The organism is Acinetobacter sp. XH1741 (assembly GCF_041021895.1).
Taxonomy (GTDB): Bacteria; Pseudomonadota; Gammaproteobacteria; order Pseudomonadales; family Moraxellaceae; genus Acinetobacter.
Genome location: NZ_CP157428.1, coordinates 1,151,669 through 1,267,011 on the forward strand (window position 1 = coordinate 1,151,669; position 115,343 = coordinate 1,267,011).

Annotated in this window: 104 protein-coding genes, 6 tRNA genes, 3 rRNA genes and 2 pseudogenes (2 of these 115 running past the window's edge); 79 read left to right on the forward strand and 36 right to left on the reverse strand. The window is 39.9% G+C overall.

Annotated elements, in window-relative coordinates; all coding sequences use genetic code 11:
* The 3 genes in view from ABLB96_RS05555 to ABLB96_RS05565 are tightly spaced (at most 12 nt apart) and all read left to right on the forward strand, a layout consistent with a single transcriptional unit that may run on beyond the window.
* Positions 1-1,010: the 3' portion of a Re/Si-specific NAD(P)(+) transhydrogenase subunit alpha gene (locus ABLB96_RS05555; protein WP_348895547.1), read on the forward strand. The gene continues 118 nt to the left of window position 1, outside the view; the window shows 1,010 of its 1,128 coding nt (coding positions 119-1,128); its start codon lies beyond the left edge, outside the window; it ends in the stop codon at positions 1,008-1,010.
* Between the two features lie 11 nt (positions 1,011-1,021).
* Positions 1,022-1,336 carry a proton-translocating transhydrogenase family protein gene (locus ABLB96_RS05560; protein ID WP_000230434.1) on the forward strand — a complete coding sequence of 105 codons (315 nt, stop codon included), beginning with the start codon at positions 1,022-1,024 and terminating at the stop codon, positions 1,334-1,336.
* Positions 1,337-1,348: 12 nt separating this feature from the next.
* The gene (locus tag ABLB96_RS05565; RefSeq protein ID WP_348895546.1) at positions 1,349-2,803 is read left to right on the forward strand and encodes an NAD(P)(+) transhydrogenase (Re/Si-specific) subunit beta; all 1,455 of its coding nucleotides are present in this window, start codon (positions 1,349-1,351) and stop codon (positions 2,801-2,803) included.
* A 55-nt stretch (positions 2,804-2,858) separates the two neighbouring features.
* On the opposite strand, the gene ABLB96_RS05570 is transcribed toward ABLB96_RS05565, so the two are convergent.
* The 6 genes from ABLB96_RS05570 to ABLB96_RS05595 all read right to left on the reverse strand — a co-directional run bounded on the left by ABLB96_RS05570 (position 2,859) and on the right by ABLB96_RS05595 (position 9,793).
* Positions 2,859-3,680: an SDR family NAD(P)-dependent oxidoreductase gene (locus ABLB96_RS05570; protein ID WP_348895545.1), complete on the reverse strand. Its 822-nt coding sequence runs from the start codon at positions 3,678-3,680 to the stop codon at positions 2,859-2,861.
* 247 nt (positions 3,681-3,927) lie between these two features.
* Entirely contained in the window at positions 3,928-4,329 is a 402-nt protein-coding gene (rsfS, locus tag ABLB96_RS05575) for a ribosome silencing factor (protein WP_191015796.1), read from the reverse strand.
* 81 nt (positions 4,330-4,410) lie between these two features.
* Positions 4,411-5,205, reverse strand: coding sequence for a TIM barrel protein (locus ABLB96_RS05580; RefSeq protein WP_348895544.1), 795 nt, complete (start codon positions 5,203-5,205; stop codon positions 4,411-4,413).
* A 16-nt stretch (positions 5,206-5,221) separates the two neighbouring features.
* A complete protein-coding gene (locus ABLB96_RS05585; RefSeq protein WP_348895543.1) occupies positions 5,222-6,088 on the reverse strand; it encodes an NAD(P)-dependent oxidoreductase in 867 nt (288 codons plus the stop codon).
* 11 nt (positions 6,089-6,099) lie between these two features.
* Positions 6,100-6,888, reverse strand: a complete 789-nt coding sequence (locus ABLB96_RS05590; RefSeq protein ID WP_016803787.1) for a crotonase/enoyl-CoA hydratase family protein — start codon at positions 6,886-6,888, stop codon at positions 6,100-6,102.
* Positions 6,889-6,985: 97 nt separating this feature from the next.
* Positions 6,986-9,793, reverse strand: a complete 2,808-nt coding sequence (locus ABLB96_RS05595) for an ATP-binding protein (RefSeq protein WP_348895542.1) — start codon at positions 9,791-9,793, stop codon at positions 6,986-6,988.
* Positions 9,794-9,965: 172 nt separating this feature from the next.
* On the opposite strand from ABLB96_RS05595, the gene cysM reads away from it, so the two are divergent.
* Genes cysM through ABLB96_RS05615 form a run of 4 tightly spaced genes read left to right on the forward strand, consistent with a single transcriptional unit; the run spans position 9,966 to position 15,467 of the window.
* A complete protein-coding gene (gene cysM, locus ABLB96_RS05600; RefSeq protein ID WP_348895541.1) occupies positions 9,966-10,898 on the forward strand; it encodes a cysteine synthase CysM in 933 nt (310 codons plus the stop codon).
* A gap of 12 nt (positions 10,899-10,910) precedes the next feature.
* Positions 10,911-11,729, forward strand: coding sequence for a 3'-5' exonuclease (locus ABLB96_RS05605; RefSeq protein ID WP_348895540.1), 819 nt, complete (start codon positions 10,911-10,913; stop codon positions 11,727-11,729).
* A 9-nt stretch (positions 11,730-11,738) separates the two neighbouring features.
* Positions 11,739-13,130: a 23S rRNA (uracil(1939)-C(5))-methyltransferase RlmD gene (rlmD, locus tag ABLB96_RS05610; protein ID WP_348895539.1), complete on the forward strand. Its 1,392-nt coding sequence runs from the start codon at positions 11,739-11,741 to the stop codon at positions 13,128-13,130.
* Positions 13,131-13,160: 30 nt separating this feature from the next.
* The gene (locus tag ABLB96_RS05615) at positions 13,161-15,467 is read left to right on the forward strand and encodes a bifunctional (p)ppGpp synthetase/guanosine-3',5'-bis(diphosphate) 3'-pyrophosphohydrolase (RefSeq protein ID WP_348895538.1); all 2,307 of its coding nucleotides are present in this window, start codon (positions 13,161-13,163) and stop codon (positions 15,465-15,467) included.
* Between the two features lie 44 nt (positions 15,468-15,511).
* Here the strand turns inward: ABLB96_RS05615 and ABLB96_RS05620 are convergent, their stop codons facing one another.
* Positions 15,512-16,285: an SDR family oxidoreductase gene (locus ABLB96_RS05620; RefSeq protein WP_348895537.1), complete on the reverse strand. Its 774-nt coding sequence runs from the start codon at positions 16,283-16,285 to the stop codon at positions 15,512-15,514.
* Between the two features lie 113 nt (positions 16,286-16,398).
* Here ABLB96_RS05620 and mazG point away from each other — a divergent pair, with 113 nt between their 5' ends.
* From mazG to yjgA, 9 genes are all read left to right on the forward strand, one after another.
* A complete protein-coding gene (gene mazG / locus ABLB96_RS05625) occupies positions 16,399-17,205 on the forward strand; it encodes a nucleoside triphosphate pyrophosphohydrolase (protein WP_348895536.1) in 807 nt (268 codons plus the stop codon).
* Positions 17,174-17,584: a ComEA family DNA-binding protein gene (locus tag ABLB96_RS05630; protein ID WP_348895535.1), complete on the forward strand. Its 411-nt coding sequence runs from the start codon at positions 17,174-17,176 to the stop codon at positions 17,582-17,584. The genes mazG and ABLB96_RS05630 overlap by 32 nt, the downstream gene beginning before the upstream one ends.
* Positions 17,585-17,709: 125 nt before the next feature.
* A complete protein-coding gene (pcnB, locus tag ABLB96_RS05635; protein WP_348895534.1) occupies positions 17,710-19,176 on the forward strand; it encodes a polynucleotide adenylyltransferase PcnB in 1,467 nt (488 codons plus the stop codon).
* Complete coding sequence (folK, locus tag ABLB96_RS05640; RefSeq protein ID WP_348895533.1) at positions 19,173-19,655, forward strand: 2-amino-4-hydroxy-6-hydroxymethyldihydropteridine diphosphokinase; 483 nt, start codon at positions 19,173-19,175, stop codon at positions 19,653-19,655. The genes pcnB and folK overlap by 4 nt, the downstream gene beginning before the upstream one ends.
* Positions 19,656-19,700: 45 nt before the next feature.
* A complete protein-coding gene (gene panB / locus ABLB96_RS05645) occupies positions 19,701-20,510 on the forward strand; it encodes a 3-methyl-2-oxobutanoate hydroxymethyltransferase (RefSeq protein ID WP_032047472.1) in 810 nt (269 codons plus the stop codon).
* 3 nt (positions 20,511-20,513) lie between these two features.
* Positions 20,514-21,362 carry a pantoate--beta-alanine ligase gene (gene panC, locus ABLB96_RS05650; RefSeq protein WP_348895532.1) on the forward strand — a complete coding sequence of 283 codons (849 nt, stop codon included), beginning with the start codon at positions 20,514-20,516 and terminating at the stop codon, positions 21,360-21,362.
* Positions 21,363-21,384: 22 nt separating this feature from the next.
* Complete coding sequence (gene rapZ / locus ABLB96_RS05655) at positions 21,385-22,236, forward strand: RNase adapter RapZ (protein WP_348895531.1); 852 nt, start codon at positions 21,385-21,387, stop codon at positions 22,234-22,236.
* The gene (locus ABLB96_RS05660; RefSeq protein ID WP_000567533.1) at positions 22,233-22,502 is read left to right on the forward strand and encodes an HPr family phosphocarrier protein; all 270 of its coding nucleotides are present in this window, start codon (positions 22,233-22,235) and stop codon (positions 22,500-22,502) included. Before rapZ ends, ABLB96_RS05660 begins: the two co-directional genes overlap by 4 nt.
* A gap of 2 nt (positions 22,503-22,504) precedes the next feature.
* Positions 22,505-23,041, forward strand: coding sequence for a ribosome biogenesis factor YjgA (gene yjgA, locus ABLB96_RS05665; RefSeq protein WP_348895530.1), 537 nt, complete (start codon positions 22,505-22,507; stop codon positions 23,039-23,041).
* 60 nt (positions 23,042-23,101) lie between these two features.
* On the opposite strand, the gene ABLB96_RS05670 is transcribed toward yjgA, so the two are convergent.
* Positions 23,102-24,730, reverse strand: coding sequence for an acyl-CoA synthetase (locus tag ABLB96_RS05670; protein WP_348895529.1), 1,629 nt, complete (start codon positions 24,728-24,730; stop codon positions 23,102-23,104).
* A gap of 412 nt (positions 24,731-25,142) precedes the next feature.
* On the opposite strand from ABLB96_RS05670, the gene thrS reads away from it, so the two are divergent.
* The 4 genes and pseudogenes from thrS (at position 25,143) to ABLB96_RS05690 (ending at position 28,955) form a co-directional block, all read left to right on the forward strand.
* Positions 25,143-27,065: a threonine--tRNA ligase gene (gene thrS, locus ABLB96_RS05675; protein ID WP_348895528.1), complete on the forward strand. Its 1,923-nt coding sequence runs from the start codon at positions 25,143-25,145 to the stop codon at positions 27,063-27,065.
* 5 nt (positions 27,066-27,070) lie between these two features.
* On the forward strand, positions 27,071-27,622 hold the full coding sequence (gene infC / locus ABLB96_RS05680) for a translation initiation factor IF-3 (RefSeq protein WP_077162708.1): 552 nt from the start codon (positions 27,071-27,073) through the stop codon (positions 27,620-27,622).
* Positions 27,623-27,827: 205 nt separating this feature from the next.
* Positions 27,828-28,474: pseudogene (locus tag ABLB96_RS05685) on the forward strand (glutathione S-transferase N-terminal domain-containing protein).
* Between the two features lie 52 nt (positions 28,475-28,526).
* Entirely contained in the window at positions 28,527-28,955 is a 429-nt protein-coding gene (locus ABLB96_RS05690) for a YqaA family protein (protein WP_348895527.1), read from the forward strand.
* 39 nt (positions 28,956-28,994) lie between these two features.
* Here ABLB96_RS05690 and nreB read toward each other — a convergent pair whose 3' ends face one another.
* Positions 28,995-30,245 (reverse strand): nickel resistance MFS transporter NreB, encoded by a 1,251-nt coding sequence (gene nreB, locus ABLB96_RS05695; protein WP_039251143.1) that lies wholly within the window; start codon positions 30,243-30,245, stop codon positions 28,995-28,997.
* 140 nt (positions 30,246-30,385) lie between these two features.
* Here nreB and ABLB96_RS05700 point away from each other — a divergent pair.
* The 5 genes and pseudogenes from ABLB96_RS05700 to ABLB96_RS05720 all read left to right on the forward strand — a co-directional run.
* Positions 30,386-30,481 (forward strand): annotated as a pseudogene (locus ABLB96_RS05700) (hypothetical protein); the annotation flags it as partial.
* A gap of 11 nt (positions 30,482-30,492) precedes the next feature.
* Positions 30,493-30,687, forward strand: a complete 195-nt coding sequence (gene rpmI, locus ABLB96_RS05705; RefSeq protein ID WP_002054552.1) for a 50S ribosomal protein L35 — start codon at positions 30,493-30,495, stop codon at positions 30,685-30,687.
* A gap of 11 nt (positions 30,688-30,698) precedes the next feature.
* Positions 30,699-31,058 carry a 50S ribosomal protein L20 gene (gene rplT, locus ABLB96_RS05710; protein ID WP_000124858.1) on the forward strand — a complete coding sequence of 120 codons (360 nt, stop codon included), beginning with the start codon at positions 30,699-30,701 and terminating at the stop codon, positions 31,056-31,058.
* A gap of 88 nt (positions 31,059-31,146) precedes the next feature.
* On the forward strand, positions 31,147-31,704 hold the full coding sequence (locus ABLB96_RS05715) for an NADAR family protein (RefSeq protein ID WP_348895683.1): 558 nt from the start codon (positions 31,147-31,149) through the stop codon (positions 31,702-31,704).
* A gap of 54 nt (positions 31,705-31,758) precedes the next feature.
* Positions 31,759-32,262 (forward strand): GNAT family N-acetyltransferase, encoded by a 504-nt coding sequence (locus tag ABLB96_RS05720; RefSeq protein WP_348895526.1) that lies wholly within the window; start codon positions 31,759-31,761, stop codon positions 32,260-32,262.
* A gap of 6 nt (positions 32,263-32,268) precedes the next feature.
* Here ABLB96_RS05720 and ABLB96_RS05725 read toward each other — a convergent pair whose 3' ends face one another.
* The gene (locus ABLB96_RS05725) at positions 32,269-33,273 is read right to left on the reverse strand and encodes a hypothetical protein (protein WP_348895525.1); all 1,005 of its coding nucleotides are present in this window, start codon (positions 33,271-33,273) and stop codon (positions 32,269-32,271) included.
* A 157-nt stretch (positions 33,274-33,430) separates the two neighbouring features.
* Here ABLB96_RS05725 and pheS point away from each other — a divergent pair, with 157 nt between their 5' ends.
* Genes pheS through ABLB96_RS05740 form a run of 3 tightly spaced genes read left to right on the forward strand, consistent with a single transcriptional unit; the run spans position 33,431 to position 37,118 of the window.
* The gene (gene pheS, locus ABLB96_RS05730; protein ID WP_348895524.1) at positions 33,431-34,411 is read left to right on the forward strand and encodes a phenylalanine--tRNA ligase subunit alpha; all 981 of its coding nucleotides are present in this window, start codon (positions 33,431-33,433) and stop codon (positions 34,409-34,411) included.
* 32 nt (positions 34,412-34,443) lie between these two features.
* Entirely contained in the window at positions 34,444-36,825 is a 2,382-nt protein-coding gene (gene pheT, locus ABLB96_RS05735) for a phenylalanine--tRNA ligase subunit beta (RefSeq protein ID WP_348895523.1), read from the forward strand.
* Entirely contained in the window at positions 36,822-37,118 is a 297-nt protein-coding gene (locus ABLB96_RS05740; protein WP_000126166.1) for an integration host factor subunit alpha, read from the forward strand. The genes pheT and ABLB96_RS05740 overlap by 4 nt, the downstream gene beginning before the upstream one ends.
* A gap of 158 nt (positions 37,119-37,276) precedes the next feature.
* Here ABLB96_RS05740 and ABLB96_RS05745 read toward each other — a convergent pair whose 3' ends face one another.
* Positions 37,277-37,540: a hypothetical protein gene (locus tag ABLB96_RS05745; protein WP_348895522.1), complete on the reverse strand. Its 264-nt coding sequence runs from the start codon at positions 37,538-37,540 to the stop codon at positions 37,277-37,279.
* Between the two features lie 93 nt (positions 37,541-37,633).
* Here ABLB96_RS05745 and ABLB96_RS05750 point away from each other — a divergent pair, with 93 nt between their 5' ends.
* The gene (locus tag ABLB96_RS05750) at positions 37,634-37,792 is read left to right on the forward strand and encodes a hypothetical protein (RefSeq protein ID WP_348895521.1); all 159 of its coding nucleotides are present in this window, start codon (positions 37,634-37,636) and stop codon (positions 37,790-37,792) included.
* A gap of 160 nt (positions 37,793-37,952) precedes the next feature.
* Here ABLB96_RS05750 and rho read toward each other — a convergent pair whose 3' ends face one another.
* Both rho and trxA read right to left on the reverse strand, forming a co-directional pair.
* On the reverse strand, positions 37,953-39,221 hold the full coding sequence (gene rho, locus ABLB96_RS05755) for a transcription termination factor Rho (protein WP_001054522.1): 1,269 nt from the start codon (positions 39,219-39,221) through the stop codon (positions 37,953-37,955).
* Positions 39,222-39,541: 320 nt separating this feature from the next.
* Positions 39,542-39,868, reverse strand: a complete 327-nt coding sequence (trxA, locus tag ABLB96_RS05760) for a thioredoxin (RefSeq protein WP_002054512.1) — start codon at positions 39,866-39,868, stop codon at positions 39,542-39,544.
* Between the two features lie 279 nt (positions 39,869-40,147).
* Here trxA and ppx point away from each other — a divergent pair, with 279 nt between their 5' ends.
* The 5 genes from ppx to ABLB96_RS05785 are packed head-to-tail and all read left to right on the forward strand — an operon-like array spanning position 40,148 to position 45,247.
* Positions 40,148-41,668 carry an exopolyphosphatase gene (gene ppx, locus ABLB96_RS05765; RefSeq protein ID WP_348895520.1) on the forward strand — a complete coding sequence of 507 codons (1,521 nt, stop codon included), beginning with the start codon at positions 40,148-40,150 and terminating at the stop codon, positions 41,666-41,668.
* Positions 41,669-41,686: 18 nt separating this feature from the next.
* Positions 41,687-42,508, forward strand: a complete 822-nt coding sequence (locus ABLB96_RS05770; protein ID WP_348895519.1) for an acetyl-CoA carboxylase carboxyltransferase subunit alpha — start codon at positions 41,687-41,689, stop codon at positions 42,506-42,508.
* Positions 42,445-43,848 carry a tRNA lysidine(34) synthetase TilS gene (tilS, locus tag ABLB96_RS05775; RefSeq protein WP_348895518.1) on the forward strand — a complete coding sequence of 468 codons (1,404 nt, stop codon included), beginning with the start codon at positions 42,445-42,447 and terminating at the stop codon, positions 43,846-43,848. The genes ABLB96_RS05770 and tilS overlap by 64 nt, the downstream gene beginning before the upstream one ends.
* On the forward strand, positions 43,820-44,662 hold the full coding sequence (gene proC, locus ABLB96_RS05780; RefSeq protein ID WP_348895517.1) for a pyrroline-5-carboxylate reductase: 843 nt from the start codon (positions 43,820-43,822) through the stop codon (positions 44,660-44,662). The genes tilS and proC overlap by 29 nt, the downstream gene beginning before the upstream one ends.
* A gap of 15 nt (positions 44,663-44,677) precedes the next feature.
* Positions 44,678-45,247, forward strand: a complete 570-nt coding sequence (locus tag ABLB96_RS05785; RefSeq protein ID WP_002054582.1) for a YggT family protein — start codon at positions 44,678-44,680, stop codon at positions 45,245-45,247.
* A 63-nt stretch (positions 45,248-45,310) separates the two neighbouring features.
* Here ABLB96_RS05785 and polA read toward each other — a convergent pair whose 3' ends face one another.
* Positions 45,311-48,082 carry a DNA polymerase I gene (gene polA / locus ABLB96_RS05790; protein WP_348895516.1) on the reverse strand — a complete coding sequence of 924 codons (2,772 nt, stop codon included), beginning with the start codon at positions 48,080-48,082 and terminating at the stop codon, positions 45,311-45,313.
* A gap of 154 nt (positions 48,083-48,236) precedes the next feature.
* Here polA and ABLB96_RS05795 point away from each other — a divergent pair, with 154 nt between their 5' ends.
* Complete coding sequence (locus ABLB96_RS05795; protein WP_348895515.1) at positions 48,237-51,041, forward strand: DUF2339 domain-containing protein; 2,805 nt, start codon at positions 48,237-48,239, stop codon at positions 51,039-51,041.
* On the opposite strand, the gene ABLB96_RS05800 is transcribed toward ABLB96_RS05795, so the two are convergent.
* Positions 51,031-51,948, reverse strand: coding sequence for a mechanosensitive ion channel family protein (locus tag ABLB96_RS05800; RefSeq protein WP_348895514.1), 918 nt, complete (start codon positions 51,946-51,948; stop codon positions 51,031-51,033). The two genes, ABLB96_RS05795 and ABLB96_RS05800, sit on opposite strands and share 11 nt — an antisense overlap.
* Before the next feature lie 9 nt (positions 51,949-51,957).
* Complete coding sequence (locus ABLB96_RS05805; protein WP_348895513.1) at positions 51,958-52,779, reverse strand: hypothetical protein; 822 nt, start codon at positions 52,777-52,779, stop codon at positions 51,958-51,960.
* Positions 52,780-52,875: 96 nt separating this feature from the next.
* Here ABLB96_RS05805 and gspE point away from each other — a divergent pair, with 96 nt between their 5' ends.
* Entirely contained in the window at positions 52,876-54,366 is a 1,491-nt protein-coding gene (gspE, locus tag ABLB96_RS05810) for a type II secretion system ATPase GspE (RefSeq protein WP_348895512.1), read from the forward strand.
* 56 nt (positions 54,367-54,422) lie between these two features.
* On the opposite strand, the gene ABLB96_RS05815 is transcribed toward gspE, so the two are convergent.
* The 7 genes from ABLB96_RS05815 to ABLB96_RS05845 all read right to left on the reverse strand — a co-directional run bounded on the left by ABLB96_RS05815 (position 54,423) and on the right by ABLB96_RS05845 (position 59,390).
* On the reverse strand, positions 54,423-54,854 hold the full coding sequence (locus ABLB96_RS05815) for an organic hydroperoxide resistance protein (RefSeq protein ID WP_348895511.1): 432 nt from the start codon (positions 54,852-54,854) through the stop codon (positions 54,423-54,425).
* A gap of 86 nt (positions 54,855-54,940) precedes the next feature.
* Positions 54,941-55,378, reverse strand: coding sequence for a MarR family transcriptional regulator (locus ABLB96_RS05820; protein WP_348895510.1), 438 nt, complete (start codon positions 55,376-55,378; stop codon positions 54,941-54,943).
* Positions 55,379-55,537: 159 nt separating this feature from the next.
* On the reverse strand, positions 55,538-55,915 hold the full coding sequence (locus ABLB96_RS05825; protein WP_348895509.1) for a DUF4951 domain-containing protein: 378 nt from the start codon (positions 55,913-55,915) through the stop codon (positions 55,538-55,540).
* Positions 55,916-55,929: 14 nt separating this feature from the next.
* On the reverse strand, positions 55,930-56,754 hold the full coding sequence (locus tag ABLB96_RS05830) for a carbon-nitrogen hydrolase family protein (RefSeq protein ID WP_348895508.1): 825 nt from the start codon (positions 56,752-56,754) through the stop codon (positions 55,930-55,932).
* A 26-nt stretch (positions 56,755-56,780) separates the two neighbouring features.
* Entirely contained in the window at positions 56,781-57,302 is a 522-nt protein-coding gene (gene gigB, locus ABLB96_RS05835; RefSeq protein WP_309454572.1) for an anti-anti-sigma factor GigB, read from the reverse strand.
* Positions 57,303-57,404: 102 nt separating this feature from the next.
* Complete coding sequence (gigA, locus tag ABLB96_RS05840; RefSeq protein WP_348895507.1) at positions 57,405-58,373, reverse strand: RsbU family protein phosphatase GigA; 969 nt, start codon at positions 58,371-58,373, stop codon at positions 57,405-57,407.
* A 120-nt stretch (positions 58,374-58,493) separates the two neighbouring features.
* On the reverse strand, positions 58,494-59,390 hold the full coding sequence (locus ABLB96_RS05845) for a VacJ family lipoprotein (protein WP_348895506.1): 897 nt from the start codon (positions 59,388-59,390) through the stop codon (positions 58,494-58,496).
* A 570-nt stretch (positions 59,391-59,960) separates the two neighbouring features.
* On the opposite strand from ABLB96_RS05845, the gene ABLB96_RS05850 reads away from it, so the two are divergent.
* The 12 genes from ABLB96_RS05850 to hisC all read left to right on the forward strand — a co-directional run bounded on the left by ABLB96_RS05850 (position 59,961) and on the right by hisC (position 72,419).
* Positions 59,961-61,497, forward strand: a 16S ribosomal RNA gene (locus ABLB96_RS05850).
* 59 nt (positions 61,498-61,556) lie between these two features.
* Positions 61,557-61,633 (forward strand) — tRNA-Ile (locus ABLB96_RS05855).
* A 56-nt stretch (positions 61,634-61,689) separates the two neighbouring features.
* Positions 61,690-61,765, forward strand: a tRNA-Ala gene (locus tag ABLB96_RS05860).
* Between the two features lie 360 nt (positions 61,766-62,125).
* Positions 62,126-65,017: ribosomal RNA gene (locus ABLB96_RS05865) — 23S ribosomal RNA — on the forward strand.
* A gap of 177 nt (positions 65,018-65,194) precedes the next feature.
* A 5S ribosomal RNA gene (rrf, locus tag ABLB96_RS05870) occupies positions 65,195-65,309 on the forward strand.
* Together the 16S, 23S and 5S rRNA genes with 2 tRNA genes alongside form the textbook arrangement of a ribosomal RNA operon.
* Positions 65,310-65,578: 269 nt before the next feature.
* Complete coding sequence (locus ABLB96_RS05875) at positions 65,579-67,027, forward strand: RNA polymerase factor sigma-54 (RefSeq protein WP_348898319.1); 1,449 nt, start codon at positions 65,579-65,581, stop codon at positions 67,025-67,027.
* Between the two features lie 168 nt (positions 67,028-67,195).
* Positions 67,196-67,534 carry a ribosome-associated translation inhibitor RaiA gene (gene raiA, locus ABLB96_RS05880; protein ID WP_317293828.1) on the forward strand — a complete coding sequence of 113 codons (339 nt, stop codon included), beginning with the start codon at positions 67,196-67,198 and terminating at the stop codon, positions 67,532-67,534.
* Positions 67,535-67,672: 138 nt separating this feature from the next.
* Positions 67,673-67,924 (forward strand): BolA family iron metabolism protein IbaG, encoded by a 252-nt coding sequence (gene ibaG, locus ABLB96_RS05885; protein WP_348898318.1) that lies wholly within the window; start codon positions 67,673-67,675, stop codon positions 67,922-67,924.
* Positions 67,925-67,930: 6 nt separating this feature from the next.
* The gene (gene murA, locus ABLB96_RS05890) at positions 67,931-69,187 is read left to right on the forward strand and encodes a UDP-N-acetylglucosamine 1-carboxyvinyltransferase (protein ID WP_348898317.1); all 1,257 of its coding nucleotides are present in this window, start codon (positions 67,931-67,933) and stop codon (positions 69,185-69,187) included.
* Positions 69,187-69,870: an ATP phosphoribosyltransferase gene (gene hisG / locus ABLB96_RS05895; protein ID WP_151685584.1), complete on the forward strand. Its 684-nt coding sequence runs from the start codon at positions 69,187-69,189 to the stop codon at positions 69,868-69,870. The genes murA and hisG overlap by 1 nt, the downstream gene beginning before the upstream one ends.
* A 105-nt stretch (positions 69,871-69,975) precedes the next feature.
* Positions 69,976-71,265, forward strand: coding sequence for a histidinol dehydrogenase (hisD, locus tag ABLB96_RS05900; RefSeq protein ID WP_348898316.1), 1,290 nt, complete (start codon positions 69,976-69,978; stop codon positions 71,263-71,265).
* Between the two features lie 68 nt (positions 71,266-71,333).
* Positions 71,334-72,419 carry a histidinol-phosphate transaminase gene (gene hisC, locus ABLB96_RS05905; RefSeq protein ID WP_348898315.1) on the forward strand — a complete coding sequence of 362 codons (1,086 nt, stop codon included), beginning with the start codon at positions 71,334-71,336 and terminating at the stop codon, positions 72,417-72,419.
* Between the two features lie 3 nt (positions 72,420-72,422).
* Here hisC and ABLB96_RS05910 read toward each other — a convergent pair whose 3' ends face one another.
* Positions 72,423-73,778 (reverse strand): anthranilate synthase component I family protein, encoded by a 1,356-nt coding sequence (locus ABLB96_RS05910; RefSeq protein ID WP_348898314.1) that lies wholly within the window; start codon positions 73,776-73,778, stop codon positions 72,423-72,425.
* A gap of 351 nt (positions 73,779-74,129) precedes the next feature.
* Between ABLB96_RS05910 and ABLB96_RS05915 the strand changes: the two genes are divergently transcribed.
* The 6 genes from ABLB96_RS05915 to ABLB96_RS05940 all read left to right on the forward strand — a co-directional run bounded on the left by ABLB96_RS05915 (position 74,130) and on the right by ABLB96_RS05940 (position 82,188).
* Complete coding sequence (locus ABLB96_RS05915) at positions 74,130-74,978, forward strand: DUF6160 family protein (protein ID WP_348898313.1); 849 nt, start codon at positions 74,130-74,132, stop codon at positions 74,976-74,978.
* A gap of 297 nt (positions 74,979-75,275) precedes the next feature.
* The gene (locus tag ABLB96_RS05920; protein WP_348898312.1) at positions 75,276-76,109 is read left to right on the forward strand and encodes a C39 family peptidase; all 834 of its coding nucleotides are present in this window, start codon (positions 75,276-75,278) and stop codon (positions 76,107-76,109) included.
* A 44-nt stretch (positions 76,110-76,153) separates the two neighbouring features.
* Entirely contained in the window at positions 76,154-77,350 is a 1,197-nt protein-coding gene (locus ABLB96_RS05925; protein WP_348898311.1) for a hypothetical protein, read from the forward strand.
* Positions 77,351-77,362: 12 nt separating this feature from the next.
* A complete protein-coding gene (locus ABLB96_RS05930; RefSeq protein WP_348898310.1) occupies positions 77,363-79,027 on the forward strand; it encodes an outer membrane protein transport protein in 1,665 nt (554 codons plus the stop codon).
* Entirely contained in the window at positions 79,021-80,244 is a 1,224-nt protein-coding gene (gene filE, locus ABLB96_RS05935) for a putative pilus assembly protein FilE (RefSeq protein ID WP_348898309.1), read from the forward strand. Before ABLB96_RS05930 ends, filE begins: the two co-directional genes overlap by 7 nt.
* Positions 80,245-80,262: 18 nt before the next feature.
* Complete coding sequence (locus tag ABLB96_RS05940) at positions 80,263-82,188, forward strand: protein FilF (protein ID WP_348898308.1); 1,926 nt, start codon at positions 80,263-80,265, stop codon at positions 82,186-82,188.
* A gap of 48 nt (positions 82,189-82,236) precedes the next feature.
* Here ABLB96_RS05940 and ABLB96_RS05945 read toward each other — a convergent pair whose 3' ends face one another.
* Positions 82,237-82,785 carry an NUDIX hydrolase gene (locus tag ABLB96_RS05945; protein ID WP_348898307.1) on the reverse strand — a complete coding sequence of 183 codons (549 nt, stop codon included), beginning with the start codon at positions 82,783-82,785 and terminating at the stop codon, positions 82,237-82,239.
* 114 nt (positions 82,786-82,899) lie between these two features.
* On the opposite strand from ABLB96_RS05945, the gene ABLB96_RS05950 reads away from it, so the two are divergent.
* From ABLB96_RS05950 to fghA, 6 genes are all read left to right on the forward strand, one after another.
* Positions 82,900-83,541 (forward strand): CoA pyrophosphatase, encoded by a 642-nt coding sequence (locus tag ABLB96_RS05950; RefSeq protein ID WP_348898306.1) that lies wholly within the window; start codon positions 82,900-82,902, stop codon positions 83,539-83,541.
* 6 nt (positions 83,542-83,547) lie between these two features.
* Positions 83,548-84,075, forward strand: a complete 528-nt coding sequence (locus tag ABLB96_RS05955) for a gamma carbonic anhydrase family protein (RefSeq protein WP_348898321.1) — start codon at positions 83,548-83,550, stop codon at positions 84,073-84,075.
* A gap of 132 nt (positions 84,076-84,207) precedes the next feature.
* The gene (gene tsaB, locus ABLB96_RS05960) at positions 84,208-84,873 is read left to right on the forward strand and encodes a tRNA (adenosine(37)-N6)-threonylcarbamoyltransferase complex dimerization subunit type 1 TsaB (RefSeq protein ID WP_348898305.1); all 666 of its coding nucleotides are present in this window, start codon (positions 84,208-84,210) and stop codon (positions 84,871-84,873) included.
* An 11-nt stretch (positions 84,874-84,884) separates the two neighbouring features.
* Positions 84,885-85,676, forward strand: a complete 792-nt coding sequence (locus tag ABLB96_RS05965; protein WP_348898304.1) for a class I SAM-dependent methyltransferase — start codon at positions 84,885-84,887, stop codon at positions 85,674-85,676.
* 136 nt (positions 85,677-85,812) lie between these two features.
* On the forward strand, positions 85,813-87,264 hold the full coding sequence (locus ABLB96_RS05970) for a C13 family peptidase (RefSeq protein ID WP_348898303.1): 1,452 nt from the start codon (positions 85,813-85,815) through the stop codon (positions 87,262-87,264).
* Positions 87,233-88,078, forward strand: a complete 846-nt coding sequence (gene fghA / locus ABLB96_RS05975) for an S-formylglutathione hydrolase (RefSeq protein WP_348898302.1) — start codon at positions 87,233-87,235, stop codon at positions 88,076-88,078. Before ABLB96_RS05970 ends, fghA begins: the two co-directional genes overlap by 32 nt.
* 1 nt (position 88,079) lies before the next feature.
* Here the strand turns inward: fghA and ABLB96_RS05980 are convergent, their stop codons facing one another.
* Positions 88,080-88,352, reverse strand: coding sequence for a DUF2218 domain-containing protein (locus ABLB96_RS05980; RefSeq protein WP_348898301.1), 273 nt, complete (start codon positions 88,350-88,352; stop codon positions 88,080-88,082).
* Positions 88,353-88,536: 184 nt separating this feature from the next.
* Between ABLB96_RS05980 and rpe the strand changes: the two genes are divergently transcribed.
* The 14 genes from rpe (at position 88,537) to ABLB96_RS06050 (ending at position 98,839) form a co-directional block, all read left to right on the forward strand.
* Complete coding sequence (gene rpe, locus ABLB96_RS05985) at positions 88,537-89,223, forward strand: ribulose-phosphate 3-epimerase (protein WP_348898300.1); 687 nt, start codon at positions 88,537-88,539, stop codon at positions 89,221-89,223.
* A gap of 354 nt (positions 89,224-89,577) precedes the next feature.
* The gene (locus tag ABLB96_RS05990; RefSeq protein WP_348898299.1) at positions 89,578-90,399 is read left to right on the forward strand and encodes a Cof-type HAD-IIB family hydrolase; all 822 of its coding nucleotides are present in this window, start codon (positions 89,578-89,580) and stop codon (positions 90,397-90,399) included.
* 99 nt (positions 90,400-90,498) lie between these two features.
* Positions 90,499-90,894 (forward strand): hypothetical protein, encoded by a 396-nt coding sequence (locus tag ABLB96_RS05995; RefSeq protein ID WP_348898320.1) that lies wholly within the window; start codon positions 90,499-90,501, stop codon positions 90,892-90,894.
* A 40-nt stretch (positions 90,895-90,934) separates the two neighbouring features.
* Positions 90,935-93,001: a multicopper oxidase domain-containing protein gene (locus tag ABLB96_RS06000; protein ID WP_348898298.1), complete on the forward strand. Its 2,067-nt coding sequence runs from the start codon at positions 90,935-90,937 to the stop codon at positions 92,999-93,001.
* Positions 92,988-93,743: a copper resistance protein B gene (locus tag ABLB96_RS06005; protein ID WP_348898297.1), complete on the forward strand. Its 756-nt coding sequence runs from the start codon at positions 92,988-92,990 to the stop codon at positions 93,741-93,743. Before ABLB96_RS06000 ends, ABLB96_RS06005 begins: the two co-directional genes overlap by 14 nt.
* Positions 93,744-93,771: 28 nt before the next feature.
* The gene (locus tag ABLB96_RS06010; RefSeq protein ID WP_348898296.1) at positions 93,772-94,767 is read left to right on the forward strand and encodes a cation transporter; all 996 of its coding nucleotides are present in this window, start codon (positions 93,772-93,774) and stop codon (positions 94,765-94,767) included.
* A gap of 150 nt (positions 94,768-94,917) precedes the next feature.
* A complete protein-coding gene (locus ABLB96_RS06015) occupies positions 94,918-95,238 on the forward strand; it encodes a multidrug efflux SMR transporter (RefSeq protein WP_348898295.1) in 321 nt (106 codons plus the stop codon).
* 11 nt (positions 95,239-95,249) lie between these two features.
* A complete protein-coding gene (locus ABLB96_RS06020) occupies positions 95,250-95,729 on the forward strand; it encodes a methylated-DNA--[protein]-cysteine S-methyltransferase (protein ID WP_002050401.1) in 480 nt (159 codons plus the stop codon).
* Positions 95,730-95,865: 136 nt separating this feature from the next.
* Positions 95,866-97,086: a bifunctional glutamate N-acetyltransferase/amino-acid acetyltransferase ArgJ gene (argJ, locus tag ABLB96_RS06025; protein ID WP_348898294.1), complete on the forward strand. Its 1,221-nt coding sequence runs from the start codon at positions 95,866-95,868 to the stop codon at positions 97,084-97,086.
* A 146-nt stretch (positions 97,087-97,232) separates the two neighbouring features.
* The gene (gene nadA, locus ABLB96_RS06030) at positions 97,233-98,297 is read left to right on the forward strand and encodes a quinolinate synthase NadA (RefSeq protein ID WP_024433993.1); all 1,065 of its coding nucleotides are present in this window, start codon (positions 97,233-97,235) and stop codon (positions 98,295-98,297) included.
* Between the two features lie 142 nt (positions 98,298-98,439).
* Positions 98,440-98,516: transfer RNA gene (locus ABLB96_RS06035), tRNA-Pro, on the forward strand.
* Positions 98,517-98,572: 56 nt separating this feature from the next.
* Positions 98,573-98,649, forward strand: a tRNA-Arg gene (locus ABLB96_RS06040).
* A gap of 33 nt (positions 98,650-98,682) precedes the next feature.
* A tRNA-His gene (locus ABLB96_RS06045) sits at positions 98,683-98,758 on the forward strand.
* Between the two features lie 4 nt (positions 98,759-98,762).
* Positions 98,763-98,839 (forward strand) — tRNA-Pro (locus tag ABLB96_RS06050).
* Between the two features lie 295 nt (positions 98,840-99,134).
* Here the strand turns inward: ABLB96_RS06050 and add are convergent.
* Positions 99,135-100,130: an adenosine deaminase gene (gene add, locus ABLB96_RS06055; RefSeq protein ID WP_348895993.1), complete on the reverse strand. Its 996-nt coding sequence runs from the start codon at positions 100,128-100,130 to the stop codon at positions 99,135-99,137.
* A gap of 401 nt (positions 100,131-100,531) precedes the next feature.
* Here add and ABLB96_RS06060 point away from each other — a divergent pair, with 401 nt between their 5' ends.
* Positions 100,532-101,707: a zinc-binding dehydrogenase gene (locus ABLB96_RS06060; protein WP_348895992.1), complete on the forward strand. Its 1,176-nt coding sequence runs from the start codon at positions 100,532-100,534 to the stop codon at positions 101,705-101,707.
* 89 nt (positions 101,708-101,796) lie between these two features.
* Here ABLB96_RS06060 and ABLB96_RS06065 read toward each other — a convergent pair whose 3' ends face one another.
* On the reverse strand, positions 101,797-102,744 hold the full coding sequence (locus ABLB96_RS06065; protein ID WP_348895991.1) for a LysR substrate-binding domain-containing protein: 948 nt from the start codon (positions 102,742-102,744) through the stop codon (positions 101,797-101,799).
* Between the two features lie 245 nt (positions 102,745-102,989).
* Here ABLB96_RS06065 and ABLB96_RS06070 point away from each other — a divergent pair, with 245 nt between their 5' ends.
* The 3 genes from ABLB96_RS06070 (at position 102,990) to ABLB96_RS06080 (ending at position 107,042) form a co-directional block, all read left to right on the forward strand.
* A complete protein-coding gene (locus ABLB96_RS06070) occupies positions 102,990-104,210 on the forward strand; it encodes an acyl-CoA dehydrogenase (RefSeq protein WP_199993079.1) in 1,221 nt (406 codons plus the stop codon).
* A gap of 227 nt (positions 104,211-104,437) precedes the next feature.
* Positions 104,438-105,760, forward strand: a complete 1,323-nt coding sequence (locus ABLB96_RS06075; RefSeq protein ID WP_348895990.1) for an MFS transporter — start codon at positions 104,438-104,440, stop codon at positions 105,758-105,760.
* A gap of 52 nt (positions 105,761-105,812) precedes the next feature.
* A complete protein-coding gene (locus ABLB96_RS06080) occupies positions 105,813-107,042 on the forward strand; it encodes a CaiB/BaiF CoA-transferase family protein (RefSeq protein WP_348895989.1) in 1,230 nt (409 codons plus the stop codon).
* Positions 107,043-107,127: 85 nt separating this feature from the next.
* On the opposite strand, the gene ABLB96_RS06085 is transcribed toward ABLB96_RS06080, so the two are convergent.
* Together ABLB96_RS06085 and ABLB96_RS06090 are read right to left on the reverse strand one after the other, a co-directional pair.
* The gene (locus ABLB96_RS06085; RefSeq protein ID WP_348895988.1) at positions 107,128-107,787 is read right to left on the reverse strand and encodes a VOC family protein; all 660 of its coding nucleotides are present in this window, start codon (positions 107,785-107,787) and stop codon (positions 107,128-107,130) included.
* Between the two features lie 14 nt (positions 107,788-107,801).
* Positions 107,802-108,350 carry a TetR/AcrR family transcriptional regulator gene (locus ABLB96_RS06090; RefSeq protein WP_032048087.1) on the reverse strand — a complete coding sequence of 183 codons (549 nt, stop codon included), beginning with the start codon at positions 108,348-108,350 and terminating at the stop codon, positions 107,802-107,804.
* A gap of 97 nt (positions 108,351-108,447) precedes the next feature.
* Between ABLB96_RS06090 and ABLB96_RS06095 the strand changes: the two genes are divergently transcribed.
* Complete coding sequence (locus ABLB96_RS06095; RefSeq protein WP_348895987.1) at positions 108,448-108,981, forward strand: HPP family protein; 534 nt, start codon at positions 108,448-108,450, stop codon at positions 108,979-108,981.
* A gap of 77 nt (positions 108,982-109,058) precedes the next feature.
* Here the strand turns inward: ABLB96_RS06095 and tcuB are convergent, their stop codons facing one another.
* The 6 genes from tcuB to ABLB96_RS06125 all read right to left on the reverse strand — a co-directional run.
* Positions 109,059-110,192 carry a tricarballylate utilization 4Fe-4S protein TcuB gene (gene tcuB, locus ABLB96_RS06100; RefSeq protein ID WP_348895986.1) on the reverse strand — a complete coding sequence of 378 codons (1,134 nt, stop codon included), beginning with the start codon at positions 110,190-110,192 and terminating at the stop codon, positions 109,059-109,061.
* Positions 110,182-111,588: an FAD-dependent tricarballylate dehydrogenase TcuA gene (gene tcuA, locus ABLB96_RS06105; RefSeq protein ID WP_199945455.1), complete on the reverse strand. Its 1,407-nt coding sequence runs from the start codon at positions 111,586-111,588 to the stop codon at positions 110,182-110,184. The genes tcuB and tcuA overlap by 11 nt, the downstream gene beginning before the upstream one ends.
* Positions 111,589-111,691: 103 nt before the next feature.
* Positions 111,692-112,621 (reverse strand): LysR substrate-binding domain-containing protein, encoded by a 930-nt coding sequence (locus ABLB96_RS06110; RefSeq protein WP_348895985.1) that lies wholly within the window; start codon positions 112,619-112,621, stop codon positions 111,692-111,694.
* A 131-nt stretch (positions 112,622-112,752) separates the two neighbouring features.
* Positions 112,753-113,547, reverse strand: coding sequence for a substrate-binding domain-containing protein (locus ABLB96_RS06115; protein WP_348895984.1), 795 nt, complete (start codon positions 113,545-113,547; stop codon positions 112,753-112,755).
* A gap of 90 nt (positions 113,548-113,637) precedes the next feature.
* The gene (locus ABLB96_RS06120) at positions 113,638-114,948 is read right to left on the reverse strand and encodes an MFS transporter (protein WP_348895983.1); all 1,311 of its coding nucleotides are present in this window, start codon (positions 114,946-114,948) and stop codon (positions 113,638-113,640) included.
* Between the two features lie 278 nt (positions 114,949-115,226).
* A protein-coding gene (locus ABLB96_RS06125) for a LysR family transcriptional regulator (RefSeq protein ID WP_348895982.1) crosses the window boundary here: on the reverse strand, positions 115,227-115,343 show its end. It continues 813 nt past the right edge of the window; 117 of the gene's 930 nt are visible here — the last part of the coding sequence; the start codon falls outside the window, past its right edge — the gene reads right to left on this strand; the stop codon is at positions 115,227-115,229.

Below are 115,343 nucleotides of genomic sequence, written 5' to 3' on the forward strand. Positions count from 1 at the left end.
GTGTAAAGGCTGCGTACATTGATAGTGCTTATGAACAGGTCGGTGCAACCATTACGGATGATGCCTATACGGGTAGTCAAATTATTTTGAAAGTTCGTGCGCCACAAGGCGAGGAAATTCAAAAACTTGCAGCAAATACAGCTGTTGTAGCAATGTTTGATCCTTATCGTAACACCGAGCTAGATCAATTTGCGACTCAGCAAGTATCTGCTTTTGCTCTAGAACTGCTTCCTCGTACGCTTTCTCGTGCACAAAACATGGATGTGTTGTCTTCTCAAGCAAACTTAGCTGGTTATAAATCAGTTTTGCTTGCTGCTGCTGAATATCAACGCATGTTCCCAATGCTGATGACTGCTGCGGGTACTGTAAAGCCTGCACGTGTTGTGATCATGGGTGTTGGGGTTGCGGGTCTTCAGGCGATTGCTACCGCAAAACGTTTGGGTGCAGTGGTTGAAGCGACTGATTTACGTCCTACAGCAAAAGATCAAGTTGAGTCTTTAGGTGGCAAGTGGTTAGACGTGCCAATGTCTGAAGAAGAGCAACAACGTGCAGCAGATGCAGCAAAAAATGGTTATGGCTGGATGCCGGGTGAGCAATACATTAAAGACCAAGCTGCGATTGTTGATAAGGCTGTTTCTAATGCAGACATCGTGATTACAACAGCATTGTTACCGGGTCGTGATGCACCACGTCTGATTAAAGCTGAAACTGTTGCCAAAATGAAGCCGGGCTCTGTCATTTTAGATATGGCGGTTGAAACGGGTGGTAACGTTGAAGGCTCTAAAGTGGGCGAGACTGTGTTTACAGAAAATGGCGTGAAAATTTTGGGTGTTCCAAATATTCCGGCCACTGTAGCAACAGAAGCTTCTGCATTATATGCGCGTAACGTTTTTAATTTCGTAGAGACTTTATTCGACAAAGAGAAAAACTTTGTGATTAATCAGGAAGACGAAATCCAAAAAGCCCTATTGGTCACTCATGGCGGTCAAGTACTGCTTAAGCGTGGTTAAGGAGATTTCTCATGGTTGAAACTATTACAATTTTCGTCCTTGCCATCTTCGTAGGTTATTACGTTGTTTGGGGTGTTACACCTGCTTTGCATACGCCACTTATGGCGGTCACCAATGCATTGTCATCTATTATTGTAGTGGGTGCGATGTTGCAAACTGTAGGTCTGCCAGTTTTAGGTGTAGATGCTAACGTTGCATTTCAAAGTGTGAATGTGGTGAGCGTACTCGGTGCGATTGCAGTATTTTTAGCAAGCATTAATATTTTCGGTGGTTTCGCAGTAACTGCGCGCATGCTGGAAATGTTCAAGCCTAAGCAAAAGAAATAAGAGGGCTTTGACATGGAATTTATTCAAGCAAATGCAAACTGGTTGTACCTTGTTGGCGCAATTCTCTTTATCTTGACGCTTCGTGGCTTGTCTGGCCCTAAAACAGCAATTCAAGGTAACCGTTACGGTATGATCGCAATGGCGATTGCCGTTATAACAACCTTCTTTGTTGCCAATAACCCAGTGATCTGGATGATCGGTGGTGCAATGGTATTAGGTGCAATTGTGGGTATTGCTCGTGCACGTACCGTACCAATGACACAAATGCCAGAAACTGTTGCGCTTATGCACTCATTGGTGGGTTTAGCTGCTGTTTTAATTGCGATTGCCGCAATTTTACATAACAACCAACTTACTGAATTATTTGCTCAAAATGAAGCAGCGTTAACGGCAGCTGGCGTACAACATGCGCACATGAGCAAGATTCACTTGTTTGAATTATTTGTTGGTTGTTTCGTTGGTGCAATTACCTTTACCGCATCTGTATTTGCCTATGGTAAATTGGCTGCGAAAAAATGGGCTAAAACGATTTCTGGAGCATGGGTTAAACCTGTTCAAGCGCTTATCTTTATCGCGATGTTGGCTTGTGGTTTTTACTTCTTCACAACTGGCAACATGACTGCTTTCTGGGCAATGACAGCACTTGCGCTTGCATTTGGTTGGGTTTGGATTGCGCCGGTCGGTGGCGGTGATATGCCTGTTGTGGTATCGCTTCTTAACTCATTCTCTGGTTGGGCTGCGGCAGGTATTGGTTTTACCCTTGAAAATAACATGTTGATTGTTGCGGGTTCTCTCGTAGGTTCATCTGGTGCGATTCTCTCGTACATCATGTGTAAAGCAATGAACCGTTCAATCATCAATGTATTGTTTGGTGGGGCAATGGGTGGTGCAGCAGTTTCTACAGCTGCTAAGGGTGAGCAAGTTCAACGTAACCATCGTTCGGGTTCTGCTGATGATGCTGGCTTCTTGATGTCAAATGCAGACAGCGTTGTGATTGTACCGGGTTATGGTATGGCGCAAGGTCGTGCACAAAATGCTGTAAAAGAGTTGTGTGAGATTCTAAAAGAGCAAGGTGTTCGTGTTCGTTTTGCTATCCATCCAGTTGCAGGTCGTATGCCTGGTCACATGAACGTATTGCTTGCTGAAGCGGACGTGGCTTATGAAGATATCTTGGAAATGGATGAGATTAATTCGGACTTTCCAGCAACTGACGTAGTACTTGTAATTGGTGCAAACGATGTTGTAAACCCAGCTGCAAAAGATGATCCTAGCTCGCCAATTTATGGTATGCCGATTCTTGAAGCTCATAAAGCGCGTACAATCATGGTAATTAAACGCTCTATGGCAACGGGTTATGCAGGTCTAGACAACGATTTGTTCTATAACGAAAAAACAATGATGATCTTTGGTGATGCCAAGAAAGTTGTTGAAGATATGACGAAAGCAATTAATGGCACAGGTCACTAAGTTGCTTTGAAATAAAAAAACCACCTTCGGGTGGTTTTTTATTTGGACTAATTTTTTAAATAAATTTCTCTACCAAGTCCATTGATTGTTGGTAGAGGTCGCGTGCCAGTTGTTGATTTTTAGCATGTGAAGATCTCCAGTCTGGCATATGCGCGCTAACGTATTCGCCATTGCGGTTTTGCCATGCGTCTCCAATTGCCATTTCTGTAATGAGCTTTGCTGGTACAGAAGTGGGTACTAAGCCTAATTTCATCACTGCATAAACTGGCTTTGGTAGTTCACGATAAATGTCGGAAGCAACTCCACCTGGATGTAAAGCATTGTTGGTAATTGAACTGTCTGCGAGTTGCTCTGCTAATGCATTGCTAAACAGTAAGTTTGCAAGCTTCGATTGTCCATAATAGAACAGGGGATTATAAAATCCTTCTCCACGAAATTTATTGGGTTTAATTGAGCCAACCCAGTGAGCAATAGATGCAAGATGAATAATGCGTGCTTTGGGAGATTGTTTTAAAACTGGAATGAGTTTCTGGGTTAGTAAAAAATGGCCTAAATAATTAACGCCAAATTGTTGCTCAAAGCCATCAGTTGTAAGTTGTTTGGTTTTAGAAAATAAACCTGCATTATTAATGAGTACGTCAAGGCTGCCATATTTGTCTGTGATTTCATCGGCAGCTTTTTGGGTTAGCTCAAGACTATTCAAATCAAGAGAAACGATATCGACTTGCCCTTGGTTAAGTGAGCGCAGTTTGTTTTGCGCTTCTTGAGCTTTTTGAGAATTTCGGCATGCCAAAATTACATGTTGTCCTTGTTTTACAAGTTGTTCTGCTGTGGCAAAGCCAATCCCTGTGTTGGCACCTGTAATGAGTATCTTCACTTTCTGTACTCCGGTTATGTTATTTATTGGTGGGAACTTCAAGAATTTGTATAGTGCTGCAATTCTGACAATTTGTCATGTCAAATTTATTTGTGGCCGATGACTGACTTTAATATGCATGAAAGTTTAATAGGAAAGGCAATAGTGTTGTGGGGGATATGAGGTAAAGGTTTATCGTGTTACAGCATAAGAAGAGATATAAACAAAAAAGCGGCTCAAAAGAGCCGCTTTTTTTAAAAGCAAAATTTTATGCGACTGACTCTGGGGCAGTACGCCATAAGCTTTCTAAATCATAGAATTTGCGGGCAGTTGGTAGCATCACGTGTACTACAACATAGCCAAGATCAATTAAGATCCATTCGGCATCTCGTTCGCCTTCAACGCCAATCGGGCGGAAACCAGCTTTTCGAGCTTCTTCTGCAACATTGTCAGCAAGTGCTTTGACGTGACGAGTAGAAGTACCACTCGCGATGACAATAGCATCAGCAACATTGCTAATAGAACTAACATCTAACTGTAGAATATCTTTTGCTTTTACATCAACTAAAGCGTCATGGACGACTTTGAGACAAGCTTGTACGTCTTTATTTGAGGTATTCATTGCGAAATCGTGAGAATTAGACACGCTGGGCGATGGTTCTAAATTCATATAGGGTATATTTTCCTGACAATTACTCACTATCTAATATAGTGGTTTTCGCTCAGAATTTCAAACTAAACTAGTAACAGTTTATATATTTACATCATCAGAGAAATATTTATTTTTCCATGTAAATGATTGATTTGACCCGTTTTTAGGTTTGTACTCGGCCGCAATATAGCCCTCATAAGAGCTTTGTTTAATCCAAGAAAAAATTTGTTCATATGGGATTTGAGCCGTGTCGGGTTCATGGCGTCCCGGACAATCTGCAAATTGAATATGGCCAATTTGATGAATATTCTCTTGTAGACCTTCTAGTACATCTTCACCCATCATCGCCATATGGTAACAGTCATATTGCATTTTTAGGGCGGGATGATTGACTGCTTCTAGCATTTCTTGGGCTTGAGCAATGTTCTGTACCAAAAAGCGTGGCATATCGGTGCCATTAATCATTTCAAATACAGGTTCAATATCATGTTCTGTAAGAAGATCACAAGCCAGCTTTAAATTACTTGCAAGTGTTTTAAGGCAAGGGAGTAAGTCTGAATCTTGAGGTTGCTTGCCTGCCAAAATATTAACTCGTGGTACGTTTAATGCAGTGGCGTAGTGAATTGCTAGCTCTAATGCTTCAAGAAATGCTTTTTCTTGACCGGGTACACCTGTCAGACCATTTCCACCTTGCATAAGATCGCCAGCTGGAACATTAATTAAGCATAAACCTAAGTTGTAACGTTCTAATTGTTCTTTGATCTCAGAAATAGAAAGCTCGTATGGGAATTGGATTTCTACATGCTCAAAGCCCTCTGCATGGGCTAATGCAAAGCGTTCAATTAAAGAAACTTCGGTAAAAATCATGGATAAGTTGACGGCAAGACGACCCATACACAAACTCCTTTTATTATTGCTCTACTACTTGAATCATAGTAGCTAAATCTTTCTCAGCAAAGCCATTTTTTTGGTGAGTTTGTAGCTGTAATAGAGCTTTTTGTGCAACAGGAATATCTAAATTAACATTGTTAGCCAATGTTACAGCGTTGTTAAGATCTTTTGATAATGTTTGAACTTTCCACTGAACAGGCTCGAATGTATGCGTTGCCATACGTGGGGCCAAAATTTGAAATGGCTTTGAGTCGGCAAATCCACCCGCTAGAGCAGGAGCGAGTAATGTTGTATCTACGCCTGCACGGTCTGCCAGTGCTACAGCTTCAGCAATAAGAGTACTATTTGCTGCCACAATCAGTTGATTACAAATTTTAGTAGCTTGGCCCGTACCTGTATCACCCATACGTGTTACGCGTTGGGAAAGTACATTGTAAACAGGATTTAAAGCTTCAATGGTTTGTGCATCTCCACCTGCAAAAATGACAAGAGTACCTTGTTCTGCACCAGCAGTTCCTCCAGAAACTGGAGAGTCAATCCAGTTTACGTGTTGTGAAGTGGCAGTTTGAGCAAGTGCTTTGGTTGCAGCAACAGACAAACTTGAGAAATCTACAATAACTTGATTTGCTTTTAAGTGAGACTGAATTTGCTTAAATACGCTTTGCACAGCGTTATCATCGGCTAGGCAAATTAAAATTAATGGATATTGACCAATTTCTGAGAGTTCAAGAGCATGTGCACCAATATCAATGAGTTCTTCACAAGCAGATGTTGTTCGGTTCCAGACAGCGACTTGAAAGCCCGCTTGAATAAGGCGACTTGCCATACGGCTTCCCATAAGCCCTATGCCCAAAAAAGCAATAGGTGTATTACGATCAAAATTCATTATTAAAGCTCTTATCTGTATTGGCGTGGTAAAAATTTAACTTCCGGATGTTTGTCTTTTTTACGAGCAAGTTTGCTATTTTTACCAAGTAATAATTTAAGTTGCCAGATTTTTTCCAAACGTAATGACTTTTCTGGTTGATGTTCCATTGCATCCAATACGCGTTTTGCTGCAGTCAAGGCATCTGGTGAGCGTTGCAACATTTCTGATGCTATTGCATTTGCTTTTTCTAATGGGTTTTCACTTAAATGAGTCACAAGACCAATATCTTTTGCATAGTTTCCGTCAAACACACGGGCTGTTAAGGTCAACTCTTTTGCAAGATCAACTCCAATCAAACCTTTAAGTGAGCGGGTAAGTCCCATATCTGGAACCAGTCCCCAGCGACTTTCCATAATCGACATTTTTGTTTCTGGGTGAGCAATACGGATATCGGCAGCCAGTGCAAGCTGCATTCCCGCACCAAAGCAATAACCTTCAAGTGCGGCAATAACAGGTACAGGTAAGTTCTGCCAAATTAAAAAAGCTTTTTGGAAAAGACTTTGTCCTGGTTTTACAAGTTCCCAAATAGCAAATGCAGAGTTTTTAGGGTTGTTAAGATCTGACAAATCAATACCAGCACTAAACACTTGTGCTTCGCCAGTCAAAATTACACAGCGGATATCTCGGTCTTTTTGTATGGCTTTAGCCGTTGAAACGAGTTCTTTGAGGAGGGCAAAACTCATGGCGTTACGTTTATCCGGACGGTTTAGATAAACTGTTGCAATGCCATTATTCTTTTCTATACGTAAAAGTGCCATGAAATTCCCGCTTATTTTTTTATCGATAAGCGGAGCATAACATGGCTGTACATTGGAAACATGACAGGTCAGTCATGCCTTTTTTATAGGTTTTTGTTTAGTCGGGTATAACTAAAATTTGGTGAGCAGCACTCTCAACCTCTTTAATTACGAGTCCTAGTTCATCGAAACGTTTTGCGACTTCTGCAATAAATCCGTCATCTGCTCGGCGACGTTCTTTACGTAAAGTAGAAACAAACTGTTCGAAGTCACCAGTAACTTGCTGAAGTTTTGGTGTACCTACATAGCGGGTTGCACCATAGAGGCGGTGTAACACATGCTCGAGCTGAGGGAAGTCTTCAAGCTCAATGAGTTGTTGCATTTCATCTAGCTCAGTTGGGAAACTGTCTACCAACATTTTAAGTAAGTCTTGAGCAAGATCTTCTTTATTTGCTGCTAATTGTAAGCTTTGTTGCCAGTTTAAAATTTCAGGGTCTAATGCTTCAGCAACAACATGATGATCTTTATCTAAAGCTTGTGCTGTGAAGTTGTTTTTGGTCCATTGCGTTAATATCTGAATGATTTGTTCCATTTGAATTGGCTTGGTGACATAGTCATTCATACCAACTTTAAGAAGCTTTTGTTTTTCATCAGCAAGGGCATGGGCTGTTAGTGCAATAATTGGAAGCTGCATTTCTCCGTCTAAAGTTGACTCTAGCGAGCGAATCGCACGCGTAGTATCAATACCTGACATAACTGGCATTTGAATATCCATAAATACCAAATCAAACGGTTTGAGCTTTTGGTCAATGCGTTCTTGAATGATATTAAGCGCTTCTTGTCCACTTAAAGCTTTAGAGGTTTTAACATTTAATTCACCTAATAATGCTTCTAAAACAATTAAGTTTGGCAAGTGATCATCGACCGCTAAAATATGTAAACCCTGACCATTAAAGTCTTGTTGTTCTTCTTCAAAAATAGGTTGATCACTTAATAATTGAATAAGTCCGCTACGGCTTAATGGTTGATAAAGAGGGCGGGCACGATATTCGGTGAGCATGTTTGGCTCAAGTGTCATTTGATAGCCATAAACTGCTAAATTGCCTTGATAGCGGCTACGGATTTCTTTGAGTAAAGCCTCTGTATCACCGCTATGATCTACGATAAGCCATGTGTTGTCTTTCTGATCAAGATGTTTTAAGCGACTAAATAAGTCCAAGATTGATTGGGTTTCAATGTGAGGAACTTGATAGTTTTCAAGATAGTAGCGTAAAACACTTGCCGTTGCCGGATGAGCTAAATAAGACACCACTTGTAAATGTTCGAAGTGAGGGTGCTCAATCTCGTGCTCTTCATCTACAGTAAACTGTGCTGTAAACCAGAATGTCGACCCTTTTTCTGTTGGCGCACGTTCTTGGTTATCTTCAAAGCCAATTTGGCCATGCATCAGGTGAACCAGTTGTTTTGAGATTGCGAGTCCTAAACCTGTACCCCCGAATTGACGTGTAACAGATGCATCGCCTTGCGAAAATGACTCAAATAACTTTTTGCGGTCAGTACCACTTAAACCAATACCACTATCTTGAACACTAAAGTGCAGTAAGCATTGCCCAATATCATCATGTTCCATACGCACACGAACAATAATTTCGCCATCTGGAGTGAACTTGATGGCATTGGAAATTAAATTGGTCAAAATTTGTTTGAAACGTAAAGCATCGCCAATAACTTCTTGTGGGATGCTATCTGCATAATAAAATGCCATGGCAATATGCTTTTGTGCAGCCAAAGGCGATAGCATGTCCATAACATCGAAAATGGCTTCTTCTAAATCAAATGGCGCTGTTTCAAGTTCCAGTTTACCTGCATCAATCTTCGAGAAATCTAGTACATCGTTAATTAATGCTAATAAATGCGCAGAAGATTTTCGAATAGTTTGTAGATAAAGGTTCTGCTCGTTATTTAAGTTTTGTTGGCGAAGTAATAAATGAATAAAACCATCAATACTGTTGAGTGGTGTACGCAGCTCATGGCTAATATTGGCAAGGAAAACAGATTTTGCCTGATTTGATGAAATCGCTTGGTCACGTGCTTGACGGTAAGTAATGTTTTGAACTTCTAGTGTATCTAATGTTCTACGTAAGTCTTCTTCGGTTTGTTCGGTATGTTCTTTAAGCTCTAAAAAACTAAAATGTAATCTTTTTACTAGACTTGCGATATCACGCTGAAGTAAGCGTAATTCGCCAGTACTGTTAATCACCATATGCTGGTCTAAGGTATCTGCATTTAAACGTTGTAGCTGCATTCGAATTTCGTACATCGGTGCAACCCAGCGGCGAGAGAAGAAATTTAGACAGAGTAAAAGTAATAATAAAGTCATCAAGCTGGTAATGACTAAAGCAATCAGAATACGATAACGCGCTAATTCTAGTGGTTGATTATCCATTTCAATCACTAGCCAAACAGGGGCTTTTCCTTTGATGTTGCTAATGCTAACGCCGTAAATATTATTGTGGTTATAAGAGATCGGACCGAAAAAGCTACTATTTTGTGTGAAGTTTGGCCAGTAACGGTTATCTCGATAACCTACGCTTAAATAAGTTTGACCATTGCTGTCAATTAAAGCAGCACGTTTTAGATTTTTTTCACTGAACATGCTTTGCATAATATTTTGTGCATGGTCATATTCATCAGGTTTTAGCTCTACTAGTGTATAGAGATCTTTAGCAATTTGATTATAACGCGCCAAAATAGCCGAAGCGTGATGCAGTTGCTGTTGTTTTGCAGAGTATGATGTTTCAGTTAAAACCAAAAAAGCACCAACACCAGTTAAAATCATCATGGGCACAAAAATAAGAGCAATAAGTTGCCCATATGCATGATTCAGACGTAAGCGTTTCGATAAGGTTTTATTGAAATTAGACATGGCTACATCAGATTGATCTCTCTGTAGGGCATATTATCACGCTTTATTTTAAAACAGACGCCATTTTATAAATGACCGAGCTTTAATCACTTTTATTAAAAAGCATAGTGAAATGGGTGCAGTGCCGACCATTTTTTCATACAATAGTGCCACCCCGATTTAGGTGTTGATCATGAGTAATACACAACCTGATTTTTTAGCCGACGAATTTTTGTTAGATCACTATGTAGGTAAAACACCTCTAGTCCGTTTGCAGCGCTTGTCTTGTCATACGCAAGCAACGGTTTTAGCAAAATTGGAAGGTAATAATCCGGCAGGTTCTGTAAAAGATCGTCCCGCATATAACATGATTATGCAGGCAGAAAAGCGTGGTCAAATTAAACCGGGCGATACATTAATTGAAGCAACTAGCGGTAATACAGGTATTGCATTGGCTATGGTTGCAGCAATGCGCGGCTATAAAATGAAACTTATTATGCCAAACAACATGAGCCAAGAGCGTAAAGATGCAATGTTGGCTTATGGCGCAGAGTTGATTGAAGTGACTCCACAACAAGGTATGGAAGGCGCTCGTGACTTAGCTTTGCAAATGGAAAAAGACGGCAAAGGTTTTGTTTTAAATCAGTTTGGTAATCCGGATAATGTTGAAGCGCATTACCTTACGACTGGTCCTGAAATTTGGAAACAAACTGGCGGTAAAATTACCCATTTTGTAAGCTCAATGGGTACAACCGGTACCATCATGGGTGTTTCTAAATATTTAAAAGAACAAAATCCAGACATTCAGATCGTGGGTTTACAACCAGCAGATGGATCAAGCATTGCGGGTATTCGTCGCTGGCCAAAAGAATATTTACCGACAATTTTTGATAGTAGTCGTGTAGACCGAATTATTGATATTCCTCAAATTGAGGCTGAAAAAACCATGCGTAAATTAGCGCGTATGGAAGGTATTAGTGCGGGTACATCTTCAGGTGGTGCGGTTTGGGCATCTATCAAGATTGCAGAAGAAAATCCGGATGCTGTTATTGTTTGCATTATCTGTGACCGTGGTGATCGCTACTTGTCTACAGGTCTGTTCTCAGTACAGGACGATAACTCATAATTGAGAGAAAGAATGCGTTTCCCAACTTTGGTTTTTGACATTGAAACTTTAACTGATTTAAAAGCGGGAGCGCATTTATATCATCTTGATTTGCCAGAGGCAGATGTTGAGCAGGCACTCACCAAAATCCGCCGTCAAGAATCTGGTATGGATTTTCAGCGTTTGCCATTACATGAAATCGTATGTATTTCTGGTCTATGGATTGATGAGTCAGGTTTTAGACTATTTTCTTTTAGTCGAGAGCATTATTCAGAAGCTGAGATTTTACAGAAGTTTTTATCAATTTTTGACAAACGCCATCCGACTTTAGTGAGTTGGAATGGTTCGCAATTTGATTTACCCGTCATTTTATTCCGTGCGATGTACCATGGCCTTTCTGCACCGGGGCTGTTTGATCAAGGCGAGCTTGATAGTCAGAAACGTTTTAATAATTACCAAAACCGTTACCACCACCGTCATATTGATTTAATGGATGTGATGGCGATGTTTAATGGTCGTAATTTTCAAAAGCTTGATGATGTTGCCTGTATTTTAGGTTTACCTGGTAAACGTGGGGAATCGGGGTATCATGTACCTGAATATGTACGTGCACAGCAATGGTTAAAGTTAACTAGTTATTGTGAAGGTGATGTACTCAATACATGGTTTATTTATTTGCGCTGGTTGCTGCTAAAAGGCCAACTCAATACAGATGAGCATAATCACTGGATTAGTTCGAGTATTGAGTATTTACAAACAATACCGCAGCAAACCGATTTTCTTGAAGTATGGAAACATACCTCAAAGCATAATGAATTTACGTCACACTATTTTAATCCTTTAGATTTTTAGGTTCATTCTTTGAAACAGCACACCAAATCTCGCAAACCTCAGCAACCCGAATATATTTTTCAGGTTGAAACTCTTTCTCATGAGGGGCGGGGAATTGCGCACTATGGTTCTCATTCGGATCATCCGGCAGATAAGCATGGTAAAAAGGTGTTTATTCGTTATGCATTGCCTGGTGAAACTGTAAAGGCTCAAATTACGCATCAGGCTAAACGACTTGAAGAAGCGGAAATGATTGAGCTTTTAGCAGAGCCTTCACCAAATCGTGTACAAGCCATTTGCCCTCATTATGGCATTTGTGGTGGCTGTAGCATGCAGCACATTCATCCAGATGAGCAAATTCGCTTAAAGCAAAATGTTCTTCAATCACATTTACAACATTTTGCAGGTATTCAACCTGAACAATGGTTAGAACCGATTCGCTCTTTACAAAGTGATTATCGCCGTCGGGCACGCATAGGTGTGCGTTATTTACCAAAACCGGACCGTTTGATTTTGGGATTCCGTGAACATCATAGTAATCGCTTAACTTCTATTCATACTTGTAGCGTTTTGGATAAAAAGTTATCAGATAGTTTGCCTGAATTGCGCGCTTTACTCCAAAGTCTAAAAGGCAAAGCCCATATTGGTCATGTAGAATTAGCAAAAGGTGACCATGAAACTTCTTTATTGGTTCGTCACGTTGAAAAATTAAACAGTGCTGATGTCAACCAATTAAGGGAATTTGCGTTACACAAAGGCTGGCAATTGTATTTGCAACCTAAAGGTCCTGAAAGCCTTCGTCGTATTGATGAAGAGCAAGGTGCTATGCGGTTACATTATGCTTTGAATGCATTTGAGGTAAAATTTGCTTTTTCGCCATTGGATTTTACGCAGGTCAATGCCACAGTAAATGAACAAATGGTGCAATTGGCATGTGAATTGCTTCAATTGCAACAGGGTGAAAGAGTGTTGGATCTCTTTTGTGGATTAGGCAATTTTTCGTTACCACTTGCAGAGTGTGTTGGAGCAAATGGTCAGGTTGTTGGTGTAGAAGCAAGTGAAGAAATGGTGCAGCGAGCAACAGATAATGCAAAATGCAATAATTTGGTGCAAGCATCCTTTTTTTCACAAGATTTAACAAAAGATTTTTCGCATCATTCTTGGGCAAATCAAGGATTTGATGCATTATTGATTGATCCTCCTCGTGCTGGTGCATATGAAATTATGCAGTATGTACCAAACTTTGGAGCAGAAAGAATCGTTTATGTATCATGTAATCCAGCAACCTTAGCAAGGGATGCAGGTGTTTTGGTCCAACATGGGTACCAGTTAAAAAAAGCAGCGGTTATGGACATGTTTACGCACACAGAACATGTTGAATCGATTGCTTTATTTGAAAAAATTCAAGAGATAAACGATTAAAAACATGAGTTACATATCCAGGAGAATGGTATGGTCACAGTACGTGAACAGTTACCTGAACAACTAACTGAGTTGTCAGAGGAAACGACTGTAGAGCATGCCGCCGAAACACAAGTCGGTTTAGCCTCATGGTTGGATCGGGTTCGTGAAATATTAGATGGGGCAGAGCTTAAACAACTCGAAGAGGTTGCGCATTTAACCCTGCAAAAAGAGTTAGATTCAACGGTTAATCATCGTTCCAATACTTTTGCTACAGGTGTTGGAATGGCTGATATTCTGGCACATTTACATGTAGATGAAGACACTTTATCTGCTGCGATGCTTTATCGTAGTGTTCGTGAAGATATTACGGATATAGAAGAAGTAAAGCGCAAGTTTGGTGAACAAGTCTATAACCTTGTCAAAGGCGCTTTGGCAATGGGTAAGCTTTCAGAACTCATTGAGAAAAATAAACGACTAGAAGACCATTTTAATAACAATCAAAGGGAACATTTAAGCGGCATTTATAAAATGCTGATTTCAGTAACAGAAGATGTTCGTGTTGTTTTAATTAAGTTAGCTGAACGTACTTATTCTTTACGAGAGCTCGCAAACTCATCTCGTGAACGTCAAGAGCGTGTGGCGCGAGAAATTCTAACGATTTATTCGCCATTAGCGCACCGACTTGGTATTGCACAGCTTAAGTGGGAACTAGAAGATTTAGCTTTTCGTTATTTGGCGCCAGATCGTTATAAAGAGATTGCTTCATTACTCAATGAAAAGCGTCTTGAGCGCGAACACTATATTCAGTTCGTGATTGACCGTTTAAAAAATGAGTTAGCGTCTTACGGCATTGAGGCGGAAATTACAGGTCGAGCAAAACACATTTATTCGATTTATCGAAAAATGAAAAGCAAAAACCTGAGTTTCGATCAGCTTTATGACATTCGCGCCTTACGTGTGTTGGTCAATAGCGTACCAGAGTGTTATCACTCATTAGGTATCGTTCATCAGATTTGGCGTCATATCCCGCACCAGTTTGATGACTATATTACCAACCCGAAAGCTAATGGTTATCGCTCATTACATACAGCTGTCATTGCTGAAAATAAATCTTTAGAGGTACAAATTCGTACCCACGAGATGCATGATGAGGCAGAGTTAGGCGTATGTTCGCACTTTAACTATAAAGAAGGCTCAAAAAATACTGACCATTCTTTTAATCATCGTTTACATTCGCTTCGTGCTGTTTTGGAACATTACCAAGAACGTAATGAAACCACAGTACATCAAAACGAAGATGAGACAGAAGGCTTTGATCAACTTCAAGACTTTGAAGGTTTTGAAAAGATTTATGTCTTTAGTCGTGATGGTGACATTAAAGAACTACCACGTGGTTCAACTGTTTTAGACTTTGCTTATCATGTGCATACAGAGGTTGGTAATAAATGTTACGCAGCGCGTGTGAATCAGCGCTATGTGCCATTAACCTATACACTTAAAACAGGCGAGCAGGTTGAGATTTTAACCAAGAAAGATCGTGAACCGAATCGTGACTGGTTGGTGAACTCTCTAGGTTATATCAAGACATCTCGTGCACGTGACAAACTACGTCATTGGTTTAGACAGCAAGACCGTAGTAAGAACCTTGAAGTTGGACGTGAGCTACTCAACAAAGAATTGTCTCGATTGGCGATTCACCCTAAGAGTATCGATCTTAACGACTACTCATCACATTTTAATGTGAAAACAGGTGATGATATTTTGGTTAATCTGGTTAGCGGCGATATAAGCCTGCATGCCCTGATTAATCAGGTAAATCGTCAAATGCATCTAGATCAGGATGAACCTGAACTAGTACTTAAACCGACATTGAACCCACGTGCCAGCCATACTTTGTCTGCTCATGGTATTTTAATTGATGGTTTAGACAATGTAGAGCTACATATTGCACAGTGTTGCCAACCAGTCCATGGTGAATCAATCGCAGGCTATATCACCTTAAACCGTGGTGTCAGTATTCATAAAGTCTTGTGTTCTGATTATCAGCGTATGATCAAGCAAGAACCAGAACGTGCTGTTGAAGCCGATTGGGAAATGCAGCCAACTCGTGGTCAAAGTGTTCAAATTGTTGTGGAAGCTTATGATCGTCGTGGTTTACTCAAAGACTTAACTCAAGTGATTTTCTCTGATCAGATTAATATCCGTCAGGTGAATACAATTTCTGAGGCAGATGGTATTGCCAATATGAAGTTACTCATTGAGGTGAAAGGTTTGGCTCAGCTTTCACGTTTGTTGGCTCGTTTAGAGCAGCAACCTGGAATTATTAGCGCACGTCGTATGATTCAAGGTGTTTAACTAGATTGAGAAAAGGGCCGTCAATTGACGGCCTTTTTTATAAGCTATTTTCTCGATAAGTAAATATTAGTTAAACGATTTAAAAACTGGGGACTTATTGTTGAGAGTTGATAAAGCAATTTGGTTTTTATACCAACTGGCGTATGAGTAGGTGTCCAGAAATGAGCTTTTTTCTCAACAAGTGAAAGGACCTGTTGAGCAATATCATTAGGCGTTAAATCAACGCCCATGTTTTGAATGCTGCCGGCATTCATGTTGTTAACCATTGCAGTCTGTACAAATAGCGGCATCACATCTAAAACACGAATACCATATTTTTTCCATTCCACATCTAAACCTTCGGTAATTCCTCGAACCGCAAACTTACTGGCTGAATACGAAATAAGGTCAGCTTGTCCATAAATTGCAGAAGCTGATGAGACATTGATCACTCGTGCAAAAGCAGCTTTTTTCAAGTAGGGTAGAGCCGCATGGCAGCCATTGATTACACCATTTACATTAATATTTATTGTTCTTTGATGTGACTTGATGTCGATATTTTCAAAGGCCCCAGAATATAAAATGCCTGCGTTATTTACCAAAATATTAAGTTTACCAGCCCAATCCGTAAATTCTTTTAATATCTGTTGCCACTGGGTGTAATCACTGACATCTAAATAACCAGCGCATGCATTGGGTCCTAACTCTGTTGCTAAGCTTTGAGCAAGTGATTCGTTAATATCATAAATGCCTACTTTATATCCTTGATTGTAAAATACTCGTGCAATTTCTGCTCCAATACCTTGTGCTGCGCCACTAATCAGAATGCTATGTTTCATCTTTTTTTTCTCTTTATCGTTACAATATGACGAATGATTTGCTGCTTTAATTTTGATCATAGCAAATTAAGATTTTAAATTTACTGACCAACTTTTTAAATTTGAGGGTTACCATGGATAAATTGCTTAAAATTATGCAAGAGCTACGTGAGAAATGTCCGTGGGATCAAGAGCAAACCCCCATGTCACTGACTAAATATGCAATTGAAGAAGCATATGAAGTCGAAGCTGCTATTCGTCAGGGTGATATTAATGAAATTCGAAACGAGTTAGGTGATTTACTGCTACAAGTTGTATTTCAATCACAAATGTTTAGTGAGCAAGGTGCTTTTAATTTTCAAGATGTGGTTGAAGCAATTAGTGAAAAATTAGTACGACGTCATCCTCATGTATTTCAGTCAGATCAATTTAATAACTTAACGCCAGAACAAGTAAGTGAGTTATGGAAGCAAATTAAACAGCAAGAAAAGCAAGGAAAGTCGCAATCAAGGTTAGATGAAATTAAACATGGGCCAGCACTGTTACAGGCACAAGAAATTCAAAAAAATGTCGCAAAAGTAGGGTTTGATTTTGAAACGGTAGAAGATGCTTATACAAAGCTAGAAGAAGAACTAGATGAGTTCAAAGAGGCACTTAAAAATCAAAATATTGATGAAATTCAAGATGAATTTGGAGATTGCCTGTTTTCATTGGTCAATGTAGGACGTAAACTTGGCATCTCAAGTGAAACCTCACTTTTATCTACAATACATAAATTTAGAAGTCGTTTTGCTTTTATTGAAGAGCAAGCCATAAAACAGCAAAGAACATTAGATGACATGACATTGTCTGAAATGGATGAATTGTGGAATCAAGCAAAACGACAATTACAATCAGGGGAAAAACCACATGCGATTCAGCATGAGACTTTGCAAGAATAAGTGTTTTATTTTAATAATGATGTTTTTGAGTGGTATTTCATCATCAGTTTTTGCTCAATCTTTTGATCAGAACTTTCAAGAGTGGAAGACTAAACAGCATATGTATGACCAAAAATTAAACATACATAAGTCTTCACGTTCTGATCATTCAAAAAATTCTCAAAGAAACAATTTTAGTGATTCTACAGGGCAAATTAATTTAAATCAGGCCTCTGTAAATGAGTTCCGGCAGTTAAAAGGAGTCGGTGAGAAAAAGGCTCAAGCGATTGTAGAATACCGACAAAAGAATGGTAGTTTTAAAAATATTGATGAAATTAAAAATGTAAAAGGAATCGGGCCAGCTATTTTTGAAAAAAATAAATCCCGGCTAGTTTTATGAAAATTCTATTCTTCAATTACCATTTCCTGCTCAAACTAAAGAGAATCAAATTGCCCTTTGTGTGTGTTAGAGCTATGATTAGCGACAACTTGTTATTTACGTCCTGACGTAGGAGACAGCGTCTTTTGCAAACCTTGCGAGCGTCAAAATGTGGTTTGTCCACAGCCCAACTTCCTTCTTCGATTTTAGATGTGATCGATAGTCTGACAAAAGCAGGCTATGAGGCTTATATTGTTGGGGGTGGTGTCCGTGATTTAATGCTAGGACTCAATCCTAAAGATTTCGATGCAGTCACCAATGCTACACCTTCTCAAATTAAAGAAGTTTTTGGTCGACGCTGTCGAATTATTGGTCGTCGATTTGAATTGGCACATGTCTATTCAGGACGTGAGCTGATTGAAGTCGCAACTTTTCGTGCTCCCCCTAAAAAAGCAGTCACCAGTGCTTCAGGCATGATTTTACGTGACAATAACTGGGGAACGATCGAACAAGACTTTGCTCGACGCGATTTTTCTATTAATACCCTGTATTACCAACCTCGTAAGGGTATTGTGCTTGATTTCTGTAAAGCAATTGACGATGTCAAAAGTAAGACTTTACGTTTATTGGGTGACCCTACACAGCGTTTTGAAGAAGATCCGGTGCGTATGCTGCGGACCTTACGTTTTGCAGCTAAGCTAAATTTCAAAATTGATCCTTCGATTCTCGATATTTTTAATGTAGAGATGACCCAATTACTCCGTGATGTTTCTCCACACCGTTTATATGACGAGTCTCAGAAGCTTTTCACAATGGGCCATTTAGCACGTGTATTACCAATGTTGATTGAGTTCGGTGTATGGAAGCAGCTTTTTGCCGATATTCGCGAAGATCTCACACCATTTATTCAACGTGCAGCAAAAAATACAGATCAACGTATCCAGATTGGTAAAACGATTAATCCTGCATTCTTCTATGCGGTTTTACTATGGCAACCGTTTTTAGAGCGTTGTGAATTTTATTTATCAAAAGGTGTTATTCCAGCTGAAGCACGTGCCCAAGCAGGTTTAGATGTTTTAAAACGTCAAGCAACCCGTACAGTCATACCGCGTTTTGCCGAAACTTTTATTCGTGAAGTTTGGGAAATGCAAACTCGATTGCTTAATCCAAAGCCACAACAAATTGAAGCATTGGCAAGCCATGCCCGTTTCCGTGCTGGATTTGACTTCTTATTACTTCGTGAAAAGTCAGGTGATGACACAACACAGGGAATGGGAAGCTGGTGGGATGCCTACCAAGAAATGTCGAATGACGAAAAAGAAGCTGCGATTAGCCAATATAATCGTCAAAAAGCTAAAAGCCGTCGTAAAGTCACTGCCGAACCTGTTGATAGAAATAAAGTCGATACAGAAATTGAGCCTTTGGTTGATGTTCCTGAACCACGTACACGTCGCGGTAAAAAAGAACGTACACGACAAGAGCAGTCTATTAATCGCTTTATTGAAAAATCTTCCGCAACAGAAGCGAATGGTGTGATGAGTGATCACCCAATTTTGAAGCGTAAGCGGGTACAACGTGATTTAAGCCAAGTTGTTTTTGGGCCGACACAATGACAGTAACAACGTATATTGGCTTAGGAAGTAACTTAGGCGATTCTCGCCAGATTTTATCTGAAGCGATTGCTAAGCTTAAATCGATTGGTGAAGTGAAGGTATCTAAACTTTACCAAAGTCCACCTATGGGTCCTCAAGATCAACCCAATTATCTAAATGCAGTCGCTCAGCTAAAAACCGATTTACTTCCGCTTGATTTGCTTGACCAACTACAAGGTTTTGAGCAGGAAGCGGGGCGGGTGAGACTGCGTCATTGGGGCGAGCGAACTTTAGATCTTGATCTGCTGATTTATGGCAATGAAAAAATACACAATGAGCGCTTAACTGTGCCACATACAGGAATCTTGCAACGAGATTTTGTTGTGATTCCCTTATTAGATTTAGATGCTGATTTACACATTAATGATCAGCCACTTAAGAATTTAGAACTTATACAGCAGCCTACGCTGACTGTACTTGCTGATGAGTCTTGGGCTTAAGGCCTGACTTATTACGTTCTGCAAACTCCTGTAGAGGATACCATCATGATTAGTCTAAGTGACTTAAGAAAATTTAAAGCCGAAGGACGTAAGTTCTCTTGCCTAACTTGTTACGATGCAAGCATGGCAAAAGCAATGGAACTTGCTGAAATTGATACAATCTTAATTGGTGATTCTCTTGGAATGGCAATTCAAGGTCGCGATTCAACTTTACCTGTAACTGTTGAAGATATGGCCTATCATACAGCGGCAGTACGTCGTGGTAACCAGCATGCTTTGATTATGACTGATTTACCATTTATGAGTTATGCCACTTTAAATGATGCTTTGCAGAATGCAAAAACAGTGATGCAAGCTGGTGCGCAGATGATCAAGATCGAAGGTGGCGCATGGTTAAGTGAAACTGTACAAGTGTTAACGCGTAATGGTGTACCTGTATGCGTACATCTAGGTTTAACTCCTCAATCTGTACATGTATTTGGTGGCTACAAATTACAAGCTAGAACACGTGAAGCTGCGGATCAGCTTATTGCTGACTGTACAGCAGTGGTTGAAGCGGGCGCGGCAGTATTATTACTTGAATGCGTTCCTGCACAGTTAGGTCAGGAAATTGCGGAATTGTTCCCGAATACCCCTGTAATTGGTATTGGGGCGGGTAATGCGACTGATGGTCAGGTATTGGTTGTTCAGGACATGTTAGGTTTGACGTTTGGCAAGGTTGCACGTTTTGTGCGTAACTTCATGAAAGAACAATCTGGTGAAACAGCAATTTTAGATGCTTTTAAAGCTTTCCATGCTGCTGTACAGGATCAGTCATTCCCAGCTAAAGAACATACTTTCCAAGTAGAGCTGTAATTCATGAAAACAGAAACCACCATACAAGGCTTAGCTGCTTCTTTAAACCCAGCAAGAGCTGCACGTAAAATTATTGGTTTTGTCCCAACCATGGGAAATCTACATGAAGGCCATCTCACTCTTGTTCGTGAAGCGAAAAAGTTATGTGATGTTGTCGTTGTGAGTATCTTCGTGAATCCGACCCAATTTGGTCCGGGTGAAGATTTTGATAACTATCCTCGTACTTTAGAGCAAGATAGTCGTTTGCTTGCAGATGTCGGCTGCGACATTATTTTTGCGCCTTCAGTTGAGCAAGTGTATGGTACACAACCTCGCTTAACTAACATTAGCGTGAGTCAAATTACAGATGATTTATGCGGTAGTTCACGACCAGGCCATTTCGATGGTGTAGCGCTTGTAGTCACCAAATTATTTAATATGGTGCAACCAAATTACGCTTTCTTTGGTCAAAAGGATTACCAACAGTTAGCCGTTATTCGTCAGTTTGTGCAAGACTTAAACATTCCGTTAGAAGTGATTGGTGTGCCAATTGTTCGTGCGGCAGATGGTCTGGCATTGAGTTCACGTAATGGTTATTTGACTCCTGAACAGCGTCAGGTCGCTCCGGTAATTTATCAAGGTTTAAAACAAGCTGAAGAGCAATTACACCAAGGTAAAGATTTACAACAAGTCTTGGCAGATTTAAAAACCTTGTTGACAGACAATGGTTTTGTTGTGGATTATGTGGAAGCTCGTCAAACGAACCTGTTAGCTGTTTCTCAATTTGATCGCGATATTGTATTATTTGTCGCGGCTAAGTTGGGCGGAACACGTTTAATTGATAATCTACAAGTTGCCTTTACACCTCAATAATAGATAAAAGGACAGCCATGCCATGAAGCGTATACTTATCGTGACAGGACAGTCTGGTTCAGGAAAATCTTCAGCTCTTCAAGTATTAGAAGATTTGGGCTATTACTGTATTGATAATTTACCTTTGGCATTGCTGCCTGAAATTGTGGCAAAGCTAGATCATGAAAATAATCTTGAACAACTTGCTTTAGGTGTAGATGTCCGAAGTACACGGGCTGATATGCAAGAGTTCGACCATGTTTTTGAGCAATTACAAAAACATGGAACGGTGGATGTAATTTACCTTACAACGCAAGATCAAGATTTAATTGCACGATTTAGTGCCTCGCGTCGACCACATCCGTTGGCAAACCGTTTCAAAAGCCTTTTACAATGTATTCATGAGGAAAAGCAGTTACTGATCCCAATTCAGTTTCGCGCTACTGTCCACATTGATACCACCGATAAAAGTGTTCATGATTTAAAACATATCTTGCTGTCAAAATTAGGACAGTCGGATAACCTGATTGTTATATTGCAATCGTTTGGTTATAAACATGGCATTCCTTTAGATGCTGACTATGTTTTTGACGTACGGCATTTACCAAATCCGCATTGGGATTTAGAATTACGCCGCTTTTCTGGTTTAGACGAGCCAGTTAGGCAGTTTTTAGAAGCAAGTCCACAAGCAAATGAAATGTTTGAGGACATACACCACTTCTTAAAAAAATGGTTGCCTGCATTTGCTGAAGGGCATCGTCACTATATGACGGTTTCTATAGGTTGCACAGGCGGCCAGCATCGTTCAGTTTATATGGTAGATAGACTAAAACAAGCACTTGAGGCAGAATGGTCTGTTCAGGTCTTACACAGAGAAATGAAGCACTGGTCATGATAGACACAACTGTTGATGTAATTAATAAACTCGGTTTACATGCACGTGCATCAGGAAAACTGATAGAGGTCACTACGAAGTTTCGTTCGTCAATTCAAATTGGTAAGGGCGATCATTTAGTAGATGCAAAGAATATTATGTCGTTACTGATGTTAGGTGCAGGTAAAGGGACCACTTTACGATTGGTCATTGATGGCACTGACGAAGAACAGGCATTAAATGAAGTACAGGCGTTATTCGCCGCAAAATTTTATGAGGCAGATTAATCGTGGCACGTCGTCCCCAGCGTTATACTGAAGAAGATTTTGGATCTTTAGAAGGACGTGCAAGTAAAACCGAACAGAAAAAAGCAGTTCAACGTATGGCTGCTTTAGGTGAGCAGTTAGCACAACTTTCTATCAAGCAAATTCAAAAGCTTCCAGTTGATGAGCGCTTAATTGATGCTCTTTTAGAAGTCCAGAATATTAGCTCGTTTGAAGCGCGCCGTCGCCAGTTTCAGCGCGTTGGTAAACTTTTGCGTAATGAAGATGAGACCGTCATTTTATCTTATTTGACACCTCAACAAGGCGCAAAAAAACAAGCTCAACTTATGCGTTGGGTCGATCGTATGATCGAGCAGGGCGACCCTGCAATCAATGAGTTTAGTAAAATTTATAATGCATCAGAACGCCATACTTTGCGTCAGCATGTGTTAAGAATTAACCGTGATAAAAACCAACAAGTTGCAGAAGCTGATCTTGAAGCATCTAAAATGAAGTTCATTAACTACGTGCAACAAATTGCGTTATTGTCAGATCAAGGTTAATACCTTTTAAATAAAAAAAGCGACGCTCAATACGTCGCTTTTTTTTATGTCTTAGAATGTTTAAGCGAGTTCTTTTGCCCATTCACGCAAAATAAATTTCTGTAATTTTCCTGTCGAAGTTTTTGGAATTTCAGTAATGACCACATTTTTAGGAACTTTAAAACGAGCGAGTTCCTTTTGACAATGTGCAATAATTTCCTCAGGAGTTGCTGTAGCACCCGTTTTTAATTCAATAAATGCACAAGGTACTTCTTGCCAACGCTCATCCGGTTTTGCGACAACAGCTGCTGTTAAAACTGCTGGGTGTTTATATAAAACATCTTCAACTTCTAAAGATGAGATATTTTCACCACCTGAAATAATAATATCTTTAGAGCGATCCGTAATTTTTGCATAACCATCAGGGTGACAAACCGCTAAATCACCCGTGTGGAACCAGCCACCTGCAAAAGCTTCTTCTGTTGCTTTTGGATTTTTCAGATATCCTTTCATGACAATATTGCCACGGAACATGATTTCTCCCATGGTGTCGCAATCATTTGGTACGGGTTGCATAGTTTCAGGGTCTAATACACGCATGCTATCTTGAAGTGGATAAGGCACACCTTGGCGAGAATGCAATTGGGCTTGCTCGGTAATTGAAAGCTCATTCCACCCAGCTTGAGAGGCGCAAAGGGCAGATGGACCATAAGTTTCTGTTAAACCGTAAACATGATTTACATTAATTCCAATATTTCGCATTCCTTCTATTACAGCCACAGGTGGAGCTGCTCCCGCAACCATAACCTCAACATGGTGTTCAATGCTTGGCTGCTTTTCTTTTGGTAAGTTAATAATCATGGATAGAACAATCGGTGCGCCGCAGAAGTAATCAACTTTGTATTTGGCAATAAGCTGCATGACCAGTTCGGGATCAACTTTGCGCAGACAAATATTGGTTCCTCCACTTGCTGCAATACTCCATGCAAAGCACCAGCCATTACAATGAAATAGCGGTAGGGTCCATAAATATATAGCTCTAGGCTTCATACCACAGGCTAAAATATTGCTCGCCGCATTTAAATAAGCCCCACGGTGATGGTAAACCACGCCTTTGGGATTGCCAGTTGTTCCTGATGTATAATTTAAACTAATCGCATCCCATTCATCTTGTGGTAAATGCCATTCGAAATTAGCATCACCTTGAGCTAACCATTCTTCATATTCAAAAGAACCAAGAAATTGATTTTCACCTTCATACTCTTCATCAGCAACATCAATCACAATAATGTGTTGATGAGGGATAAGCGCAAGGGCCTCTCTAGCCAAATTAACAAACTCTGGATCAACTAACAGGACTTTCGTTTCAGCATGCTCTAGCATGAAGGCGATGGTTTTAGCATCTAAGCGAGTATTTAGTGTATTAAGAACAGCACCAGCCATAGGTACAGCAAAATGAGCTTCAATCATTGCAGGTATATTGGGTAATAACACTGAAACAGTATCGTTCTTAACAATTCCCAGTTGTTGAAGTTGAGATGCAAATTGCCGACAACGCTGATAAGTTTCTTTCCATGAAATCTGGCGCTGACCATGAATAATCGCAGCTTGATTTGGATATATATAGGCTGCTCGTTCTAAGTAGCGTAAAGGTGATAAAGCAACAAAGTTCGCTGGTGTACGCGGTAACTCGTCATAAGCACTAACCATGTGAAAAAACTCCATGTTTTATTTTTAGTTCATTGTTTAAAAAGATATGGCTTAATATTGAACAAGACATTAATGCTTTAGTCTTAAAAAGAAATACCCCTCAGTCAGAAAATGAGCAGAAATGCTATTTCCATCATCTTAAAGCAGTTCTGATGAATAATTATCCTATTTATGTATTTCTTAAAATTTGGGTAGGGCGTTTATTAAAGTCACTTATTGCTGTTTACCGTATAAGCAAAATGTATTTATCATTTTATGAGTACAAAGGTTTTCACTTGGCTTGAACAAGTGTAAAATCTTTCAGGTTTTTAATTTTGATTTACACCGTTTTTATATTTTGAGGCTTGCCTCGATCATAATCTCGCGGTGAAATGCTCCTTCGTATAGGGCATCACTCCTTAAGGATTTTTTTATGCCAATTCTCACATTGCCAAATGGCGATCAAAAGAGTTTTGATCACCCTGTATCTGTTATGGAAGTCGCTCAAAGTATTGGGCCTGGTTTAGCAAAAAATACTGTTGCTGGACGAGTAAATGATCGCTTAGTTGATGCATGTGACTTAATTACCGAAGACTCGACCTTACAAATTATCACTCCAAAAGATGAAGAAGGTCTTGAGATCATTCGCCACTCTTGTGCACACCTTGTAGGGCATGCAGTAAAACAGCTTTTCCCTGAAGCAAAGATGGTGATTGGTCCAGTCATCGAAGAAGGTTTCTATTACGACATCTGGATGCCACGTCCTTTCACATTAGATGATATGGCAGCGATCGAAGAGCGTATGAAAAAACTCATCGATCAAGATTACGATGTTGTTAAAAAGATGACTCCACGTGATGAAGTCATTGCTGAATTTACTGCACGTGGTGAAGAATATAAATTACGCTTGATTGCAGACATGCCTGAAGAAACACAAATGGGCTTGTACTACCATCAAGATTATTTAGATATGTGTCGTGGTCCTCACGTACCGAATACCAAATTCTTAAAATCATTCAAACTCACTAAAATCTCTGGTGCATACTGGCGTGGTGATGCGAAGAATGAACAACTTCAACGTATTTATGGTACAGCTTGGGCTGATAAAAAACAGTTAGCAGCTTATATCAAGCGTATTGAAGAAGCTGAAAAGCGTGACCACCGTAAAATTGGTAAAGCATTAGATTTGTTCCATATGCAAGAAGAAGCACCGGGTATGGTGTTCTGGCATGCCAATGGTTGGACTATTTATCAAGTACTAGAGCAGTACATGCGTAAAGTTCAGCAAGACAATGGTTACCAAGAAATCAAAACTCCGCAAATCGTAGACTTTACGCTTTGGGAGAAATCTGGTCACGCGGCAAACTATGCAGAAAACATGTTTACGACTCATTCTGAAAGTCGTAACTATGCTGTAAAACCAATGAACTGTCCTTGTCACGTTCAAGTGTTCAACCAAGGATTAAAATCTTACCGTGATTTACCGATTCGTTTAGCTGAGTTTGGTTCTTGTCACCGTAATGAGCCATCTGGTTCTTTACACGGTATTATGCGTGTTCGTGGTTTTACACAAGATGATGCACATATCTTCTGTACCAAAGAACAGATCGGTAAAGAAGTTGCAGACTTTATTAAACTCACTTTAGATGTTTATAAAGACTTTGGCTTTGAAGAAGTTCAAATGAAATTATCTACTCGTCCAGAAAAACGTGTAGGTGATGATGCACTTTGGGATTTAGCTGAAAAATCTTTGGCAGATGCTTTAGATGCAGCAAATCTTAAGTGGGAATTGCAGCCGGGTGAGGGCGCATTCTATGGTCCGAAGATTGAGTTCTCTTTAAAAGACTGTCTTGGTCGTGTATGGCAATGTGGTACCATTCAATGTGACTTCAACTTGCCAGTTCGTTTAGACGCTTCTTATGTGACTGAAGAAAACGAGCGTGATCAGCCTGTAATGTTGCATCGTGCAATTCTTGGCAGTTTTGAGCGTTTTATTGGTATACTAATTGAACACTACGCTGGTTTTATGCCACCTTGGTTGTCACCAGTACAAGCATGTGTCATGAATATCACTGATGCTCAAGCTGAAGCAAGTGAGCAAGTTGTAGCAAAACTCAAGGAAAATGGCCTGCGTGCTATTTCTGACTTGAGAAATGAAAAAATCGGATTTAAGATTCGTGAGCGTACTCTAGAGCGCATTCCTTACCTGTTAGTTCTTGGTGATCGAGAAGTTGAAGAAGGTACAGTGAATGTACGTACTCGCTCAGGAAAAAATTTAGGTACTATGTCAGTGGATGCTTTCATTGACTTAGTGAAATCTGCCGTCGCCGAACGTGGCCGGTATATTGTGGAGTAAGAAAGATTAAACAGCCTGACCGTAACCAACAACAAGGTGCAAAGAGTAACCGTCCAGCAATTAACGATGAGATCCGTGCAAAAGAAGTACGCCTCGTCGCTGCTGATGGTGAGCAAAAAGGAATTGTTTCATTAAATGAAGCACTGCGTGCTGCTGAGGATGCAGATCTTGACCTTGTTGAGATTGTCGCAAACGCTGAGCCGCCTGTTTGTAAAATCATGGATTACAACAAGCACTTGTTTGACCTGAAACAGAAGCAAAAAGATGCCAAGAAAAAACAGCATCAAGTGCAAGTGAAGGAAATCAAACTACGCCCAGCGACTGATGTAGGTGACTATCAAGTTAAGCTTCGTGCTATTTTGAAATTCCTTGAAGAAGGTAACAAAGTCAAAATCACCTTACGTTTCCGTGGTCGTGAAATGGCTCACCAACAACTTGGTTTAGCTCAATTACAAAAAATTGAAGCAGACGTAGCTGAGTTCGGTGTTGTAGAGCAAGCACCGAAAATGGAAGGCCGACAAATGGGTATGTTACTTGGACCTAAAAAGAAAAAGTAATACTCAAAAAAAGCACTGCAAAAGCAGTGCTTTTTTATGCCTCTCATTTCTAGATTTAATTTCTTAGAAACGTCATTTAATAACTGTTTAACCTAAAGGTATTCTCAAATTTTATTTGTTTTTTAGTGTTGGAAATCTCATCGTATTCCCTAAAACATGCTATAACGCAAGACGCAGTCATGATAATGATGAATAGGAAAATAGAATGATTGATCTATATTATTGGGGAACACCCAATGGACATAAAATCACAATAGCCTTAGAAGAAATGGGACTGGATTACACCCTTTATCCAATTAATATTTTAGAAAATGATCAATTTCAACCAGATTTCCTGAAAATTTCTCCAAATAACAAAATCCCTGCAATTGTCGATCAGAATGGTCCACGTGGTGAACCAATTTCAGTATTTGAATCAGGCGCGATCTTGCAATATTTAGGTCGAAAAACTGGTTTGTTCTATCCAACCGACGAGCAAGAGCGAGTTGAAGTAGAACAATGGCTCATGTGGCAAATGGGTGGTTTAGGGCCAATGTTAGGACAAAATCATCACTTCAATCGCTTTGCACCAGAGAAAATTCTTTATGCTATAGAGCGTTATGTAAATGAAACTAAGCGTTTATATGGTGTATTAAACAAACAACTTATAGGGCAAAAATTTGTTGCGGGGGAATACTCAATTGCTGAGTTGCGGGGGAATACTCAATTGCTGATATGGCAATTTTACCTTGGATCCTGCGCTATGAATGGCAGGGTATTCAATTAGAGGACTATCCATATGTGCAAGAATATATTGTCCGTTTAACAGCACGTCCTGCCGTACAAAAAGCTTTATCAATTAAAGTCATCTAAGTTTATTGGTAGTGTAATGAATAAAGTGAAAGGTAATTTGGTCTAATTTAATATGCTAAGTTACTTTTTACTTTTTTTGAGCGCTTTTGGAGCTGCCACATTATTACCACTACAATCAGAAGCTGTACTCGCTGCTTTATTATTAAAAAATCAACATTCCGCGTTTCTTCTCATTTCTGTCGCTACTTTCGGAAATGTACTAGGTTCATGTGTGAACTGGTGGCTAGGTTTAAAAATAGAACAGTTTAAATATAAAAAATGGTTTCCAGTTTCTGAAAAACGCCTTGAACAAGCTCAACGCTTTTATCATAAGTATGGCTTTTACTCGTTGCTCTTAAGTTGGACGCCTGTTATTGGTGACCCAATTACTTTGGTTGCAGGCTTATTCAAAGAAAATTTCTGGCGCTTTTTAATTATCGTTTTTATTGCTAAAGCTGGACGTTATATCTTTATTTACTGGGTAATTACTGATTTTATTTAAAATAAAAGCATCCGAAGATGCTTAAATTAAAACTATTTTTTAGTCTTCTGAGCTTTTGGTAATGTCGACTTTAAATAGGTCGTTGGTTTTTAGCCAACAGAACGTGACCACTGCAAGCGTCATACACCCACCAAAAATAGTTGCAGCAATAGTCCCCAAATATTTAGCTGCCAAGCCTGATTCAAATGCACCCAACTCATTACTTGATGAGACAAACATCCCATTTACCGCCGCAACGCGACCACGCATATTTTCTGGTGGGAAAATTTGCAAAATGGTTTGTCTAACCACAACAGAAATACTGTCACACGCACCTGTCATGGCAAGTGCAAAGAGTGATAACCACATATTGTTTGAGAAAGCGAAAAGGATCGTAAATACACCAAAACCTGCAACAGCAAGTAGCATGTTACGCCATGCATGTTGAGTTGGGGGAAAACGAGTCAAAGCAATCATGGTAATAAGTGCACCAATAGAGGGTGCGGCACGCAAATAACCTAATCCTTCAGGCCCGACTTTTAATATGTCTTCTGCAAAGATAGGGAGTAAGGCAATAACGCCTCCAAATAAAACAGAAGCAAGGTCTAAAGAAATTGCCCAGAGAACTATTTTGGTTTTCCAAATAAAGCGGAAACCATCACCTAAGCTTTCTAATACATTGGTCGTTTCAATTTTAGGAAAGCTACGTTTTTGGAGTAAGTTAATAAGAATAAAACAGATACTGAGTAGGGCTGCAACACTAAAAAGACTGGTTTCTCTGCCTAGGTAAGCAAGCATAAAACCGCCTAGCATAGGCCCAATAATCACACCACTTTGCCAACCAATGGTTGTCCATGTTGCACCGTTGGCATAAAGCTCTCGTGGAATTAAAAATGGTTTTAATGACGTAGCGGAAGGGTTATAAAAACCCCGTATTGTACCTAGACCAAAAATGACTGCATAAATACCCCAAGAAAGGAAATTTACACTGATATGACCTAAACCATGCAGATGGAACAGTAACCACAAAACTAAAGGTAGAGGTACTGAGAAAAATAAACAGATTTTCATAATGATCTGTTTATTAAACTTATCAGCAAAATAACCGCCCCAAAGCGATAGTGCAATAAAAGGAATTGCTTCTGCAAGACCAATTAAGCCTAAGGTTAAGGGATCTTTGGTGATTTGATAGAGTGAGTAAGCAACAATAATTTCTTGAATCAAAATTGCAAGGGTTAAGCAAAATTGATTAATGGTAACAATTGAGAAATCTCTATAGCGCAGTGCAGCGAATGCATCATGTTTCTGCATTTGAAATATCGTATGTTGATAATTTGATCATATTATAGAGACAAATAGCCGGATATGCTGAGATTATTGAGGTTTTATATTCTTATAAAAAGTGACAGATTTTTTAATCTTATTGGGTATTCATTCAAAAAAACGCTGTGAGTAGTTTTAATTTTAGTCAGCATGCTATAAAATACGCGCTTCCTTACCTGCAGGTCGATTTTGCAATGGTGCAATCGCGCCGAACAGGTGCCTAAAAGAGGTTACTATGGCTAAGTTAAAAACTCGCCGTGGTGCAGCTAAACGCTTCAAAGCGACTGCAAACGGTTTCAAGCGTAAACAAGCGTTCAAGCGCCACATCTTGACCAAAAAATCTGCTAAACGTATCCGTCAATTACGCGGCTGTGTAATGGTTCATGTTTCTGACATGAATTCAGTTCGTCGTATGTGCCCATACATCTAAGGAGATTATAAATGGCTCGTGTAAAACGTGGTGTAGTGGCTCATCGTCGTCACAAAAAAATTCTTGCTCGCGCTAAAGGTTACTACGGTGCTCGTTCACGCGTTTACCGCGTAGCGTTCCAAGCGGTAATCAAAGCTGGTCAATACGCTTACCGTGACCGCCGTCAAAAGAAACGTCAATTCCGTGCTTTATGGATTGCGCGTATCAATGCTGGTGCTCGTCAAAACGGTTTGTCTTACAGCCGTATGATCGATGGCTTGAAAAAAGCTCAAGTGATCATCGACCGTCGCGTATTAGCTGACATCGCTATGCATGATGCAGTAGCATTTGCTGCTTTAGCTGAAAAAGCTAAAGGCGCATTAGCTGCATAAGCTTAGAGATTCAAAGAAAGACCGCTTTTTAGCGGTCTTTTTTATTTTTAGTGGTCTTATAAAAAGAGAAAATAATCAGAGATAAATGATGAAAGACGAAAAATTTCTAAATGATTTAGTTCAAAAAGTACAGCAAGGTCACCAGTATAAATACTTATATTTCTGGGGACATACGCCTAAACAAGCAGATCTTATTGATAAGAGCTGTTTTAGCCAGTGGTTCCCAGCGCAATTTAAAGTAGAAGGTGTCGAGTACTTTACTGCTGAGCACTATATGATGGCGCAAAAAGCAAAATTATTTAATGATGAAGAAATTTTTGCACAGATTTTGCAGGTTAAACATCCGAATGAAGCCAAACAGCTAGGTCGTAAAGTGCGTAATTATGATGAAAATATATGGCAAGAAAAACGTTTTGATATTGTAGTACAAGCGAACTTTGCTAAATTCTCTCAGCATCCGGAATTGAAAAAATTCTTATTGGCAACGAAAGACCGTATTTTAGTTGAAGCATCTCCAGTCGATAAAATCTGGGGCATTGGTATGGCTCAAGACCATCCACATATTCAAGATCCATCTTTATGGCAAGGTTTGAATTTGTTGGGTTTTGCTTTAATGCATGTTCGAGAGCAGTTTTTAGCTGACTAGGTTAGTGCTAGATCAATCAATACCTCATTTTTAAAAAGTAGTGAGGGAGGCGCATTGAAATCATTAAATGACACTGATATTCGTATAGCATCATTTAAAGATGCATTATCTATTGCAGAAGTACATGTACAGGGTTGGAAAGAAACCTACACAGGTATGATTAAGCAAGAAATATTAGATGAGCTTACAGTATTAGATAAAGAACAGTTATGGAAAGAAATAAGCAGAAGTCCTGACCATAAATTATTTGTCTATACTGAAAATGGAATAGTGAAGGGCTTTCTCGATGGTTATCTAAATCCAGAGAATAATATGGCTCAAATTCTTGCTTTTTATCTTTTAGCAGAGGTTCAAAAGCAGGGAATAGGGCGTGAGCTATTTCAAAAGTTCTATCAATGTGCTTTAAACCAAGGTTACGCTTTTATTCGTTTAGATGTATTTAATAAAAATCCGAGCCGTTTCTTCTATGAAAAAATGGGAGCCAAATTAATTGGTGAAACCGAACTGCCAGAGTTCGGCTTCGGAATAACAGAGCTACTTTATCAATGGGAACTTTAATCTTGATTAAAGCCCAAAATAATAAGCTAATGCACAAATAATCACTGTTAGAACAATCAGCTTAATTACACCTGTTCCTCCAGTCTTATGATGGTGTGGAGCTTTTAAATGTGCTGTAGGCTCATGTGTTGCATCAAAAGGAGAGGGTTTTTCGACAGGTTTTAATTGAGCAGTTTGATAATGATTGGCAGCTTTAACAATCAGCTTTGCGAATAGATCATCAGTTTTATGGGTAAAATTTCTTAAGTTAATAATTTGTTCTTGGTCTAAGTCTTCCCCTAAAGGATCATTTGCGGCGCGTTTCTTTTGCTCCAAATAATCTGATAAAGCCTGAGTGCGGTAGAGCAGTTGATGTGCACAATCAGCTGGATAATTTTCAGGAATAAGTGCAAGAGTTGGTTGATGATCTATTGAGATTTGATGAGTTGACCCATCAAAATATTTTTTCTCAAATTTAGGTTCTTCAAAACCTGCTGCATACTTACTTCGAAATAACTCAGATTCCATAAAGTCAGCAATTTCATCCCATTGAGGGGCTTTTAAGTCAGCTTCGACTTTTTTAGATAATTTTTCGTTCAGCTCAAAACGCCAAAAAGTTTCTAAACGTAAATCACTGCGCTGATTTAAAGGTGGTTCAAACTCGTTATCGCTGCTATACCATTCGGCAAGTTCATGGCCAAAAATCCACGCAATTTTCTTATTGTTTTGATGGCTCACAATAAAGTGAGTATAAGGTAAAAGTTCGACATTATTATTCGGATTTTGCTCTTCATTCAAGATTGTTGATAAATGAAGAGAGATCTGGGTTGTTCCTTGCTTTTTGAGTGCTTCTAGCCAGACTTGGAAATGTTGAGCAAGTAAATGCTGTGAAATTAAGTCACGAAATTGAAAACTATGTTGGTCAAAAATATGATGTTGTCGCCATTGGTTAAAGCTTAAATTTTGGCGAAGGTATTCATTACCGTAGGTCACAAGTGTAAGTTGTTGTTTCCAAATCTGATTGAGCGCCATAATAATTGATCTCGTTGACGATGCTATTATTTTATACGTTTTATCTTTTTGTTGCCTAATACATTTTTCATGATGGATAAACTTCATCAATTCGATGAAAAACTGTTAGAATGCAGAGTTTTATTATATTTTTAAATTTGTTGCTTTGAGAGTTACTATGTCACTGGAAGCCCTGACCACAGAAGCGCTTGCTGCCATTGCAGCAGCTCAAGACCTTGTTGCACTTGATCAGGTGCGTGTGCAATTTACAGGGAAAAAAAGCCAGCTTGCAGAACAATCGAAAGCATTAGGGAAAATGGACCCTGAAGAACGTAAAGTACAAGGTGCTGCGATTCATGCTGTTCGAGAAACAATTAATAGCGCTTTAACCGAGCGTCAAACAGCACTACAACAAGCTGCACTGGCGCAAAAACTAGCAAGTGAAACTATTGATGTTACTTTGCCAGGCCGTGGACAGCGTATTGGTACAGTTCATCCTGTTACTCAAGTTCAAGAACGTATTTGCCAGTTCTTTACTAAAGCTGGTTTCACGGTTGCAACAGGACCAGAAGTTGAAGATGACTATCATAACTTTGAAGCATTAAACATCCCTGGTCACCATCCTGCACGTGCTATGCACGATACTTTCTATTTCGATGCAAACCATTTGTTGCGTACGCATACTTCTGGTGTGCAAATTCGTACTATGGAAACAAGTCAGCCGCCAATCCGTATTGTGTGCCCAGGCCGTGTATATCGTTGTGACTCAGATCAGACGCATTCGCCAATGTTCCATCAAATCGAAGGTTTGTACGTTGCAGAGAACACCAGCTTTGCTGAATTAAAAGGTTTATTAATTAACCTGCTGAATGAATTTTTTGAGAAAGATTTAAAAGTACGTTTCCGCCCGTCATATTTTCCATTTACAGAGCCTAGTGCAGAAGTAGATATCATGGATGAGCGTGGACGTTGGTTAGAAGTATTAGGCTGTGGCATGGTACATCCAAATGTATTGCGTGCTGCGGGTATTGATCCTGATAAATACAAAGGTTTTGCTTTTGGTTTAGGGGTAGAGCGTTTTGCAATGTTGCGTTATGGCATCAATGATTTGCGTATGTTCTATCAAAATGACGTGCGTTTCTTACGCCAATTTGCCTAACAGTTTTTCAGGATTAAATAAGGTTTATAAAGATGAAGATTAGCGAAAATTGGTTACGCACATGGGTTAACCCTGCAATTGATAGTGATACATTATCTGATCAGTTAACTATGCTTGGTCTTGAGGTAGATGAATTAGCACCTGTTGCTAAACCGTTTACTGGGGTTGTGGTTGGTGAAGTTCTAACAGTTGAACAACATCCAGATGCAGATCGTTTACGCGTAACAACAGTGAATATTGGTTCAAGTGAGCCATTACAAATCGTATGTGGTGCGCCAAATGTTCGAGCTGGTATGAAAGCGCCTGTGGCAACCATCGGTGCAATATTACCGGGTGATTTTAAAATCAAAAAAGGTAAGCTTCGTGGTGTTGAGTCACAAGGTATGTTGTGCGGCGCTTCTGAAATTGACCTTGAAGATAAAATCGATGGTTTGCTTGAGTTACCTGCCGATGCTCCAGTAGGGGTAAATATCCGTGAATACTTGAAACTTGATGATAATGTCATCGATATCAGTATTACGCCAAACCGCGGTGACTGTTTTAGTATTCGTGGTATCGCTCGTGAAATTGCGGTTATTAATCAACTGCAAATGAATGAACCTGAAATCAAATCGGTTGATGCGACAATTACTGATGAGAAAAAAGTAATTATCAGTACTGAAGGTACTCCACGTTACTTAGGTCGTATCATCAAGAATGTGAATGTAAAAGCTGCTACTCCTGAATGGATGGAACAAGCTTTAGCACGTTCAGGAATTCGTACACATAGTATTTTGGTTGATGTGACGAACTACGTCCTCATGGAATTGGGTCAGCCAATGCATGCTTTCGATTTAGCAAAAATCGAAGGAACAGTGCATGTTCGCCAAGCTAAGCCGCAAGAAAAGCTACAACTTTTAAATGATCAGGAAGTTGAGCTGCAAGAAGATATAATGGTTATTGCAGATGACCAGAAAGCTTTAGCAATTGCTGGGATTATGGGTGGTCTAGCATCAAGTGTAACTGATGACACAACTGATATTTTCCTAGAAAGTGCTTTCTTTGCACCACTTGCGATTGCTGGGCGTGCTCGTCGTTTTGGTTTGCATACAGACTCTTCGCAGCGTTATGAACGTGGTGTAGATTTTGAATTGCCATTAATTGCAATGAATCGTGCTTCTCAGCTTATTCAAGAGTTAGCTGGTGGTGAGTTTGGTCCAATTACTATGGCTGAACAAACGAATCTCCTTCCAAAACGTGATGCAATTGAGCTTAAGCAAAGTCAGGTAGACCAATTGTTGGGATATCAAGTTGCTGCTGAATTTATTGCAGATGCTTTAACTCGACTAGGATGTGTCGTAACTCTTAAAGCTGAAGGCGAGTGGAGTGTAGTTCCACCATCACATCGTTATGATATGGCAATTTATCAAGATTTGATTGAAGAAGTTGCACGTATTGATGGCTATGACAATATCCAGATTAGCCTACCAAGCATGGATGTTCAGCTTGCTAAGTATCAAGATCGTTTTGAAATTGCACAACTACGCCAAACAGTAGTTACTTTGGGTTACCAAGAAGCAATCAGCTTTAGCTTTGCTGATGCAAAACTTGAAAAGCAGCTCAACCCACAAGTTAACCCGTTAATGCTTGCTAACCCAATCTCAAGTGATTTGGCAGCTATGCGTAGCACGTTGCTTTCTAGCTTAATTCCTTGTGTACAATATAATCTAAACCGTCAGCAAAGCCGTGTGCGTTTCTTTGAGCTTGGTTTGCGTTTCGATTATCAAAATGCCACGACTATTCAAGACTTAAAGCAAATCCCAACGTTAGCTTTAATTGCTGTAGGTTCTCGTGAACCTGAATCATGGCATGTTAAGCCACAGCCAATGGATTTCTTTGACTTCAAAGGTGAAGTAGAAGAAGTTTTAGCTGCGGGTCGTGTTAAAGTTGAATATGTTCGTTCAGAGCGTGCTTGGTTACATCCGGGACAATCAGCTGAAATTTTAGTTGATGGTAAATCAATTGGTTACTTAGGTCGCTTACACCCATCTTTAGAAAATGATCTAGATTTGAGCACAACTTGGGTTGCTGAACTTGATCAGGCTGCGGTTTTGCAATCTTATGTATCTAATTTTACAGAATTATCACGTTTTCCTTCGGTTAGACGTGATATTGCGCTTTTAATCTCTGATAATATAAATGTTAGAGATATTCAGCAGTTAATCGAAAAAACTGGTGGAGAGCTTTTAGACTCTACTTGGTTATTCGATGTGTATACGGGGCAGGGTGTCGAAGAAGGTAAACGCTCATTAGCGTTTGCACTGCTATGGCAACATCCTTCACGTACGCTTGAAGATGCTGAAATTAAATCTGGTATGGACAATATAATCCAAGTGTTGGAAAACACTTATCAAGCGACATTGAGGGCCTCATGACAGCACTAACTAAAGCAGACATGGCTGATCATTTAAGTGAGTTAACCAGCTTAAATCGCCGTGAAGCAAAACAAATGGTCGAGTTGTTCTTTGACGAAATTAGCCAAGCGCTTATCGCGGGTGAACAAGTTAAGCTTTCTGGTTTCGGTAATTTCGAACTTAGAGATAAACGTGAACGTCCAGGACGTAATCCGAAAACGGGTGAAGAAATTCCGATTTCTGCTCGCCGTGTAGTGACCTTTAGAGCGGGTCAGAAATTTAGACAACGCGTTGGAAATGAGCAGATCGATTGATCTGCTTTTTTTTATTTATAATTTAGGATTAATTCTAGCTTGTGTTCTGATAAATCCACTTTATAGATAAATCAGATATATTTTTGCTTAAGCTATAAAATTTAGGCGTAAAAAAAGAGGACATAATGTCCTCTTTTTTATCTAATCTAGGATATAGATTAGTGTGCAGCAGAAGCAGCAGCGTCAGTAGCAGCAGCAGCAGCGTCAGAAGCAGCAACAGCAGCGTCAGAAGCAGCAGCAGTTTCAGAAGCAGCAGCGTCAACAGCAGTAGCAGCTTCAGAAGCAGCAGCAGTAGCTTCAGAAGCAGCAGCTACAGCTTCAGATGCAGCAGCAGCAGCTGGAGCTTCTTCTTTCTTAGAACAACCAACGAAAGCTAAAGTAGCAGCAACAGCAGCAGCAACAGCGAATTTTTTGAATAACATGGCATCACTCTCACAAAAAAAATTTGAGATTAAAAAAACCTAAGTTAGGCTGTTTTGCTTTTATTATTCCTAAACGTAGCTAGGTAACAACGCATGGAGCAGTCTAACTGGTCTGCCGCTATGCTATCACTGCGAATGTTGAAATACTACTGTCACCTGTCAAAAAAGCGTAGAAAAATCGAAAAAATAGACTGTTTTTTAACAGAAAAAAACAATCAATTAGGTGGAATATATTGGAAAAGGCATAAGTAAACTACTAAAAAACCTAATTTTTTTATATTAAAAATATTTGTTTTCAATTGCTTAAATATATTCTTACATAGGAAAAGACAAAATGTATTTTTGTGTAAAGCTTGTCAACCAAATAAAAAAGCTACTCATGAGAGTAGCTTTTTGAAGACAATCACTATGATTAAGTTGAAGCTTTACGTTTCATCTGATCAAAGAAATCATCATTTGTTTTGGTTTCTTTCATACGGTCAAGTAAGAATTCCATAGCAGCCAATTCATCCATAGGGTGAAGAAGTTTGCGAAGGATCCAGACTTTGCGTAATTTATCTTCATCCATTAAACGTTCTTCACGACGTGTGCCTGATTTCTTAATATTCATGGCAGGGAAGACACGCTTCTCAGCAATACGGCGATCAAGTGTAATTTCTTGGTTACCTGTACCTTTGAATTCTTCGTAAATTACGTCATCCATTTTACTGCCAGTTTCAATAAGCGCAGTAGAAATGATTGTTAAAGAACCGCCTTCTTCGATGTTACGAGCAGCACCAAAGAAACGTTTTGGACGTTCTAATGCGTGTGCATCTACACCACCTGTTAATACCTTACCTGATGAAGGAATCACAGTGTTGTATGCACGAGCTAGACGGGTAATAGAGTCAAGCAAGATTACAACGTCTTTTTTATGTTCAACTAGACGTTTAGCTTTTTCAATAACCATTTCGGCAACTTGTACGTGACGCGCAGGCGCTTCATCAAATGTTGAAGCAACAACTTCACCACGTACTGTACGTTCCATTTCAGTTACTTCTTCTGGACGCTCATCAATGAGTAAAACAATAAGGAAAACTTCCGGATTGTTTCTGACAATTGATTGAGCAATGTTTTGAAGTAACATTGTTTTACCCGCTTTTGGCGGTGCAACAATAATAGAACGTTGACCTTTACCGATTGGTGCAACTAAGTCGACTACACGTGCAGTCAAATCTTCTGTTGTACCATTACCTAATTCCATTACCAGTTGTTCGGTTGGGAAAAGAGGAGTTAAGTTTTCAAATAAGATTTTATTACGTGAATTTTCTGGTGTGTCATAGTTAATTTGATTAACTTTGAGCAAAGCAAAATAACGTTCACCTTCTTTCGGAGGGCGAATAGTACCTGTGATGGTGTCACCTGTACGCAAGTTAAAGCGTCGGATTTGTGAAGGACTCACATAAATATCATCCGGACCAGCTAAATACGAACCTGCGGCAGAGCGCAAAAAACCAAAACCATCAGAGAGAATTTCAAGAACGCCGTCACCAAAAATTTCTTCGCCATTCATTGCATGGCGTTTCAAGATGGCAAAGATAATATCTTGCTTTCGGTTACGAGCCATACCTTCAAGGCCCATAAATTCAGCAATTTTAATTAGTTCGCCGATTGGTTTTTTCTTGAGTTCAGTTAAGTTCATAGGGGTCAGAATTAGGAAAGAGTAGAGTGTGGTTTAAAAAGAAGAAAAATCGCTCGCATACAAAAAAGAGTATCGCAATTGTATTTACACAATAACAATTCAGAAGTCTGATTAACTGTTTCGAAGAGAAATGTGAAAAAACAATTTCTGTTGCCGAGTGGCGATCTTTATGTTTGTGTCTTGTAAGAAGCCGGACAGAAGACGATTCCCTTCAGTGCCTCTTGAGCATGCAATATAAGTGAGATCAGCTAATTTGTCAATTTATAGCCGAAAAAAATACGCTATAAAGGTATAGCGTATTTTCATCTAAGCGTTCCGTCTTAAACGTTTTCGTCAATGAAGCTAACGAGTTTAGAACGAGGTACAGCGCCAATTTGTTGAGCTACTACTTCACCATTTTTGAAAAGTAATAGAGCAGGAATATTACGGATATTGTATTTCACTGCCGTATCTTCGCAAGAAGTCACGTCAACTTTAACGATTTTTACTTTACCAGCATATTCACTTGATAAATCTTCAAGAACAGGTGCAATTGCTTTACAAGGTGCACACCAACCTGCCCAGAAGTCAACAAGTACAGGTGTTTCAGCGTCTAGAACATCTGCTTGGAAGTTATCATCAGTTGTATTTACAATAGTCGCAGACATGGTACGGCTCCAATTTTTAGAAAAAAGTGCTATCACTATAGGAGAAAATTATCTCTATCAGTATTACATAGCTACTTAGTTCAATGTAAGGGTTTGATGCTATTATTCAAGGCTTAACTAAATTTGTCTAATGGATGCTCACGATATCCATCATCGGCTTGTACAATCGTTTAACAAATAGAAAAATATCGATGGCTATTAATTGTTGATGAAAATGGCTTTTCAATTGCATTCTTGTGAATTACTCTAGGCGTGAATTGTTATGGGTTTAGTTCAATAATGTCTGATTTTCTGATTGATGAAGAATTACTTGCTGCTATAGATATGGGGTCGAACAGTTTTCACCTTGCCATTGCACGGGTAGATCATGGTGAAGTTAAAAAAGTGGCTTCAATGTCAGAAAAAGTACAGCTTGCAGCTGGTCTTGATGAAAATAAAAATTTAACAGAAGCAGCTCAGCAACGTGGATTAGCATGTTTAGCTCGTTTTGTCGGACGTTTAAGTTCTGTTCAACCCAATCGTTTAAGAATTGTGGCAACAAACGCTTTACGTCAGGCCAAAAATGGTCATGAGTTTATTCAAAAAGCGGCTGAAATTTTGCCTAAACCGATTGAAATTATTGCAGGACGTGAAGAAGCACGACTGATTTATCTGGGTGTATCCCACACGATGGCCAATGGTGGGCGCCGTTTAGTTGTTGATATTGGTGGTGGTTCTACCGAATTTATTATTGGCGAAGAGTTTGAGCCAATTTATACCGAATCATTGCAAATGGGATGTGTAGCTTATACAAAAGCCTATTTTGCTGATGGTGAAATCACACAAAAAGCATTTGATAAAGCCGTGGTGGCTGCCCGTAAAGAGCTTTCAGCGATTGCAACAACTTACAAAATGGAAGGTTGGGATACAGTTGTTGGATCAAGTGGAACTATAAAAGCCTGCCGTCAAATTATGGTGAATATGGGACTAAGTGATGAACAAGAAAATGTCACTCGCGAAGGTCTCTATAAACTTAAAGATAAGTTGCTTAAGTTCAAAAATATTTCTGAAATTGATTTTGAAGGACTTCGGGAAGATCGACGAGCAGTTTTGCCAGCCGGATTGGCAATTTTGTACGCAGTTTTTGAAGTATTGGAAATTGAACATTTGGCATATTCTGATGGTGCATTACGTGAAGGAGTCATGTATGACCTATTAGGTCGTTTTAAACATGAAGATATCCGAGACCGTAGTGTACAAGCCCTAATGGGCCGTTATAACGCCGATCCGAAACAAGCAGAACGAGTTGTAAATACAGCACAACACTTATTTGATGGTGTTGCAAAGCCACTTAATTTAACCAGTGAAGACAGTGACTTACTGCGCCGTGCAGCCTATTTGCATGAAATTGGTTTAGCAATTAGTCATGGTGGTTATCATCGTCACGGTGCGTATTTATTGCAGCATTCTGATATTCCTGGCTTCTCACAAATTGACCAAAATCATCTTTCACATTTGGTTGCCCATCATCGCCGTAAATTGCGAAATGATGTAAAAAATGAAATTTTAAAGGCTGGCGGTCATAAATTACTTTACTTAAGTTTATTACTTCGCCTAGCAGTTTTACTCAACCATAGTCGCAGTGATCAGATGCTTCCTGCCATTGAATTGACCATCATAAATGATCAACAATGGCAGCTTAGTGTTTCTGGTGATGCCAAACAATGGCCATTGTTAGTTGCCGACTTGCATGATGAGCAAGAGCAGTTTAAGCATTGGGACATTGAATTGAATATTCAGTCGGAAAAATTTATCGATTAAAGGGATAATATTCGACCTATGAAAAAATCTACTCAGTCCAAAGCATGGACAACGGTTCAAATTGCACGTCATCCTGAACGTCCGCAGTTTCTAGATTATGTCGGTGAAATCTTTACAGAGTTTGACGCCTTGCATGGTGATCGTTTGTTTGGTGACGATGGTGCGATGGTAGGTGGTCTTGCTCGTTTTGACGGTCAACCTGTGATGGTCATTGGACAACACCGTGGTCGTAGTACCCGTGAAAAATTAAAGCATAACTTCGGTATGGCGAATCCTGAAGGTTACCGTAAATCTCAGCGTTTATTAGATATGGCTGAGCGTTTTAATCTTCCGGTCTTTACGTTTATTGATACGATGGGTGCATACCCAGGTGTTGGTGCGGAAGAGCGTGGTCAAGCTGAAGCAATTGCAACGAGTCTTGCTCAACTTTCAAGTTTGAAAGTTCCTGTTGTTGCAACAGTATTGGGTGAAGGCGGTTCTGGTGGTGCTTTAGGTATTGGTGTTGCTGACCGAGTTATTATGCTGTCGCATAGTATTTATTCTGTGATTTCACCTGAAGGCTGCGCATCTATTTTATGGAAAACTGCTGAAAAAGCAGCTCAAGCCAGTGAAGCTTTAGGTTTAACTGCAGATAAATTACAATCTCTAGGTATTGTTGAATATGTAGTAGATGAAGGCGAAGGAGCTCATTTAGATCCTGAGCGTGTTATGCAAAATCTAAAAGTAGTTTTGAAGCAAGCTTTAGATGAGTTGCTACCAATGGATGCAAATGAACGATGCGAAGCACGTTATCAACGTTTAATGAAGTTTGGCAGCGAAAATTTAGGCATAGCGTCTTAAAGCAGGCTCAACAGTTTTCAGAAAATAGTACTTTTCTTATTGGGTGTAGTGGTGGCATGGATTCAATGCTACTACTACATTTAATGGCCCAAATTTTCCCTCAAAAGATTCGAGCAATTTATATTGATCATCAACTGCAAGATCAAAGTGCAGAATGGGGGAAATTGGTTGCCAGTCAGACAACAAGTCTAAATATTCCTTATATTATTCAAAAAGTTCAGATTGCTGATGGGAATCTGGAGGCTCAAGCACGTCAGGTACGTTACCAAGCTTACCAACAACATTTACAGCAAAATGAAATTCTATTACTTGCTCATCATCAGCAAGATCAAGCTGAAACAGCTATTTTAAGATTATTGTCAGGCACTGGAGTCGATGGGCTTGCGGCGATGCAACCCATTGATTACCGTACGAACATGACGATTTGGCGTCCTTTTCTAGATTTAACGCGTGAGCAAATCGCTTGGTGGACTGCTCAACTTGAAGTTAAATATATTGATGATCCAATGAATTATGATACCCATTATGACAGGGTATGGTGTCGTGAAGAGCTTTGGCCATTTTTAACAAAACGATTTCCAAAAATGCAGCAGGCTTTGAGCCGAACCAGTTATGTTATGCAGGATGCTGCTGAAATTTTAGAAGAAGCCCTCAAAGCGGATTGGCAATATTGTGGTTCAACTGACTATTTAGATTTAATCAAATTGGCAGAGTTATCGGTTGCTCGGCAGCGCCAGTTACTTTCTGGATGGATGAAAGGTAATGGACAGTATCGGCCAGGGTTCGAGATGGTCGAACGTTTAAAGACCGAAGTTATTGAATCTAAGTCTGATGCACAAGCAGCTCTACACTGGAACCATTTTTACTATGTCCGTTATCAAAATATACTCTATAGGTTGAGTAAACACATTTATCTTGCTGAAACTTTAAATCCGGTTGAAGCTGAACTAGAGCATGCATTTAAATTAAAAGAAGAATGGCAGGCTGCTTCAGGTGTGTTTCATATTAGGTCTAAAGAGTTTGGTTTAAGTAATTGTTTATTAAATAAAAAATTAAAAGTGCTCCAACGTCAAGGTGGTGAAAAAATTCACTTATATGGTCGTGTTGGGCAATGGCCTTTAAAAAAAGCAATTCAAGAAGCACATATTTTGCCTTGGCTTCGTCATACAATTCAAATATTAGTCATAGATAATGTTATGCTTGGGGTTTTTACACCGAAAGGATTTTGGTTGGCTCAGTCTCCATATTGTGAGGAAGGAGGGTGGCAACCAGATTTAATTTCTCATTCTTGTAATCTGGTAAATGGCGAATATGGTTATGACAACAGCAGTGAATTGTAATATCTGTTTTATTGGTGGCGGTAATATGGCCCAAGCACTCATTGGCGGGCTTATTTCCAGAGGATTGCCTCCAACACGTATTACCGTTTCAGATCCAGTCGAACAAATCCGCCATTTATTACAAGACAAAGAAGTTCATGTAACACAAGATAATACGGCTGCTATTAAAAATGCAGATGTAGTTGTTCTTGCTGTAAAACCACAAGTTTTGGCAAATGTTTTACTCCCACTAAAAGGTCTATTGTCGGATAAACTGGTTATTTCAATTATTGCTGGTGCGGAAATTAAGACGATATCAAACCTTATTGATAGCGAACGAATTGTACGTGTTATGCCAAATACACCGGCATTAGTTCAAACAGGCGCACATGGTATTTATGCGACTGATGTGGTTGGTACCTCTGATCGTGAATTAACGAGTCAGATTTTAGCAGCCACAGGTTTAACAATTTGGGTAAACTCCGAAGCTCAAATTGATGCAGTAACAGCAGTTTCTGGCTCAGGTCCGGCTTATTTCTTCTACCTCATGGAAAGTATGATTCGTGCAGGTAAAAATTTAGGGCTTGATGAAAAAGTTGCAACTGCTTTAACGCTTCAAACAGCATTAGGCGCGGCTCAAATGGCAATTACGAGTTCGAATAGTCCATCTGAGCTACGTAAAAATGTAACTTCACCGAATGGTACAACACAAGCTGCACTTGAAGTTTTTGATCGTGCACAAATCTCTCAAAATATTCAATCTGCATTAGCTGCTGCACAGAAACGTAGCCAAGAATTGGCTCAAGAATTGAGTGACAGTACAAAACAGCTTTAATAGGATAAGACAACTATGGGTGCAAATTCTGCGCTAATTTTTGGAATTTTAATTAACGTCGCGATTTTATTGGTCTTTTTCCGTTTTTTAATGCAATTGGCGGCAGTAAGTCCTTATAATCCTGTGGTTTTATCGACAGTAAAGGCGACCAAAATTGTTGATATTTTTGGCCGAATTTTTCCAACGGTCGCAAAAGGCCGATTTAATTTGGCTGCGTTAGTTCTTTTAATTATTTTATATTTACTGAAAATTTTCGGTGTAATGTATCTTTCAGGTTCTATGCCAAATAGTCCGATTCATTTAGTGATTTTGACATTTGTGACCATGATTCAGGACTTGATTCGTTTCTGCCGTTATTTAATTTTCGCGACAATCATTTTGAGTTGGGTGGTTATGTTTACCCAATCTCGCTCGCCTTATATTGAAGTGATTCAAGATTTGGCAGAACCATTATTAGCGCCGTTCCGTCGTTTACTGCCTAATATGGGAATGATTGACTTATCTCCAATTTTAGCTTTTTTGGCACTCTATATTGCCGAGATCTTAATGAATGAAGTTGCTAAGGTTTTACTAACTGGACTTTAATTCTGTAAAAGTAAAAAAGGGCTGTAATACAGCCCTTTTTTATTGGATTATTTTATGGATGACTTAGTGAGCATCATCCCAGTTCTTGCCTTGTCCTACTTCAACCACTAATGGCACAGAAATTTCTACAACTGATTCCATAACATGTGCAATTTGTTTTGATAGTTCGTCAGCAATATTTTGATCTGCTTCGAATACTAATTCATCGTGTACCTGAAGAAGTAACTTTGCTTGATCTTTTGGCAAGATTTTATCTACTTCAATCATCGCCAGTTTAATGATATCAGCCGCACTACCTTGTAAAGGGGCATTGATCGCAGCACGTTCAGCAGCTTTACGCACCATCACATTTCGGGCATCAATATCAGGCGTATAAAGGCGACGGCCTAAAATAGTTTCAACAAAACCTTGCTCAGACGCTACTTGACGTGTGCGCTGCATATATTCATAGATGCCAGGGTAGCGTTGGAAATATTGCTTAATATAGTTTTGTGACTCTTGACGTGTAAACCCTAACTGACGAATCAAACCAAACTCAGACATACCGTAAAGTAGGCCAAAGTTAACGGCTTTCGCTTGACGGCGTTGATCATTAGTCACATCTTCAATGGCAATACCCAACACTTCGGCAGCAGTACGACGGTGTACATCTTGACCATGTTGGAATGCATGCACCAAGGCATCATCTTGAGAAAAATGAGCCATTAAACGAAGTTCAATTTGCGAATAGTCGGCTGCTAGTAAAACTCGTCCTTCTGGTGCGATAAATGCCTTACGTATTTGACGACCAATTTGTCTACGAATTGGAATATTTTGTAAGTTAGGATCAGAAGAGGAGAGACGTCCCGTTGCAGTTAGCGCCTGATGATAACTGGTATGCACACGATGAGTATCGTTATGAGATTGCTCAATTAAGCGGTCAGTATAGGTACTCTTTAACTTTGCTAATCCACGATGCTCTAAAATAATTTCTGCTAATGGATGTTCAATTTTTTCTAAAACACTTTCACTTGTACTGTATTGTCCAGTTGCAGTTTTTTTGCCGCCTTTGATTCCCAATTTATCAAATAGGATTTCGCCAACTTGTTTAGGTGAAGCAATATTAAAAGTTTCATCTGCAATTTCCATAGCCTGATTTTCAAGGCCTTCCATGGTTTTTGCAAATTCAACGCTTAATTTATCTAAGAATGCATGATCTAGGCGAATACCATCTTCTTCCATACCCGATAAAATTCGAGCAACGGGCATTTCGATGTTATATAAAATATTTTCAAGCTCTGGAAATGGCTTAAGTTTGTTTGAAAGTACTTCATACAAACGGTATGTCACATGGGCATCTTCTGCTGCATAGTGAGCGGCAACTTCAATCTCAATTTGATTAAAAGTTTTCTGTTTAGCACCTTTTCCAGCAATTTGCTCAAAAGTAGTGGTTAAGTGACTTAAGTAGACACGCGCTACATCGTCCATGCCGTGACGAGTTGCTACAGCATTGAGTACATAAGATGCCAGCATGCTATCGAAATACCAGCCTTTAAGCTCTATACCGTGATTTGCAAAAATGTGTGCATCATATTTAAGATGATGACCGATTTTTTTAACCGCTTCATTTTCTAGTACAGGCTTAATTTGCGCTAAAACTTGTTCACGGTCGAGTTGCTGTGGCGCATTTTCATAATTATGTGCCAAAGGAACATAGTAGGCATCTTTCGCATCAAATGCGATTGAAAAACCAACCATCTCGGCAATACGGTAATCAAGGCTTGTGGTTTCTGTATCAATCGCAAAATGATCGGCATTTTGCATGCGTTGCAAAAGCTGATCCCATGCTTCTTGAGTTAAAACAGTATGGTAATTTGCAGTCCCAAGTTGGTCATCTTGACTGGTTAGGCTTGCCTGATCTTCTGTTTCTATTGATTCAGTAGGTTTAACTTCATTTTGAACAACAGCCTGTGAAGCTTGTTGTTTATAGCTTGAGCTATTTGGATTGTTTGGATGATCAAGCGACTGTAACTGATTTCTAAACTCAAGCTCAGTGTATAGATTGCGCAGCGCTTCTACATTTGGATCGATGAGCTTTAACTCATGCCAGTCGAGTTCTAAGGGAAGATCGCAAACAATACTTGCTAGTTGATGATCAAGCTTAATATTGTCTAAATTATCTTTAATATTTTGGCTAAGTTTGCCTTTCAGTTGATCTGCATTGGCAATGATATTGTCTAAAGTGCCGTATTCAGTCAGTAATTTGGCTGCTGTTTTAGCGCCCACACCGGGAACACCCATAATACCGTCAGATGCATCGCCCATTAGGGTTAAGTAATCGATAATCTGATTTGGCCAAACGCCAAATTTTTCAAACACGCCGTCAGTGTCGAGTACACGATCTTTAAAGCTATCCTCTAACTTTACATGATCATTAACGAGCTGAGCCATGTCTTTATCTCCGGTTGAGATAAGAACATGATGGCCTTCGAGCACAGCACGTTTAGCAAGTGTCCCGATAATGTCATCTGCTTCTGCACCCGGGAGACTATATAAAGGAATCCCTTGTGCTTTAATTAAAGCATGTAAATACGGAATTTGTTGAGATAACTCTTCAGGCATGGTTGGGCGGTCACCTTTATAAATAGGTGAAAGCTTATGACGGAAGGTTGGCTCAGGCGTATCAAAAATTACTGCCATATGTGTTGGCTGCATACGGCGCATCAGTTTTTGAATTGCAGAAATTGCCCCACGTATTGCATTGGTATGTAACCCTGTAGAGGTCGTCAATGGTGGTAATGCATGATATGCACGAAATAAAAAATAGGACCCATCAACCAAGACAAATGGTGGCATTGAACAATTCCTTAATTTGAATTACGGGTATTTTACGTGAAAACGGCTATGAATGCAGGTTTATGATTTTTGCAGTATTTTGTATGTATAAATATACGCTTGTATTGGCTTGAAGTAAGATGACATGTAATGAAGGTGTCATATTGCTAAGCCCATGTATAAAAAAGACAAACAGGGAATGATCGTCGTTTTGATCGCTTTGACTTTGTTTTTAGCCATGTCAATTGGTTTTAAATTTCAGAGTGCCGTTGTTGCTTTATCTATTGCGCTCACTGTCATATTGGTACAGTTTTTATCAAATTTGCATGATCGTTTAACTCATTTAGAAGAACAGTTTTCTCAGCAGAAAACTCCACTTTATTCTATTCACATGCAAAGAACAGTGATTTATGCAGCTGCATTGGTTGCATTAGTGGCTTATATCAATCATTGGATGTGGATTTCCGGCGGGGCATTACTGGTTTTACTACTATGTTTAATTCAAACCATTAGCACTTTTCATACTCGTCTGTTGTTCCTCGAATCAGCAAAGCAAACAGTTCGTGTAAATGAGACTATACCCACAGAAGTTATAGCTCCTGCGGTAGAGCAAGTTGACTTTAAACATACGGATACACTAGTCCCAGTTGAAACAACATCTTTAAATCAAACAGAACAACCAGCTCATGTACAGAGTGCATGGTGGCAACCAGCAGTAGATTGGATGGTTCATGGCAATCCAATTTTAAGAGTTGCTGTTGCTGTGCTTATGGTTGGAGTGGTGTTGTTATTACGTTTTGCTAGTGAACATTGGCAGTTAAGTTTAGGTGTGAAACTTGGTTTTATTGCAATTGCCGGAGGTGTATTAACTGCATTTGGATATACCTTGCAAAAGAAAAATCAGCTTTTTGCAGTGGCATTGCAAGGTGTTGGACTTGCTGTTGTATTTCTTACGCTCGTGTTCTCTCATCATTTTGGTGTGATTGCTAATCTCACTACAGCGAGTATTCTGTTTGCGATTTTATTAGCAATTACGGTATTCCTGAGCTTAAAACAACAAGCTATTTATTTAGCTATATTAGCACTTGGTATGGCCTATGCGGCTCCTTTAGTTATTCCGCAATATCGCCCTGATGTGATTTTCCTATTTAGCTACTATCTTTTTATTAATCTTGCTGTTGCCGCCGTTAACTTTATTCAGCCATGGAAAATCTTAAATCAGATTGCTTTTTTTGCCACAATGTTTATTGGCGGTAGTGCAATCGCTTTTTATGCAGAGCCAACAAAATTTGACACATTAGACTGGATTTTATGGCTGCATATCGCACTCTTTATTTGGCTCAGTGTTCGTTATAGCCAAAATATATCTCGGGTTTCAGCACATGAAAAGCAAGAGGGGATTCGCTTACCTCCACTTTTAGATGTTGGTCTTATTTTTAGTGTACCTGTATTAGGTTTTACACTTCATGCCTATTTGGTCCATGAGTCTACCCAAGCATTAACTCTTGGGGCGGCTGTTTTGGCTGTTACCTATGCAGTCTTAACTTTCTGGATTAAAAAAACTCATCCTCAGCTTTCGGTTCTTGCAAAGAGCTTTTTTATTCTTTCGGTTGCGTTTTTCGCTTTAATCTTTCCACTCGCAAAAGGTGCACATTGGACAGCGATTGGTTGGGTAGCTCAAGGTACAGCCTTAATTGTTTGGGGAGTAACTGAACGCTACCGTTTAAGCCGATATATTGGTGTGGTTTTAGTTTTACTTAGCTCACTTGCACTGTTTTATCAGGTTTGGGCAAATGAAGAGTTTCCAACGCTAAGCACTAGTATTTATGCAATTGCTCAATTCATTTCGGCCTTTTATTTACTGCAGTACAACAGCAAAGAACAACGCTATTTTAGCGCAAGTATGTTTAGCGGTATTTTCTTATGTTTGGGCATGTATGCAGGGGCTGTAGCTGGTGTGGAAATGTTGGCATGGCATCATCATGGTTTGAGTCCATATTTGATGTTTGCTGTAGCGCTAATAGCAATATTTAGTGCGGTTGTTTACTATAAAATTCGTGCGCAGTGGCAAAGCTTACAATTACTTTTAATTAGCCTATTGCTGTTGTTAGCTTTGGGTGAGTCCTTTACTAGCCCAGTCTTTACTTTGTTTAAATGGGTAGACCCATTACAGCAAATGACTTTCTTAGTTGCTACCATTATTCTAAGCGGCTTATTTATTATGGCTCAACCGCAGTCGGATGAGTCTGGATACTTAAAAGTCTGGGCTGGCTTAAGCTGGTTGGCATTAGGCATAGTTGGTTTGGCAATCTTTCCACAAATGCCAATTGTTGCTCTGGCTTTCGTACCTATGGTTTATTCACTCTGGGCATATAAATCTCGTAAAGCTACGTTGTTACATCAAATTCCGGTGTGGTGTCTGAGTTTAATTTGGTTACTTGTGGTCAGTGTTGATATTCATTCTGCTGAGTACCTTTATTTTGTTCCTTTATTTAACTTAACTGACTTTCTTTCAATTGCTGTCTTTGCTGGTCTGCTCTTTATTATTTATCAGCATGCGTTTGCTCAGGATAAGTCATTGGAATGGACTTTTAAAATTACAACAATTTTAGTTGGGTTATTAGTATTTAGTAGTGTGGTGGTGAGAGGCTTGCACCACTATTGGGCAACACCTTTATGGAGTGCGCCAATTTGGACAAATGGAATCGTACAGTTAAGTTTGACATTACTCTGGGTTATTTTGGCATTTGTATTGACGACTTACTCTAGTCGGAAAATGATTCGTCAACTGTGGTTTGTAGGCGCTGCACTTTTAGGAATTGTCGTATTAAAGCTAATTTTGCTCGATCTATCGCAAAGTGCCACATTAACTCGAGTTATTTCATTTATTGGAGCAGGTGGGGTAATGCTAATTATTGCTTATCTTGCACCATTACCGCCGTCATCCTCTGTACAGAAGAATCAAGAGCCTAAGCTTTAGGCTCTCGTTTTAATTCTTTTTGGTTACTGTATTGATCGATATCATCTTCAGCAAAAATATGAGATGGTCGATCAATCAAGCCCATTTTTGGAACAGGAATTTCGATCTGATTATCTAAAAAACCATTACGAATACGTTCTTGCATTTCATCGCGAACTTTTAAAGAGTTCTCTTGTCGGCACCACATTGCAAATAAAAGCTCAATCGATGATTCTCTGAAAGCAGTAACCGTAACCGCAGGCTTTGGATCATCTAACACAAGTGGATAATTTGCTGCGACGTTAAGTAAAACCTCACGTACTTTAATAATGTCTTCATGAAAGTTGATGGCGAGTGTAATTGGAATACGCCGTATCGGATATTTAGATAAATTGTGTACAGGCGCACGAATAAGTTGTTCGTTTGGCAAACGAATATAGACATTGTCGAGCGTAAGTAGCTTAACTGAGAGCAAATCAATTGAGATCACTTCACCTTCAATGGTATTGCCACGAATAAGGGTAATTTGAATGGTATCACCAACTTCAAATGAACCTTCCCCAATCAAAAATAAACCACTAATCAAGTTGCTGGCAGAGGTTTGAGAAGCAAAACCAAGTGCTACGGTTAAAATACCTGCTGCACCAAGGAATACACTGAGTTTGAATCCTGCTTCTTTTAAACTCGTCATAATGAAGAGTAAGAAAATAAAATAAAAAATACCACGACGCCATACAAGGCGTTGATGAGCATTAAAGCGCGAGCCAACGGTTCTAATAAATGTATTTGAAATAATACGGGCAAGAACAAAACCAATAAAGCACAGTACAACACCGACTAAAATTTCACTAATACGTTCGGTGTTGATATTGGTAAATATACTTTTGAGACTATAAGCGATTTCTTTAGGAATATTTGAATCAACCATAAAGCCCCCTTAGAAAAATGAATCAAACATATTAAATAGTGCTCCACCTGGTGAACGTGGTGGATGAACATAAGTCACTTCGCCTGCAAGGGGGGGCGTACGGTTTTCAATACGAATGCGGGCAGGGCGGTCTGACCCTTCATAATAAACTTTAATTTGTGATGTCCATAAGCGTTTCGTGCTTTCACTATAAAATAGTGGTAAGGCAGTCACTGGTACATTCATGCGGTCAAAGCGTAATTGATGATTACTGGTATTGTGAAAATCAATCGGTGTAACTGCACGGAATGCTCGGGGTGTTAAAAGGTTCAAATCTGTACGACCATCAACAGAAGTCGCATAACAGATTTCACCTTGTTGTGCATTTGGACCAAACCAAGTGTCTTTAGGTTGAATGACTGGAATTTCAAACAAAGGCTCATGCTGACTTTCTACTAAACCTGCGATCCATAAAGGGGTACTAATATAAAGTGTCCCACGTTGACCCGCTGGAATATAAATTGGATCAACTGGTTTAATTACTACAGAACGGTCTGCCAAACGAGGCATAAGTAGGAATTTTGGATTGGTTTTTCGAAACATGTAACGTTCGACTCGAACCGAATGTGGAAAACCGAAATTCGCATCCGAAATCATGTGCCAATTTTGTTCATTGTCGTCTTGCAAAGTTGGGCGATAATATTCAATACGCCATTCTTTTATACCACGCGTTAAACGAAACAGCATTGAACCGAACTGCCAAGCTTTGGACTGATTAATTTCAAAGTGTTGCTCACCCCACCATTTTAAAGAGTTTTCGGAGTGAGACTGATATTCATTATTTTCAAACAAGACGCAAAATTCCTATACCGAGTTGTTAAACAGACTTCACGCTGTAATCTGCTTAGAGTACACTCAAAATCATCTTACTCATCATTATAAATTGTGATGCAAATATTGAAACAAATACAAGTTCCATATAGTTTTGCCAAGCGTCATGGTGTTTTATTTCGTTATGACGGTGATCAAGTCTTTATTGTAAGACGTCAAAATACAGAAAAAATTGCATTGCAGGAAGCAAGACGAATTTTGGGGAAGCCTGCACATTATCAATTATGTACCGAACAAGAGTTTAATAGTTTATTAAGTACAAGTTATGCTGGGGACACAGGTGAGTCACAACAGGTGGCTGCTGGTTTAGAAGACCATCCAGATTTATTGAGTTTAGCCGATCAGGTTCCTGAAACAGAAGACTTAATGGATCAAGAGGATGATGCGCCTATTGTTCGTTTGATCAATGCACTTCTTTCTGAAGCAATTCGAGTAGGTGCTTCAGATATTCATATTGAAGCTTTTGAAAAAAAATTATCTGTACGCCTGCGCGTAGATGGTCAATTACGTGAAATTGTACAACCACGCCGTGAACTAGCCCCCTTACTTGTTTCACGTATTAAAGTCATGGCAAAGCTCGACATTGCGGAAAAACGTGTGCCACAAGATGGACGTATTTCTTTACGTCTTGCTGGACGTGAAGTCGATGTACGTGTGTCGACTTTACCATCATCACATGGTGAGCGAGTAGTTATGCGTTTGCTTGATAAACAAGCAGGTCGCCTAAATATGATCCATTTGGGTTTAATGGCCAATGACTATGAACGTTTAACTCAGCTAGTGCATCGTCCACATGGCATTATTTTAGTCACAGGGCCTACGGGTTCGGGGAAAACAACGACTTTATATGCGGCTTTATCTGATTTAAATGATAATACCCGTAATATCTTGACTGCTGAAGATCCTATTGAATATCAACTCGAAGGGATTGGTCAGACACAAGTGAATACCAAAGTTGATATGACATTTGCTCGCGCTTTAAAAGCCATGTTACGTCAAGATCCAGATGTAGTCATGGTGGGGGAGATTCGAGATCTGGAAACAGCAGAAATTGCAGTGCAAGCATCACTAACAGGTCATCTGGTTTTATCGACACTACATACCAATACAGCGATTGGTGCGGTTACTCGTCTCAAAGATATGGGAATTGAACCATTCTTGCTTTCAAGTTCTTTAATTGGTGTTGTGGCTCAACGCTTGGTTCGTACCTTATGTCAGCATTGTATGACGTGGCGTGAAGCAGATACGTTTGAAAAACAGGTTTTTCAGCATATTCATAGTGAACCTATGTTGCAGTTACCAGAAGCGAAAGGGTGTGATCATTGCTCTCATTTGGGTTTCAATGGTCGTACTGCTATTTATGAGATTGTACCTGTGGATGAGCCTATGCGCCGTCTTATTCATGGTAATGCGGCTGAATTTGAATTGGAAAATCATGCTCGTGAATATTCGGGTTCTATCCGTGATGATGGTTTACGTAAAGTTCTCTCAGGTAAAACTACACTTGAAGAAGTGCTTCGAGTAACGAATGAAGCAAGTGAAGCATGATTTTTATAAGATGAAAAAAATGCCCGATTTATATCGGGCATTTTTAATAATAAAACTTATTCAGTCACAATATTAAAATTCACATCAATATTGTTGCGAGTTGCATTTGAATATGGACAAACAATATGAGCTGCTGCAACTAATTTTTCAGCTTCTTCACGGTCCATACCAATTAAGTAAACGTTTAAAGTTGCTTCAATGCTGAAACCTGTAGGAATTGGGCCAATACCTACTTCGCCTTCAACATAAGCATCTTTACTAATATTAAACTTATCGCGGTTGGCAACAAATTTTAAAGCACCTAAAAAGCATGCTGAATAGCCCGCTGCAAATAGTTGTTCAGGGTTTGTTACTGCACCACCAGCTCCACCCATTTCTTTAGGTACGCCAAGCTGTACGTCTAATACGCCATCTGATGAAGTTGCACGACCATCACGGCCACCTGTTGCTTTAGCTTTTGCACGATATACAACTTTTTCTAAAGACATTTTTTGTTCCTAATTTAAATTGAATACAAATATATCGTACACGACTTATATGTTTTGACAAGTCAAATTTGTAAAAAAATTGAAGATTATTTAGCTATATTTGTACGAAGTTGGGTAAGTTGATCTTTGAGGCCAAGTAGGGTGGTCATATCACAAGAACTCGCTTCCAAAATATGAGCTGGAATATTTACTGCTTGTTCTTTTAAATTTTTCCCTTTTTCACTCAGTGTAATAATCACTTGACGCTCATCTTCTTTTGAACGAGTGCGATTCACAAGGTGCATTGCTTCTAACTTTTTTAAAATTGGAGTTAATGTAGATGACTCTAAAAATAGTTTGCTGCCAATTTCTGAAACAGTCACTTCATCTTTTTCCCATAGCACTAACATAACCAAGTATTGAGGATAAGTGATACCTAATGGTGTTAAAAGTTTTCGATAAAGTTGATTAAGTGCCAAGTTTGTTGAATAAATGAGGAAACATAGTTGATTCTCAAGCTTTAAGTTTTGACAGTCTTGGTCCATATATTCCTCAGAAAAATTGATTGGTGCTTTCCTAGTATATCGCTTTATGTGTGATTTCTTAAATGCTCATAATTCTGAGCTATTGATAAAAATGAGATAATGCAAAAAAAGAGTAATCGAAAGATTACTCTATGACTTAAAAATATTAATTGGAAATATTTACCAGAGATCGGCAATTTTTTTCATTAAACGAGCGCGGTATTTTGCAGTTGGATTGTTTTCGTTGCGTTGCTGCTCTTGTTCATAAAAATCTTGCCAAGCTGTGATCATTTCAAGAGTTGTTCCTTGCTTTTTAATCATGGAAACATCAGCTGGCTGAATATTTTCTAAACGCTGTCTAGCACCTTCTGCACCTGTTCCCCAGCCAATAATCCGCTGTCCAAAAGCAGGTAAAGGAATGTTTTTTGGAGTAGGTGGAGTAACATCTTGTTTAAGCTGTAAATTTGGAGAAACAAAATGATTTGTTGTACCGAACTCAGCTGCATAACAGTGAATATTTGCCCCTAAGCAAAAAATGCTAAATAAGTATTTCCACATGAATAATTAAGCTTTTAATAGTGAATTAATTTACGATGCGTCATTAAAGGCATTGATGTACGAACAAGTTCTTGAGCGGTTAAATCAAAAGGTACAGTAATTAAACCATTACCTTCATATTCAATCATACTTAAAACTTGTCCACGGCTGTCAGTTGCTCCTGCATGCCCCCAAGTTTGACGCTTTTCCCCATGCCAACCTTGTTGCGCTGCGCCTAAAACATAACATTGACTATCCATTGCACGTGCTTGCAGCAAAAGCTGCCAATGCATTTGACCTGTTGTATAGGTAAATGCTGCTGGTGCAGTCAATAGATGAGCACCTTGCTGTCTTAAGGTCAAAGCCAACTCAGGAAAACGTAAGTCATAACATACCATTAGGCCAATATTGCCAAAAGGGGTAGAAGTGACTACTACGTCTGTTCCTGGTTCAAAGAAACGTGATTCCTGATACCCACCGACTGCATCACTTACTTGAACATCAAATAAATGAATTTTGTCATAACGTGCTTCAGTGCGTTCAGGACTAATGCATAAACTTACTGTGCGAACTCGTCCATCTTGTATGATGGAACCATCTGGACGAAATGGACAAGGTAAGGTCCCAGCAACAATCCAGATTTGATATTGATGTGCAAGTTTCTCAAGTCTTTGCTGAATCGATTCAAATTGCTCAGCTGTTTCACGCTGTTTACCAGCAGCGAAACATACAAAGTTTTCTGGAAAAACAATCAAGCTAGCATTCTGAGCCTTGCTTTGCTGAATCAATGTCTCAATGACCTGAAAGTTACTTTCAATGTCATCTTGAGAATTCATTTGAACAACTGAAACAAGAGTCATGTACAAATCCAGATTAGCATTAAAATTTAGGCATTTTGCTTATCAGATACTTGTTCGAGCGTGTCTTGTTCTTTCTGCAATTGCTTAACAAGTGGCTCAAACATATTCTGATTATTTGCATTGAGTTTCATCAGCGTCTTATGCGCGTCCAAAACAGTTCTTAACATCGCATTATGAGTAATGTGATCGTCATTTAACGTCAAAGTACAAACGTTAGGATCACCACAATAATTCAAGATGACAAAAACCTGCCCTAGCCCCATGCTGTTGGCTAAGGTTGTGATATCTGGATTGGTAGATAGCATCACAGCTTGAATATGATGAGTCTGTTTGAGTTTTAGACCTAGCTTGGCTAGGATGCCTAATACAGTACTATCAATAAATGTTGTTTGGGTTAAATCAACGATCGCACCAACAACATTTTCTTGCTGTTCAATTCTATTTAAAAGTTTGTCTAGACTTATACAAGAATGGGCTCGCACTTCACCAATAAGTTTGAAAATATGCGTTCCATTTAAGCTTGCATATTCAACATGACCTGTTGACATAAAAATGCCATTTTCAGAGAAGGATAGAAAAATTATCACATAGTGCCATCTCAGACTCAAGAGTCCTTAAGTCGTATATTATGTAATTAATTGATTCTTAAATTAATTCATTCGACAAAGACTAAAGATGGCAATGTCATCTGCAACATGATCGGGTGCTTGGAATGATTGATTTTGCAAATGTTGGACTAATTGTTGAAACTGATCATTCAAGCCACCATCAAAAGGTTCTAGTGCTCCATCTGAGCAAACAATGAAACGTGCATGACGATTTAATGTACACACATGTTCTTCAACTTCTAACTCGTCAGTTAACCCTAAAGGGAAACTGCTAGTTGTTAAAATTTTGGGTGGTTGATTAGGTTCGAAAATAATCGGAGGAGGGTAGTGACCAGCACTAGACCAACGAAGGTTATGCGTTTCAAGATTTAAAATACCGACCACAATTGTAATGTGTTTTTCAATATTCTCTTGAACTAACATTCCATTTAACTTTTTAATTAACTGTCGTGGCGTCTTTGAACGGCCATGGAATGCAGCCATCCAAGAAGTTAATAAACTGCTTGTTACACCGTGTCCAGACACATCGGCAAGATAGAACAAAACTTCTTTATCATTTAACTTCCAGTAATCATACCAGTCTCCTGATAAATACGCGGAAGGCTGAAAAAAAGTCTCAACTTCATAATTTAATAAATCAATCGGGTTAGGTAACAAACGTTTTTGTAATTCTGCTGCTGAAGGTAAATCACGGCTATCTTGATTACGTTTATATTGTGCATCAATTCGTGTTAATGCTTTATTTAGATCTTTTGGTAATTGGTTCCATACCCAGCCAGCAAGAGCACCTGCTTCCCATGCCTGAGCTAAAGCACTACCTTCATGCTCAAAAGCGATCACAATTGTAGGTAAGCGCCATTTATAAGTCAGGAAATCTTGAACATCCGCAATTGCAATAATGGTTGGGTCATATAAATCGAGATCATCTATGTGAATGACTTGTAAGTCTGGTAATGCATCCAGAGCTTGCTCTAACAAAGGGATAGAGCGTGTCGGTTTAATAAAATACATAGAAGATATGGCAGTCCTTTTTCAAGATCACATTATCCATCATAGAGGATGTATGACCAAAATCAAGGTATTGCCTCTTTATAGAATAGAGCAGGTACAATACCTTGATTTCTTATTTAATTATTTTTTAGTCTTATTATGACTGTTATCTGGAACATCTTCAGATTCATCATCAATAAACGAGACATCTGCTGAATCACCTTTTTTCTCAGCAATCTGGAATGCTTTACGTTGCAGATATAGATCTCGAATCATCGCATATTGATCACCTTGTATGGTTTGATCCAAGTCTAAATATTGAGCTCGTGTATCAATAGCTTGTAAGACATTGGTTGACCAATAAAGACCATCTTGGTTATTCATAATATATTTTTGTGGACGAGCCTGAGAATCTACAGCTAAGCCAAACCCATCACGCAAAGTACTTGGGCCAAAGAAAGGTAGCATTAGGAATGGTCCAGAAGGAACGCCATAATAACCTAGAGTTACACCAAAACTTTCATCTTCAGGTGGAAGACCTAAACGGCTAGCAGGATCAGCTAAGCCTAAAGTTGTTAATGTATTAACAGTAAACCGGCCAAGTGTTTTTGCCGCGCGTCCAGGTCGTCCTTGAATGAGCTGATTCACAGCATTCCAAGGCTCGCCAAGATTTTTGCGGAACTGGCGATAAGAGCCACGCACATCTTCTGGCGTTTTTTCATTATATTGAACTGCAACAGGGCGTAAAATATTACGATCTAGCATGTCATTAAAAGAATAAATCGGACGGTTCAATGACTGTAAAGGATCTTTTACTGTGTCCGGTTGAGCAGCATTTGCATTGATTTTTAAATCTTTAGCTTTTAGACCTTTCAAATCTTTAATAATTTGTGAATGGGGGCGGCCCTGTTTAGCCTCTGTTGAAGTAACATCCTCCGAACTAGCGGCAGATTCTTCAGTAAGATTTTCTTGAGCGTGTGCTGAGGTATAAAGACCCACAGTTAATAAGCTCGATAATAGTAAATTAGAATAATTCATATAATTCCTTAACCGCTACTAGGCTCTGTTCAATATGCAGTTGGATAGAGATATATTTTAATACAGAAGCGACAAGCTATTATCAACGTAAAATTGGTCAAATAATATAGAAATATAACTAAAAAGCCTAAAAAACGCCCACTTGATACAAAGGTGGTGAAAAAGGGGTTGCAAGTGGAAATTAATGGTCTATAATGCACATCCATCGGCGGTGATGCAGATAGAAACTTGTTGAAAAACAGTTACTTGTGATTAAGTTGGTTGCGTTAAGTGATGAATTTGATGATGAGATGGTTTAGAAAATAAGTTTTAAAAAATATCGAAATTACCTGTTGACTTTTAAGAGATTAAGAGTAATATAGCCGACCTAGCTTGCTGGTGACGAACCAGGAAGAAGATCATTAAGAGAATTGAAGAACAACTTGTGTGGATTTTTACTGATTGATTAATCGAAATAATTTTCATTGATTGATTGGTTTAAATTACTCGAAGTTTATTTGAGCGAATTTAAGTCAGTAATTGATGAGCTAGAATTGGCACCTTGTCTTTAAATAAGGTGCAAAATGATTTTAACTGAAGAGTTTGATCATGGCTCAGATTGAACGCTGGCGGCAGGCTTAACACATGCAAGTCGAGCGGGGAAGGGTAGCTTGCTACCTAACCTAGCGGCGGACGGGTGAGTAATGCTTAGGAATCTGCCTATTAGTGGGGGACAACATCTCGAAAGGGATGCTAATACCGCATACGTCCTACGGGAGAAAGCAGGGGATCTTCGGACCTTGCGCTAATAGATGAGCCTAAGTCGGATTAGCTAGTTGGTGGGGTAAAGGCCTACCAAGGCGACGATCTGTAGCGGGTCTGAGAGGATGATCCGCCACACTGGGACTGAGACACGGCCCAGACTCCTACGGGAGGCAGCAGTGGGGAATATTGGACAATGGGGGAACCCTGATCCAGCCATGCCGCGTGTGTGAAGAAGGCCTTATGGTTGTAAAGCACTTTAAGCGAGGAGGAGGCTACTTTAGTTAATACCTAGAGATAGTGGACGTTACTCGCAGAATAAGCACCGGCTAACTCTGTGCCAGCAGCCGCGGTAATACAGAGGGTGCAAGCGTTAATCGGATTTACTGGGCGTAAAGCGCGCGTAGGCGGCTAATTAAGTCAAATGTGAAATCCCCGAGCTTAACTTGGGAATTGCATTCGATACTGGTTAGCTAGAGTGTGGGAGAGGATGGTAGAATTCCAGGTGTAGCGGTGAAATGCGTAGAGATCTGGAGGAATACCGATGGCGAAGGCAGCCATCTGGCCTAACACTGACGCTGAGGTGCGAAAGCATGGGGAGCAAACAGGATTAGATACCCTGGTAGTCCATGCCGTAAACGATGTCTACTAGCCGTTGGGGCCTTTGAGGCTTTAGTGGCGCAGCTAACGCGATAAGTAGACCGCCTGGGGAGTACGGTCGCAAGACTAAAACTCAAATGAATTGACGGGGGCCCGCACAAGCGGTGGAGCATGTGGTTTAATTCGATGCAACGCGAAGAACCTTACCTGGCCTTGACATAGTAAGAACTTTCCAGAGATGGATTGGTGCCTTCGGGAACTTACATACAGGTGCTGCATGGCTGTCGTCAGCTCGTGTCGTGAGATGTTGGGTTAAGTCCCGCAACGAGCGCAACCCTTTTCCTTATTTGCCAGCGAGTAATGTCGGGAACTTTAAGGATACTGCCAGTGACAAACTGGAGGAAGGCGGGGACGACGTCAAGTCATCATGGCCCTTACGGCCAGGGCTACACACGTGCTACAATGGTCGGTACAAAGGGTTGCTACACAGCGATGTGATGCTAATCTCAAAAAGCCGATCGTAGTCCGGATTGGAGTCTGCAACTCGACTCCATGAAGTCGGAATCGCTAGTAATCGCGGATCAGAATGCCGCGGTGAATACGTTCCCGGGCCTTGTACACACCGCCCGTCACACCATGGGAGTTTGTTGCACCAGAAGTAGCTAGCCTAACTGCAAAGAGGGCGGTTACCACGGTGTGGCCGATGACTGGGGTGAAGTCGTAACAAGGTAGCCGTAGGGGAACCTGCGGCTGGATCACCTCCTTAACGAAAGATTGACGATTGGTAAGAATCCACAACAAGTTGTTCTTCATAGATGTATCTGAGGGTCTGTAGCTCAGTTGGTTAGAGCACACGCTTGATAAGCGTGGGGTCACAAGTTCAAGTCTTGTCAGACCCACCATGACTTTGACTGGTTGAAGTTATAGATAAAAAGATACATGACTGATGATGTAAGCTGGGGACTTAGCTTAGTTGGTAGAGCGCCTGCTTTGCACGCAGGAGGTCAGGAGTTCGACTCTCCTAGTCTCCACCAGAACTTAAGAGAAGTTCGGATTACAGAAATTAGTAAATAGAGATTGAGATCTTGGTTTATTAACTTCTGTGATTTAAGTATCACGGTATTAAGCATGACCTGACGAAGGCATGTTTATTCATTAACAGATTGGCAAAATTGAGTCTGAAATAAATTGTTCACTCAATAACAAAGAGAGATGAAGTAATTCTGATCTTGGAGTTAATTGAGAACTAGCAAATTAACTGAATCAAGCGTTTTGGTATATGAATTTAGATTGAAGCTGTACAGTGTTTAAGTACACAGACAACAGATAGTAGCGATGAAGAATCGCACGGACAACACTCACTTGTAGGTGTTGACGACTGTTTGGGGTTGTATAGTCAAGTAATTAAGTGCATGTGGTGGATGCCTTGGCAGTCAGAGGCGATGAAAGACGTGATAGCCTGCGAAAAGCTCCGGGGAGGCGGCAAATATCCTTTGATCCGGAGATTTCTGAATGGGGGAACCCACCTACTTTAAGGTAGGTATTGCAACATGAATACATAGTGTTGCAAAGCGAACGAGGGGAAGTGAAACATCTCAGTACCCTTAGGAAAAGAAATCAATTGAGATTCCCTCAGTAGCGGCGAGCGAACGGGGATCAGCCCATTAAGTTATGTGTGTTTTAGTGGAACGCTCTGGGAAGTGCGAACGTAGAGGGTGATATTCCCGTACACGAAAGGGCACACATAATGATGACGAGTAGGGCGAGGCACGTGAAACCTTGTCTGAATATGGGGGGACCATCCTCCAAGGCTAAATACTCCTGACTGACCGATAGTGAACCAGTACCGTGAGGGAAAGGCGAAAAGAACCCCTGTGAGGGGAGTGAAATAGATCCTGAAACCGCATGCATACAAGCAGTGGGAGCCGACTTGTTCGGTGACTGCGTACCTTTTGTATAATGGGTCAGCGACTTATATTCAGTAGCGAGGTTAACCGTATAGGGGAGCCGTAGAGAAATCGAGTCTTAATAGGGCGTTTAGTTGCTGGGTATAGACCCGAAACCAGGCGATCTATCCATGAGCAGGTTGAAGGTTGGGTAACACTAACTGGAGGACCGAACCCACTGTCGTTGAAAAGCCAGGGGATGACTTGTGGATAGGGGTGAAAGGCTAATCAAGCCTGGTGATAGCTGGTTCTCCCCGAAAGCTATTTAGGTAGCGCCTCGGACGAATACCATAGGGGGTAGAGCACTGTTTCGGCTAGGGGGTCATCCCGACTTACCAAACCGATGCAAACTCCGAATACCTATGAGTACTATCCGGGAGACAGACTGCGGGTGCTAACGTCCGTAGTCAAGAGGAAAACAATCCAGACCGCCAGCTAAGGCCCCAAAATCATAGTTAAGTGGGAAACGATGTGGGAAGGCATAGACAGCTAGGAGGTTGGCTTAGAAGCAGCCACCCTTTAAAGAAAGCGTAATAGCTCACTAGTCGAGTCGGCCTGCGCGGAAGATGTAACGGGGCTAAAACTATGTGCCGAAGCTGCGGATTTGACATTAGTCAAGTGGTAGGGGAGCGTTCTGTAAGCCGATGAAGGTGTATTGAGAAGTATGCTGGAGGTATCAGAAGTGCGAATGCTGACGTGAGTAACGACAAAACGGGTGAAAAACCCGTTCGCCGAAAGACCAAGGGTTCCAGTCCAACGTTAATCGGGGCTGGGTGAGTCGACCCCTAAGGCGAGGCCGAAAGGCGTAGTCGATGGGAAATTGGTTAATATTCCAATACTTCTGTGTAATGCGATGAGAGGACGGAGAAGGTTAAGTCAGCCTGGCGTTGGTTGTCCAGGTGGAAGGATGTAGGTATGTATCTTAGGCAAATCCGGGGTACTCTATACTGAGATCCGATAGCAAGCTGTACTTGTACAGTGAAGTGGCTGATACCATGCTTCCAGGAAAAGTCTCTAAGCTTCAGTTACACAGGAATCGTACCCGAAACCGACACAGGTGGTCAGGTCGAGTAGACCAAGGCGCTTGAGAGAACTCTGCTGAAGGAACTAGGCAAAATGGTACCGTAACTTCGGGAGAAGGTACGCTGTTGTTGGTGATGGAACTTGCTTCCTGAGCTGATGACAGCCGCAGAAACCAGGCCGCTGCAACTGTTTATTAAAAACATAGCACTCTGCAAACACGAAAGTGGACGTATAGGGTGTGATGCCTGCCCGGTGCTGGAAGGTTAATTGATGGGGTTAGCGTAAGCGAAGCTCTTGATCGAAGCCCCAGTAAACGGCGGCCGTAACTATAACGGTCCTAAGGTAGCGAAATTCCTTGTCGGGTAAGTTCCGACCTGCACGAATGGCATAATGATGGCGGCGCTGTCTCCAGCAGAGGCTCAGTGAAATCGAAATCGCTGTGAAGATGCAGTGTACCCGCGGCTAGACGGAAAGACCCCGTGAACCTTTACTGCAGCTTGACACTGAACTTTGACCTTACTTGTGTAGGATAGGTGGGAGGCTTTGAAGTTGGAACGCTAGTTCCAATGGAGCCGTCCTTGAAATACCACCCTGGTAATGTTGAGGTTCTAACTCTGTCCCGTTATCCGGGACGAGGACCGTGTCTGGTGGGTAGTTTGACTGGGGCGGTCTCCTCCTAAAGAGTAACGGAGGAGTACGAAGGTGCGCTCAGCGTGGTCGGAAATCACGCGTAGAGTATAAAGGCAAAAGCGCGCTTAACTGCGAGACCCACAAGTCGAGCAGGTACGAAAGTAGGTCTTAGTGATCCGGTGGTTCTGTATGGAAGGGCCATCGCTCAACGGATAAAAGGTACTCTGGGGATAACAGGCTGATACCGCCCAAGAGTTCATATCGACGGCGGTGTTTGGCACCTCGATGTCGGCTCATCTCATCCTGGGGCTGAAGCAGGTCCCAAGGGTATGGCTGTTCGCCATTTAAAGAGGTACGCGAGCTGGGTTTAGAACGTCGTGAGACAGTTCGGTCCCTATCTACCGTGGGCGCTGGAAATTTGAGAGGATCTGCTCCTAGTACGAGAGGACCAGAGTGGACGAACCTCTGGTGTACCGGTTGTGACGCCAGTCGCATCGCCGGGTAGCTATGTTCGGAAGGGATAACCGCTGAAAGCATCTAAGCGGGAAGCCTACCTCAAGATAAGATTTCCCTAGGACTTTATGTCCTCTAAAGAGCCGTTCGAGACTAGGACGTTGATAGGTTGGATGTGGAAGCATAGCGATATGTGAAGCTGACCAATACTAATTGCTCGTGAGGCTTGACTATACAACACCCAAGCAGTTGTATATAAAGCATCAATCGATTCATTATCATACTAAGTAACTTGATTTAGTTATTCCACTAGTTAAAATGAACAAGTTCAGATTCAATCAGCCCATCTGTAAAGATTTGGAAAACGCATTGGCAGACAATAAGACCAAGGCAAGTATCCATAACAGTTGTGCTGGCGACCATAGCAAGAGTGAACCACCTGATCCCTTCCCGAACTCAGAAGTGAAACCTCTTAGCGCTGATGGTAGTGTGGGGTTACCCATGTGAGAGTAAGTCATCGCCAGCTCATTATTCAAACACCCCAATCTCAAAAGAGATTGGGGTGTTTTTTTATGCCTGAAAAACATTAAATTCAATCTAATAAATATCTCATTTCTTATGTTTTAAAAAATACTCTGTTAGATGACAATAAAAATAACTCTACTGTTATTTCTTAAAAGAAAAATTACTACTTTTCGCATGAAATGCTGAGTCAATATATAGGATTAATCATTACTATATGCTATAAATATTGAATAGGCATGATTTTTGCTTGTTATTTGGAAAGAGAAATATATGAAATTATCTGTTGGATTGAAAGTTGCGAATTCATTATCGTTAACGCCTCAATTGCAGCAGGCAATCCGTTTATTACAACTCTCGAGTTTAGAGTTAGAGCAAGAAATTCAAATTCAATTAGATAGTAATCCATTACTTGAAAAAGTAGAAGATGAATCATTATCAGAAAGTTTATCTACCTTAGAAAAACAAGAAACAGATGATCTTACAACCGAATTGAATGCCAACCATTTACCTGATGATTTGCCTGTTGATACCGAATGGGACGATATTTATACCCATCAATCTACAGCTTTAGCTACACCTGAATTTGAAGAGCGTGAAGATAACCGCCAGGTTCAGATGACGCTCAAAGAGCATATTTTAGAACAAGTGAACTTACTACATTTTTCAAAAATAGATCAGTTGATTGCTTTTTGTATTGTTGATGCATTAGATGATAAAGGTTTTTTAGAAGCTGAGTTAGAAGAGATTCTCTTAGCTGTACAGCACTTACTAAATGAAATGGATATTGAAGAAGAGGTTGAAGAGGACGAAATTTTAGTCGTCTTGAAGTATATTCAACGCCTTGATCCAATTGGTATCGGTGCTCGTAATCTTGCTGAATGTTTAAAAGTTCAGTTAGAGTTTTTACCTCAGGAAACTGAGTATTTAAAAGAAGCTAAAAGTTTGCTTCAGTATTATGAGTTACTAATTGCAAATGATCTCAATAAATTATTAAAGCAAACCGGTCTTTCTAGGGAACAGTTAAAGTTTGCGGTTGATTTATTAAAAACATTGAAGCCTTATCCTGGGATGGATTTTGAAAAGCAAGAATCGGAATATCAGATTCCAGATGTAGTGGTAGCTAAAAAGGATTTGCATTGGCAAGTCCAGTTAAACCCAGATGTTATACCAAAATTAAGAATCAATTCTTTTTATTCAGGCATGATTCGCAGGGCAGATCAGAGTGATGATAATTTATATCTGCGTAATCAAATGCTTGAAGCTAAGAATTTTATAAAGAGTATTGATGAAAGGCATAAAACTTTATTGAAAGTTGCTAGTTGTATTGTTGAGCATCAAAAAGCATTTCTTGAAATAGGTCCAGAGGCTATGAAACCGCTGGTACTACGGGATGTTGCCGAAGAAGTAGAATTGCATGAATCTACGGTTTCTCGAGTGACTACAAATAAGTACATGCTGACCCCACGAGGACTTTTTGAATTGAAATACTTCTTTTCTAGTCATGTAGGCACGACAGCGGGAGGAGAAGCTTCTTCTACTGCAATTCGAGCAATGATTAAAAAATTAGTTTCTAATGAAAATCCACGTAAGCCGTTGTCTGATAATACAATTGCGGCGTTATTAAAAGATGAAGGAATAGAAGTGGCGAGAAGGACTGTAGCAAAATATCGAGAATCGTTACATATTCCATCGTCATCCGAAAGAAAAGTCTTGATCTGAATTTTGAAGTATGACTATTCTAGATATTCATTATGACGGAATAATGAAATTTCATTTTCACCAAGAGGAGTTGCTAAAATGATTTAATTGTCCCAAATCATCTTTTTAGATTGCATTAAATCGTTTTAGTTCTTCTTTATATAACCCAAAAAGGTGAGGGATAGAATTATGCAAATAACGATTCGTGGACATCATTTAGCAATTACACCAGCTATAGAAGAAAATATTAAAGCAAAATTTAATCAGTTAACGAAACATCTGGATCAGGTGAATAGTATGCAGATTAAACTAACGAAAGATCATCAGATTGATAAGCGTTCACATAAAGGTAGCTCTAATCATGTGGCCGAAGCGATAGTCCGGTTACCAGGAATTGAACTATTTGCTCAAGCAACAGCAGATGATATGTATACTTCAATTAAAAAATTGACTGAAAAATTAAAAAAACAATTATTAAAATATCGGAAAATGCAGTGTGCTTATTCGCAAGTTGCTGTTTCTATTTAATAAGTTTTTAATAATTGAGAGAGGCTTGAAATATAGCCTCTTTTTTATTGATAAAATATAAACACGTACTGAATTCTTTGAAAAAGTTATAGTAAAATACTTCGTTTTACACCGTAGGTTGTGCCAGAGGTCTTTGCAATGAATAGTGAACAGCTCACTCAAATTTTAAAAGAAGCTTTTCCTGAAGCGGAAGTAGCGGTGAGCGGACAGGCTGGAAAATTTGACCTCCGTATTGTGGATGATCAATTTGAAGGCAAACGTACTGTTGCTCGCCAGCAGACAGTTTATGCACCATTAAATACTTATATTGCAAGTGGCGAAGTTCATGCCGTAACAATTCGTGCGATGACCAAAGATGAATGGCGTAAAGCAAGCCTTTTCGGAGCTTAAATATTAATGGATAAATTTTTAATTACGGGCGGTGCTAAGCTCGAAGGGGAAGTACGCATTTCTGGTGCTAAAAATGCGGCTTTACCATTACTTGCAGCAATGATTCTTGCTGACTCGCCAATTACTTTAACCAATGTTCCAAATCTTAAAGATGTAAATACTTTGGTAAAATTAATTGGTGGATTAGGTGTTACAATTAGTTATGAGAATGACACAGTAAAAGCAGATACTTCTACTTTAGATAATCAATTTGCTCCTTATGAGCTTGTAAAAACAATGCGAGCTTCTATTTTGGTATTAGGACCACTATTGGCGCGTTATGGAAATGCCAAGGTTTCGTTGCCAGGTGGATGTGCGATTGGATCTCGACCAGTGGACCAACACTTAAAGGCCTTAGAGGCATTGGGTGCACAAATCGAAGTTGAAAATGGCTATGTTCATGCGACTGTTGATGGCCGTCTTAAAGGTGGTGAAGTAGTTTTCGATATGGTCACTGTTGGCGGTACTGAGAATATTCTAATGGCAGCAGCTTTAGCAGATGGTGTAACCACAATTCGTAATGCTGCACGTGAACCTGAAATCACTGATCTTGCTCAAATGCTCATTAAAATGGGTGCCAAGATTGAAGGCTTAGATACAGATACACTCGTTGTTACTGGTGTAGAAAGTTTACATGGCTGTGAATACTCAGTTGTAGCAGATCGTATTGAGACGGGTTCCTACTTGGCTGCTGCGGCAATTACGGGCGGACGTGTAAAAACCACGCATACAGATCCTTCATTACTTGAATCTGTTTTAGACAAGTTTGAAGAAATGGGTGCGGAAGTTACCCGTGGTGATGATTGGATTGAACTGGATATGTTGGGTAAACGTCCAAAAGCAGTGAGCTTTAGAACATTACCTCACCCAGAATTCCCAACGGACATGCAAGCACAAATTATGGCTGTAAATGCAATTGGTCGTGGATTTGCAACGATTTCTGAAACTATTTTTGAAAATCGTTTCATGCACGTTCCAGAATTGTCACGTATGGGTGCTAATATTCAGGTTGAAGGCCATGATGCTGTAGTGACTGGTGTTGAAAAATTACAGGCAGCTCCAGTAATGGCAACAGATTTACGTGCTTCATTCTCTTTGGTTCTAGCAGCTTTAGTTGCTGAAGGTGATACGTTAATTGATCGTATCTACCATATTGACCGTGGATATGAGCATGTCGAAGAAAAACTTCAAGGTTTAGGTGCCAAAATTAAGCGAGTAAGTTAATGAATGACGTAAGAAACGATGATCCTAATTTCGATGTAATGGGTAATTTTGATCATGGTTTGACCTTGGCACTCAGTAAAGGGCGTATTTTAAAAGAAACTTTACCTTTACTTGCAACAGCAGGTATTAACTTGCTTGAAGACCCTGAAAAATCTCGTAAGTTGATTTTTCCTACGACACATAAGCAAGTTCGTATTTTGATTTTACGTGCGTCTGATGTGCCAACCTACGTTGAAAATGGTGCGGCTGACTTGGGTGTAGCAGGTAAAGATGTACTTATGGAACATGGTGCTCAGCATGTCTATGAGTTGTTAGATTTGCAGATTGCTAAATGCAAATTAATGACTGCTGGTAAAGTAGGAATGGAGCATCCAAAAGGTCGTTTAAAAATTGCAACCAAGTACGTTAATCTGACACGTCAATATTATGCAAGCTTAGGTGAGCAAGTTGATGTTATTAAGCTTTATGGTTCTATGGAATTAGCACCTCTTGTTGGCTTAGGTGATTATATTGTTGACGTGGTTGATACTGGAAATACTTTAAGAGCAAATGGTCTTGAACCATTAGAAGAGATTTGCAAAGTATCTTCACGTCTTATTGTCAATAAAGCGAGCTTTAAGCGTAAGCAAGTTTTGTTGAATCCAATCATTTCCCAACTTGAACAAGCTGTTCAATCACGTTAAAAGTAATTTCCTATCATGCTTTTGCGATAGTTGTAGATATGATGCCCACAAGGCCTTAGAAAAAGAGTAAACTTGGTTTTTCTTTTTCGCCTTGTGGGTAAATTGATGCGACGTTTATCGACTCAAGATCAGAACTTCAAACAGGTTTTTGCCGAGCTTTTGGCTTTTGAAACCGTTAATGATCCTAATTTAGTTCAAACAGTAGATCAAATTATTGCTGATGTTCGTCAGCATGGTGATGATCATGTTTTAAAACTTACTCAACAGTTCGATCGACATCCAGCGCATCAATTTTCCGATCTAGAATTGTCTCAACAACAACTTAAAGCTGCATTTGATGGCTTGAATCAAGAGATTCGTGAAGCCCTACAACTTGCTGCTGACCGTATTCGTACTTTTCATGAGGCTCAGAAACAAGATAGCTGGACCTATGTAGATGATTTAGGTAATACGCTTGGACAAAAAGTGACTCCACTTGACCGTGTTGGTATATATGTCCCTGGTGGTCTTGCATCTTATCCTTCATCTGTACTGATGAATGCGGTACCCGCACATGTGGCTGGTGTACCTGAAATTATTATGGTTGTACCAGCACCAAATGGTGATTTAAACCCTCTCGTTTTAGCAGCAGCTTATCTTGCTGGTGTGAGTCGAGTGTTTACCATTGGTGGTGCGCAAGCTGTTGCAGCATTGGCTTATGGCACCCAAACTGTTCCACGTGTGGACAAAATTACAGGTCCTGGAAATCGATTTGTGGCGGCAGCTAAACGTGCTGTATTTGGTCAGGTCGGTATCGACATGATTGCAGGCCCTTCTGAAATTTTAGTATATGCAGAAGGGGTAAATAATGCTGAATGGCTAGCTATGGATGTATTATCCCAAGCTGAACATGACACTGTTGCTCAAGCTATTTTTATTACCCCAGATGAAGCTTTGTTGGAAGCTGTAGAGTCTGCGATTGAAAAGCATTTAAGTGAATTGCCAAAAGCTGATATTGCACGTACATCGATTGAAAATCGCGGGGCTTTAGTTTTAGTAAAAGACCGTGCAGAAGCTATTGATTTAATTAATCAAGTTGCACCAGAGCATTTGGAATTATGTCTTGATGATGCCGAAGCGATGAGCCAAGACATTCGTCATGCAGGGGCAATCTTCATGGGACGCTATACACCTGAAGCAATTGGTGATTACTGTGCTGGGCCAAACCACGTATTACCAACATCTGGTACAGCTCGTTTCTCGTCACCACTTGGCGTATATGATTTTCAAAAACGTTCTAGTCTGATTATGTGCTCAAAAGAAGGCGTTAAGACATTGGCCAAAACAGCTGATGTACTTGCTGTTCAAGAAAATCTTGATGCCCATGCACGCTCGGCTCGTTACCGTTATCAATAAGCTTTAAGCCTTGTAGTATTTTAATGATTATTCAGGGCTGACTTTCAGCCCTTTTTTGAGATAAGACTATGACTGTATCTACAGCACAAATGCGTTTTTGGAGTCCTGAGGTTCGTGAGTTAGAGCCTTATGTGCCTGGTGAGCAACCTAAAATCCAGAATTTATTGAAATTAAATACCAATGAAAATCCATATCCACCATCTCCTAAGGTAGTAGAAGCAGTCCAAGCTGTACTACATGACCAAGCTGATGCGCTGCGTCTATATCCAGATCCAGATGCGACTACTTTAAAGCAAGCAATTGCTAAGCAACAGAATATTGATGTATCTCAAGTTTTTGTAGGTAATGGTTCTGATGAAGTGCTTGCTCATATTTTTAAAGCGTTTTTCCTTCAAGATGAGCCAATTCTTTATCCAGACATCACTTATAGTTTTTATCCAGTTTATAGCCAATTTTTTGGGACAAAAACAAAAGAAATTCCGCTTAATGAGAATTTTGAGATTGATGTAAAAGACTACATGCAACCAAATGGTGGCATTGTTATTACAAATCCTAATGCACCAACAAGTATTGCATTAAGCCTGGCGCAGATTGAACAAGTATTACAAGCAAATCCAGATCGAGTGGTTGTGATTGATGAAGCTTATGTCGATTTCGGTGCTGAGTCGGCTGTCAGTTTGATCAGTCGATATGAAAATCTTGTGGTATGTCAAACAACCTCGAAATCTCGTTCTTTGGCAGGTTTACGCGTTGGATTTGCGATTGCTCAGTCACACTTGATTGCAGCACTTGAAGCAGTAAAAAATAGCTTTAACTCATACCCAATTGATCGTTTTGCTATTGCAGCAGCTGTTGCTTCTTTTGAAGATCAAGCCTACTTTGAGGAGCAGTGTCAAAAAGTTATTACAAGCCGAGAGAAACTTGTACATGATTTAACTGAGCTGGGCTTTAATGTTTTGCCATCAAAAGCCAACTTTATTTTTGCTACACATTCACAATATGATGCTGGACAACTTTCACATAAATTACGTGAGCAGGGCATTATTGTTCGTTATTTCAATAAGCCTCGCATTAATCAGTTTTTACGTATCACGGTTGGAACTGATGAGCAAAATACGCGTTTAGTTCAAACTTTGAAGCAAGATATTCTTTAATATTTATTCTGCTGTGCTGTTCATCAAGTTCAGCATAGCAGAGATTTTATCAAGACTTTCTTGATATTCAGCTTCAGCCTCTGAAGCGATAGTAATACCGCCACCTGCCCAAATAGAGAGCTGGTTTTGATATTGTTGAAAGCTACGAATCAGAATATTCCAACGTCCAGTACCATCAAAATTAAAATATCCTAATGTCCCACAATATGCGCCACGTGGTGCACCTTCTAATTCTTCAATGATTTGCATTGCCCGAATTTTAGGCGCACCAGTAATTGAGCCTCCAGGTAATGCACTGAGCAACATTTGCATAGGATTAATATCATTTTTAAGCGTAGCTGTAACTTCACTCACCATATGATGCACTTGATTGAAACTTTCAATTTCGAATAACTTTGTTGTTTTTACAGAACCTGTATTGGCATAAATGCTCAAATCATTACGTAAAAGATCAACAATCATGACATTTTCTGCCTGATCTTTTTGAGAGTTTTTTAAGGTTTGTTTGGACTGCAAATCTTGTTCTTTATTTTCATAACGGGGCATCGTGCCTTTAATTGGTCTGGTTTTGATTTGCTTGTTTATATTAAATTCGATAAATAGTTCAGGAGAGCAACTTAATAGCTCAAACTCATTTAATTTTAAATACCCAGAATATGGAGCATTGGTTAGATTCCATAATTCTTCTGCTTTATTTAATAATGAACCAGTGAAATTTGTATTAAATTCCTGAGTAAGGTTAATTTGATAACAGTCTCCAGCTTTAATATATTCTTGTATATTATGGAAGGCTGTTAAGTACTCATTTTTGGTCCAGCGAGGTTGAATAACTTTCTCTAGTTTAAAATTACTTTTCTTTGATTTAGTTGAAGGTGTATCTAAAAGTTTCACGATAGTATTAAAAATTTCTAGAGCATTATTTTCATCACTAAAAAAATACCATTCATTATTTATGTTCTTAAGAAACGACTGATAAGAGCCTACAAATAACGAGGGCTGTTTATGTAATTTATTATTTATAAATTGATGTGCAGAAAAATCATAACTAATAAAGCCAATATAACCTCCATTAAAACTAATAGACTCAATATTTTTATTTTTTTGTTCTGGAGAGTGAAATTGAGTGAAATCTAAAATGTTTTCTGTATTAGATGACTTTATATAATTATTAAAATCTTGTTTCTCAAATATAAGGCTACAATTATCTTGAGTAATTAAATATTTTTGAGGAAGGAAGGCAATAATAGGATTGTTATCATCATGTAGATATACAAGTCCAATTAAATCTTCTAATTTTTTTAAAATATCGGCAGCTGATTGATGACTTTCTAAAGAGATTTTTTTCTTTAACTGAGACATTTTAAACATAGGGCACTGGGGAGAGGTGGCCTAGTTTACTACAACTTATCGTTCATCAGGCAGATGTGGGAAAAGAGTTTAACTTTTCGTGGATAAAATAACCGGATCGACATCTAAATTTAAAGATAACTGACAGGCTAGATCAGGGGATCAATATTTGTACCGTTTGTCGGGTAATTGGCAAAAAATGCATTACAGTAGTTGAACAAAAATTAACGTAGCTGTAATTTAGTAATTGCTAAGCAAAACTACTCAAGGATTGGAAGTTTCGGTTGCCATAAAAGAAAAATGCAACTTGAGACAGTGAGAGTGGTTAAAGTCAAAAAATAAATGCTCTTGGGAGAGTGCTCAATGAAAATGTTCACTAAACTTGCTTTAGTTTCTTCTTTAGCTATCAGCGCAAATGCAATGGCAATGCAATCTATGGATGATGCTGCGCTTAGTGCTGCTACAGGTCAAGATGGTATTAATATTGGTATTGCTTTAGGTTCTGGTGGTATTTCTATCGATAAACTATATCTACACGACAATGATGGTTTAGCAACATCAACAGGTATTACAGGGTCTTCAGGTACTGCTGGTGCAATCGCGATTAGCGGTGTTACCGTAACTCAAAAAGGTACTGGTAATCTTTTAGATTTAGCAATTGATACAAATGGCGCTTCAGGTTCAAATGGTGCTTTCTTAAACGTTGCAGCAACAGTTGGTGCGGTTGATGTACATGTAGGTTCAATTGGCGTGGGTACTTCGGGTACATTAAATACGGCTACTGCTGTGCGTGGTATTACAGAAACAGCTCCAACTGAAATTATCTCTGGTTTAGATTTATCTTTGGGTCAAATTTCTGCAAATGTTCAGTTAGGCTCAACTCCGCAAGGCGCAATGATCAAAGTGAATTCAAGCTTGCAAGGTGGTTTAACACTATCTAACTTTGGTATTAATGATGCCGCTGGTGGTGGTAAAATTGTCCTAGACAAAGTAATGGTTCGTGGTGCGGGTAATACCACTGGGGATTTGGATGTAAACGCAGATATTTCTGTAGTTCCTACAGGTTTACGTATCCAGAATAACAGCACTCAAGGCATGAACGTTTATGCTCAAGGCGTGCACTTAGGTGCAGCGGGTAATGCTTCTATTGGTGATTTGGAAATTCAAGGTTTAAATGTGGGTAAATCTACAATTACTATTTCCGGTCACTAATCTAAAGATTGATGAAAAAGCGCGGTTATACGCGCTTTTTTTATTTTTACTAAACAGATTAAACTTTATATATTTTTATTTAAATAATATAAATTTATATAATAATAAGTGCAAATTAACTAGAATGAGAGTTAATTATCAGTTTATAAATGTAAAACTATACATTCATCAAAAAGATTAAAAAAAAGCTGTTTTTTACATAAAAAAAAGGTATCTTCAACACACAGGGATGTAGAGCTTTTGCTCTAAGAATAAAATGAATAAGGCCGGTTAGGCCACCATTTAGACCAAGTGCTTATGTTAGAGATAGTTTTAGGCTCAGCATTGATGTATTACTTTGCGACAGAAGCCTTTGAAATAGAAAAAAAGCCGCCGGGAACTGTTTATTATACAGAGACTGCCGATTCACGTAATTTATCATTTCACCGAAACCATATTGAACCCGTCACCATAAAACCAGCTGTTGAAGACCAGTTCCGTGGCATTGTTCGACAAGCCTATGATTATAGTTGTGGGTCTGCTGCACTTACGACTTTATTAAATGGCTATGTTGGAACAAGTTTAACTGAGCAACAAACCATGAGCGGTTTGCTACAGTATGGCGAGTATCAACGTATTATTGAGCGCCGAAGTTTCTCATTACTTGATATGAAACGCTTTGTCACAGCAATTGGTTTAGATAGTGGGGGTTATCGTGGTGAGTTTTCTGATTTAGTTAAACTCGGTCAACCCGCAATTGTGCCTATTTCGTATGCAGGTTTTAAACATTTTGTCGTATATAAAGCTTATAAAGATGGAAGAGTATATGTAGCTGATCCCGCTTTAGGGAATATCAGCTTTGATGAGAGTCGTTTTAAAGAAATTTGGGATAATAATACTTTATTTGTTATTTCGGTGCCTGAATCACAGCGTAAAGACTTATTGGCATTAAAAGATGCAGATATGCGCCATGTAGAAGATGCAACGGTCAATAGATATGCCTTTGTTGATGTGCAATATCCGACATTTAACTTTGACCGTTTAGCCAATAAAGCTTCGACTATGAGACGCGTGATAGATAGTGATAGTCATTCTCCAACATATGGACAGCCGATAGAAACTTATATGCGTCTTTATTACAAACGTAAATAGTCAAATTTAAAGTTAGTAAAATAAATAAATTGGGTGGGAAAAACATGAATAATCGATGGATGAAGATGAGTGTGTTGGCCTTAAGTATGAGCGCCATTACAGGGACAATCTATGCCGAAGATCAAGTACAACAAGCGCAAGTATCTAGCTCGGATCAAGCAGTAGAGCAGGGAACAGAAAGCTCTAGTTCTGTGCAGTCTGCATCTGGTTCAGCGACAACAGATAATACAACGCAAACAGCTAATGTCGAGAATACGAATAGTGTGGTGCCAGCTCCTACTAGTGAAGCACATCAAGCTGCAAGTGCATTACAAAAAAAAGAAGGTGATGCCAGTCAGGAGACAAATTTACAGGAAGTATTTACTTCAAATGAACGCCAATATTCTTTAATTAAGAAAGGTGTAATTTCCTCTTATTATGATCTTGATTACACTTATTATCGTGATACCCGTATTGACTTAGCTTTATCAGATAGCTCTTCTCAACTTAATCGTTTGCGTGTTGAAGAGGATGCTAACCATACTGTGACGAACAGTTTTACCTTTCAATATGGGGTATTAGATAATTTAACTTTATCTGCAACGCTTCCTTTTGTCGCAAAGTCTGAAACTATTAAAGATAAAACAACAGCTGGCTTAGGTGATATTTCATTTGGTGCACGCTGGGAACCATTTCCGTTAAAACAAGGCCGTTTACCGCTGGTTCTTTTTGGTAGTGTCTCGACTAAAACTGGTGATAGTCCTTATGAAATTGGTTTAGATGAGCTTTCAACAGGTAAAGGTTATTACTCAGTTGGTGTAGGGGCAAGTACTCGTAAATATATTGATCCAGTCGTTCTCTTCGCTTCTGTGTCTGCCAATTATGGTTTTAAAGAAAGTGGTCTTAATCAAGCGCGCGGTGGTGGTGCTAATGGACCACGTTATCTTCAGAGCTTTGATCCCGGTATTAGTGGTGGTTTCTCGTTTGGTTTCGCTTATTCATTTAACTATGACGTCTCTTTGACGATGTCATATCAACAAAGCTTTAATACAAATGCGGAATTCCAATTTAATAATGGCGAGTCATCTAAGTCACCAGATTTAAGTAGTGCAATGTTATCTTTTGCTTTAGGTGTACGTGTTTCACCAGATACCATTGTGAATGGTACTGTTGGTATTGGCTTAACTCAGGACTCACCAGATGTTTCACTTGGTTTGTCGTTCCCGTTAGATATTTTAGGTTTTAACAAAAAACAAAAATAAGGAGATATGCAGGTGAAATATCCTAAATTATGTCCTTTAACGGCGGCAATTGTTATCTCCGGTTTTTCTAGCTTTGCCAATGCTCAATTAGGACAAAATCTAGCTGTTGATATTCGTTCACTATCGATGGGGAATGCTGTAACTGCAGATCCTCCAGGGATTAGTGCAGTTCATTTTAACCCTGCGGCGCTCGCTAAAATTGATGGGCTGCAAACAGATGTACAGGGGATTCTTGCTAACTTTGATATTCAGCGAGAGTTCTCCGCACCTCCTGGATACAACGTTTTTGGTTATTCAGATGACCCTCTTGTTTGTAATGATGGTCCTGAAGTTTCAGCCAATATTTGTACAGACTTTAAAGGAACGGTCCATGGCGATGTCGAGTATGCAAGCTTATATGTCCCTATCCTTAAAAAAATGGTTGATCTTGGGGCAGGTTATCCATTAGTTGCCCCTACAGCAGGTATTGCTTATAAACCACCTGGCTCGAAAGTCACTTATGCAACAGCAATTTATGCACCATTGGTAGCAGGGTTCGGAGCAGAGAATGGTAATCCTGGTAACTATATGGGCCAACAAGTTGCAGTAGAGCGAATTACCTATTTATCACCATCTTTTGGTTATCAAGTAAATGACCATTTATCTATTGGTGCTTCTGTCGGGATGTCCTATAACGCAATCGCATTAAAAACTGATCTACGTTTTCCAAATGAGATGATTGGTGTATTGCGTATGGTCGATGAAGTTGTGTGTGCACCTTTTAAAAATAATAGTGACATGATTACGGACTTACTATTATTTGGTATGTGTAATGCGCAAGAAGGTATGAACCCATTTAATAAAATGGGCGCACTACAGGTTTCATTAGAGCAGTCACTAAGCCCAAGTTATAACCTAGGTCTACTTTGGGAACCAACAGATGATTTTGGCTTTGGTATGGTCTATCAAAGTTCTGCCAAGATGCGTTTAAAAGGCAAATACATGATTGATAATGCCAAGGCGCCTCAAGAGCTTATTAAAGGTCTTAATTCCTCTGCTACTGGACAAATTTTAGCTGCTATTTTGGGATTGCCGGGATCTATACCTAATATTGAGTCTGGTTTGGTTGCCATGGATCTTGAATATCCGGCACATTTTCAAGCAGGTATTAAGTATAAAATATTGCCTGATTTACAAGTTAATTTTGACGTAGGCTGGACTGACTATGCGGCTTGGAATAAGTTTAAGTTTGAATTTGACCGTCAAATTTCGTTGTTAAAAGTGGCTAAACTTTTATCTAATGACGTAACGGATAATTCATTAGCATTACCACTGAAGTTTACATCGCCGTGGAGCTGGGGAATTGGTATTGAATACTCAGCAACTGATCGTTTGAAATTGCGGGCAGGTTATGAGCCTCGTGCAAGTTCTATTCCTGATGATAAACGTAATACCATGGTTCCGATCAATAATGCGCAATTATTTGGTCTTGGGTTGGGTTACCGTTTTGATGCAGATACGGACTTAGATCTTTCAGTAGGTTTCTTGCGTAGCCGAGACAATATTCCAGCTTGTACGAGTACATTATCGAATAAATGTGGTGTCGATAATATTTTATTAAACCCGTATGCTGGCTTAGATGTAAAAACGAATACTAAAGTTACAGTACTTGGTTTGAGCTATAGAACAAAATGGTAAAACAATATAAATGGATGTTTCGACCTAGATTTGCTATCTCGACTTTATGTGTTGCGATAGCAAGTGTTTCTGTATCTTATGCAGACGGTTTTTATACAATCATTGGTCCAGATGGTCGCCCAATGATTGTACCGAGTAAAAAAGTCGAACAAAAGCGGACGAATATTAAATTAGCAACACCACAACAAGTTACACAGCCTCAATCAGCTGTTCCCCCTGTTCAAAAAGTACCTCAACAAAATGTTCAGAACTCAGAAGTGATTAAAAAGTTTGAACAACAATCTATAAAAAAATTAAATACTGCACCGACTGCACCGACTGCACCGACTGCACCGACTGCACCGACTGCACCGACTGCACCGACTGCACCGATGTTGCCTTTAACGGTCACTAAAGCTAGTCAGGGTGAAACTAAGAAAAAAACGGATGTTGCCACAACCGTTAAGAAGGAAATAATCCCAGTTAAAGTTCCTTCATCTACCTCAAGTACTTCCCAAACTCCTATTTCAACGCCAGATTCTTCAAATGATCAATCTAAATTTAGAACTGTCGATGGTGTAGAGTATGTAAATAATGAATATCTTGAAAATCAAGAATTTAATCTTGAAGGTAAAAAACGTTTTTATATTATGCCTGATGGTCTAGGAAGAACAGAGTCTATTGAAAGACAAAAAGGTGTAAGTAAATCCACTTTAGCCCAATACTTTCATAGACAGTCTCAAGATGATCAGGGAGCAATTATTTTAGCTCCCACCTATATGCGTCTATCTCAAAAAGAATTAGAAACCACTTTTGACCAAGACAAGTGTTTTGTTCAGGGCTACAAAAAGTCCATCAAAGTTCTTGGAGCAAAAAAAGAAGTAAATCTATGGCCTCGTAAGCCGTTAAAAGAAAAATTTGAATATGAGCTGATAAAACTAGATCCAGCTGTACAACATTTACAGCTGATGTCATTTGCAGCGAGTAATTCGTCACCTCTATATTATTGGCCTTTAGCTATTTTCTTAGATGAGAAGGGCTGTATTTTGGAAGGTGCAAGCGGTTTCAAGAGCAAGTCTTATCCTTCTACGGTATTACAACATGCATCGATTCAAGGTACTTTAAAAGTACCTCCACATGCACGTTACATGATGTTAACTCCATTGTCTTCTTCGATAGATGTAGAAGAACATGAGTTATCAAATCAGGGACAGATTCAAATTTCAGCATTACGTTAAAAATAAGTAGGGTAGCTAATGAATAAAAAATTATTATGGCCTTTTGCATTAACCACATTAGCAATGATGCTAAATGGTTGTGGCGGTGGTAGCTCAACTATTAATGAAGATCCTACCAGTGGCTCTGGAAGTTCCAATGCAAATGGAAGTTGTGCTGCATCAAGCGATGATTGCTTACAGTTTTCACTCGACTACCCAGTTGCAGGTCTTAATTTTACCTGTAGTAGTGTTGCAAATCAGAGCTTTGTGACCAAAGCTTCAGGAAACAGTGTAGTTGGTACATGTAAACTTGGTGATACAGCGAACTTCTTTTTACAAGGAACTCAAACGAAAACCAAGATCGACTTGGGTTCTATTAATTTAGATAATATTTCAAAAATTAAGGTAGTCGTTCCGCCACGTTTGAAAGTTATGGATATGGCTACAGCTTTAACAGGTGTAGCACCAGCTTCATTAAGTCAAGATGATCCGACCATTCGTGTCGCAATGGCATTGGTTAAACTCTTTCAAAGCGTTGGTTTAGAGCGTGGTGATAATGTCGTTGGAGATATACAACCTACATTATTTACTGAAGATAAGAAAAATACGTTAAATGTTGTACTTCAAAATATTACTGCTGCTGAATGGCAAAATGGTGCATACCTTGGTATTTTGAAACCTTGGTTAGATCTGAGTCAAATTGATAATAATCAAGCTTTTGCTTTAGTCACTCAATTGGCTCATTTAAGTTTAGTCGGTTTATATCAATCAGATTACTTGACCTTAGCGCAGCCTAATTTAATCTCTGAGAATTTTTATGGATGTAATTTAGCTAATTTGGCGGATTGTCCAAAAAATGCAGCTAATACCCAACACGTGATAGGTAATTTATTCTTACTTTCAGATCGTCAAGGTTATACATTCGGTTATGGCTTACAATGGAAAGGTACGAGTACAACTACAAGTAACTCAACAGTTACGGCAGTAATGGAAGTATTAACTAAATCTAAGCCAGCCCAACTTACTGCAAATGCTCAAACAACATGGCTTGATCCGGTACAGGCTGAGATTAAATCGACACAACCATTCCATTTAAAAGCGTCAGCTAATAGCAACGAAGATCTATTGATTTATCAAGGTAAATTATTAAATGATTCATTTATTGCTGGTCGTGAAAGTCTATATTTAGGTGCAACAAATAGTAAAACACCAAATCCTCAACAGTATGCGCTATGGCGTCAAAGTATAGGGAATCAAAACTATAATGGCTCTCTGGATATCTATAAAGTGACTCCAGCAAGTTACCTTGCAAAAGATATCTTTAGAACTTCCAAAAATGTGAGTTCTGGGCAAACTTATATTTTCCCGCTTTACGGAACTTTAAATATTAAATTTGATACAGCTGGAATTTCTCCAATCGATTTAGGTGTTGTGATCGATGAAAATGGTGATATCCGTACTGATATTAAACCTAATGCAACCGCAACGGATATGTCTGGCCAGTGTGGAATAGTTTCAGATAATACTTTGGTTGATAATAATGGTGTTCAACAGTATCGCATAGGAACGACAGGTGGTACTGAGTCTGCTGCAAATGATAAATCCATTACAGTAAAAATGATTTTTGCTGAACCTAAGCTAGGTAACCTCAATGGTATTATGGCAGGGTTAAACTCGAATGTTGTTCAGGGTACTACTGCAACTGGTAGCCAGACACTCATCGTAAGTGGAGCAAAAATTAACGTTGCTAACCTATTACAAGGGCAGGTAAGTGGAATTAACCTTACAACTTATGATAACAAAACAGTTTCATGGTTAAATCCATATGCTTTCTATCAACGAGTATATAACAATATTAAAGATGTGAGCCCAGCTCCTACAGACGATGATAAAGCTTTAGCTCAGAGAATGAGTGGAACGATAACGATTCGAACAGCTGATTGTTATCAAATTAAGACAAAATAAGAGCCCGAAAAAAGACCGCAAAAGCGGTCTTTTTTATTAGTTTAGTTTTTAGCCTGTATGATCTAAACGAGTACCCAAAGTTTCTAGATGCGTTGGGAAAATTTGTTGTTTACGATCTTCAAAATAATGTCGTAGTGTGTGTTCAACACTAGGAAATGCAAGCTCACCCCAAGGGATTTCATGCTCTTCAAACAGACGGCTCTCGATACTTTCTTCGCCTGCACCAAAAATACCATCTTTTAACTGGGCTTTGAAAAGTACGTAAATTTGACCGATACGTGGAATGTTGTACATACAATAGAGTTGTTCTATTTCAATCTCAGCTTCTGCTTCTTCGCGGGTTTCACGTGCTGCGCCTTGTTCCATGGTTTCAAACAATTCCATATAACCAGCAGGAAGCGTCCATAAACCATAACGAGGTTCAATAGCTCGACGACAGAGGAGTACTTTGTTTTCCCATAACGCTAAGGCACCGCAGATTACTTTTGGGTTTTCATAATGAATATTGCCACAATGAGTACAAACACGGCGTACTTTATGATCACCTAAAGGAATTTTTTGTTCGGTTTTATGCCCACACGCTACACAGAAACTCATAATTATCATCGAGTATAGAGATGACTCAGCATAACTGAATTTTTAGACTTACGCATCAACTCTATTCTCTAAGTTTGATTTTCAGATATGATGCAAAGAGAGACAGAATAATAGGTGAATGGTATGGAAGAGCACTTGCTAACACAGAAGTTACAGCAAAGGTTGCGCTTTTCCACCCGTATACAAGAAGCACAAGCAGCAGTACTGATTGCGATTACAAATGAAAATAATCCTAAGGTACTGCTTACACGCCGTTCAATACATATGAACAACCATGCGGGGGAAGTTTCTTTTCCGGGTGGAAAGCGTGACCCAAGTGATACCAGTAATATTGTGGTGGCATTAAGAGAAGCCCAAGAAGAAACGGCTTTAAATCCTTTTGATGTGCAGCTGTTAGGTGATTTGCCAATGCAGCGTGCAAGAAGTGGTCTGTCTGTAAAACCGATTGTTGGACTTATTCCACCAGAGGTAACTTTAATACCTCAGCCTACCGAAATAGATCGAATTTTCTTTGTGCCATTACAGCAACTTATAGAGACGCACCCGACACCCTATGAAGTCCGATATGCTCATCAGTCTTTATATTTTCCAAGTCTACAGATTGATAATGAAATCATTTGGGGCTTAACTGCTCGTATGTTAGTTGCGTTGTTTAAGTATGGTTTAGGCTATCAAAAAGAGTGGCCATTTTTACTCAACTCGCCAACATTTGGAATGCCAAAATTTTCTCATAAAAATAAAGATCAGGATCGATAAATTATGATGTATAGCTATCAAGGTCATTACCCAAAAGTATTACATGAGCCATGGGATGGCTGGGTTGCTCCAACTGCAACAGTCATTGGCCAAGTAGAACTGGGTCGTCAGGTGAGTATTTGGTTTGGGGCTGTAGTTCGTGCCGATAATTGTGTAGTTCGGATTGGCAATTTTTCTAATATTCAAGAAAATTCAGTATTACATACCGATGCGGGAATTGAGCTGAATATTGGTGAATATGTCACAGTTGGGCATAAAGTCATGCTACACGGGTGTACGATTGGGGATAATAGTCTAATTGGTATGAACGCCGTAATCTTAAATCGAGCTGTCATTGGTAAAAACTGTATTATTGGTGCTAATGCCTTAATTCCTGAAGGGAAAGTGATTCCAGATAACTCAGTGGTAATGGGATCTCCGGGCAAGATTGTAAAAACATTAGATGATGATGGAGCTGCAAAAATAAGGTTGAGCGCACTACATTATGCTGAGCACTTTAAAAGCTATGCAGATTTAAAAGAATTTCATTTTTAAACTTTTAGTAAGATATCTTCGATGCCAAGCACACGCTTGGTATTTTTATTTAGATAGGAACAACTCGCCTATAAGAGCTGAGTGGGGTATCATAACTTCCGTTTTTAAACTGATTGAATACTAAGGTTGTGCATGAAACTGCTGGCGTTGGAAACTGCAAATGAGCAATGTTCCATTTCATTAATCGATGAAACCCAAGAACTATTTTTTCAACTCGATACGCGAGCGAAAGCACAAACCCAAACCATTTTGCCAATGATTGAGCAGGGCTTACAACAAACTGGACTTGACGTTGCTGGTTTAGATGCAATTGCCTTTAGTCGTGGTCCAGGTTCTTTTAGTGGTGTTCGAATTAATGCCGCTGTTGCTCAGGCTTTAGCATGGTCACAAGATTTACCAGTTATTCCGGTTTCTACCTTACAAGCTCTTGCACAAGCAGCTTACCGACTTGAAGGTTTAGAGCAGGTGACAGCAGTACTCGATGCACGTATGAACGAAGTTTACATTGCAAGTTTCGTTTTAGCTGAACAAGGCATCATGCAATGTATTGATGAAGAAAAATTAATGAGCTATGAGCAAGCTGCTGCTTATGCAAAACATTGCTTAATCGGTTCAGGCGCCAAATTACTTCAAGCCGATGCACAGCATCAAACGATCACTGCAACTGCGCAGGATATTGCTTCAATTGCACGTGTGTATGCTGCGCAAAAACAGTGGGTCGATGCTGAACATGCATTACCAGTTTACTTGCGTGATGATGCATGGAAAAAAATAGCAGATCAGGGTAAAGCAAAATAAAGGCACTACTCATGCATATATATTTTGAAGTAGATTTCCAAGAAAAAGCACAGCACTACCAAGCTGTGCTTTCTTCTAGAGATGTGTCAGTCGATTTACAGACCATTGAAAAACTCAATGCTCGTTTTTTACGCTTAAACCCTGAACTGGCACTTTGTGTAGATGAAAATGGGCTTTGGTTGTCTGCAAATGGCATGAAAATGCAGCCTGACTGGAAAGCTGAAATTCCACGCTTAAAACGTGCAAGTCTTAAATCAGAAATGATTGCTCGTGCTTGTCAGTTAGGGGAAAAACCAGTACTGGTGGATGCTACAGCAGGCTTAGGTCATGACAGCTTACTTATGGCGTATTTAGGTGCTCAAATACAGCTTGTTGAACGCCATCCGATTTTATTTACTTTACTTGAAGATTCAAAAGCTCAAGCGCAACGTGATCCATTTTTAGGTCAGTTTATGGATCGTATTCAACTGGTGTTTGCTGACTCTGCAAGCTATTTACAGCAATTAGAGCAAGAGGCACAAACAGTTGATGTTGTGTATCTTGACCCGATGTTTCCACAACGTGATCAGAACCATCAAGCGATTAAGAAACAAGCCCAAGTTAAAAAGCAGATGCAGCTTCTACATTTACTTTTACCCGAAGATGGGGAAATGGATTTAGGCGATAATTTACTTGAGTTGGCTCAGAAGGTGGCAAAGCGAGTCATCGTGAAACGTCCACGACATGCTATTTTTTTAGCAAATCAAGAGCCGTCTCATCAGTGGCAGGGTGATGCTTGTCGTTTTGATGCTTACTTTCAGTAAGCTTATGTAAGGTTAAGTTTTATTGCTTGAATAATGCACAAATATATGTGATATAGTTCAAAAGCATGATTGCTAAAATTCTTAGCAGGCATACACTTATGGTGCCTGACAAAAACGAAATTTTTGAAACCTTTTTATGATTGATCTCAAACCTTCCATTAACTTTTGGCATGATTTTAAAAGTAACCAGCTTGCCGGAATGTGGTTATTTTTGGGGTCAAGACGTTCCTTACAGATCGTACATCCCTCTATTCTTCAGCTTATTGTTTGGGGAATATTAGGCGGGTGTACCAACTCGCTTTATAGCTGGCTTGTTGCTGGTCAAACCGGTGATTTCAACTCCCAAGGTTTAATTGGGTACGCACTCTGGCCTTTTATTGCGCTTATTGTCGGTATTTTTTTATCACAGCGTATTAATCAGCCGCGTTTAATGTTAGTTCCAGCTTTGCTCTGGCTGGTTTTAGATACCAATATTTTATTAATTCAATGTTTAATTCAGTATTTGGGATCTAATGGTTATCTGAACTTTATCCCAGATGCTATTTATAACGGCATTTTACCAAGCCTATTTGTGGCACTTTTTGTGTGGCAAAGTTTAGCTGTTATTTGGGTTTTCTCACGTGAGCTCAAGTGGCCTTGGTGGGAGCGGGCACTGGTTATGGTGGCAACTATTGCGACCATGGTGGTTTGGCAACTTTCAGTAAAAGATCAGCCTATTTGGAAAGTAGAAGACTCTCCACCTACGTTTGCCGAAGATGCTTTTTATGCACAAAGTAAGTTACTTCATGATGCCTTAGAACAGGTTCAGTATGGTGAAGTAGCCAAAAGTCATTGGTATTTCTTGGGCGTTGCGGGTGACAGTTATCAAGACGTTTTTAAATCGGAAGTTGTTCGTATTAAAGAACAATTCGATACGCGTTTTGGTACAGTTGGGCGTTCGATGATGCTGGTCAATAATCCGGACACTCGTACAGAAATTCCGATTGCATCTAAAACCAGTATTGAGCTAGCGCTACGCCGTATGGGGCAGCAGATGAACCGTGATAGTGATGTGCTCTTTTTATATATGACATCGCACGGTGAACAGAACCATTTTGAGATTGAAAATGCGCCTTTAGATTTAGGACAAGTCGATCCGAAATGGTTACGTGAAACACTTGATAAAGCTGGTATTCGTTGGCGTGTGATTGTTATTTCTGCCTGTTATTCAGGAAGCTTCATTCCTGCTTTACAGTCACCAGATACTTTAATTATTACTGCATCTGCTGCGGATAAAACTTCTTTTGGGTGTAATAACGAAGCTGATTATACTTATTTTGGGCGAGCGTTCTTTGACTTGGCTATGCGAGAGCAGCCTTCAATGAAAGATTCGTTTAATGCTGCCAAGCAAACTGTAACTAAATGGGAAGTGGCTCAAGGTGTAGAGCCTTCAGAGCCGCAATGGATAATTGGTAAGAATATGGAACTTATGCTCCCTCAGTTGGAAAAATATCTTTTCCCACAACAAAATACGGGTAGCGTAAATATTGCTCAAACACAAACAGAGGCTAAAAACGATGCAACTCCTGCAAAAAAACCGCTGCTTTGAAGGTGAGCAGCGCATCTACCAATTCGATTCTCAATTATTAAAAGGCTCTACCAAGGTCGGTGTTTATTTACCACCTGCGGCATTAGAAGGTAAATCATGTTCGACCTTGTTTTACCTAGCGGGTTTAACCTGTACTGAAGAAACCTTCGCGATTAAAGCACATGCGCAGCATATGGCAGCTCATCTTGGCCTTATATTGATTACGCCTGATACTTCTCCTCGTGGGGAACAGGTTGCAGCAGGGGATCATTGGGATATAGGACAGGGTGCAGGTTTTTATATTAATGCAACGCAAGCGCCTTGGTCTGAACATTATCAGATGGAAAGCTACTTAATTGATGAGTTATATCCACTTATTTTAAAAAGTTTTCCAGTAAATGCTCAACAAGTCGGTATCTTTGGGCATTCGATGGGCGGCCACGGCGCATTAACTTTAGCTTTTAAATATCCTGAAAAGTTTAAATCAGTCTCTGCTTTTGCACCGATCTGTGCACCAAGTGAATGTGCATGGGGCGAAAAAGCATTTAGCCATTATTTGGGTACAGATCGTGATAGCTGGTTAGCTCATGATGCCACAGCTTTAGTCTCGAAAAATGGTGCAGTATTTAGCGAAATTTTAGTTGATCAGGGATTAGATGACCAATTTTATGAGCAACTTCACCCTGAAAAATTTAAGCAAGCATGTTTAAAAGCAGGACAGCCTTTAACTTTAAGACAACATGCTGGCTATGATCATGGCTATTACTTTATCCAGACCTTTATGGATGAGCACTTACAGTTTCATGCAATCCAATTAGAAAAGGTCGCTGGCTAAATTAGTGTTGCCATTTCACCTGAAATTCTTGTTGAGCCATGCGGTTTAGATGATCAAGGACAACTTTTTCCAAGTGATCGTGGTCATCTAACTGACTATCAATAGCAACATTTAACTGCTCTGTTTGAGGTGCAAGTGTAATGACTGCTGTAGGCATTAAGATTTTAAAATCTTGCTCAGTTTCTTGTACTTCAAACTTATGTTTCCAATGATTAACGAGACGTTTTGCAATGCGTTTTCCATCATTTGTTAATAGATGAGTTGTGCTTTTCATTATCAATCCTCACATTGGTTTAATGTACCTTAACAAATTCGTTTGGCACTTAGCATTCTATAATAGCAACGTTACGTTGCAAGTTTGAAATGTTGGCATTTAAACAAGGAAGGGCGGGCCAAGCAGACTCTTTTTTGTTATAATTTCTAGCCTCTCCTTAAACTTTTAGCCAGGTCATCCACCTATGTCCAAGCCTTATTTGATTGCTCCTTCTATTTTATCTGCCGATTTTGCTCGTTTAGGCGAAGATGTAGACAAAGTGTTAGCTGCAGGTGCAGATGTAGTGCATTTTGACGTTATGGATAATCACTATGTTCCAAACTTAACTTTTGGTGCTGGTGTATGTAAGGCCTTAAAAAAATATGGCGTTAAAGCGCCAATTGATGTGCATTTAATGGTGTCTCCAGTTGACCGTATTATTGGCGATTTCCTGGAAGCTGGCGCAGATATCATTACCTTCCACCCAGAAGCATCTCACCACATTGACCGTTCATTACAGCTTATTAAGTCAGGTGGCGCTAAAGCAGGCTTAGTTTTTAACCCAGCTACGCCATTACACCATTTAGATTATGTGCTTGATAAAGTAGATCAAATTTTAATAATGAGTGTAAACCCTGGTTTTGGTGGACAAAAGTTCATTCCAATGACTTTAGAAAAATTACGTGAAGCTCGCAAAATTATTGATGCAAGTGGCCGTGATATCCGTTTAGAAGTTGACGGTGGTGTTGGCCCTGCAAATATTCGTGAAATTGCAGAAGCGGGTGCAGATATGTTTGTTGCGGGTTCAGCAATTTTTGGTCAACCAGATTATAAAGTGGTGATTGATCAAATGCGTGCAGAGCTTGCTAAAGTAGGCAGTGTAGACGCTTAAAAGCAAATGTTAAGCTTAGGTAAGCTTGTGGATAACTTTGTTTATAACTGTATGGATAACTGTGTTGATAACCGTATGGATAAGATGTTGGTAAAATAAACAAAATGAGATCAACCGCTTACTCTCTAAGCAAAATATATGAAAAAAGAACGCTTTGGCGTTCTTTTTTTACGCATATTGAATGTTTTATTATCTGATTTTTTATTAAGCTTTGCTAAAAAATAACCTGTGCAAAAAACGAGAGGAGAGGATATGAAACTTTTAAAGGGTAATAGAGAGAAAACTGTAAAAGTGTCATGAAAAGTAAAGCTAAATTTGATTTAATAAGATTTTAGTAAGAGACCTAGATAATTAATGACAGTAAAAATTTTAGCGGTAGATATGGATGGGACTTTTCTTAATTCTAAGAAGCAGTACAACAAAGCACGTTTTTTAAAACAGTATGAACAACTAAAACAAAATAACATTCATTTTGTGGTGGCCAGCGGTAACCAACTTGCAAAGCTTGTGACCTATTTTCCAGAAATTAATCATGAAATTGCCTTTATTGCCGAAAATGGCGCACATGTTGTCGATGCGGGGCAAGAACTCGCTTTTGCCCATTTAAGCAAAGAACAATTTAGTAATATTCTAAAAGCGATTGACCCAGCATATACCTCGACCATGGTGATCTGTGGAAAACAGAGTGCTTATGTACATACGAGCATGAATGCAGAGGACTACGCTAAAGTCGCTCGATATTTTGAAAAGCTGACAGTTATCGATGACTTTTATGCGTTAGATGACTTGGTATGCAAAATTACCTTTACTGCTCAGGAAAACCAAAGTTTTGCCCTTTTTGAACATTTTCAGAAGCAAAGTTTTGTGGCAGATAAAGTCTTGGTACCTGTTTCCAGTGGTTTTGGTTTTATCGATTTGATACTTCCTGATCAACATAAAGCACATGGTTTGAAGCTATTACTACAAAAATGGCAGATTGAACCTGAGCAGGTGGTGGCGATAGGGGACAACAATAATGATATCCAGATGATTAAAGCAGTGGGTTATGGGTTTGCAGTTGAAAATGCTGTGAAAGCTTTAAAAGCGGTAGCGCCTTATTCAACGGTAAGTAATGAACAAGAAGGTGCATTAGAAGTAATTGATTTAGTCCTTCAGCATCAACCTCCATTTGCTTGATGAGCTAGGTCATTCCTCTGAGATGGAAAATTGTATCTGATTTAAAACTTGGTTATGCTAATACACCATAGACAAATGGATTGCTCAAGGCAATAAATGATGACACTGCAACACTTACGCAAGTATGCTTGGTTTGTGTTCCTAATGACTTTGGTCATTGGGTGGAGTGGTGTGTCTATTGCTCAGATGCCTATGCAGCATGATCTTCATATGATGCCTTGTCATAGTAAACAAATGACGCATCACTCTATGCATGTTCAAGCTGATGATCCGGCGATGTGTCATCAATCTATGGTTCAAGTTTCTCATCAACATGGTGAACACTGCCAAGACTGTAACCCAGTCCATTGCCAGATGCTGAATCTGGCTTTACAGCAAGCTGTACCAGATGTTGAAACATCATTTATTCCTATTTCCTCTCAATTTAGCAGTGTTTATCAGGCTCAGCATTTAGCCGGATACTGGCAAGAAATCTTACGTCCTCCAAAAGCTTAATCCTTTCTTACTTATTTTCTTAGTTCAAAGGATTACAGCAATGTCTCATAAAACAATTAGCAGCCTCGTCGCTGTATTTGGTCTATTGGTTTCGCCATGGACCCTCGCAGCAATTAAGGAATATCACCTTAATATTAATGAACAGCAGGTCAATATTACTGGTCAACCGCTCAAGCGAATGACCGTAAACGGAAAGTTTACAGCCCCACTTCTTGAGTTTGAGGAAGGAGATGAGGCAGTCATTCATGTTCATAACCAATTAAAGAACCAAGATACATCTTTACACTGGCATGGGTTGTTACTGCCAGGATTGATGGATGGCGTGCCTGGGTTCAATAATTTCAAAGGAATCGCGCCAAACGAAGATTTTGTTTACCGTTTTAAGGTGAAACAAAATGGTACTTATTGGTATCACGCGCATAGTAAAGGCCAAGAACAAGATGGGCTATATGGTCCACTTGTCATTTACCCAAAAGGCAAAATACCACTGGTAGCGCATGAAAAAACTGACCGTGATTATGTGGTGATGCTTTCAGATTTTCATCATTCTTCTAGCGATAGTATTTTAAAGAATTTGAAGAAATCTGCTGATTATTACCAAAATCGCCGTGAAACCGTATCTGATGTTTGGAAGCAAGTTAAGACACAAGGCTTAAAAGTAACTTGGCAAGACCGTTCGATGTGGAATCAGATGCGGATGTTAAAAACCGATATGTCTGATGTGACGGGTTATACTTTCTTGGTCAATGGTAAGACACCAGAGCAAAACTGGACAGGTAACTTTAAAGCTGGCGAGAAGGTTCGATTACGATTTATTAACGCATCTGCAATGTCTTTTTTTGATGTCAGAATTCCAAATTTGAAAATGACAGTTGTGAGTGCAGACGGGCAGCCAGTCAAACCTGTGGCAATTGACGAGTTTCGTATTGGTACGGCTGAAACCTATGATGTCATTGTAGAACCTAAGCAATCAAATTATCAGATTGAAGCAGAGTCCATTGACCGTAGTGGTTTTGCTATCGGTACTTTGCACAATGAAAATGCACAGGCTGTGGGAGCAATTAAAATACCACAGCCTCGTCCACGTGCTTTGTTAACCATGGATGATATGGGCATGAATCATGGTGATGGAAGTGATGAACATGCTGGCCATCAAATGAATATGCAACATGACATGTCTGAAATGAAAAAAGAGACAAGCCATGCTAATCATGATCATACGATGATGAAAATGGATGATGACATGAAAGAGATGCCATCTGGCCAACATGATCATTCTATGATGCACATGAAGCATGATATGTCCACCATGCCTGAAATGAAAAATGAGGGGGCTCAAGACAGTGCTAATCATGATCATACGATAATGAACATGAACCACGACATGAAAAATATGTCATCTGATGAACATGATCATTCCATGATGCAAATGGCGCACGACATGTCTGCTATGCCTGAAATGAAGCATGATATGCAAGCAATGTCGTCGAGTGAACATAATGACACCATGATGAATATGAATCATGAGATGCCAACTCAATCTGAAAATCAGTCTAAAAAAGATGAGCCTGTTTATGGCTGGGCAAATGCTTCAACACCAGCAGGTATGAAAGCATTGCAATATAGCGATTTACAATCATTAACGCCTCAGGCAGATACCCGTGCGCCTGAGCGTGAATTAGTCATCCATTTGGGTGGCAACATGGAGCGTTATATCTGGACTATTAATGGTAAGAAATTTAACGAAGCTGAACCATTACAAGTTAAATATGGCGAACGTATTCGCTTGAAGTTTGTAAATGACAGCATGATGGCCCATCCAATGCATTTACATGGCATGTTTATGCAATTAGAAAATGGCCAAAAAGCTGAAAACTTACCGAATAAACACACCATTATTGTTCCACCAGGAAAGACCGTTACTGCATTATTGACGGCTGATGCATTAGGGGAGTGGGCGATTCATTGTCATTTGCTTTATCACATGAGTGCGGGAATGATGAATAAGTTAATTGTTGCTCAAGTAAATGACAGCCAAAAACCAGCTCAATCAAAGCCAACTGTTCAATCTGAAAATGAGAAAGGAGCTAGTCATGCACATCACTAAGCTATTTTCTCAAATGATCTGTTGCGGTGTTTTCTCTGGTGTATCGGTTCTGACTTTTGCGCAAGAACCCTTAACCCATGATCATTTACGCGAACATGGTGGACAGGTTTATCAAGCGACAAAAATTGATTCTGGCTGGACTCAAAATGAAGATGGAGAAGGGCGTTTTTCTTCTGAATTAGAAAGTTGGGTGGGTACTGATGAAAACAAACTTTTTATCAAAGCACACGTTGAGAAAGCCGAGTCAGAAGATGCGAATTATGGTGGTTCAGTACTTTATAGCCGAAATATAGCTGACTATTGGGATGTTCAGGCTGGCATAAATTATGAACGTTTGCAAAGAGAAGATGGAAAACAAGATCGCTGGGCAGGTGTCGTTGGTTTACATGGCATGGCGCCTTACTTTTTTGAAACCGATGCTTATCTCTATGCAGGTGAAGATCAGCTATGGAAGTTAAGCTTAGAGACTGAAAGAGACTTACTCTTTACTCAAAAGTTAATTGGTAAACCTTACTTAAAAGCAGATGTTGTATTACAGGATGAGTCTCGCTATGCCAGTAAAACTGGTCTGTCGAGTTTACAAGCCGGTTTTCAAACCCGTTATGAAATCAATAAAAAGGTCATGCCTTTTGTTGATGTGGGTTATGGCTATGAAAAAGGTTTAAAACAAACTGCTTGGCAAACAGGAACTGACTCTGAAAATGGTTGGTATTATGGTGCGGGATTAACACTTAAATTCTAATTGCCGAACAAAAATTAAGCTTAATGACATGCCATTGGTTTATACTGATGGCATTGTTTTTTGTGTCAGTTATGGTGCAAAGATGGCTTTAGAAAAACAAGAGAAACAAATAAATGTAAATAAAAGCTGCTCAAGCTGTGAGTGTTCAAGCGTAGCAGCGCAGGACTATTCGTTTCAGAGTGAACCTGTATCGACTGAAATCCAATGGGTGAGTTATTACCATATTCCTCATATGGATTGCGCGGCAGAAGAACAAATGGTGCGAATGGCTTTAGCCCCTTATGCTGCAAATATTCAAGAACTTGAGTTTGATTTGCCCGCTCGACATTTAGCGGTATATCACAGTACTCAAGCTGAAAAGATTACCCAAAGCTTGCAACGTTTAGGCTTAGGGGCAGAGCTACAACAAACACAACCTCATTACGAACCCATTGAAAAACCCAAAAAGATTCGAAGAAGTTCTTCAACCCATGCTGCACAAAAACAGGTTTTACAATGGTTGTTACTCATTAATGCTGTAATGTTTTTCATCGAATTTATGGCAGGTATCATTGCATCATCAACAGGCTTAATTGCTGACTCGCTTGATATGTTTGCCGATGCTGCAATTTATGGCATTGCTTTATTTGTAGTAGGTAAAAACCTCAATGCTCAATTAAAGGCTGCACATATTTCGGGTTGGTTTCAGTTTGGCTTAGCCATGATTGTGTTGGTTGATGTACTACGCCGTTTTATATATGGCAGTGAACCAGTTTCGATTCTTATGATTTTAATTGGTGGTTTGGCGCTTGCGGCCAATATTAGTTGTCTTTATTTAATGAGAGATCATAAGGAGAGTGGGGCACATATGAAGGCCAGTTATATCTTTTCTGCAAATGATGTCATCGTAAACTTAGGTGTCATTATTGCGGGAATATTGGTTGCAATCACAGGCTCTCGTTATCCTGATTTAATTATTGGATTAATTATTGTTTTGTTTGTTTTAAATGGTGCACGGAAAATCTTACAACTCAAAAATGAATAAGATTTATAGATTAAAGGTGAACTTGAGTTTGGGTTTGCCTTCATTTTTTATTTTAAAGTAAACTGAGTCTTCATATATAGGAGGAACGACCTCCCCCATAATGGGTAATCATGTCGGGACGACCTGACACTATAAAAATTAGTGAATATTATGGCTTGGGCTATTTTAATTTTAGCAGGTGTATTTGAAATCATTTGGGCATATTCTATGAAAATGTCTGAAGGTTTTACACGCTTAACACCTAGTATTATTACCGTAGTTTTTATGATTTTGAGTGTGGTTCTGCTTTCAATGTCAATGAAAACGTTACCCCTTGGTACTGCTTATACGGTTTGGACAGGCATTGGCGCAATTGGATCATTTTTAGTTGGTATATTCTTTCTCAATGAACCTATTGGTGCGATGAGAATGATTGCCGCTGTACTGATTGTATCGGGACTGGTTCTAATAAAAATTTCGTCTCCATCTTAAAAGGATAAAGTATGTTGCTGTCTTATAAGTATATCAATTCGCCTGTTGGGCAATTAAAACTAGTTGCGAATGAAAATGCTTTGGTGGCAGTACTTTGGGACAATGAAAATCCAAAACGTGTTCGACTGGCAGAGCTGGTCGAACAAGCTGAGCATCCGGTTTTATTAAAAACTGAGCAACAGTTAAAAGAATACTTTGAAGGCAAACGCCGTGAATTTACATTGCCATTAGATTTTGAAGGTACAGCATTCCAAAAACAGGTGTGGACCGCATTACTCAGCATTCCTTATGGCGAAACAAGAAGTTATAAAGAAATTGCTGTTCAAATTGGAAATGAAAAAGCAGTGCGAGCAGTAGGGGCTGCCAATGGTAAAAACCCAATTTCGATTATTGCACCTTGTCACCGAGTCATTGGCGCGGGTGGCGCTTTAGTGGGTTTTGCTGGTGGTCTTGATAAGAAAGATATTTTATTAAAATTAGAGCAAAAATAAGCTATTTTTAGCGCTCGATTTTTTCAGGCTTTTCTAATAAGCTGTCAATACTGATATTTCATATAAAGCGGGTTTTATGACCTCGCTATTTTCTGAAATATTGATCTTTTCATAACAAACTCTGGATGTTCTAAAAATGGCTGTCGGCGACGTAACAATGCCACAAATGCATGTGGTAAAAGGTGTAAAAATTGGCTCAACAGAAGCATATGTACGTTACCAAAACCGACGAGATTTAGTCATTTTTGAGTTTGCAGAAGGTTCAAATGTTGCGGGTGTATTTACTCAAAACGCCTTCTGTGCAGCACCTGTTCATGTCTCTAAAGCTCATCTTGCTCAAGGCAATCCTCGTTATTTAGTAATTAATACAGGTAATGCCAATGCGGGTACTGGACCTACAGGCTTAAAAAATGCTCAAGCTATTTGCGCGAAGTTAGCTGAGCTTGCTGGTGTGAACAGTTTTGAAGTACTTCCGTTTTCTACAGGGGTGATTGGTGAGCAGCTTCCAATGGAACGTTTACTTGCTGGTCTTCAACCTGCATTAAATAGCGTACAAGAGGCTGCTTGGAATGATGCTGCAACTGGCATTATGACTACAGATACAGTGCCTAAAGGTGCATCTGAACAATTTGAACTTGATGGCATCACTTATACCATGACAGGTATTAGTAAAGGTGCAGGTATGATTCGTCCAAACATGGCAACCATGCTGAGCTTTGTGGCTACAGATGCACCTATTAGCCGCGATTTAGTACAAAAGCTGTTAAAGACCACGGTCGATCATTCATTTAACCGTATTACCATTGATGGCGATACTTCAACAAATGACTCTTGTATTTTTGTAGCAACTGGTCAGGCTGGTGGCACTGAAATTACATCAGACAGCGATGCACGCTATGCGAAAGTGTTAGAAGTGCTTGCTCGTGTCATGAACCGTTTGGCGCAGTTAATTATACGTGATGGCGAAGGCGCGACTAAGTTTATTACTGTTGCTGTAGAGGGTGGCGGCAACATTCAGGAGTGTTGTGACATTGCGTATAGCATTGCACATTCACCACTCGTTAAAACCGCACTTTTTGCATCTGACCCGAACTGGGGACGTATTTTAGCGGCAATTGGCTATGCTGGAGTGAAAGACTTAGATGTGTCTAAAATTCAGGTATGGTTAGATGACGTGCAAATCTGTAAAGATGGTGGCGCAGCCGAGGACTATACCGAAGAAGCGGGTGCGCGTGTTATGGCACAAACCGAAATTACCATTCGCGTTGATTTAGGTCGCGGACAAGCCAAAGACACGGTCTACACCTGTGACTTATCTTATGACTATGTCAAGATTAATGCAGATTACCGTTCGTAAATATTCAGTTATAATCAAGCCTCGACAAAGAGGCTTTTTTATTAGCCCCAACTTTTGATATTAAATGATTCAATCTACTAAATCATTTAAGCAGTAACGTTATATGCGAGCAGGTATGCCAGCATGAAGGATAGAGAAGACGTTTTATGAGTGATGCGACTTTAATTGCCAACGATGCAAAAAACATTGTACAAGCGCATTTAGACCGTTTAGGTGAGCCAAAAGATAATCGCCTAAGTGAAGAAGCAAAACAACAAAAGTTTGCACAGATCGAAGCAGAGCTCAAAAAACGTGATGCTGTCCTTGTTGCTCACTATTATTGCGATCCGGATGTACAAGAGCTTGCTGAAAAAACAGGTGGATGCGTTTCTGATTCTTTAGAAATGGCTCGTTTTGGACGAGATCATGCAGCCTCTACACTAGTGGTTGCTGGTGTAAAGTTTATGGGAGAAACAGCTAAAATTCTGTCTCCTGAAAAAACAATTTTAATGCCAACACTTGAAGCAACCTGCTCACTCGACTTGGGCTGTCCAGTTGATGAATTCACTGCATTTTGTGATCAACACCCTGACCATACCGTAGTGGTTTATGCCAACACATCGGCTGCTGTTAAAGCACGTGCAGATTGGGTAGTGACTTCAAGCTGTGCAGTTGAAATTGTTGAGCACCTAGATAGCTTGGGCGAAAAAATTATTTGGGCACCAGATCAGCACTTAGGCCGCTATATTCAAAAGAAAACTGGTGCTGACATGTTGCTTTGGGATGGCGCATGTATTGTCCATGAAGAATTCCGTGCACGTGGCATTGCCAACATGAAAGCCTTATATCCAGACGCTGCGGTATTGGTACATCCAGAGTCACCAGAGTCAGTTGTAGAAATTGCCGATGCGGTAGGTAGCACTTCTCAACTGATTAAAGCTGCGCAGACTTTGCCAAATGAAAGACTTATTGTGGCAACTGACCGCGGTATTTTCTACAAGATGCAGCAAGCGGTACCAAATAAGATTTTAGTTGAAGCGCCAACAGCAGGTGAGGGTGCAACTTGTCGTTCATGTGCTCACTGTCCGTGGATGGCAATGAATGAACTCGACGGAATTTTAGAAGTTTTACAAAAAGGTGATCAGGAAATACACGTTGATCCAGCACTTGCTGAACGTGCCAAAATGCCTTTAGATCGAATGTTAGCCTTTAGTGCATCGTTAAAACGTTAAAAGTACGCAAAATGCTTGTTAAATATACATTTGATAAGGATTTTTAACTTTTTTTGAGAATAGGTGTTGACGTCTGAGGGCGTCGCGCCTAGAATGCACACCGTACCGCACGATGTGCGATACAGCAAAAGCTGAGATAGATCGGAGCATAGCACAGCCTGGTAGTGCACCTGGTTTGGGACCAGGGGGTCGTAGGTTCGAATCCTACTGCTCCGACCACTTAAAATAATATTTTAAGATCGGCGAAGTATCGCATGATAAGCATCATCGGTTAAGCGCCTGTAGCTCAGTTGGATAGAGCATCCGCCTTCTAAGCGGATGGTCACAGGTTCGAATCCTGTCAGGCGCGCCATTCGGTAGCTTGGTACATAGAACTTATTTGATGGTGGATGTAGCTCAGTTGGTAGAGCCCTGGATTGTGATTCCAGTTGTCGCGGGTTCGAATCCCGTCATTCACCCCAATTTCGGAGCATAGCACAGCCTGGTAGTGCACCTGGTTTGGGACCAGGGGGTCGTAGGTTCGAATCCTACTGCTCCGACCATATTTAAAAGCGTTCAAGCTTTCTAAAATATCCCAAATATTAAAATAATTTCTTCTCATCTTACAGATAGAAGGAATTTTTTTGTTTTCTATATCGAAATTTTAATTTATACATACTCCCATATTTGAATTTCTTTATATAAGCTCTGTTCTCTGTTCTCTGTTCTCTGTTCTCTGTTCTCTGTTCTCTGTTCTCTGTTCTCTGTTCTCTGTTCTCTGTTCTCTGTTCTCTGTTCTCTGTTCTCTGTTCTCTGTTCTCTGTTCTCTGTTCTCTGTTCTCTGTTCTCTGTTCTCTGCTATTGATATTTCTGTTTTAACTCATCTTTTTCTTGTTCTGATAAAAATGCGATTTTAAGACCATTTTCTTGAGCTGTATAAATTTGCTCAGGGCTTAAACCCGCGAGGGGAGCAGCAGTTAAATATTCATGTTGTATCTCAATCCCTTCTACAGCAGGGTCATCAGTATTAATAGTGGCAAGCACTCCATGTTCTAAAAAAGTCTTTAATGGATGTTCTGCTAAAGAAGGCACTGTATTGGTTTGAATGTTTGAGGTAAGACAAGACTCAATACCAATTTTATGTTTTGCCAAATAATCTAAAAGTTTTAAATCTTGAACTGCTTTAACACCATGCCCAATTCGCTCAGCACCTAATTCTTCAATGGCTTGCCAAATACTTTCTGGGCCGGCAGCTTCGCCTGCATGTACCGTAATGTGCCAACCTGCATCACGTGCTTTCTTAAAGTGATCAATAAATAAATTGCCCGGAAAACCAAGCTCATCTCCAGCGAGATCCAACGCTTTAATATCATTTTTATGGGCAAGTAGTGCATTTAATTCTTTTTTGCAGGCTTCTTGGCCAAAAGTACGGCTCATAATGCCAATTAAATTCGCTTTTACCCCATAAGCTTGGCTGCCTTCTTTTACACCCGCAATAACCGCTTCAACAACACCTTCAAGTGGAAGTTGATGTGTCATTCCCATATAACCCGGTGAAAAACGCAGTTCTACATAGTCTAGGCCTTGTTGTGCTGCATCTTGCATGTTTTCAAAAGCAATGCGTTTGCAGGCATCTAAACTGGCTAATACTTTTACGCCCCAATCGAGCTTAGATAAAAAACTTAATAAATCTGGTTGGTTATCCATAACTTGTACGTGCGGGCGTAAAGATTCAATGTCATAGGCAGGTAAATATAAATGGTATTGTTGCCCCAAATCCAAAATGGTTTGAATGCGGATGTTGCCATCAAGATGACGGTGTATATCGGTAAGCGGAAGGGTTTTTGTAATCATAGATTTCTTCTTATCTGTTCATATTGATTCATCATGCCTGTTTAGGGCAGCTGATAAAAGTTTGGTTTTGCTATGTTTTTGTGAAAAGCGTTGAGCTGAGTTTTTTGAACTTACTATATTTGTATAAGTTTTAATTTTGATGACATTGTTCTGGCCTAAGAAGACAACGCAGTCTGTGTAAGATACAAGTACCAAGATTTTTATTGTTTTTAATTTCGCTGAGCCTGTTTTTGTTGACTCTTTAAGAATGGATTGGCTGAAGAATGGTCATTGGTATTTTGCCTTTTAGTTGTAAAGATGAATAAAGGCTTGCTAAAGACTAAACTGATAAAGCGATTAATTTATCTGTAGAAATCTATTTCTGGCAAGTAAATGAAAAAGAAGAAATAGGAAGCACACAAATGAAATCGGTACTTTGTCATCAAGCAAAACTACAAGTGGTGGACCAACCGAAATTAACGCCTGCAAAAGGACAAGTGTTATTAGAAGTGGTTCGATGCGGGATTTGTGGTTCTGATTTACATATGCAGCATCACTGCGACCACATGCATGATTTAGCTGCACGTGTCGGGTTTCATGGTTTAGCGAAGTCCACAGACCCATTTGTACTGGGGCATGAATTTTGTGGCAAGGTTTTAGACTACGGACCAAAAACACGCCACAAACTTAAAGCCGATACACTGGTTTGTGCAATGCCGCTTTTAAATGTAGATCAGCATGGTTATTTGTCTACAGGGCTTTCACCAAATGCATCTGGTGGGTATGCCGAGCAAGTATTGGCTCAGTCGAGCTTGATGTTTGAAGTACCCAATGGTCTAGATGTAGATAGTGCAGCTATGACTGAACCGATGGCAGTTGCATTGCATGCCGTTCGCCGTAGCCGTGTGAAAACCAGTGAACCTGCGATTGTGATTGGTTGTGGTCCTGTCGGGCTAGGTGTCATATTAATGCTTAAAGCCGCTGGGGTTAAAACTGTAGTTGCCAGCGACTTTTCACCAAACCGCCGTAAGCTTGCCGAGCAATGCGGTGCCGATATTGTGGTAGACCCTAAAGAGACATCACCATTTGCCAACTGGAAAGAGTTTGGTTTGCTTGGCAATGTTTCTGATGCCATTAACATGGGTATGGGGCTGTTTGATAAGTTACAAGCAACTCGTTTACCATGGTGGCATGGATGGCGCATGATTGATAAGTTAGGTGCTTTGCCAAAGCGTCCTGTTATTTTTGAGTGCGTGGGTGTACCGGGTGTTTTACAACAGATTATTGAAGGGGCGCCTTTATTCTCCCGAATTGTCGGGGTGGGAGTGTGCATGCAAAGTGACAAAATAGAACCTGCACTTGCGATTAATAAAGAGTTAGAAATTCAGTTTGTGTTGGGCTATACACCGCTTGAGTTTCGAGATGCGCTACACATGATTGCAGAAGGTAAAGTGAACTGCTCACCGCTCATAACAGGTGTTGTTGGCCTAGAAGGAGTTACCAATGCATTTGAAGCATTACGTGATCCTGAACAGCATGCCAAAATCTTGATTGATCCGAAGCGTAGTGGTTCTGATATTCAATTGATGAGTCATTAATTCAAAGTCATTAACGCTTAACTAAAAAGGTTGTGATCTGATTAATCACAATCTTTTTTTATGCGTATAAATCGCACAAAGTGGCTCAGCTAATTTGTATTGCTTTTTAGTTGTTCTAGTTCTTGGTAAATCCACTCAACAAATTTTTGAATGGTTGGGGTTATGTCTTGGCTCGAATGGATGAGGTAATACTTTCGGCTGCCTTTTAGTTTTTTATTAGAAACAATCACCAGTTCTTTTTTTTGTAGTTCAGATTCAATCAACATTTGTGGAATTAGAGCCATTCCCATGTCATGGCTGGCAGCAACCGCAAGCATTGAAAATAGCTCATGGCGTTGTCCATCAAAAGGTTTTGGGTGCTGCATGTGATGGGTTAGAAACCATTCTTGCCAAATGCTAGATCGAGTGGTTTGTTGTAGCAGGGGAATTTTTAGCAAATCTTCAGAGCTTAGATCATAGGTATTTTCATTGATCATGTCTGCATCTGGAAAATACTTTTCAATCAGTCTTGGTGAGCATACAGGTACAATTTCTTCATCCATTAAATAATGCGCTTGTATACCAGGCCAGTGGTCAATTTGCTGCTGTGTACCTGCAAAAATCGCAGCATCAAAAATATTGTCATTAAATAAAAAAGGCTTGGTACTGGTTTCTAAGTGAACCGTAATTTCAGGGTGTTTTTGATTTAAAAGATGAAGTTTGGGTAATAACCATCGCGTTGCAAAGGTAGGAACCACACCTAACTTTAATGTTCCACCTAAACCCTTATGAGAAATCACATCGGCTGTACATTTCTCTAGACCTAATAGGTAGGGCTTAATACTTTTAAAATATTGTTGTCCTGCAATGGTCAGTTCAACGCCATGCCGAGTACGTATAAAGAGTTCAACGCCCAAGAAATCTTCTAACTGTTGAATTTGGCGAGATACTGCACTTTGGGTAATACATAACTCTTGCGCAGCATAGGTATAACTTAGATGTTTTGCTGCACTTTCAAAGCAAATCAGGCCCTGAATGGACGGGATGCTTCTTCGCATAAATAAATCCTTTTATTTGTCGTCATATTTCAAAACAGCATATGACCTAAATACAGGTAGCCGAGTTTAGTATAAAAATAAGCCATTTTTAATGAAATACAACCAATTAAATATCTAAAGTTAAACCTTCTTATTTTAAATATGCGTAAGTCGCATAACTGCATGAACATTTATCGTTTGATTACTGCATTTTTCACGCATAACATCGAGTTAAATAAAGAAGATCAAATCAAGCAGAGGATGCGATGAATCACATGGTGACAACAAAAAAAGCAAAGGTTCAATTTAACTGGCAAGACCCATTTTTAATTGAGCAACAGCTTAGCCCAGATGAGCGCATGATTCGTGATGCGGCTCATGCCTATTGCCAAGAACGCCTGCAACCCCGTGTACTTGAACAATTCCGTCATGAAAAAACAGATCCATCTATTTTTCGTGAAATGGGAGAGCTTGGCTTACTGGGCCCAACCATCCCTGAGCAATATGGCGGCGCGGGTTTGAACTATGTGAGTTACGGTTTGGTTGCACGTGAAATTGAATATGTGGACTCGGGCTACCGCTCTATGGCGAGTGTGCAAAGTTCATTGGTGATGGTTCCGATTCATGAATTTGGTACCGAAGAGCAAAAGCAAAAGTACTTACCTAAATTAGCTACGGGTGAATACATAGGTTGTTTTGGTTTGACTGAACCTGACCATGGTTCAGACCCGGGCAGTATGATTACCCGTGCTAAAAAAGTTGACGGTGGTTACCGTTTAAGTGGCGCAAAAATGTGGATTACCAACAGTCCAATTGCCGATGTATTTGTAGTTTGGGCAAAAGAAGTTTCTGCTGAAGGTAATGTAGGTGACATTCGAGGCTTTATTTTAGAAAAGGGTTGGGAAGGCCTATCTGCACCAGCAATTCATGGCAAGGTCGGTTTACGCGCATCGATTACAGGTGAAATTGTGATGGATAACGTATTTGTACCTGAAGAGAATGCATTCCCTGAAATTCGTGGTTTGAAAGGTCCATTTACCTGTCTAAATAGTGCCCGTTATGGCATTGCGTGGGGTGCAATGGGGGCTGCTGAGTTCTGCTGGCATACTGCCCATCAATACACTATGGACCGTAAACAATTTGGTCGTCCGTTAGCTGCAAATCAATTGATTCAAAAGAAACTGGCAGATATGCAAACTGAAATTGCATTAGGCTTGCAGGCAGCATTACGTTTTGGCCGAATGAAAGATGAAGGCATTGCGTCAGTTGAAGGCACATCTTTGATTAAGCGTAACAACTGTGGAAAGGCGCTTGATATTGCTCGTATGGCACGTGACATGATGGGTGGAAATGGCATTAGTGACGAGTTTGGCGTGGCACGTCATTTGGTCAATCTTGAAGTTGTGAACACCTATGAAGGCACACATGACGTTCATGCCTTGATTTTAGGCCGTGCACAAACAGGTATCGCGGCATTTAGTAACTAACTCATTCATTTTTAAAAGATTGAGGTGTTCTTTCGAGAGCACCTTTAGGGATTTTTACGCAAAAATTTATGGATAATGACAAGATTCATCGTAAGAATACTCATGTAAAGATGTGCCTCTGTGTACTTAAAACCAAATGTAAGATGATGAAAAGTATAGAAGATTAAGTCATGCAGAAAACATAAGTAGGCTACCGATGACTCATTTGGGAAAATGAGGAACTAAAGATGAACAATGACGTTCAAGTAATATCGAAAGAGTTAAAAATTACATTTCCAAGTAACCTTGGAACATATGAAAGAATTGGACCAAATACATGGAAATGGGCGTTGTTATTTGCCTATTTTGCGATGGTGGTCGATGGCATTGATATTATGCTGCTGTCTTATAGCTTGACTAGTTTAAAGGCAGAGTTTGGTTTAAGTACCTTTCAAGCAGGTGCCTTAGGTAGTGCTTCTTTGGCGGGTATGGGTATTGGCGGTATTTTGGGTGGTTGGGCATGTGACAAGTTTGGTCGTGTAAGAACCATTGCTAACTCGGTAACCTTCTTTTCTGTAGCGACCTGTTTATTGGGCTTTACGCAAAGCTTCGAGCAATTTATGGCTTTACGTTTCATAGGTGCTTTGGGAATCGGAGCACTCTATATGGCCTGTAATACCTTAATGGCTGAATATGTGCCCACTACTTACCGTACAACAGTCTTGGGCACGTTACAGACGGGGCAAACCGTAGGTTATATTGCAGCGACACTCTTAGCTGGTGCGATTATTCCAGATCATGGCTGGCGCGTTTTGTTCTTCCTGACCGTAGTACCTGCGTTTATTAATATTTTCCTGCAACGATTTGTACCTGAGCCAAAATCTTGGCAGCTCACCAAAATTGAAAGCTTGCAAGGCAATAGACAACCTAAAGAAATGGTGGTGGCTGAAAAGCCGAAAAGTGGCAGTATTTATAAGCAAATTTTTAATAACTTTAAGCACCGCAAAATGTTTTTGTTGTGGATGACCACAGCATTCTTCTTGCAGTTTGGTTATTACGGTATTAACAACTGGATGCCAAGTTATTTGGAAACAGAAGTGCATATGAACTTTAAAAACTTAACCAGTTATATGGTGGGTTCATATACAGCAATGATTCTAGGCAAAATTTTAGCAGGTTATCTTGCCGACAAATTTAACCGCCGTGCTGTTTTTGTGTTTGGAACAATTGCGAGCGCCGTGTTTTTACCAATCATTATTTTCTTCAATACCCCTGACAATATTTTGTATTTATTGATCACTTTTGGCTTCTTATATGGCATTCCATACGGTGTGAACGCGACCTATATGGCTGAAAGTTTTTCAACGGATGTGCGCGGAACAGCGATTGGCGGTGCCTATAACATTGGTCGTGTCGGGGCTGCGATTGCACCAGCCACCATTGGTTTCTTGGCATCGGGCGGTACATTTGCTATGGCCTTTATTGTGATGGGCGCTGCGTATTTTGTTGCGGGTGTATTGCCAGGCTTATTTATTAAAGATCGTCAGTACGATCCGCAAAAACAATCATAAACAATGACAAAAAGGTGCGTTGAGTACCTTCTAAAAAGATAAGGGTATCGTTATGGGTGCATTACAAGGAATTCGGGTTTTAGATTTAAGTCGTGTGCTTGCAGGGCCTTGGTGTGGGCAAATCTTGGCAGACCTTGGCGCGGAAGTGATTAAGATTGAACGCCCTCGAGTCGGTGATGACACTCGTATGTGGGGGCCACCATGGATGCTCGATCAAGATGGAAACATGACCCGTGAATCTGGTTATTTTCAGTGTACCAACCGCAATAAATATTCGGTTGCGGTGGATATTACCACGCCAGAAGGTCAGACCTTAATTTATGAAATTGCCAAGACTGCCGACGTGGTAATTGAAAATTATAAAACAGGGTCTTTGGCTAAATATGGTTTGGACTATGCGTCATTAAGTGAGTTAAACCCAAATATTGTGTATTGTTCCATTACTGGATTTGGGCAAGATGGCCCACGTGCAGAAGAACCCGGCTATGATTTTATTATTCAAGGCATGTCTGGCTTAATGAGCATTACAGGCGAGCCTGATGATGTGGCAGGCGGTGGTGCACAAAAAGTTGGCGTGGCTGTTGTAGATATTCAAACTGGTTTATATTCAACCATTGCCATTCAAGCGGCCTTGATTGCACGTTCGCACACAGGGCGTGGTCAGTATATTGATATGTCACTCCTTGATGTACAGGTCGCGGCACTGGCAAATCAGGGAATGAACTATTTAGCTTCGGGTAAAGCGCCACAACGCATGGGTAATCAACACCCGAGTATTGTGCCGTATCAAACTTTTAAGGCCAAAGATAAAGAATTTATTATTGCGTGTGGTAACGATAAACAGTTTAAAGATTTGTGCGTTGCGATTGGTTATCCAGAGTTACTCGAAAATGAAAAGTTTGTGCGTAATCAAGATCGCGTAAAATATCGAGATGAACTGATTCCTTTATTGTCCGAACACTTTTTGCAAAAAAATGCCAAAGAATGGGTCGACATGATTCATGCTTTAAAAGTACCCGTAGGTGTTATCAATTCTATTGAAGATGCTTTGGCTGAACCACAAATCGTCCATCGTAATTTGGTGGTGAATATTCCTCATCATTTAAATGAAAACTTTCAAACCATAGGCTCACCAATCAAGCTGTCTGATACTCCAGTTGAATATCATCATGCACCGCCAGAGCTAGGTGAACATACCGCTCAAATCTTATCGAGATTTAAAACAGCAGAAGAACTGGCTGCGTTAAAAGAGAAAGGCATTATTGATGGAAAAATTGCTTAAGCTATTGTCGTTTTTAATGTGATTCAATTGAAATAAAAAACTGTGATTTGCAATAACTCACAGTTTTTATTAGAAAATAATAGTTTTAATATTTAAAAATAAGCGGTAGCTCTGGTCTGAAATCATGAATCATTCCTTGAGGTTCATGATCAAAACTAATTTCCATTAAATGCTCCGATCCATCGGTCACTTCAAAACTATCAAGCGTATTGAACAGTAATGAAGTAGGGTGCTGTTCGAGATTTGGAATAGAAACCTTAATTGAGGTAATTTCTGATAAATCTTTGCTATGCACAAGTGGCTGTTGTTTTTCTTTTACGGCAAGGTCTGGTCGTGAAGCAAATGAAAGGAAGAACCACATCGGTTCAGATACCACAGAATCTTTGGCAACATTTACTTCTAAGCTGGCTGGTAAATAGCTTGGCTTGTAAACCCAATTAGGAAATTTTGCGCCATTATCATCTTTATTTTTAGGGCGAAAACAAATACCAAAAGGGGACGCGATATTATTTTGAGTACTTAGTCGCTCAAAAAGCAGAGTAGGTTTGGTGAGATCGCTTGAGGCTTCTTCTGGGTTATTTAAAAAGATTAATTCGATAAAGCTATTTTTAAAGAAAAAGCGTCTGTTTTCTGTACCTTGACCCGGGTGCTTATTGGATGAACCTTCTGTTAGACCGAATTTTTTTAAAGTTTCAGCTTCTGGAGCGCCTGATTGTACACAAATAAAAATATGGTCTACTTCCATTTTAAGTTCTCATGCTAATGTTGATGAATATTAAATAATTGATTAATAGAATTTTTCATGTTTATCGCAAGTGTTTCATCGAAACCATCGACTAAAAAGCGGCTAATTAAGCCTTCAATCACCGTATAGATCAGCTCAGATAAAGCTTCACCATTCGGTATATTGCAGTTTTGCGCAATCAATACTTTAATCCATTGTTTATGGGCTTTAGAAATAGAAATAATGTCTTGATCATCTTGGTTAGATTCAGCGACCGCTCTTACAAATAAACAGCCTTTAAAAAAATCTTGCCTAAACCAATTGGTGTGCCAATCCAGAATTTTATTGATGGCCTCTAACCCTGTTGCATCTCCCACATAGCCTAAAAGGCTTTGCTTAAACCGTTCATCACGTGCCACTAGCACAGACTTAACCAGTTGATTTTTATTTTTATAGTACGTGTACATAGTGGTTTTAGAGCAGCCAGATTCATCGCGAATCAGGTCAACACCCACCCCGACAAAACTATTTTCATTAAATAACTTCTCGGCTGTATCTAATATTTTTAAGGCAGATTTAGACATAAAACTTTTCCAAAAATAAAATAGTACAGATCTGTACTATTTTTAATTTTATCTATATGCTTTTTAAAAAGCAACTTTTGTTTGAGGAAAAAAAATCATGTTCTCTATCTTTTATGGCAAAGAAAAACTGGCCCCATCGCCCACTAAAGTTGATATTTTAAGAAGCCTTATTGGAGGTACACTCAGTATTTTTATACTTTTGTGGTTGAGTAAGCTCACACACAATATCTTTATCATGGCGCCGTTTGGTGCAACCTGTGTGTTGCTCTATACCGTGTCACAGTCACCTTTGGCTCAGCCGAGAAATATTATATTTGGGCATCTTATTTCGGCTTTTGTGGGTTTGTTTTTTCTAAAATTTGTCGGTGTTTCTATTTTTACAATTGCTTTTTCAGTGGGCTGTGCCATTGCACTCATGCAAGTATTTAAGTGCGTTCATCCACCTGCTGGGGCCAATCCTTTGGTTATTTTGTTGACTGCGAGCAGCATACATTACGAGTGGAGTTTCTTAATTTTCCCTGTTTTAGTTGGTGCAGTGTCTTTGGTTTTGGTAGCGATGCTAATCAATAATATTAAAGCGAGTACGAAGTGGCTGATGTATGGCTTGGGAATTTTAAATAGTAAAAAGTAGGGAAAGCATGAGCGTTTTGAGCTTAAAAATAATAAAAGTATTCACTATGCCCAGATAGTGAATACTTTTGAGTGAAATTATGACTTCTTGGAAATACGTTCTTCGATGGCAAATTTGAGTAAAGAAGCACTGCGGTAAAAACCATGTGCGAACTTTCCAAATGGCATGGTTATAAAGAATGTCATGACCGTAGCTAAATGGAAAATCAGTAAAAGTGCCATGTATGGAGAATTACGAAATGCCATAAGAGCTAAGCCTGAAGCACTGACTAAAATTAAAAGGAAAATAAAGCCTCGATCTACAGGTTTTTGCTCACGGTCACCATGTAATGGGTGGCGTTTAAGGTTTAAATAAAGCAAGCCAGATGGTCCAATCACTAAGCCAAGCCCACCCAACGTACCCAAAATAACAGGTAAGCTAAAGATAGGGTAAGGCGCATGCAGGTTAAGGAAATAGTGATATAAAGTCGCTACACCTGTGGCTGCAAAGCAGAGCATAAAGCCATAAAAGGTGAGGTGATGGAACACGCGGCGGATTTGTGTGTAACGGTCATCTTGTTCATTACAGCCTTTACCATGCCCACCATCTAAATATTTAAGTGTTAAAACATTTTGAGAGGCTTGAATAAGGTCGGGTTTCTCAACTTTGCCATGAATGACTTTAGAGGTTTGTCGCCAGAATTTGCTAATCCCAATACCGAGCAAAACAATGGCAACTGTAAAGGTCGCTCCAAAAAGTAGAGCTAAAAAGTTATGCGGGAAAATCGCATAGAAATTACCTTGATAGCCTGCAAACAGGTCGGTGCCTTTGTACCACACCACAGCCAACATGCATAAAAAGAAAATAGCTGATAATGCTGAGACAAAAGGAATCCCGACAGACTTATAAAGTCGGCCTAAAGGCTGAGGGGTCGCAAACTCTTGGTAAGTTTCTAAACGTACTTGTGCCATCGCTTTTGGAATGTTTACACCAAACTCATGCGGCGGGGCATATTGGCAAGCGTGTAAACATGCACCACAGTTATGGCACAGGTTTGCGAGGTAATGAATATCAGCTTGATTAAACTCAAGGCGCTTGGTCATCGCCGCAAATACAGCACAAAATGACTCACAGTAGCGACAAGCATTACAAATTTGTAGTGCTCTTTGAACTTCCTGCTCATGGTCAGAGAGCTGAACAACTGGAATTAGGGCTTTAGTACTAGCATTCATGTTCAACTCCTTGTGAAAGTGCATAGTGGGCTGCATTTTTTCCGGCAATGCGTCCAAAGGTCGTGCCAATCGACATACCAACGCCTGCGGTATAACCCTGACCGAGTACGTTACCTGCCATCATTTCACCTGCGACAAACAGGTTGCGGCTGGCTTTATTGTTAAAACGCACAGCAGCATCGTCTTCGACTTTTAAGCCTAAATAGGTAAAGGTAATGCCGGGTTTAAGCGCATAGGCATAGAACGGCGGGCGATCGAGAGGAACGGCCCAGTGGGTTTTGTTGGGAACAATATTTTCGGTGGTGCAGTCATCTAAAACAGTATGGTTAAAGGTGCCTTGTACACAGGCTTGATTAAATTCTTCTACCGTGTGGCATAAGGTTTTTGCATCTAGTCCGATTTTTTCGGCTAACTCTTGAATGCTATTTGCTTTCACACCCGCAAACACAGGTGGCATAAAGCGACCAATGGCTTTTGAGTCGATAATCGAATAGGCAATTTGCTGCGGTTGTTTGGCAACAAGGCGGCCCCAAATCGCATAACGTTTTGGCCAGAAGTCTTCGCCTTCATCGTAAAAACGTTCAGCTTTGTTATTGACCACAATGCCCAGTGAAACGCAGTCAATACGGGTACAAATACCGCCGTCATATAACGGTGCGCGTGCATCTACGGCTACGCAATGCGATTGCGATGGATCACCAATAATATCGGCACCTTGATCTATCATAAATTTGAGTAAGTTGCCTTGGTTAAAACGGGTTCCACGAATAATGAAATTATCGGCAGGCCATTCGCCGTTTTCATTTTGTCCCCATGCTTCTCTTAACCATTCAAGATTTGACTCAAAACCACCTGCGGCCAATACACAGCTTTTCGCTTTAAACACACGACCATCTTCCGCAATTGCAGCTTCAAAATGTCCTTGGTTTAACTTTAGGTCTTTAATTTTTGTGTTGTATAAAATCTCAATACCAAGCTCTTGGGCACTGCGGTAATACGCATTAATAAGCGCCTTACCGCCACCCATAAAAAAGGCATTGGTACGTGCAACATGCAAAGCACCTGAGAGCGGCGGCTGAAAATTTACACCATGTTTACGCATCCAGTCGCGGCAAGTCGCCGTGCTACGAATAACGAGACGAGCTAAGTGCTCATTGGTTTTTCCGGCAGTCACTTTAAGCAGGTCTTGCCAATATTCTTCTTCTGGGTAGGCATCGACTAATACATCTTGAGGAGCATCATGCATGCAGCGAAGGTTACGAGTGTGTTGTGAGTTACCACCACGCCATTCTTTCGGTGCTGCTTCTATGACAAGCACAGAGGCGCCACTTTCTTTTGCCGTGAGTGCGGCACACAGTGCGGCATTCCCACCACCAATCACAATTACATCATGCATGGATTTCTCCTTTTCTCAGCTAGGGCTAATGTAGCTTTAAAAGGGACGGTGAAGTGAGAGGCTAAGCTTGAATGGGTGTTTAGTAAAAATAAACACTAATCGCTTAAGTGTTTATGAGATGTGCACCGGGCCAGCGTTTTTCATTAATGAGATTGGTGACACAAGCACGAATAACCACTTTGGTGCCTAAAGTAGCCGGTGAGAGCTCTTCTTCAGAGAGACTAATTAAATAGTTAATGCGTTCAATAGCAGGTTCTACAATGCGCAGTAAACATAGGTCTTGCCGTGAGTTTAACGATGCGCCCGCAGGTTGGATGGTTGCCATTTCGAGCTGGCTAATACTTTCCATTAACAAATGCAGCCCATCAATTTCATAGGCCACTTTAAGCTGATGAATTTTCTGTTCGAGCAACAAGCGCAGTCCATGTCGTTGGCTCGGTAAAATTAGCGGAAGTTCTTTAAGCTGTGAATGAGTAATGGTTTGAGTGTCTATGCAGCTTTCAAGATGGTACTGACTCAGCACTTCTTTAGGCGAGATTAAAAACATCTGTTCTTTGACTAAAGGCTGTATGGCCCACTGTGGGTCGACATCGTCACTAAAGATGATCGCGACATCGAGCTGCCTTGCATTAACTAAGGCCTTGAGGTCACCCGATAAGCCTTCAATGAGACGGACTTTAATGTCTGGATAACGGTTTCTCATGAGTTTTAAAAAGTGCGTGCCAATAACCGATGCGACACTGGGCGAAAAACCGACGGTGACATGACCACTTAAACGTGAAGAGTGTGCAGAGTCTACCGCATGGTCTAAGTGTCTAAGTGCCAGTTGAACTTGTTGAAAAAAAGCTAAACCCGCAGGGGTGGGAACTGTACCCAAAGCAGTACGTTGTAAAAGGCGAATAGAAAGCTCGCTTTCTAATTTTGAGATTTGTTGACTTAATGCAGAAGTTCCAATATCGAGATTTTTTGCAGCTTTACCTAAGCTTCCTGACTCGATCACTGCAATAAAATACTTTAATTGTTTGAGTTCCACGGCAAATACTACATTGTCCTTTGTTAATTATTCTACACTGGTTTATCGCTATACATTTTGCTCTATTGTGCTGAGTAAACAGCCCAAAGAGTAAAGGCAACACCCTCTCAAAATGTTGCCTTTTAGAGCTTTTATTGTTTAACCTGCTCAAGACCCTGTTCTTCAATAATTTGTGTGGCTTGAGGCGATTTCACAAATTGAATAAGTTCTTTTGCGACTTTTTCATGCTCAGAGTTTTTACCAATACCTGCCGCAAACACGGTGACTTTTTGGTAAGGCGCAGGAATTGGGCCGACTAAATCAACTTGACCATATTTGCCGGTAAACGGTTTGATTTCACTAATTTGCTGGAAACCAATATCAAACTGGCCTTCGGCAATACGTTTTGCCACGCGGTCGCCGACTACTTTTTCTGCTTTACCAGAAATTACTTTGTACTCGACAGGTGGGAAGCTTGGGAAAACATCTTTTTCAAGATGCGTACCACTTGCACTTGCTGAATAGCCGATGTGTTTTGCCTTTAATAAAACTTTTTCGAATTTTGCCGCAGAGCTAATGTCCGGTTTTGGCGCACCTTTAGGCACAGCCATGCCAATGCTTGAATTGACTAAAGCACGTTGTGAATTTGGGTCGACATAACCCTTTTCTGCAAGCTTACTGAGTTCAGGAGCAGCCAAGACCACCATGTCAAAACGTTCACCACGATCGAGACGGTTTGGAATTGCAGTTGGTGATGCACCCATTGATGAACCAGACGAAAGGTGAACCGTGTGGCCAGTTTGCTTTTCAAATATTGGAATGAGTTTTTCCATAGATGAATAGAAACCGCCAGAGCTAATCACTTCGAGCGTATCTGCGTTAGCAAGGGTTGAGCCTAAGCTTGCACCAGCTAGGCAGATGGTCATGAAGATAGGGGACTTTTTCATAGTATCTCGCTTTAATGACAGGAGAGCACAGTACGGTTGCAACATGCGCCGTACTGTTCATTAAAATTTCAGGTTAAGTAGTTAGTTGTTTTAAGCGCTAACCTTGGCAGGTTCAGCAATCGCGTCAGATTTGTTCTGCTTAGAACCGCGACATAAATACAAGCTTGAGATGAGACTACATACCGCAGCAAGCATGAGCCAGAAAGCTGGTGTGCTTGCATTGCCTGTGTTTTCCACAAGGTAAGTACACGCCATTGGCGTCATACCACCAAAAATAGCGGCTGCAAGACTAAACGCTAAAGAGAAGCCAACGGTACGAACACGTTTCGGCATTACTTCGGCAAGTGTTGCGACCATAGTCCCGTTGTACATACCAAAGAAGAACGAGAAGTAAGCAAGCGTGATCAGTAAGTTTGAAAAACTAATATCGCTCACCAACCAGCTTAAAACTGGATAACTGGTAAAGATCGCAAGTGTCGTAATACCCACTAACACTGGACGGCGACCAATTTTGTCTGAAAGTAAGCCACCCATTGGTAACCAGAAGAAATTCGATAAACCTACAAATACGGTTGCTAAAAGGCTGTCTGTGACCGACATTTCTAAAGTACGTTTTGCATATACTGTGGTGTAAACCGTAATAAAATAGAACGTGGTTGTAGTCATGGCACTCATCATCATACCTGCAATTACAATGCGCCAGTTGCTCGCCAGTGTGCTGAAAATTTCCTTGGTTGAAGGATGAGTTTTTTGCGCTTTAAAAGCTTCAGTTTCCTCTAAAGTACGGCGGAATAAGAAGATTAAAGGAATGATTAAACAACCAATTAAGAACGGAATACGCCAGCCCCATTCACTCACTTGCGCATGAGTTAAGATGGTGTTGAGCCAATAACCAAATAATGCAGCAAACACCACCGCAATTTGTTGGCTACCAGACTGCCAGCTTGTGATAAAACCACGGTTTTTATCGGTTGCAATTTCTGCGAGGTAAATCGATACACCGCCAGATTCAACACCTGCCGAGAAGCCCTGTAACAGACGTCCAATCACCACTAAAATCGGGGCCATAATACCGATAGTGTCATAACCCGGTACAAAGGTAATTAAGATTGTACCAATAGCCATGAGGCTTAGAGTCACAATCAAACCTTTACGGCGACCAATTCTATCGACATAAGCACCCAAGAAAATAGCGCCGAGAGGACGCATAAGAAAGCCCGCAGCAAACACGGTAAATGTCATCATTAACGAGACATATTCATTATTTGAATGGAAAAATTTTGCTGCGATATAAGTGGCATAGAAGCCAAAAAGAAAAAAATCGTACTGTTCTAAAAAGTTGCCACTCGTTACATTTAATATTTTTTTAAAAGTAGCCCTACGGTTATTAACGACATCCATTGGAGACCTCCTTGGCCTGACAAAATGGAAACATTCACGATCTTCAAAGTTTGGACGTAAATTGATTCAATCAATAAACCTAAATAGGAAATGGGTTAGAGATGAGATTTAAAGGTGTCCTTGGTAGAAAATGTGATGCCTTGTTTCCAGTTAAAACTACACATCTATATTTCGATAAACAGAAAACCACTTATCATTCGTATAAAAATGTAATCTTAAAAAGCAGGGAGGAGTGAGAGGCGAAAATTAATTAGGTCTTTAGAAAAATTAATGACCCTTTAAACAATAATTTCAGAACAAGGCCAAATTTGGTTTTGAATTAACTCTTTCACACATGCCTTAATGGCTGACTTGGCAGCAAGTGCAGCGGGTGATAATTCTTCTTCGGCAAGGCT

Coding starts and splice junctions, on each gene's coding strand:
- ABLB96_RS05560 (WP_000230434.1), top strand. CDS start 1,022: ATGGTTGAAACTATTACAATTTTCGTCCTTGCCATCTTCGTAGGTTAT.
- ABLB96_RS05565 (WP_348895546.1), top strand. CDS start 1,349: ATGGAATTTATTCAAGCAAATGCAAACTGGTTGTACCTTGTTGGCGCA.
- rsfS (WP_191015796.1), bottom strand. CDS start 4,329: ATGAATTTAGAACCATCGCCCAGCGTGTCTAATTCTCACGATTTCGCA.
- ABLB96_RS05580 (WP_348895544.1), bottom strand. CDS start 5,205: ATGGGTCGTCTTGCCGTCAACTTATCCATGATTTTTACCGAAGTTTCT.
- ABLB96_RS05585 (WP_348895543.1), bottom strand. CDS start 6,088: ATGAATTTTGATCGTAATACACCTATTGCTTTTTTGGGCATAGGGCTT.
- ABLB96_RS05590 (WP_016803787.1), bottom strand. CDS start 6,888: ATGGCACTTTTACGTATAGAAAAGAATAATGGCATTGCAACAGTTTAT.
- ABLB96_RS05595 (WP_348895542.1), bottom strand. CDS start 9,793: ATGTCTAATTTCAATAAAACCTTATCGAAACGCTTACGTCTGAATCAT.
- cysM (WP_348895541.1), top strand. CDS start 9,966: ATGAGTAATACACAACCTGATTTTTTAGCCGACGAATTTTTGTTAGAT.
- ABLB96_RS05605 (WP_348895540.1), top strand. CDS start 10,911: ATGCGTTTCCCAACTTTGGTTTTTGACATTGAAACTTTAACTGATTTA.
- ABLB96_RS05615 (WP_348895538.1), top strand. CDS start 13,161: ATGGTCACAGTACGTGAACAGTTACCTGAACAACTAACTGAGTTGTCA.
- ABLB96_RS05620 (WP_348895537.1), bottom strand. CDS start 16,285: ATGAAACATAGCATTCTGATTAGTGGCGCAGCACAAGGTATTGGAGCA.
- mazG (WP_348895536.1), top strand. CDS start 16,399: ATGGATAAATTGCTTAAAATTATGCAAGAGCTACGTGAGAAATGTCCG.
- ABLB96_RS05630 (WP_348895535.1), top strand. CDS start 17,174: ATGCGATTCAGCATGAGACTTTGCAAGAATAAGTGTTTTATTTTAATA.
- folK (WP_348895533.1), top strand. CDS start 19,173: ATGACAGTAACAACGTATATTGGCTTAGGAAGTAACTTAGGCGATTCT.
- panB (WP_032047472.1), top strand. CDS start 19,701: ATGATTAGTCTAAGTGACTTAAGAAAATTTAAAGCCGAAGGACGTAAG.
- panC (WP_348895532.1), top strand. CDS start 20,514: ATGAAAACAGAAACCACCATACAAGGCTTAGCTGCTTCTTTAAACCCA.
- rapZ (WP_348895531.1), top strand. CDS start 21,385: ATGAAGCGTATACTTATCGTGACAGGACAGTCTGGTTCAGGAAAATCT.
- ABLB96_RS05660 (WP_000567533.1), top strand. CDS start 22,233: ATGATAGACACAACTGTTGATGTAATTAATAAACTCGGTTTACATGCA.
- ABLB96_RS05670 (WP_348895529.1), bottom strand. CDS start 24,730: ATGGTTAGTGCTTATGACGAGTTACCGCGTACACCAGCGAACTTTGTT.
- thrS (WP_348895528.1), top strand. CDS start 25,143: ATGCCAATTCTCACATTGCCAAATGGCGATCAAAAGAGTTTTGATCAC.
- ABLB96_RS05690 (WP_348895527.1), top strand. CDS start 28,527: ATGCTAAGTTACTTTTTACTTTTTTTGAGCGCTTTTGGAGCTGCCACA.
- nreB (WP_039251143.1), bottom strand. CDS start 30,245: ATGCAGAAACATGATGCATTCGCTGCACTGCGCTATAGAGATTTCTCA.
- rpmI (WP_002054552.1), top strand. CDS start 30,493: ATGGCTAAGTTAAAAACTCGCCGTGGTGCAGCTAAACGCTTCAAAGCG.
- rplT (WP_000124858.1), top strand. CDS start 30,699: ATGGCTCGTGTAAAACGTGGTGTAGTGGCTCATCGTCGTCACAAAAAA.
- ABLB96_RS05715 (WP_348895683.1), top strand. CDS start 31,147: ATGAAAGACGAAAAATTTCTAAATGATTTAGTTCAAAAAGTACAGCAA.
- ABLB96_RS05725 (WP_348895525.1), bottom strand. CDS start 33,273: ATGGCGCTCAATCAGATTTGGAAACAACAACTTACACTTGTGACCTAC.
- pheS (WP_348895524.1), top strand. CDS start 33,431: ATGTCACTGGAAGCCCTGACCACAGAAGCGCTTGCTGCCATTGCAGCA.
- pheT (WP_348895523.1), top strand. CDS start 34,444: ATGAAGATTAGCGAAAATTGGTTACGCACATGGGTTAACCCTGCAATT.
- ABLB96_RS05740 (WP_000126166.1), top strand. CDS start 36,822: ATGACAGCACTAACTAAAGCAGACATGGCTGATCATTTAAGTGAGTTA.
- ABLB96_RS05745 (WP_348895522.1), bottom strand. CDS start 37,540: ATGTTATTCAAAAAATTCGCTGTTGCTGCTGCTGTTGCTGCTACTTTA.
- ABLB96_RS05750 (WP_348895521.1), top strand. CDS start 37,634: ATGGAGCAGTCTAACTGGTCTGCCGCTATGCTATCACTGCGAATGTTG.
- rho (WP_001054522.1), bottom strand. CDS start 39,221: ATGAACTTAACTGAACTCAAGAAAAAACCAATCGGCGAACTAATTAAA.
- trxA (WP_002054512.1), bottom strand. CDS start 39,868: ATGTCTGCGACTATTGTAAATACAACTGATGATAACTTCCAAGCAGAT.
- ppx (WP_348895520.1), top strand. CDS start 40,148: ATGTCTGATTTTCTGATTGATGAAGAATTACTTGCTGCTATAGATATG.
- ABLB96_RS05770 (WP_348895519.1), top strand. CDS start 41,687: ATGAAAAAATCTACTCAGTCCAAAGCATGGACAACGGTTCAAATTGCA.
- tilS (WP_348895518.1), top strand. CDS start 42,445: ATGCGAAGCACGTTATCAACGTTTAATGAAGTTTGGCAGCGAAAATTT.
- proC (WP_348895517.1), top strand. CDS start 43,820: ATGGTTATGACAACAGCAGTGAATTGTAATATCTGTTTTATTGGTGGC.
- ABLB96_RS05785 (WP_002054582.1), top strand. CDS start 44,678: ATGGGTGCAAATTCTGCGCTAATTTTTGGAATTTTAATTAACGTCGCG.
- polA (WP_348895516.1), bottom strand. CDS start 48,082: ATGCCACCATTTGTCTTGGTTGATGGGTCCTATTTTTTATTTCGTGCA.
- ABLB96_RS05795 (WP_348895515.1), top strand. CDS start 48,237: ATGTATAAAAAAGACAAACAGGGAATGATCGTCGTTTTGATCGCTTTG.
- ABLB96_RS05800 (WP_348895514.1), bottom strand. CDS start 51,948: ATGGTTGATTCAAATATTCCTAAAGAAATCGCTTATAGTCTCAAAAGT.
- gspE (WP_348895512.1), top strand. CDS start 52,876: ATGCAAATATTGAAACAAATACAAGTTCCATATAGTTTTGCCAAGCGT.
- ABLB96_RS05815 (WP_348895511.1), bottom strand. CDS start 54,854: ATGTCTTTAGAAAAAGTTGTATATCGTGCAAAAGCTAAAGCAACAGGT.
- ABLB96_RS05820 (WP_348895510.1), bottom strand. CDS start 55,378: ATGGACCAAGACTGTCAAAACTTAAAGCTTGAGAATCAACTATGTTTC.
- ABLB96_RS05825 (WP_348895509.1), bottom strand. CDS start 55,915: ATGTGGAAATACTTATTTAGCATTTTTTGCTTAGGGGCAAATATTCAC.
- ABLB96_RS05830 (WP_348895508.1), bottom strand. CDS start 56,754: ATGACTCTTGTTTCAGTTGTTCAAATGAATTCTCAAGATGACATTGAA.
- gigB (WP_309454572.1), bottom strand. CDS start 57,302: ATGTCAACAGGTCATGTTGAATATGCAAGCTTAAATGGAACGCATATT.
- gigA (WP_348895507.1), bottom strand. CDS start 58,373: ATGTATTTTATTAAACCGACACGCTCTATCCCTTTGTTAGAGCAAGCT.
- ABLB96_RS05845 (WP_348895506.1), bottom strand. CDS start 59,390: ATGAATTATTCTAATTTACTATTATCGAGCTTATTAACTGTGGGTCTT.
- ABLB96_RS05875 (WP_348898319.1), top strand. CDS start 65,579: ATGAAATTATCTGTTGGATTGAAAGTTGCGAATTCATTATCGTTAACG.
- raiA (WP_317293828.1), top strand. CDS start 67,196: ATGCAAATAACGATTCGTGGACATCATTTAGCAATTACACCAGCTATA.
- ibaG (WP_348898318.1), top strand. CDS start 67,673: ATGAATAGTGAACAGCTCACTCAAATTTTAAAAGAAGCTTTTCCTGAA.
- murA (WP_348898317.1), top strand. CDS start 67,931: ATGGATAAATTTTTAATTACGGGCGGTGCTAAGCTCGAAGGGGAAGTA.
- hisG (WP_151685584.1), top strand. CDS start 69,187: ATGAATGACGTAAGAAACGATGATCCTAATTTCGATGTAATGGGTAAT.
- hisD (WP_348898316.1), top strand. CDS start 69,976: ATGCGACGTTTATCGACTCAAGATCAGAACTTCAAACAGGTTTTTGCC.
- hisC (WP_348898315.1), top strand. CDS start 71,334: ATGACTGTATCTACAGCACAAATGCGTTTTTGGAGTCCTGAGGTTCGT.
- ABLB96_RS05910 (WP_348898314.1), bottom strand. CDS start 73,778: ATGTCTCAGTTAAAGAAAAAAATCTCTTTAGAAAGTCATCAATCAGCT.
- ABLB96_RS05915 (WP_348898313.1), top strand. CDS start 74,130: ATGAAAATGTTCACTAAACTTGCTTTAGTTTCTTCTTTAGCTATCAGC.
- ABLB96_RS05920 (WP_348898312.1), top strand. CDS start 75,276: ATGTTAGAGATAGTTTTAGGCTCAGCATTGATGTATTACTTTGCGACA.
- ABLB96_RS05925 (WP_348898311.1), top strand. CDS start 76,154: ATGAATAATCGATGGATGAAGATGAGTGTGTTGGCCTTAAGTATGAGC.
- filE (WP_348898309.1), top strand. CDS start 79,021: ATGGTAAAACAATATAAATGGATGTTTCGACCTAGATTTGCTATCTCG.
- ABLB96_RS05940 (WP_348898308.1), top strand. CDS start 80,263: ATGAATAAAAAATTATTATGGCCTTTTGCATTAACCACATTAGCAATG.
- ABLB96_RS05945 (WP_348898307.1), bottom strand. CDS start 82,785: ATGAGTTTCTGTGTAGCGTGTGGGCATAAAACCGAACAAAAAATTCCT.
- ABLB96_RS05955 (WP_348898321.1), top strand. CDS start 83,548: ATGTATAGCTATCAAGGTCATTACCCAAAAGTATTACATGAGCCATGG.
- tsaB (WP_348898305.1), top strand. CDS start 84,208: ATGAAACTGCTGGCGTTGGAAACTGCAAATGAGCAATGTTCCATTTCA.
- ABLB96_RS05965 (WP_348898304.1), top strand. CDS start 84,885: ATGCATATATATTTTGAAGTAGATTTCCAAGAAAAAGCACAGCACTAC.
- ABLB96_RS05970 (WP_348898303.1), top strand. CDS start 85,813: ATGATTGATCTCAAACCTTCCATTAACTTTTGGCATGATTTTAAAAGT.
- fghA (WP_348898302.1), top strand. CDS start 87,233: ATGCAACTCCTGCAAAAAAACCGCTGCTTTGAAGGTGAGCAGCGCATC.
- ABLB96_RS05980 (WP_348898301.1), bottom strand. CDS start 88,352: ATGAAAAGCACAACTCATCTATTAACAAATGATGGAAAACGCATTGCA.
- rpe (WP_348898300.1), top strand. CDS start 88,537: ATGTCCAAGCCTTATTTGATTGCTCCTTCTATTTTATCTGCCGATTTT.
- ABLB96_RS05990 (WP_348898299.1), top strand. CDS start 89,578: ATGACAGTAAAAATTTTAGCGGTAGATATGGATGGGACTTTTCTTAAT.
- ABLB96_RS05995 (WP_348898320.1), top strand. CDS start 90,499: ATGACACTGCAACACTTACGCAAGTATGCTTGGTTTGTGTTCCTAATG.
- ABLB96_RS06000 (WP_348898298.1), top strand. CDS start 90,935: ATGTCTCATAAAACAATTAGCAGCCTCGTCGCTGTATTTGGTCTATTG.
- ABLB96_RS06005 (WP_348898297.1), top strand. CDS start 92,988: ATGCACATCACTAAGCTATTTTCTCAAATGATCTGTTGCGGTGTTTTC.
- ABLB96_RS06010 (WP_348898296.1), top strand. CDS start 93,772: ATGCCATTGGTTTATACTGATGGCATTGTTTTTTGTGTCAGTTATGGT.
- ABLB96_RS06015 (WP_348898295.1), top strand. CDS start 94,918: ATGGCTTGGGCTATTTTAATTTTAGCAGGTGTATTTGAAATCATTTGG.
- ABLB96_RS06020 (WP_002050401.1), top strand. CDS start 95,250: ATGTTGCTGTCTTATAAGTATATCAATTCGCCTGTTGGGCAATTAAAA.
- argJ (WP_348898294.1), top strand. CDS start 95,866: ATGGCTGTCGGCGACGTAACAATGCCACAAATGCATGTGGTAAAAGGT.
- nadA (WP_024433993.1), top strand. CDS start 97,233: ATGAGTGATGCGACTTTAATTGCCAACGATGCAAAAAACATTGTACAA.
- add (WP_348895993.1), bottom strand. CDS start 100,130: ATGATTACAAAAACCCTTCCGCTTACCGATATACACCGTCATCTTGAT.
- ABLB96_RS06060 (WP_348895992.1), top strand. CDS start 100,532: ATGAAATCGGTACTTTGTCATCAAGCAAAACTACAAGTGGTGGACCAA.
- ABLB96_RS06065 (WP_348895991.1), bottom strand. CDS start 102,744: ATGCGAAGAAGCATCCCGTCCATTCAGGGCCTGATTTGCTTTGAAAGT.
- ABLB96_RS06070 (WP_199993079.1), top strand. CDS start 102,990: ATGAATCACATGGTGACAACAAAAAAAGCAAAGGTTCAATTTAACTGG.
- ABLB96_RS06075 (WP_348895990.1), top strand. CDS start 104,438: ATGAACAATGACGTTCAAGTAATATCGAAAGAGTTAAAAATTACATTT.
- ABLB96_RS06080 (WP_348895989.1), top strand. CDS start 105,813: ATGGGTGCATTACAAGGAATTCGGGTTTTAGATTTAAGTCGTGTGCTT.
- ABLB96_RS06085 (WP_348895988.1), bottom strand. CDS start 107,787: ATGGAAGTAGACCATATTTTTATTTGTGTACAATCAGGCGCTCCAGAA.
- ABLB96_RS06090 (WP_032048087.1), bottom strand. CDS start 108,350: ATGTCTAAATCTGCCTTAAAAATATTAGATACAGCCGAGAAGTTATTT.
- ABLB96_RS06095 (WP_348895987.1), top strand. CDS start 108,448: ATGTTCTCTATCTTTTATGGCAAAGAAAAACTGGCCCCATCGCCCACT.
- tcuB (WP_348895986.1), bottom strand. CDS start 110,192: ATGAATGCTAGTACTAAAGCCCTAATTCCAGTTGTTCAGCTCTCTGAC.
- tcuA (WP_199945455.1), bottom strand. CDS start 111,588: ATGCATGATGTAATTGTGATTGGTGGTGGGAATGCCGCACTGTGTGCC.
- ABLB96_RS06115 (WP_348895984.1), bottom strand. CDS start 113,547: ATGAAAAAGTCCCCTATCTTCATGACCATCTGCCTAGCTGGTGCAAGC.
- ABLB96_RS06120 (WP_348895983.1), bottom strand. CDS start 114,948: ATGGATGTCGTTAATAACCGTAGGGCTACTTTTAAAAAAATATTAAAT.